Origin of the sequence: Pseudomonas nicosulfuronedens (assembly GCF_005877905.1) — a bacterium.
Lineage (GTDB): Bacteria > Pseudomonadota > Gammaproteobacteria > Pseudomonadales > Pseudomonadaceae > Pseudomonas > Pseudomonas nicosulfuronedens.
In genome coordinates this window covers 1-110421 of sequence record NZ_SWDV01000001.1, presented here as the reverse complement: position 1 = coordinate 110421, position 110421 = coordinate 1, and the positions used below count along the sequence as shown (strand labels likewise).

General features: G+C 65.6%; 110 protein-coding genes and 1 other RNA gene (1 of these 111 only partly in view). 57 read left to right on the top strand and 54 right to left on the bottom strand.

Translation table 11 applies throughout. The annotated features are described in order from the left end of the window. Both hemB and ppk1 read left to right on the top strand, forming a co-directional pair. Window positions 1-158 carry the final stretch of a porphobilinogen synthase gene (hemB, locus tag FAS41_RS00555; protein ID WP_017521366.1) on the top strand. Its footprint begins 856 nt before the window's first position, so 158 of the gene's 1014 nt are visible here — the last part of the coding sequence; the start codon falls outside the window, past its left edge; it ends in the stop codon at window positions 156-158. Between the two features lie 20 nt (window positions 159-178). After that, window positions 179-2383, top strand: coding sequence for a polyphosphate kinase 1 (gene ppk1, locus FAS41_RS00550; protein ID WP_138519779.1), 2205 nt, complete (start codon window positions 179-181; stop codon window positions 2381-2383). Between the two features lie 161 nt (window positions 2384-2544). Here ppk1 and ppx read toward each other — a convergent pair whose 3' ends face one another. Beyond that, entirely contained in the window at window positions 2545-4047 is a 1503-nt protein-coding gene (ppx, locus tag FAS41_RS00545) for an exopolyphosphatase (protein ID WP_138519778.1), read from the bottom strand. A 190-nt stretch (window positions 4048-4237) separates the two neighbouring features. Here ppx and trxA point away from each other — a divergent pair, with 190 nt between their 5' ends. From trxA to FAS41_RS00525, 4 genes are all read left to right on the top strand, one after another. After that, the gene (gene trxA, locus FAS41_RS00540; protein ID WP_015475045.1) at window positions 4238-4564 is read left to right on the top strand and encodes a thioredoxin TrxA; all 327 of its coding nucleotides are present in this window, start codon (window positions 4238-4240) and stop codon (window positions 4562-4564) included. 237 nt (window positions 4565-4801) lie between these two features. Continuing rightward, window positions 4802-6064 (top strand): transcription termination factor Rho, encoded by a 1263-nt coding sequence (rho, locus tag FAS41_RS00535; protein WP_138519777.1) that lies wholly within the window; start codon window positions 4802-4804, stop codon window positions 6062-6064. A gap of 105 nt (window positions 6065-6169) precedes the next feature. Next, on the top strand, window positions 6170-7636 hold the full coding sequence (ubiD, locus tag FAS41_RS00530) for a 4-hydroxy-3-polyprenylbenzoate decarboxylase (protein ID WP_138519776.1): 1467 nt from the start codon (window positions 6170-6172) through the stop codon (window positions 7634-7636). 193 nt (window positions 7637-7829) lie between these two features. Further along, a complete protein-coding gene (locus tag FAS41_RS00525) occupies window positions 7830-8798 on the top strand; it encodes a CDP-6-deoxy-delta-3,4-glucoseen reductase (RefSeq protein WP_138519775.1) in 969 nt (322 codons plus the stop codon). A gap of 145 nt (window positions 8799-8943) precedes the next feature. On the opposite strand, the gene FAS41_RS00520 is transcribed toward FAS41_RS00525, so the two are convergent. Further along, a complete protein-coding gene (locus tag FAS41_RS00520; RefSeq protein WP_138519774.1) occupies window positions 8944-9864 on the bottom strand; it encodes a LysR substrate-binding domain-containing protein in 921 nt (306 codons plus the stop codon). A gap of 234 nt (window positions 9865-10098) precedes the next feature. Between FAS41_RS00520 and FAS41_RS00515 the strand changes: the two genes are divergently transcribed. The 7 genes from FAS41_RS00515 (at window position 10099) to FAS41_RS00485 (ending at window position 18521) form a co-directional block, all read left to right on the top strand. Beyond that, window positions 10099-11217: an ABC transporter ATP-binding protein gene (locus tag FAS41_RS00515; RefSeq protein WP_138519773.1), complete on the top strand. Its 1119-nt coding sequence runs from the start codon at window positions 10099-10101 to the stop codon at window positions 11215-11217. Window positions 11218-11229: 12 nt separating this feature from the next. Then, entirely contained in the window at window positions 11230-12156 is a 927-nt protein-coding gene (locus FAS41_RS00510) for an ABC transporter permease (RefSeq protein ID WP_088415887.1), read from the top strand. Next, entirely contained in the window at window positions 12156-12962 is an 807-nt protein-coding gene (locus FAS41_RS00505) for an ABC transporter permease (RefSeq protein ID WP_017521375.1), read from the top strand. Before FAS41_RS00510 ends, FAS41_RS00505 begins: the two co-directional genes overlap by 1 nt. A 21-nt stretch (window positions 12963-12983) precedes the next feature. After that, window positions 12984-14018 (top strand): ABC transporter substrate-binding protein, encoded by a 1035-nt coding sequence (locus FAS41_RS00500; RefSeq protein ID WP_017521376.1) that lies wholly within the window; start codon window positions 12984-12986, stop codon window positions 14016-14018. 168 nt (window positions 14019-14186) lie between these two features. Then, window positions 14187-15644, top strand: a complete 1458-nt coding sequence (locus tag FAS41_RS00495; RefSeq protein ID WP_138519772.1) for an amidase — start codon at window positions 14187-14189, stop codon at window positions 15642-15644. A 24-nt stretch (window positions 15645-15668) separates the two neighbouring features. After that, entirely contained in the window at window positions 15669-16988 is a 1320-nt protein-coding gene (locus FAS41_RS00490) for a malonyl-CoA decarboxylase (RefSeq protein WP_138519771.1), read from the top strand. Window positions 16989-16997: 9 nt separating this feature from the next. Next, complete coding sequence (locus FAS41_RS00485; protein WP_138519770.1) at window positions 16998-18521, top strand: malonate--CoA ligase; 1524 nt, start codon at window positions 16998-17000, stop codon at window positions 18519-18521. Window positions 18522-18738: 217 nt separating this feature from the next. Here the strand turns inward: FAS41_RS00485 and FAS41_RS00480 are convergent, their stop codons facing one another. Further along, a complete protein-coding gene (locus FAS41_RS00480; RefSeq protein WP_138519769.1) occupies window positions 18739-19716 on the bottom strand; it encodes an NADPH:quinone oxidoreductase family protein in 978 nt (325 codons plus the stop codon). 147 nt (window positions 19717-19863) lie between these two features. On the opposite strand from FAS41_RS00480, the gene FAS41_RS00475 reads away from it, so the two are divergent. The 4 genes from FAS41_RS00475 (at window position 19864) to FAS41_RS00460 (ending at window position 25440) form a co-directional block, all read left to right on the top strand. Next, a complete protein-coding gene (locus FAS41_RS00475) occupies window positions 19864-20277 on the top strand; it encodes a flagellar basal body-associated protein FliL (RefSeq protein ID WP_138519768.1) in 414 nt (137 codons plus the stop codon). Window positions 20278-20506: 229 nt separating this feature from the next. Then, on the top strand, window positions 20507-21580 hold the full coding sequence (locus tag FAS41_RS00470; RefSeq protein WP_138519767.1) for an HlyD family secretion protein: 1074 nt from the start codon (window positions 20507-20509) through the stop codon (window positions 21578-21580). Next, window positions 21577-24312: a ribosome-associated ATPase/putative transporter RbbA gene (gene rbbA / locus FAS41_RS00465; protein WP_138519766.1), complete on the top strand. Its 2736-nt coding sequence runs from the start codon at window positions 21577-21579 to the stop codon at window positions 24310-24312. The genes FAS41_RS00470 and rbbA overlap by 4 nt, the downstream gene beginning before the upstream one ends. A 3-nt stretch (window positions 24313-24315) precedes the next feature. Then, on the top strand, window positions 24316-25440 hold the full coding sequence (locus FAS41_RS00460; RefSeq protein ID WP_138519765.1) for an ABC transporter permease: 1125 nt from the start codon (window positions 24316-24318) through the stop codon (window positions 25438-25440). A gap of 112 nt (window positions 25441-25552) precedes the next feature. On the opposite strand, the gene FAS41_RS00455 is transcribed toward FAS41_RS00460, so the two are convergent. Further along, the gene (locus FAS41_RS00455) at window positions 25553-27391 is read right to left on the bottom strand and encodes a sensor domain-containing diguanylate cyclase (protein WP_138519764.1); all 1839 of its coding nucleotides are present in this window, start codon (window positions 27389-27391) and stop codon (window positions 25553-25555) included. 44 nt (window positions 27392-27435) lie between these two features. Further along, entirely contained in the window at window positions 27436-27897 is a 462-nt protein-coding gene (locus FAS41_RS00450) for an EVE domain-containing protein (protein WP_138519763.1), read from the bottom strand. Between the two features lie 311 nt (window positions 27898-28208). Between FAS41_RS00450 and FAS41_RS31275 the strand changes: the two genes are divergently transcribed. Beyond that, window positions 28209-28343 carry a hypothetical protein gene (locus FAS41_RS31275; protein WP_128082560.1) on the top strand — a complete coding sequence of 45 codons (135 nt, stop codon included), beginning with the start codon at window positions 28209-28211 and terminating at the stop codon, window positions 28341-28343. A gap of 36 nt (window positions 28344-28379) precedes the next feature. Here the strand turns inward: FAS41_RS31275 and FAS41_RS00440 are convergent, their stop codons facing one another. From FAS41_RS00440 to FAS41_RS00425, 4 genes are all read right to left on the bottom strand, one after another. Continuing rightward, complete coding sequence (locus FAS41_RS00440; RefSeq protein WP_138519762.1) at window positions 28380-29009, bottom strand: 5-formyltetrahydrofolate cyclo-ligase; 630 nt, start codon at window positions 29007-29009, stop codon at window positions 28380-28382. A gap of 9 nt (window positions 29010-29018) precedes the next feature. Next, window positions 29019-29197, bottom strand: a non-coding RNA gene (ssrS, locus tag FAS41_RS00435) — 6S RNA. A 31-nt stretch (window positions 29198-29228) separates the two neighbouring features. Then, window positions 29229-29558, bottom strand: coding sequence for a cell division protein ZapA (locus FAS41_RS00430; protein ID WP_138519761.1), 330 nt, complete (start codon window positions 29556-29558; stop codon window positions 29229-29231). Then, entirely contained in the window at window positions 29555-29764 is a 210-nt protein-coding gene (locus tag FAS41_RS00425) for a TIGR02449 family protein (protein WP_017521390.1), read from the bottom strand. Before FAS41_RS00425 ends, FAS41_RS00430 begins: the two co-directional genes overlap by 4 nt. 182 nt (window positions 29765-29946) lie before the next feature. Between FAS41_RS00425 and FAS41_RS00420 the strand changes: the two genes are divergently transcribed. The 6 genes from FAS41_RS00420 to FAS41_RS00395 all read left to right on the top strand — a co-directional run bounded on the left by FAS41_RS00420 (window position 29947) and on the right by FAS41_RS00395 (window position 35908). After that, entirely contained in the window at window positions 29947-30501 is a 555-nt protein-coding gene (locus tag FAS41_RS00420; RefSeq protein ID WP_138519760.1) for a UPF0149 family protein, read from the top strand. An 8-nt stretch (window positions 30502-30509) separates the two neighbouring features. Next, the gene (gene pepP / locus FAS41_RS00415) at window positions 30510-31844 is read left to right on the top strand and encodes a Xaa-Pro aminopeptidase (protein ID WP_138519759.1); all 1335 of its coding nucleotides are present in this window, start codon (window positions 30510-30512) and stop codon (window positions 31842-31844) included. A gap of 1 nt (window position 31845) precedes the next feature. Beyond that, window positions 31846-33030, top strand: coding sequence for a 2-octaprenyl-6-methoxyphenyl hydroxylase (gene ubiH / locus FAS41_RS00410; protein ID WP_138519758.1), 1185 nt, complete (start codon window positions 31846-31848; stop codon window positions 33028-33030). A 4-nt stretch (window positions 33031-33034) separates the two neighbouring features. Continuing rightward, entirely contained in the window at window positions 33035-33517 is a 483-nt protein-coding gene (locus FAS41_RS00405; RefSeq protein WP_138519757.1) for a DUF4442 domain-containing protein, read from the top strand. 50 nt (window positions 33518-33567) lie between these two features. Beyond that, the gene (locus tag FAS41_RS00400; RefSeq protein WP_138519756.1) at window positions 33568-34785 is read left to right on the top strand and encodes a 2-octaprenyl-3-methyl-6-methoxy-1,4-benzoquinol hydroxylase; all 1218 of its coding nucleotides are present in this window, start codon (window positions 33568-33570) and stop codon (window positions 34783-34785) included. Window positions 34786-34906: 121 nt separating this feature from the next. After that, complete coding sequence (locus FAS41_RS00395; RefSeq protein ID WP_138519755.1) at window positions 34907-35908, top strand: Fe(3+) ABC transporter substrate-binding protein; 1002 nt, start codon at window positions 34907-34909, stop codon at window positions 35906-35908. 16 nt (window positions 35909-35924) lie between these two features. On the opposite strand, the gene FAS41_RS00390 is transcribed toward FAS41_RS00395, so the two are convergent. Continuing rightward, on the bottom strand, window positions 35925-36263 hold the full coding sequence (locus FAS41_RS00390; RefSeq protein WP_138519754.1) for a hypothetical protein: 339 nt from the start codon (window positions 36261-36263) through the stop codon (window positions 35925-35927). A 176-nt stretch (window positions 36264-36439) separates the two neighbouring features. Here FAS41_RS00390 and FAS41_RS00385 point away from each other — a divergent pair, with 176 nt between their 5' ends. The 4 genes from FAS41_RS00385 to gcvP all read left to right on the top strand — a co-directional run bounded on the left by FAS41_RS00385 (window position 36440) and on the right by gcvP (window position 42663). Further along, window positions 36440-38059, top strand: coding sequence for an ABC transporter permease (locus FAS41_RS00385; protein WP_138519753.1), 1620 nt, complete (start codon window positions 36440-36442; stop codon window positions 38057-38059). 112 nt (window positions 38060-38171) lie between these two features. Next, a complete protein-coding gene (gene gcvT, locus FAS41_RS00380) occupies window positions 38172-39254 on the top strand; it encodes a glycine cleavage system aminomethyltransferase GcvT (RefSeq protein WP_017521398.1) in 1083 nt (360 codons plus the stop codon). Window positions 39255-39321: 67 nt separating this feature from the next. After that, on the top strand, window positions 39322-39711 hold the full coding sequence (gcvH, locus tag FAS41_RS00375; protein ID WP_045213109.1) for a glycine cleavage system protein GcvH: 390 nt from the start codon (window positions 39322-39324) through the stop codon (window positions 39709-39711). Between the two features lie 75 nt (window positions 39712-39786). Next, a complete protein-coding gene (gcvP, locus tag FAS41_RS00370; RefSeq protein WP_138519752.1) occupies window positions 39787-42663 on the top strand; it encodes an aminomethyl-transferring glycine dehydrogenase in 2877 nt (958 codons plus the stop codon). A gap of 95 nt (window positions 42664-42758) precedes the next feature. On the opposite strand, the gene FAS41_RS00365 is transcribed toward gcvP, so the two are convergent. The 7 genes from FAS41_RS00365 to FAS41_RS00335 form a co-directional block, all read right to left on the bottom strand. Further along, a complete protein-coding gene (locus tag FAS41_RS00365) occupies window positions 42759-42980 on the bottom strand; it encodes a hypothetical protein (protein ID WP_138519751.1) in 222 nt (73 codons plus the stop codon). Between the two features lie 95 nt (window positions 42981-43075). After that, window positions 43076-43402, bottom strand: a complete 327-nt coding sequence (locus tag FAS41_RS00360) for a DUF2388 domain-containing protein (RefSeq protein WP_138519750.1) — start codon at window positions 43400-43402, stop codon at window positions 43076-43078. A 112-nt stretch (window positions 43403-43514) separates the two neighbouring features. Then, window positions 43515-43832: a DUF2388 domain-containing protein gene (locus FAS41_RS00355; RefSeq protein WP_138519749.1), complete on the bottom strand. Its 318-nt coding sequence runs from the start codon at window positions 43830-43832 to the stop codon at window positions 43515-43517. 122 nt (window positions 43833-43954) lie between these two features. After that, a complete protein-coding gene (locus tag FAS41_RS00350; RefSeq protein ID WP_138519748.1) occupies window positions 43955-46351 on the bottom strand; it encodes a tetratricopeptide repeat protein in 2397 nt (798 codons plus the stop codon). A gap of 111 nt (window positions 46352-46462) precedes the next feature. Then, the gene (locus FAS41_RS00345; RefSeq protein ID WP_138519747.1) at window positions 46463-47743 is read right to left on the bottom strand and encodes a c-type cytochrome; all 1281 of its coding nucleotides are present in this window, start codon (window positions 47741-47743) and stop codon (window positions 46463-46465) included. Beyond that, window positions 47740-49329, bottom strand: coding sequence for a GMC family oxidoreductase (locus FAS41_RS00340; protein ID WP_138519746.1), 1590 nt, complete (start codon window positions 49327-49329; stop codon window positions 47740-47742). Before FAS41_RS00340 ends, FAS41_RS00345 begins: the two co-directional genes overlap by 4 nt. A 2-nt stretch (window positions 49330-49331) precedes the next feature. Beyond that, on the bottom strand, window positions 49332-49838 hold the full coding sequence (locus tag FAS41_RS00335; RefSeq protein WP_138519745.1) for a sugar dehydrogenase complex small subunit: 507 nt from the start codon (window positions 49836-49838) through the stop codon (window positions 49332-49334). Between the two features lie 240 nt (window positions 49839-50078). Between FAS41_RS00335 and FAS41_RS00330 the strand changes: the two genes are divergently transcribed. The 3 genes from FAS41_RS00330 (at window position 50079) to FAS41_RS00315 (ending at window position 52781) form a co-directional block, all read left to right on the top strand. Then, on the top strand, window positions 50079-50873 hold the full coding sequence (locus tag FAS41_RS00330; protein WP_138519744.1) for a thymidylate synthase: 795 nt from the start codon (window positions 50079-50081) through the stop codon (window positions 50871-50873). Window positions 50874-51181: 308 nt separating this feature from the next. After that, a complete protein-coding gene (locus FAS41_RS00320; protein WP_138519743.1) occupies window positions 51182-52339 on the top strand; it encodes an iron-containing alcohol dehydrogenase in 1158 nt (385 codons plus the stop codon). 7 nt (window positions 52340-52346) lie between these two features. Then, window positions 52347-52781 carry an acyl-CoA thioesterase gene (locus FAS41_RS00315; RefSeq protein ID WP_138519742.1) on the top strand — a complete coding sequence of 145 codons (435 nt, stop codon included), beginning with the start codon at window positions 52347-52349 and terminating at the stop codon, window positions 52779-52781. A 16-nt stretch (window positions 52782-52797) separates the two neighbouring features. Here FAS41_RS00315 and FAS41_RS00310 read toward each other — a convergent pair whose 3' ends face one another. Then, window positions 52798-53163: a hypothetical protein gene (locus tag FAS41_RS00310; protein ID WP_138519741.1), complete on the bottom strand. Its 366-nt coding sequence runs from the start codon at window positions 53161-53163 to the stop codon at window positions 52798-52800. A gap of 274 nt (window positions 53164-53437) precedes the next feature. On the opposite strand from FAS41_RS00310, the gene FAS41_RS00305 reads away from it, so the two are divergent. Continuing rightward, window positions 53438-53977, top strand: a complete 540-nt coding sequence (locus FAS41_RS00305; RefSeq protein ID WP_246084794.1) for a DUF2087 domain-containing protein — start codon at window positions 53438-53440, stop codon at window positions 53975-53977. 59 nt (window positions 53978-54036) lie between these two features. Here FAS41_RS00305 and FAS41_RS00300 read toward each other — a convergent pair whose 3' ends face one another. The 5 genes from FAS41_RS00300 to FAS41_RS00280 form a co-directional block, all read right to left on the bottom strand. Then, entirely contained in the window at window positions 54037-54474 is a 438-nt protein-coding gene (locus FAS41_RS00300; protein ID WP_138519739.1) for a glycine zipper domain-containing protein, read from the bottom strand. A 121-nt stretch (window positions 54475-54595) separates the two neighbouring features. Further along, window positions 54596-55099 carry a hypothetical protein gene (locus FAS41_RS00295; protein WP_138519738.1) on the bottom strand — a complete coding sequence of 168 codons (504 nt, stop codon included), beginning with the start codon at window positions 55097-55099 and terminating at the stop codon, window positions 54596-54598. 395 nt (window positions 55100-55494) lie between these two features. Then, complete coding sequence (locus FAS41_RS00290; RefSeq protein WP_138519737.1) at window positions 55495-57816, bottom strand: FdhF/YdeP family oxidoreductase; 2322 nt, start codon at window positions 57814-57816, stop codon at window positions 55495-55497. A 29-nt stretch (window positions 57817-57845) separates the two neighbouring features. Further along, window positions 57846-58682 carry a formate dehydrogenase accessory sulfurtransferase FdhD gene (gene fdhD / locus FAS41_RS00285; protein WP_138519736.1) on the bottom strand — a complete coding sequence of 279 codons (837 nt, stop codon included), beginning with the start codon at window positions 58680-58682 and terminating at the stop codon, window positions 57846-57848. Window positions 58683-58775: 93 nt separating this feature from the next. Beyond that, entirely contained in the window at window positions 58776-59675 is a 900-nt protein-coding gene (locus FAS41_RS00280) for a LysR family transcriptional regulator (protein ID WP_138519735.1), read from the bottom strand. A gap of 148 nt (window positions 59676-59823) precedes the next feature. On the opposite strand from FAS41_RS00280, the gene lysM reads away from it, so the two are divergent. After that, entirely contained in the window at window positions 59824-60261 is a 438-nt protein-coding gene (lysM, locus tag FAS41_RS00275) for a peptidoglycan-binding protein LysM (protein ID WP_037018714.1), read from the top strand. Window positions 60262-60298: 37 nt separating this feature from the next. On the opposite strand, the gene yrfG is transcribed toward lysM, so the two are convergent. Beyond that, window positions 60299-60961: a GMP/IMP nucleotidase gene (yrfG, locus tag FAS41_RS00270; RefSeq protein WP_138519734.1), complete on the bottom strand. Its 663-nt coding sequence runs from the start codon at window positions 60959-60961 to the stop codon at window positions 60299-60301. 126 nt (window positions 60962-61087) lie between these two features. On the opposite strand from yrfG, the gene nudE reads away from it, so the two are divergent. The 6 genes from nudE to FAS41_RS00240 all read left to right on the top strand — a co-directional run bounded on the left by nudE (window position 61088) and on the right by FAS41_RS00240 (window position 66419). Further along, on the top strand, window positions 61088-61654 hold the full coding sequence (gene nudE, locus FAS41_RS00265; RefSeq protein ID WP_138519733.1) for an ADP compounds hydrolase NudE: 567 nt from the start codon (window positions 61088-61090) through the stop codon (window positions 61652-61654). Beyond that, on the top strand, window positions 61654-62472 hold the full coding sequence (gene cysQ, locus FAS41_RS00260) for a 3'(2'),5'-bisphosphate nucleotidase CysQ (RefSeq protein ID WP_138520025.1): 819 nt from the start codon (window positions 61654-61656) through the stop codon (window positions 62470-62472). The genes nudE and cysQ overlap by 1 nt, the downstream gene beginning before the upstream one ends. Window positions 62473-62588: 116 nt before the next feature. After that, complete coding sequence (gene mutM, locus FAS41_RS00255) at window positions 62589-63401, top strand: bifunctional DNA-formamidopyrimidine glycosylase/DNA-(apurinic or apyrimidinic site) lyase (protein ID WP_138519732.1); 813 nt, start codon at window positions 62589-62591, stop codon at window positions 63399-63401. A 96-nt stretch (window positions 63402-63497) separates the two neighbouring features. Beyond that, window positions 63498-64076, top strand: coding sequence for a lysophospholipid acyltransferase family protein (locus FAS41_RS00250; RefSeq protein ID WP_138519731.1), 579 nt, complete (start codon window positions 63498-63500; stop codon window positions 64074-64076). An 83-nt stretch (window positions 64077-64159) separates the two neighbouring features. Next, window positions 64160-64498, top strand: coding sequence for a multidrug transporter (locus FAS41_RS00245; protein ID WP_138519730.1), 339 nt, complete (start codon window positions 64160-64162; stop codon window positions 64496-64498). 73 nt (window positions 64499-64571) lie between these two features. Next, window positions 64572-66419: a Na/Pi cotransporter family protein gene (locus FAS41_RS00240; RefSeq protein WP_138519729.1), complete on the top strand. Its 1848-nt coding sequence runs from the start codon at window positions 64572-64574 to the stop codon at window positions 66417-66419. Here FAS41_RS00240 and ggt read toward each other — a convergent pair whose 3' ends face one another. The 6 genes from ggt to FAS41_RS00210 form a co-directional block, all read right to left on the bottom strand. Beyond that, window positions 66420-68123 (bottom strand): gamma-glutamyltransferase, encoded by a 1704-nt coding sequence (ggt, locus tag FAS41_RS00235; RefSeq protein ID WP_138519728.1) that lies wholly within the window; start codon window positions 68121-68123, stop codon window positions 66420-66422. Between the two features lie 123 nt (window positions 68124-68246). Continuing rightward, entirely contained in the window at window positions 68247-68498 is a 252-nt protein-coding gene (locus FAS41_RS00230; protein ID WP_138519727.1) for a YfhL family 4Fe-4S dicluster ferredoxin, read from the bottom strand. Window positions 68499-68630: 132 nt separating this feature from the next. Continuing rightward, window positions 68631-69110 (bottom strand): pantetheine-phosphate adenylyltransferase, encoded by a 480-nt coding sequence (gene coaD / locus FAS41_RS00225; RefSeq protein WP_024767001.1) that lies wholly within the window; start codon window positions 69108-69110, stop codon window positions 68631-68633. Between the two features lie 298 nt (window positions 69111-69408). Then, window positions 69409-71004: a GMC family oxidoreductase gene (locus FAS41_RS00220; protein WP_138519726.1), complete on the bottom strand. Its 1596-nt coding sequence runs from the start codon at window positions 71002-71004 to the stop codon at window positions 69409-69411. A 39-nt stretch (window positions 71005-71043) separates the two neighbouring features. Beyond that, window positions 71044-71589 (bottom strand): twin-arginine translocation pathway signal protein, encoded by a 546-nt coding sequence (locus FAS41_RS00215; protein WP_138519725.1) that lies wholly within the window; start codon window positions 71587-71589, stop codon window positions 71044-71046. Window positions 71590-71639: 50 nt separating this feature from the next. Next, entirely contained in the window at window positions 71640-73070 is a 1431-nt protein-coding gene (locus tag FAS41_RS00210) for a coniferyl aldehyde dehydrogenase (protein WP_138519724.1), read from the bottom strand. A gap of 244 nt (window positions 73071-73314) precedes the next feature. On the opposite strand from FAS41_RS00210, the gene FAS41_RS00205 reads away from it, so the two are divergent. Next, complete coding sequence (locus FAS41_RS00205) at window positions 73315-73968, top strand: TetR/AcrR family transcriptional regulator (protein WP_138519723.1); 654 nt, start codon at window positions 73315-73317, stop codon at window positions 73966-73968. A 105-nt stretch (window positions 73969-74073) separates the two neighbouring features. Here FAS41_RS00205 and FAS41_RS00200 read toward each other — a convergent pair whose 3' ends face one another. Together FAS41_RS00200 and FAS41_RS00195 are read right to left on the bottom strand one after the other, a co-directional pair. Continuing rightward, window positions 74074-74490 carry a GNAT family N-acetyltransferase gene (locus tag FAS41_RS00200; protein WP_138519722.1) on the bottom strand — a complete coding sequence of 139 codons (417 nt, stop codon included), beginning with the start codon at window positions 74488-74490 and terminating at the stop codon, window positions 74074-74076. An 82-nt stretch (window positions 74491-74572) separates the two neighbouring features. Then, window positions 74573-75568, bottom strand: coding sequence for a hydrolase (locus FAS41_RS00195; protein ID WP_171049416.1), 996 nt, complete (start codon window positions 75566-75568; stop codon window positions 74573-74575). A 107-nt stretch (window positions 75569-75675) separates the two neighbouring features. Between FAS41_RS00195 and FAS41_RS00190 the strand changes: the two genes are divergently transcribed. Together FAS41_RS00190 and FAS41_RS00185 are read left to right on the top strand one after the other, a co-directional pair. Beyond that, on the top strand, window positions 75676-76029 hold the full coding sequence (locus FAS41_RS00190) for a hypothetical protein (RefSeq protein ID WP_138519721.1): 354 nt from the start codon (window positions 75676-75678) through the stop codon (window positions 76027-76029). 71 nt (window positions 76030-76100) lie between these two features. After that, window positions 76101-77096, top strand: coding sequence for a tetratricopeptide repeat protein (locus tag FAS41_RS00185; protein ID WP_138519720.1), 996 nt, complete (start codon window positions 76101-76103; stop codon window positions 77094-77096). A gap of 5 nt (window positions 77097-77101) precedes the next feature. Here FAS41_RS00185 and FAS41_RS00180 read toward each other — a convergent pair whose 3' ends face one another. Genes FAS41_RS00180 through FAS41_RS00165 form a run of 4 tightly spaced genes read right to left on the bottom strand, consistent with a single transcriptional unit; the run spans window position 77102 to window position 81142 of the window. Then, the gene (locus FAS41_RS00180; RefSeq protein WP_138519719.1) at window positions 77102-77656 is read right to left on the bottom strand and encodes a hypothetical protein; all 555 of its coding nucleotides are present in this window, start codon (window positions 77654-77656) and stop codon (window positions 77102-77104) included. Between the two features lie 3 nt (window positions 77657-77659). Then, complete coding sequence (rsmD, locus tag FAS41_RS00175) at window positions 77660-78268, bottom strand: 16S rRNA (guanine(966)-N(2))-methyltransferase RsmD (RefSeq protein ID WP_138519718.1); 609 nt, start codon at window positions 78266-78268, stop codon at window positions 77660-77662. Further along, window positions 78268-79779 (bottom strand): M16 family metallopeptidase, encoded by a 1512-nt coding sequence (locus FAS41_RS00170; RefSeq protein WP_138519717.1) that lies wholly within the window; start codon window positions 79777-79779, stop codon window positions 78268-78270. The genes rsmD and FAS41_RS00170 overlap by 1 nt, the downstream gene beginning before the upstream one ends. Continuing rightward, the gene (locus tag FAS41_RS00165) at window positions 79772-81142 is read right to left on the bottom strand and encodes a M16 family metallopeptidase (RefSeq protein ID WP_138519716.1); all 1371 of its coding nucleotides are present in this window, start codon (window positions 81140-81142) and stop codon (window positions 79772-79774) included. Before FAS41_RS00165 ends, FAS41_RS00170 begins: the two co-directional genes overlap by 8 nt. Window positions 81143-81347: 205 nt before the next feature. Here FAS41_RS00165 and ftsY point away from each other — a divergent pair, with 205 nt between their 5' ends. From ftsY to FAS41_RS00140, 5 genes are all read left to right on the top strand, one after another. Continuing rightward, entirely contained in the window at window positions 81348-82787 is a 1440-nt protein-coding gene (gene ftsY / locus FAS41_RS00160; RefSeq protein WP_138519715.1) for a signal recognition particle-docking protein FtsY, read from the top strand. After that, window positions 82784-83455, top strand: coding sequence for a cell division ATP-binding protein FtsE (ftsE, locus tag FAS41_RS00155; RefSeq protein ID WP_138519714.1), 672 nt, complete (start codon window positions 82784-82786; stop codon window positions 83453-83455). Before ftsY ends, ftsE begins: the two co-directional genes overlap by 4 nt. Further along, window positions 83455-84465 (top strand): permease-like cell division protein FtsX, encoded by a 1011-nt coding sequence (gene ftsX, locus FAS41_RS00150; protein ID WP_138519713.1) that lies wholly within the window; start codon window positions 83455-83457, stop codon window positions 84463-84465. Before ftsE ends, ftsX begins: the two co-directional genes overlap by 1 nt. Before the next feature lie 110 nt (window positions 84466-84575). After that, the gene (rpoH, locus tag FAS41_RS00145; RefSeq protein ID WP_045213023.1) at window positions 84576-85430 is read left to right on the top strand and encodes an RNA polymerase sigma factor RpoH; all 855 of its coding nucleotides are present in this window, start codon (window positions 84576-84578) and stop codon (window positions 85428-85430) included. 82 nt (window positions 85431-85512) lie between these two features. Beyond that, window positions 85513-86127, top strand: coding sequence for a hypothetical protein (locus tag FAS41_RS00140; RefSeq protein ID WP_138519712.1), 615 nt, complete (start codon window positions 85513-85515; stop codon window positions 86125-86127). Here FAS41_RS00140 and mtgA read toward each other — a convergent pair. Next, window positions 86124-86846 (bottom strand): monofunctional biosynthetic peptidoglycan transglycosylase, encoded by a 723-nt coding sequence (mtgA, locus tag FAS41_RS00135; RefSeq protein WP_138519711.1) that lies wholly within the window; start codon window positions 86844-86846, stop codon window positions 86124-86126. The two genes, FAS41_RS00140 and mtgA, sit on opposite strands and share 4 nt — an antisense overlap. Before the next feature lie 32 nt (window positions 86847-86878). Here mtgA and FAS41_RS00130 point away from each other — a divergent pair, with 32 nt between their 5' ends. The 5 genes from FAS41_RS00130 (at window position 86879) to FAS41_RS00110 (ending at window position 90732) form a co-directional block, all read left to right on the top strand. Next, window positions 86879-87247, top strand: a complete 369-nt coding sequence (locus tag FAS41_RS00130) for a DUF423 domain-containing protein (RefSeq protein ID WP_138519710.1) — start codon at window positions 86879-86881, stop codon at window positions 87245-87247. A 100-nt stretch (window positions 87248-87347) separates the two neighbouring features. Next, entirely contained in the window at window positions 87348-87548 is a 201-nt protein-coding gene (gene thiS / locus FAS41_RS31010; protein WP_017520101.1) for a sulfur carrier protein ThiS, read from the top strand. 54 nt (window positions 87549-87602) lie between these two features. Continuing rightward, window positions 87603-88409, top strand: coding sequence for a thiazole synthase (locus FAS41_RS00120; protein ID WP_045213012.1), 807 nt, complete (start codon window positions 87603-87605; stop codon window positions 88407-88409). Window positions 88410-88544: 135 nt separating this feature from the next. Further along, window positions 88545-89216: a tRNA (guanosine(46)-N7)-methyltransferase TrmB gene (gene trmB / locus FAS41_RS00115; RefSeq protein ID WP_218939096.1), complete on the top strand. Its 672-nt coding sequence runs from the start codon at window positions 88545-88547 to the stop codon at window positions 89214-89216. Between the two features lie 169 nt (window positions 89217-89385). Continuing rightward, window positions 89386-90732, top strand: a complete 1347-nt coding sequence (locus FAS41_RS00110) for a DUF1329 domain-containing protein (RefSeq protein ID WP_138519708.1) — start codon at window positions 89386-89388, stop codon at window positions 90730-90732. Window positions 90733-90915: 183 nt separating this feature from the next. Here FAS41_RS00110 and FAS41_RS00105 read toward each other — a convergent pair whose 3' ends face one another. The 13 genes from FAS41_RS00105 to FAS41_RS00045 form a co-directional block, all read right to left on the bottom strand. Continuing rightward, the gene (locus tag FAS41_RS00105; RefSeq protein WP_088415946.1) at window positions 90916-91170 is read right to left on the bottom strand and encodes a hypothetical protein; all 255 of its coding nucleotides are present in this window, start codon (window positions 91168-91170) and stop codon (window positions 90916-90918) included. Between the two features lie 44 nt (window positions 91171-91214). Next, window positions 91215-91538 (bottom strand): DUF3392 domain-containing protein, encoded by a 324-nt coding sequence (locus FAS41_RS00100; RefSeq protein ID WP_017520106.1) that lies wholly within the window; start codon window positions 91536-91538, stop codon window positions 91215-91217. Window positions 91539-91622: 84 nt separating this feature from the next. Further along, window positions 91623-92777: a radical SAM family heme chaperone HemW gene (gene hemW, locus FAS41_RS00095; protein ID WP_138519707.1), complete on the bottom strand. Its 1155-nt coding sequence runs from the start codon at window positions 92775-92777 to the stop codon at window positions 91623-91625. A 27-nt stretch (window positions 92778-92804) separates the two neighbouring features. Continuing rightward, on the bottom strand, window positions 92805-93305 hold the full coding sequence (locus FAS41_RS00090) for a DUF3916 domain-containing protein (protein ID WP_138519706.1): 501 nt from the start codon (window positions 93303-93305) through the stop codon (window positions 92805-92807). A 42-nt stretch (window positions 93306-93347) separates the two neighbouring features. Beyond that, window positions 93348-93941: an RdgB/HAM1 family non-canonical purine NTP pyrophosphatase gene (rdgB, locus tag FAS41_RS00085; protein ID WP_138519705.1), complete on the bottom strand. Its 594-nt coding sequence runs from the start codon at window positions 93939-93941 to the stop codon at window positions 93348-93350. After that, on the bottom strand, window positions 93938-94360 hold the full coding sequence (locus FAS41_RS00080; protein WP_138519704.1) for a DUF4426 domain-containing protein: 423 nt from the start codon (window positions 94358-94360) through the stop codon (window positions 93938-93940). Before FAS41_RS00080 ends, rdgB begins: the two co-directional genes overlap by 4 nt. Window positions 94361-94394: 34 nt before the next feature. Continuing rightward, the gene (gene metW / locus FAS41_RS00075; protein ID WP_138519703.1) at window positions 94395-95015 is read right to left on the bottom strand and encodes a methionine biosynthesis protein MetW; all 621 of its coding nucleotides are present in this window, start codon (window positions 95013-95015) and stop codon (window positions 94395-94397) included. An 8-nt stretch (window positions 95016-95023) separates the two neighbouring features. Beyond that, a complete protein-coding gene (gene metX, locus FAS41_RS00070; protein WP_138519702.1) occupies window positions 95024-96163 on the bottom strand; it encodes a homoserine O-succinyltransferase MetX in 1140 nt (379 codons plus the stop codon). A 98-nt stretch (window positions 96164-96261) separates the two neighbouring features. Beyond that, entirely contained in the window at window positions 96262-98229 is a 1968-nt protein-coding gene (locus FAS41_RS00065) for a dynamin-like GTPase family protein (RefSeq protein ID WP_138519701.1), read from the bottom strand. A 118-nt stretch (window positions 98230-98347) separates the two neighbouring features. After that, window positions 98348-98638, bottom strand: coding sequence for a DUF167 domain-containing protein (locus tag FAS41_RS00060; RefSeq protein WP_138519700.1), 291 nt, complete (start codon window positions 98636-98638; stop codon window positions 98348-98350). Between the two features lie 6 nt (window positions 98639-98644). Then, entirely contained in the window at window positions 98645-99238 is a 594-nt protein-coding gene (locus tag FAS41_RS00055; RefSeq protein ID WP_138519699.1) for a YggT family protein, read from the bottom strand. A 265-nt stretch (window positions 99239-99503) separates the two neighbouring features. Beyond that, entirely contained in the window at window positions 99504-100337 is an 834-nt protein-coding gene (gene proC / locus FAS41_RS00050; RefSeq protein WP_138519698.1) for a pyrroline-5-carboxylate reductase, read from the bottom strand. 29 nt (window positions 100338-100366) lie between these two features. Beyond that, window positions 100367-101056, bottom strand: coding sequence for a YggS family pyridoxal phosphate-dependent enzyme (locus FAS41_RS00045; RefSeq protein ID WP_138519697.1), 690 nt, complete (start codon window positions 101054-101056; stop codon window positions 100367-100369). A gap of 73 nt (window positions 101057-101129) precedes the next feature. On the opposite strand from FAS41_RS00045, the gene pilT reads away from it, so the two are divergent. From pilT to FAS41_RS00020, 5 genes are all read left to right on the top strand, one after another. Beyond that, on the top strand, window positions 101130-102164 hold the full coding sequence (pilT, locus tag FAS41_RS00040) for a type IV pilus twitching motility protein PilT (RefSeq protein ID WP_017520118.1): 1035 nt from the start codon (window positions 101130-101132) through the stop codon (window positions 102162-102164). 103 nt (window positions 102165-102267) lie between these two features. Continuing rightward, complete coding sequence (gene pilU / locus FAS41_RS00035) at window positions 102268-103413, top strand: type IV pilus ATPase PilU (RefSeq protein ID WP_138519696.1); 1146 nt, start codon at window positions 102268-102270, stop codon at window positions 103411-103413. A gap of 92 nt (window positions 103414-103505) precedes the next feature. Then, the gene (locus FAS41_RS00030; RefSeq protein WP_138519695.1) at window positions 103506-103910 is read left to right on the top strand and encodes an NINE protein; all 405 of its coding nucleotides are present in this window, start codon (window positions 103506-103508) and stop codon (window positions 103908-103910) included. Window positions 103911-104122: 212 nt separating this feature from the next. After that, window positions 104123-105496 (top strand): pyridoxal-phosphate dependent enzyme, encoded by a 1374-nt coding sequence (locus tag FAS41_RS00025; RefSeq protein ID WP_138519694.1) that lies wholly within the window; start codon window positions 104123-104125, stop codon window positions 105494-105496. Further along, window positions 105493-106662, top strand: a complete 1170-nt coding sequence (locus FAS41_RS00020) for a trans-sulfuration enzyme family protein (RefSeq protein WP_138519693.1) — start codon at window positions 105493-105495, stop codon at window positions 106660-106662. The genes FAS41_RS00025 and FAS41_RS00020 overlap by 4 nt, the downstream gene beginning before the upstream one ends. A 267-nt stretch (window positions 106663-106929) precedes the next feature. Here the strand turns inward: FAS41_RS00020 and FAS41_RS00015 are convergent, their stop codons facing one another. The 4 genes from FAS41_RS00015 to FAS41_RS31025 all read right to left on the bottom strand — a co-directional run. Next, window positions 106930-108201, bottom strand: a complete 1272-nt coding sequence (locus FAS41_RS00015; protein ID WP_138519692.1) for a dihydroorotase — start codon at window positions 108199-108201, stop codon at window positions 106930-106932. Then, complete coding sequence (locus FAS41_RS00010; protein ID WP_138519691.1) at window positions 108198-109202, bottom strand: aspartate carbamoyltransferase catalytic subunit; 1005 nt, start codon at window positions 109200-109202, stop codon at window positions 108198-108200. Before FAS41_RS00010 ends, FAS41_RS00015 begins: the two co-directional genes overlap by 4 nt. A gap of 45 nt (window positions 109203-109247) precedes the next feature. Then, window positions 109248-109760, bottom strand: a complete 513-nt coding sequence (gene pyrR, locus FAS41_RS00005) for a bifunctional pyr operon transcriptional regulator/uracil phosphoribosyltransferase PyrR (RefSeq protein ID WP_138519690.1) — start codon at window positions 109758-109760, stop codon at window positions 109248-109250. 197 nt (window positions 109761-109957) lie between these two features. Further along, the coding region (locus FAS41_RS31025; RefSeq protein ID WP_218939093.1) for a serine/threonine protein phosphatase at window positions 109958-110421 on the bottom strand (464 nt) is incomplete at its 5' end.

Sequence of the window (110421 nt, the reverse complement as noted above, 5' to 3'; positions counted from 1 at the left end):
GTGGCGAGTACGCGATGCACATGGCTGCGATCAACAACGGCTGGCTCAGCGAGGCGGTGATCCTGGAATCGCTGCTGGCCTTCAAACGCGCTGGCGCAGATGGCATCCTGACCTACTTCGCCAAGCGCGCAGCACAACAATTGAAAAGCGGGGGCTGACCCCGTCGATGAGACGAGCGATGAATACCGAAGGCATTAGCGAAACCGAAGTTATCGAAGCTGACACCACCGCTGAAATCACCGAAGTCGTGGTGGAAGAGGTCGCCGAGGCGACGCCACCCCCCGTCGAGCCGGCGGTGCCGGCGATCAACGTGGACGACAGTGCCCTCTACATTCATCGCGAGCTCTCGCAGCTGCAGTTCAACATCCGCGTGCTGGAGCAGGCGCTGGATGAGTCCTACCCGCTGCTGGAGCGCTTGAAGTTCCTGCTGATCTTCTCCAGCAACCTCGACGAGTTCTTCGAGATCCGCGTTGCTGGCCTGAAGAAGCAGATCACTTTTGCCCGCGAGCAGGCCGGCGCCGACGGCCTGTTGCCGCACCAGGCGCTGGCGCGCATCAGCGAACAGGTGCACGAGCAGGTCGCTCGCCAGTACAGCATCCTCAACGACATCCTGTTGCCGGAGCTGGCCAAGCACGATATCCGCTTCATCCGCCGCCGTTACTGGACGCCGAAGATCAAGGCCTGGGTCCGTCGCTTCTTCCGTGACGAGATCGCGCCCATCGTCACCCCGATCGGCCTCGACCCGACCCATCCGTTCCCGCTGCTGGTGAACAAGAGCCTGAACTTCATGGTCGAGCTCGAGGGCCTGGACGCCTTCGGCCGTGACTCCGGCCTGGCGATCATCCCCGCGCCGCGTTCGCTGCCGCGGATCATCCGCCTGCCGGAAGAAGTCGCCGGCCCCGGCGACAACTACGTGTTCCTGTCGTCGATGATCCACGCCCACGCCGACGACCTGTTCCACGGCATGAAGGTGAAGGGCTGCTACCAGTTCCGCCTGACCCGTAACGCCGACCTCTCGGTGGATGCCGAGGACGTCGAGGACCTGGCCCGCGCGCTGCGCGGCGAGCTGTTCTCGCGTCGCTACGGTGACGCGGTGCGCCTGGAGGTGGTGGACACCTGCCCGGTGCCCCTGTCCAACTACCTGCTCAAGCAGTTCGGCCTGTCCGAAACCGAGCTGTACCGCGTCAGCGGCCCGGTCAACCTGACCCGCCTGTTCAGCGTCACCGGTCTCGCCAGCCATCCTGAGCTGCAGTCGCCGCCGTTCACCCCGGCGATCCCCAAACTGCTGCAGAAGAAGGAAAACCTGTTCAACGTCCTGGGCAAGCTCGACGTGCTGCTGATGCACCCGTTCGAGTCCTTCACCCCGGTGGTCGACCTCCTGCGCCAGGCGGCCAAGGACCCCAGCGTGCTGGCGATCAAGCAGACGCTGTATCGCTCCGGCGCCAACTCCGAGATCGTCGACGCGCTGGTGGAAGCCGCGCGAAACGGCAAGGAAGTCACCGTGGTGATCGAGTTGCGGGCGCGCTTCGATGAAGAGTCCAACCTCCAGTTGGCCAGCCGCCTGCAGCAGGCCGGCGCCGTGGTGATCTACGGCGTGGTTGGCTTCAAGACCCACGCCAAGATGATGTTGATCCTGCGTCGCGAGGACGGTGAGCTGCGCCGTTACGCGCACCTGGGCACCGGCAACTACCACGCCGGCAACGCCCGTCTGTACACCGACTACAGCCTGCTGACCGCCGACGTGGCGCTCTGCGAGGACCTGCACAAGCTGTTCAACCAGCTGATCGGCATGGGCAAGACCCTGCGCATGAAGAAGCTCCTTCACGCGCCCTTCACCCTGAAGAAGAACCTGCTGGAGATGATCAACCGCGAGGCCGCCCAGGCGGCCGAAGGCAAGCCGGCGCACATCATGGCCAAGGTCAACTCGCTGACCGACGCCAAGGTCATCCGCGCGCTGTACAAGGCCAGCCAGGCGGGCGTGAAGATCGATCTGGTGGTGCGCGGCATGTGCTGCCTGCGTCCGGGCGTGCCGGGTGTATCGCACAATATCCAGGTGCGCTCGATCATCGGCCGCTTCCTGGAGCACAGCCGGATCTACTACTTCCTCAACGGCGGCGAGGAGAAGCTCTATCTCTCCAGCGCCGACTGGATGGAACGCAACCTCGACATGCGCGTGGAGACCTGCTTCCCGGTGGAAGGCAAGAAGCTCGTGCTGCGCGTGAAGAAGGAGCTGGAGTCCTACCTGACCGACAATACCCAGGCCTGGGTGCTGCAGTCCGACGGCAGCTACGTGCGCCAGAGTCCCAGCGGCAACCAGAACGCCCGCAACGCCCAGGCGACCCTGCTGGAGCGCCTGTGCACGCCGGTGATCAGCGGTCGCTGATCCGGTGTGTATCGAAAGCCCTGCCGCTTGCGGCGGGGCTTTTTCATGCGCGGTGCCTGGGTTTTTTCGTAGGAGCGGCTGCCGCGTGATGGCTGCGAATCATCGGAAATAAAAAGGCCCCGGCGTTTGCGCGCCGGGGCCTTTGTCTTTCGTGGTAGCGATCAGCTCACGCTGAGCGAATAGCCCACGCGCTTGAGCCATTCGGCTTCCTGCTCGAAGTCCGCCTGGGTCAGTGGGTTGGCCGCCAGCCAGCCGTCCGGGAAGCGCACGTCCAGCGACTTGCCGGAGGCCTTCAGCGCCACGGCCGGCATTTCCTGGGTGCCACGGATGTGGTGGAAGAGGATGGCGAAGCGCAGCACGATGCACAGGCGGATCAGCTTGTCGCCTTCATCGCCCAGCTCGTTGAACTTGTCCACCGGGATGTTGCGGCGGTGGCCGCGCACCAGCAGCGCCAGGGTCAGCTGGTCCAGGCGTGAGAAGCCGGCCAGGTCCGAGTGCTCCAGCAGGTAGGCGCCGTGCTTGTGGTAGTGGTAGTGGGCGATGTCCAGGCCCAGCTCGTGCACGCGGGCGGCCCACATCAGCAGCTCGCGGTGGCCTTCGTCGTTGAGGTCCCAGGCCTTGGCGACCTGATCCAGCGATTCCAGCGCCTTGGCCTCGACCCGCGCGGCCTGTTCCGGATCGACGTGGTAGCGCTCCATCAGGGCGCCGATGGTGCGTTCACGGACGTCCTCGTGGTGGTGACGGCCCAGCAGATCGTAGAGCACGCCTTCGCGCAGGGCGCCTTCGGAGTGGGTCATGCGCGTCAGCTCTAGGGCGTCGAACAGCGCCTCGAGGATCGCCATGCCGGCCGGGAAGATCGGTCGGCGGTCCGGTTTGATGCCGTCGATGTCGAGCTTCTCGACCTCGCCCAGCTTGAACATCTTGCGCTTGAGCCAGGCCAGGCCATCCGGGTTGATCTCGCCGTTGCCGTGGCCGCCGGCCTGGATCGCCAGGCAGATCGCGCGGATGGTCCCGGAGGCGCCGACGGCTTCGTCCCAGCCCAGGCGACGCAGGCTGTTCTCGATGCTCATCAGCTCCAGGCGGGCCGAGGTATAGGCCTGCGCGTAGCGCGCCGGGGTGATCTTGCCGTCCTTGAAGTAGCGTTGGGTGAAGCTCACGCAGCCCATCTGCAGGCTCTCGCGCAGTTGCGATTCGAACTGCTGGCCGATGATGAACTCGGTGCTGCCGCCGCCGATGTCGACCACCAGGCGCTTGCCGGGGTTGTCGGGCAGGGTGTGGGACACGCCGAGGTAGATCAGGCGTGCTTCTTCACGGCCGGAGATGACTTCCACCGGGTGGCCCAGGATCTGGTCGGCGACGCGGATGAATTCGGCACGGTTGCGAGCCTCGCGCAGAGCGTTGGTGCCTACGACGCGAACCGAGCCCGGCGGCATGCCGTTGATGAACTGGGCGAACTGCTTCAGGCAGTCGTAGCCGCGCTGCATCGCTTCCTCGGTGAGCATGCGGTCTTCGCCGATGCCCGCGGCCAGCTGGACCTTCTCGCCCAATCGCTCGAGGATGCGGATCTCGCCGTGATCGGCCTTCGCCAAAACCATGTGGAAACTGTTCGAGCCAAGGTCAATGGCCGCGATCATCGGAAAGGTCTTGGCAGGGGTATGGGGCATAGGGGCGGGTCCGGATAAATACGGGAGACATCCTGCCATTTTAGGCAGGTAGTGCCAATGAAGGGGTTGTCACCGATCAGAAGTCACCGCGGCAGTGATAGATACACTCAATCGGCTGCGCCTTTCGGTGTGGGCCGAGGCGGGATATGATGGCGGACACTTTTTCGCATCCGATTGACGGAGAGAATACATGAGCGAACATATCGTCAATGTTACCGATGCCAGCTTCGAGCAGGACGTACTGAAGTCCGACGGTCCCGTGCTGGTCGACTACTGGGCCGAATGGTGCGGCCCGTGCAAGATGATTGCCCCGGTACTCGACGAGATCGCCAAGGACTATCAGGGCAAGCTGAAAGTCTGCAAGCTGAACATCGACGAGAACCAGGACACCCCGCCGAAGTACGGCGTGCGTGGCATTCCGACCCTGATGCTGTTCAAGGGCGGCAACGTCGAAGCGACCAAGGTCGGCGCACTGTCCAAGTCGCAGCTGGCTGCCTTCCTCGACAGCAACATCTAAGTCGAGAAGTCCTGAAAAACCCCGCCAATGCGCGGGGTTTTTCGTTATTGCCCCTAGACGCTCCGAAACTCGGGTGTTAAATTCGGGCGCACAACGATTATTTCGTTGTCCCCTGCAAGCCGTCGCCGACGCACTTCCTATTCGAATTCCAAGCGATCCTGTCCGTCATCTACGGCGCGGCTCTTCAAGCATCACGCTTGTTCCCTTTTCCCCTTTCAGCGTATTTACGTCCCTTCTATGAATCTGACCGAACTCAAGCAAAAGCCGATTGCCGAATTGCTGGAAATGTCCGATGCCATGGGCCTGGAAAACATGGCCCGTTCGCGCAAGCAGGACATCATCTTCGCACTGCTGAAAAAGCACGCGAAAAGCGGCGAGGAAATCTCCGGTGACGGCGTGCTGGAGATTCTCCAGGATGGCTTCGGCTTCCTGCGCTCCGCCGATTCCTCGTACCTGGCCGGCCCGGACGACATCTATGTCTCGCCCAGCCAGATCCGTCGCTTCAACCTGCGCACGGGCGATACCATCATCGGCAAGATTCGGCCGCCGAAGGAAGGCGAGCGTTACTTCGCTCTGCTGAAAGTCGACTCGATCAACTTCGATCGTCCGGAGAACGCGAAGAACAAGATTCTCTTCGAGAACCTGACCCCGCTGTTCCCGACCAAGCGCCTGACCATGGAGGCCGGCAACGGCTCCACCGAGGACCTCACCGGCCGTGTGATCGACCTCTGCTCGCCGATCGGCAAGGGCCAGCGCGGCCTGATCGTCGCCCCGCCGAAAGCGGGCAAGACCATCATGCTGCAGAACATCGCCTCGAACATCACCCGTAATAACCCCGAGTGCCACCTGATCGTCCTGCTGATCGACGAGCGCCCGGAAGAAGTGACCGAGATGCAGCGCACCGTGCGCGGCGAAGTGGTCGCTTCCACCTTCGACGAACCGCCGACCCGCCACGTGCAGGTCGCCGAGATGGTGATCGAGAAGGCCAAGCGCCTGGTCGAGCACAAGAAGGACGTGATCATCCTGCTCGACTCCATCACCCGCCTGGCCCGTGCCTACAACACCGTGATCCCCAGCTCCGGCAAGGTGCTCACCGGTGGTGTCGACGCCCACGCCCTGGAAAAGCCCAAGCGCTTCTTCGGTGCGGCGCGCAACATCGAGGAAGGCGGTTCGCTGACCATCCTCGCCACCGCGCTGATCGAAACCGGCTCGAAGATGGACGAAGTGATCTACGAGGAGTTCAAGGGTACCGGTAACTCGGAACTGATCCTCGACCGTCGCATCTCGGAAAAACGCGTGTTCCCGGCGATCAACATCAACCGCTCGGGCACCCGCCGCGAAGAGCTGCTCACCGGTGAGGAAGAGCTGCAGCGCATGTGGATCCTGCGCAAGATCCTGCACCCGATGGACGAGATCGCCGCGGTCGAATTCCTGCTCGACAAGCTCAAGCAGACCAAGACCAACGACGAGTTCTTCGATTCGATGAAGCGCAGCAAGTAAGCGCCTCTCGAACCACACAAGGCCGGGGAAACCCGGCCTTCGTGTTTCTGCGCGGCGGCGTTGCGCGGTAGACTGTCGCATCATCCTGCCGCCATCGAGATCCTCATGCAGTATCGCGACCTGCGCGAGTTCATCGCTGCCCTGGAGCAGCGCGGACAGCTCAAGCGCATCCAGGCGCCGGTATCCCCGGTGCTGGAAATGACCGAGGTGTGCGACCGCACCCTGCGCGCCAAGGGCCCGGCCCTGCTGTTCGAAAAGCCCACCGGCTTCGACATGCCCGTGCTCGGCAACCTGTTCGGAACACCCGAGCGCGTCGCCCTGGGCATGGGCGCCGAGGACGTCTCCGAGCTGCGCGAGATCGGCAAGCTGCTGGCCTTCCTCAAGGAACCCGAGCCGCCCAAGGGGCTGAAGGACGCCTGGTCCAAGCTGCCGATCTTCAAGAAGGTCATCAACATGGCGCCCAAGGTCCTGAAGGACGCGCCGTGCCAGGAAGTGATCGAGGAGGGCGACGCTGTCGACCTGTCGAAACTGCCAGTGCAGACTTGCTGGCCCGGCGACGTCGCGCCGCTGATCACCTGGGGCCTGACGGTCACCCGCGGGCCGAACAAGGAACGGCAGAACCTGGGCATCTACCGCCAGCAGGTGATCGGCCGTAACAAGGTCATCATGCGCTGGCTCAGCCACCGTGGCGGCGCGCTGGACTTCCGCGAGTGGTGCCAGAAGCATCCCGGCCAGCCTTATCCGGTGGCTGTGGCGCTGGGTGCGGACCCGGCGACCATCCTCGGCGCGGTGACCCCGGTGCCGGACAACCTTTCCGAATACGCCTTCGCCGGCCTGCTGCGCGGGCACAAGACCGAGCTGGTCAAGTGCATCGGCAGTGACCTGCAGGTGCCGGCCAGCGCCGAGATCGTCCTCGAAGGGGTGATCCATCCCGGCGAGATGGCCGATGAAGGCCCGTACGGCGACCACACCGGCTACTACAACGAGGTGGACCGCTTCCCGGTGTTCACCGTCGAGCGCATCACCCGGCGGCAGAAACCGATCTACCACAGCACCTACACGGGCCGTCCGCCGGATGAGCCGGCAATCCTCGGCGTGGCGCTGAACGAAGTCTTCGTTCCGATCCTGCAGAAGCAGTTCCCCGAAATCACCGACTTCTACCTGCCGCCCGAAGGCTGCTCCTACCGCATGGCGGTGGTGACCATGAAGAAGCAGTACCCCGGCCACGCCAAGCGCGTGATGCTCGGTGTCTGGTCGTTCCTGCGACAGTTCATGTACACCAAGTTCGTTATCGTCACCGATGACGACATCAACGCCCGCGACTGGAACGACGTGATCTGGGCCATCACCACGCGCATGGACCCCAAGCGCGACACGGTGATGATCGACAACACACCGATCGACTACCTGGACTTCGCTTCGCCGATCTCGGGCCTGGGCTCGAAGATGGGGCTGGACGCCACCCACAAGTGGCCGGGCGAGACCAGCCGCGAATGGGGCCGGGTGATCGAGAAAGACCCGGCGGTGACCCGCCGCGTCGACGAAATCTGGGCGAGCCTGGGTATCGATTGATCCCCGGGGCAATCTGGCTCGCTGCGGTTGATGCGGAGCACGGAGGCTTTTTTCGTAGGATGGGTCGGGCGGCGTTCCGCGAGCCTAGGCGATACCCAGGCTGCCGGGAATGATGGGTATCGCTTCGCTCCACGCCATCCTACGGCGCAATCGGCGATAGCAGCCCCAATCTGTAAAAGAACGAGAACATCGCTTGAAAGTGACCTTGCAACCCTCCGGCGCCCAGCTTGAGCTGAAACACGGAGAACGTATCCTCGACGGTGCCCGGCGCCTGGGCTACGAGTGCCCGCAAAGCTGCCGCAACGGTAACTGCCATATCTGCGCGGCGCTGCTGGTGGAAGGCCGTGTGCGCCAGGAGGGCGAGGTGCGCGACCACGGTGAGCTCTTCACCTGCCTGGCCGAGCCGCTGGAAGACTGCGTGCTGCATTGGGACGGTGTGCTGGCTCCTGGCGAGCTGCCGGTGCGCAAGCTGTCCTGCCAACTGACCTTCTGCGAGCCGGTCGGTGGTGATGTCTGGCGCGTGCGCCTGCGTGCTCCGGCCGGCAAGCCGCCGCGCTACCACGCTGGGCAGTACGTGTTGATCGAGCGTGAGGGCAGCGATCCGGCGGCCTTTTCCCTGGCCTCCGCGCCGCAGGAAGGGCGAGACCTGGAACTGCACATCCTGGCCCGCGAGAACAGCGCCATCGACCTGCTGACCCAGTTGCAACGCGACCGCTTCGCCCGCGTGCAGATGCCCTTCGGCGACGCGCACCTGGCCGACCTGCCGGACGGCCCGCTGGTGCTGATCGCCGCGGGTACCGGCATGGCGCAGATGCACAGCCTGATCGAGTTCTGTCGTGCCAGCGGCTTCGCCCACCCGGTCCACCTGTACTGGGGCGTGCGGCGCCCGGAAGACTTCTACGAGCTGCCACACTGGGAGCAGTGGGAAAGCGTGCCCAATCTGCATCTGCACAAGATCGTCAGCGACCTGTGCGGTTGGCAGGGGCGCTGCGGCCTGTTGCACGAAGCGGTGTGCGAGGACTTCGCCGAGCTGTCCGGCCTGCGGGTTTACGCCAGCGGTTCGCCGGCGATGGTCTATGGCACGTTGGATGCGCTGGTGGCGGCGGGGATGGACCCGCATCAGATGCGCGCCGACGTCTTCGCCTACGCGCCGCGGGGCTGATTCGCAGGGAGGCTGCTTTCTGTAGGAGCGAGCTTGCTCGCGAACTGGAGTGGCCAGGTATACCGAAGCTGGGCGGGTTCGCGAGCAAGCTCGCTCCTACCGGTTTACCCCGGCGCTATAGAGTGCGGCCGGAGTGTTTGGCCGATCATTCAGCCGAATCGGCCACGCGGTCCGTGCTGAGAGAAAACTCCTCCTGCAGCGCTGCGCGAATCCAGTCCTCGAACCAGGCCACGTCGGCGCTCACCGCTCCGGTGGGCAGCAGCAGCTGGTAGCTCTCCAGCGGTACTTCCTCGGGCAGTGGTCGCACCAGCGTGCCGGCGGCGAGCTGGTGCTTGACCAGCACCAGGTTGGCCAGGGCGATGCCGTGGCCGGCCTCGGCCATGGACAGCGCGTGGTCGTTGCTGACGTAGAGGACGTCGGAATTCACCCGCAGTTCGAGGCCGATGGTGGACAGCCAGAGGTTCCACCACTCGCCGTCATCGACGTGGATCAGCTTGTGCTGCGCCAGCTCATGCACGCTGGTCAGCGGGCCGTGCTGCTCGAGGTAGGAGGGTGAGCACACCGGGAATACCGCCGGCCGCACCAGCGTGCTGTGACACTGCGGATAGACGCCGGGAAGCCCATAGACTATTCCCAGATCGGCGCTTTTACCGTCCACTTCGGTGAAAGTCGGGTTGGGTTCCACTGCCACCTTCAGGCCGGGTCGCTGCTGGCGCAGGGTTTCCAGGCGCGGCATCAGCCAGCGCTTGGCGAAGGCCGGCACCACCAGGATCTTCAGCCAGCGCGCGGTGCCGCCGGGAGCCAGCTCATGGCCGGCGTCGGCGATCTGCTGCAGGGCTGTGGATATCTTCGCGTAGTAACGCTGCCCGGCCGGCGTCAGGCTTACTCCGCGCGGGGTGCGCTCGAACAGCTGCACGCCCAGCCAATCCTCCAGCAGCTTCACGTGACGGCCGATGGCCGGTTGCGTCACATGCAGGTCTTTCGAGGCGGCGACGTAGCTGCCCAGCCGTGCGGCGGCCTCGAAGGCGCGAACGGCATTGAGCGGCGGAAGGCGCTGGATGGACATGGTGTGGCCTCGGGGGGTATCAGCTTTTTAGCTGTTAAATTATTTAATATCGAATGTAAGAAAATTGAGCTTTCCGCTCAACCACCTTTCTTCGAATATCCGCCTCAACAACACCACAACTTGGGCCTGACCCAAGGCCAGCGCTGCGATCCAGCGTCTCTAGTCCTGCCAGAACAACTACAAGATCCCCCGACCGCCTGCTGGTGGCGGAAGGGAAGGTACGGAGGTTTCACCATGAATGCCCTGCACAGCCTGCAGACGGCGGCGGTCTCTATCCGCTCCGTGCGCAAGGTCTACGGCGACCCGGCCAGCGGTCCCGTCGCGCTCAAATGTGTCGACCTGGACATCCGCGACAACGAATTCTTCACCCTGCTCGGCCCCTCGGGCTGCGGCAAGACCACCCTGCTGCGAATGATCGCCGGCTTCGAGTTCCCCACCTCCGGGGAAATCCAGCTCTACGGCGAGAACATCGCCGACCGCCCGCCGTTCGAGCGCCCGGTCAACACGGTGTTCCAGCACTACGCGTTGTTCCCGCACATGACCATCGCCGAGAACCTCGCCTTCGGCCTGGAATCCCACCCGATGGGCCAGCGCATGAGCAAGGCACAGGTTGCCGAGCGTGTCCGTGAGATGCTCGCCCTGGTGCAGATGGAACGCTTCGCCCAGCGCAAGCCGACCCAGCTCTCCGGCGGCCAGCAGCAGCGCGTCGCCCTGGCCCGCGCGTTGGCGCCACATCCCAAGGTGCTGCTGCTCGACGAGCCACTGTCCGCGCTCGATCTCAAGCTGCGCCAGGCCATGCGCGAAGAGCTCAAGGCGATTCAGTCCAAGACCGGCATCACCTTCATCTTCGTCACCCATGACCAGGAAGAAGCCCTGACCATGTCCGACCGCATCGCCGTGCTCTCCGAGGGCGAGGTGCAGCAGGTCGGTCGTCCGGACGACATCTACGAACACCCGCGCAACCGCTTCGTCGCCGATTTCATCGGTGAGACCAACTTCCTCCCGGCTCGCGTCGAGAACTTCGACGGCGAGCGCGCGTACTACCGGATTGCCGGCGACCAGCTGATCGAGGCCGGCAGCCGCGAAGGCCTGAAGGTCGACGCCGAGGTCACCCTGTCGATCCGTCCGGAGCGCCTGCAACTGGTGGCCGAGGACACGCCGTCCGCCACCCCCTGCAGCGTCGTCCAGCAGATCTACCTGGGCACCGACCTGCAGTATCAGGTCGAGCTTCAGGACGGCAGCAAGCTGACCGTGCGTGCGCCGAACAGCGCTGGCCAGCGTGGCCGCCTGGTCGCCGGGCAACGCGCCGGGCTGCTGTTCGAAAAAGGCAGCGCCAGCGTCCTGGTGGACTGAGCGGAGGTGAACATGAACCGGTTATCCACAACCTCCGGCAATGCGCTGGAGCGGCGCCAGGCGCTGCGCAGCTTCCTCGGCGTGTCCCCCGCACTGGTCTCCATCGGGTTGTTCCTGATCGTGCCGATCTTCATCGTGGTCGGTTACTCGCTGATGCAGGCCAACCCCTACGGCGGGGTGAACCCGCACTTCAGCGTCGACGCCTACGTCTCGCTGCTGTTCGAGCGCCAGCTCGACGACAGCCTGGCCTTCGCCGACTCGTACATGGTGATCGCCCTGCGCTCCATCGGCATCGCCGCGGCGACCACCGTCATCACCCTGCTGGTGGGCTTCCCGGTGGCGGTGTGGCTGGCGATGCAGCCGGCGCACCGCCGCGGCCTGCTGATCTTCCTGATCACCGTGCCGTTCTGGGCCAATCTGCTGATCCGCACCTACGCCTGGATCCTGCTGCTGCGCGGCACCGGCGTGGTCAACGGCACGCTGATGAGCCTGGGCGTGATCAACCAGCCGCTGAACCTGCTCTATACCGACGGCGCGGTGCTGCTGGGCCTGGTCTACACCTATGCGCCCTTCGTCGTGCTGCCGATCTACGCCACCCTCGAGAAGATGGACATGCGCCTGCTCGAAGCGGCCCAGGACCTCTACGCCGGGCGTATCCGCACCCTGCGCAAGGTCGTCCTGCCGATCGCCCGTCCGGGCATCCTGGCCGGCGCGATCCTCACCTTCGTACCGTGCCTGGGCGCGATGATCGCCCCCGAGCTGCTCGGCGGCGGCACCAAGATGATGCTCGGCAACCTGATCTTCCGGCAGTTCAGCGACTCGCGGAACTGGCCCTTTGGTGCGGCGCTGTCGCTGGTGCTGATGGGCGCGGTGATGCTGGTGCTGATGTTCTACGCGATGCGCGCCGAACGCCTGCGCATCGCCCGGGGAGGTGAGTGATGCTCTCGCTGCTGACTAAACGCCGTCTAGGCGTACAGGATTTCCGTGGCTTCGGCGTCCTGAGCTTCCTGTTCTACCTGTACCTCTACGCGCCCATCGTGGTGCTGGTGGTGCTGTCGTTCAACGCCAACCAGTCCGCTACCGTGTGGACCGGCTTCAGCCTCGACTGGTACCGCGCCGCCTTCGCCAACCAGGCGCTGCGCCAGGCCGCCGGCAACAGCCTGCTGATCGCCGTGTGCGCCAGCGTGATTGCCACGGCGATCGCCACCCTGGCCGCGCTGGGCACCTCGCGCGGCGCCAAGTTCAAGGGCCTGCGCCTGTCCATGGGCGCGATCATGCTGCCGCTGGTGTTGCCGGAGATCGTGGTCGGCGTCGCCACCCTGGCGCTGTTCTCCACCCTCGGCCTGTCGCTGGGCTACGGCAACCTGATCATCGCCCACACGGTGTTCTGCATCCCGTTCGCCTACCTGCCGATCCGTGCCCGCCTCAACGACATGGACCTGTCCCTGGAACAGGCCGCCGCCGACCTCTACGCCGGGCCCTGGCGGACTTTCCGCAAGGTCACCCTGCCGCTGCTGATGCCGGGAATCTTCTCCGGGCTGATGCTGGCCTTCATCGTCTCGCTGGATAACTTCGTGATCTCGATGATGGTCTCCCAGGCCGGCACCACCACCTTGCCGATCTTCATCTTCGGCCTGCTGCGCATGGGCGTGACGCCCGATGTGAACGCGGTGTCGACCCTGATCCTCGGCGTTTCCGTGCTGTTCGTAACCCTGTCGTTCCTGCTCGGCAAGAAGAAGGCCTGAGCCCACATACCGGAGTAGAAGATGAGCAAACTGATCGCTGCTGTAGGGGCCTCGCTGACGCTGGCCATGGCTGTCCACGCGCAAGCCGCCGAGCAACTGAACGTGGTGAGCTGGAGTGGTTACTTCACCCCGCAGATCCTGGAGAAGTTCGAGAAGGAAAGCGGCATCAAGGTGACCGTGGATTCCTACGATTCCAACGAAACCCTGCTGGCCAAGCTCAAACAGGGCGGCGCCGGCTACGACGTGGCGATTCCCTCCCACGCCTTCGTACCGATCCTGATCCAGGAAAAGCTGCTGGAGCGCTTCGACCCGGCCAGCCAGCCGTACTACGCCAATGTCGAAGACAACCTGAAGAAGCCCGCCTGGGACCCGGAAGGCGCCTACGCCGTGCCCTTCATCTGGGGCACCACCAGCGTGGTGCTGGACAGCGCCAAGTACAGCGGCCCGGCTGACAGCTACTCGGTGCTGTTCACTCCGCCCAAGGAGCTGCAGGGCAAGATCAACATGTTCGACTCGGCCAGCGAGGTGATCGACACCGCCAGCCTCTACCTGGGCATTCCGCTGTGCAGCGAGGACCCCAAGCAGATGCAACAGGTGCTGACCCTGCTGAAGAACCAGAAACCCTTCGTGAAGACCTACAGCTCCAAGGCCGGCTCGATCCGCGAGAACCTGGCCTCGGGCGAAGTCGACATGTCGATGTTCTGGGGCGGCTCGTCGATGCGTGCACGTGAGATGAAGTCCAGCCTGAAGTACCTCTACCCGAAAGAGGGCGTGATGGCCTGGGTGGACAACCTGGTGATCCCGGCCGGCGCCAAGCACCCGGAGAGCGCGAAGAAGTTCATCGCCTTCCTCAGCCAGCCGGAGAACTCGGCGATGACCCAGAACTTCCTCAAGCACCAGAGCCCGATCAAGGGTGTGGAACCCTTCCTCGATGCCAGCCTCAAGGATGCGCCGGAACTGCACATCCCCGAGGGCACCAAGGTGGTGTTCAGCAAGACCTGCGGCGAAGGCGCGATCCGCCTGGCCGACCGTATCTGGACCAACCTGATGCGCTGATCCCTACCGGGAAAGCCACAGACCGACGCTGCTCGCGTCCACCTTCATGGGCGTGGCGGCAGCGTTCGGCCTGAAGAACGCAACAAGCCCCGCCCGACGGCGGGGTCGCTGAACCCGACTTATGCTTCCCGCCTGCCGGAAGCGACTGATGAAAGAAGGCCGCGCTCCATGAGCCAGAATAAGCACAACGAACTCGTCCAGCTCCAGGCCCACGAACTGGCCCAACGCATCCGCCTGCGCCAGGTGTCCTGCCGCGAGGTGATGCAGGCGCACCTTGAGCAGATCGAGCGCTTCAACCCGGCGGTCAATGCCATCGTCAGCCAGCAACCCGACGACCTTCTGCTGGCCGAAGCCGACCAGCGCGATGCCGAACTGGCGCGTGGCGAATACCGTGGCTGGATGCACGGCCTGCCTCACGCGGTGAAGGACCTGTCGCTGACTCAGGGCATCCGCACCACCCTCGGTTCGCCGCTGTTCCGCGACTACCTGCCCGAGCGCGACGGCATCATGGTCGAGCGCATCAAGGCGGCTGGCGCGATCATCATCGGCAAGACCAACACTCCCGAATTCGGCCTCGGCTCCCACAGCTACAACCCGATCTTCGGTGCCACCGGCTGCGCCTATGCGCCCGAACGCACCGCTGGTGGCAGCAGCGGTGGTGCGGCGGCGGCCCTGGCGCTGCAAATGGTTCCGGTGGCCGACGGCAGCGACATGATGGGCTCGCTGCGCAATCCGGCGGCCTTCAACAACATCATCGGCTTCCGTCCGTCCCAGGGCCGCGTGCCCTTCGACGACAGCGCCGACCTGTTCATCGACCAGCTCGGCTACGAAGGCCCGATGGGCCGCAGCGTGCGCGACGTGGCTTTGTTGCTGTCGGTACAGGCCGGCGGCGATGCCCGTGCGCCGCTGTCCATCGCCGAGAGCGGCGAGCAGTTTGCCGGCAAGCTGGAGCGTGACTTCAAGGGCGCACGGCTGGGCTGGCTGGGCGACCTGGGTGGTCACCTGGCGATGGAGAAAGGCGTGCTGGAGCTTTGTCGCCAGTCCTTTGCCGACTTCGAGGCCATCGGCTGCCAGGTCGAAGACACGGCCCTGGGCTTCTCCGCCGAGTGTCTCTGGGACACCTGGCGCACCCTGCGTCACTGGATGGTTGCCGGCTCTCTGGGCGCCGCCTATACCGACCAGGCCAAGCGCGAATTGCTCAAGCCCGAGGCTATCTGGGAAGTGGAGAACGGCCTGAAGCTCTCCGCCATGGACGTGTTCCGCGCTTCCGCCGCGCGTAGCGACTGGTACCGCGCGATCAGCAAGCTGTTCGAACGCTATGACTACCTGTTGTTGCCCAGTGCCCAGGTGTTCCCGTTCGACAAGACCTGGGACTGGCCGAAAGAGATCGCCGGCAAGGCCATGGACACCTACCACCGCTGGATGGAGGTGGTGATCCCGGCCACCCTGTCCGGTTGCCCGGCGGCCAACGTACCGGTGGGCTTCAATGAGCAGGGCCTGCCCATGGGCCTGCAGATCATCGGCAGGCACCAGGCCGACATGGCTGTGCTGCAACTGGCCCACGCCTATGAGCAGGCTTCGCGCTGGTACCAGCGCTGCCCGCCGCCCATGCTCAAGGGCGACTGATTTATCCACAAGCGAGGGGGACGCATGAATATCAGCTTCTTCCAGGAACTGCTGCAGAGTATCAGCGAGCGCGGCCGGCAATTGCTCGAGTCGCGCGAGCCGGCGCCGGCCAATGCCCAGGCGCTGACGCAGGCCTGCCGCAAACTGATTTCCGGCCACGGCGAGGCGTCCGGCGTGGCGCTGGCGCGGCAGGTGCTGTGCACCTACCGCGACTGCCCGGAGGAGCAGCAGAAGGCCTTCTTCGACACGCTGCTCAAGGATTTCGCACCGCCTCAAGAGGCGCTGGCCGAAGCCTGCCAGCGCTATCTGGACGATCCCTCGTCGGCCAACACCACGAAGCTGTTCGAGGCCTGCGAGCCGCCACGGCAGGAGCTGTTCCGCCGCCTCAACCAGGCGCCGGGCGGCACCGCCGAGCTGATCGCCATGCGCCGCCGATTGCTCGGTGAGCTCAAGGGCCGACCCGAGCTGGCGGCGGTGGACCATGACCTGCAGCACCTGCTGGCGTCCTGGTTCAACCGTGGTTTCCTGGTGCTGCGACGCATCGACTGGTCGACACCGGCATCGATCCTGGAAAAGATCATCAAGTACGAGGCCGTCCATGCCATCAAGGACTGGGACGACCTGCGCAGCCGCCTGCAACCGGCCGACCGTCGCTGCTTCGCCTTCTTCCACCCGGCCCTGGCCGATGAGCCGCTGATCTTCGTCGAAGTGGCGCTGACCCGTGCGATGCCCGGTGCCATTGCTGACATCCTGGATGCCAAGCCCGCTGATCCGTCGGCGGATGAGCCCGACACCGCCGTGTTCTACTCCATCAGCAACTGCCAGGACGGCCTGCGCGGCATCTCCTTCGGCAACTTCCTGATCAAGCAGGTGGTAGAGGAGTTGGCGCGGGAGATTCCGAGCCTGCGCCAGTACGTCACCCTGTCGCCGGTACCCGGCTTCCGCCGCTGGCTCAACGGTTTGGGCGACGACCCGCAACTGGGCGCGGCGGCTGCCGACCTGCTCAAGGCGCTCAAGCCCGACGCGCCGCCACCGCCGCGCACTGAAGAACCCATGCTGGCGCTGGCCGCCGAGTATTTCCTGCACGCCAAGAACGGCGCCGGCCTGCCGCTTGACCCGGTGGCGCGCTTCCACCTCGGCAACGGTGCCCGCCTGGAACGCCTGAACTGGCGCGGCGACCTGTCCGCCAGCGGCCTGCGCCAGGCCGCCGGGCTGATGGTCAACTACCGCTACGAACTGCGCCAGATCGAAAAGAACCACGAAGCCTACGCCAATCAGGGCGCGGTCGCGGCCTCACCCGAGGTGCGCAAGTTGGCCACCCTGTCGGCGAAAACAAAACGCTAGGACCTCACCATGAACCAGAGCCTTTTCGCCGAAGTCGGCAAACACCTGCCCAGCGACCTGTCCAAGCCCTTCATCCGCACGCCCCTGGGGGGTGGCTACAGCTACGCCGACATGCTGCGCAGCACCTCGCAATTTGCCCATGCCCTGGTGGAACTCGGCGTGCAGCCGGGCGACCGGGTTGCCGTGCAGGTCGACAAAAGCCCCGAGACGGTCATGCTCTACCTCGCCGTGCTGCGCGCCGGCGCGGTCTATCTGCCGCTCAACAGTGGCTACACCGGTGACGAGCTGCGCTACTTCCTCGACGACGCCGAGCCTTCGCTGTTTGTCTGCGCCCCGGCCTTCGAGGCCCAGGCCCGCGAGCTGGCGAAAGTCAGCGGCGTGGCCCACGTGGAGACTCTGGGCGACGCCGGTGACGGTTCGCTGATGGATCGGGTGCACGGCAAGCCGGGGCGCTTCGCCGATGTCGAGCGTGCCGCTTCCGATCTCGCCGCGATCCTCTACACCTCCGGCACCACCGGGCGCTCCAAGGGCGCGATGATCAGCCACGGCAACCTGGTGTCCAACGCCCGCGCGCTGGTGGGCGCCTGGCAGATCACCAGCGAGGACTGGTTGCTTCACGCGCTGCCGATCTTCCACATCCATGGTCTGTTCGTGGCTTGCAACAGCCTGCTGATGGCGGGCGGCTCGATGCTCTTCCTGAGCAAGTTCGACGTTGCGCAGATGCTCCGCCTGCTGCCCCAGGTGAACCTGCTGATGGGCGTGCCGACCTTCTACACCCGCCTGCTCGATCAACCCGGCCTGAGCCGTGAGGCGGTAGCGCACATGCGCCTGTTCATCTCCGGCTCCGCGCCGCTCACCGCCGAGACCCACAAGGCGTTCTCCGAGCGCACCGGCATGGCCATCCTCGAGCGCTACGGCATGACCGAGACCGGCATGAACACCTCCAACCCGCTGGACGGCGAACGTATCGCCGGCACCGTCGGCTTCCCGCTGCCGGGCGTCGAGCTGCGCATCACCGACCCGGCCCAGGCCGAGCCGACGCTGCTGCCGCAGGGCGAGCCGGGGATGATCGAAGTACGTGGGCCGAACGTGTTCCAGGGTTACTGGCGGATGCCGGAAAAGACCGCCGAGGAACTGCGCGCGGACGGCTACTTCATGACCGGCGACATCGGCTTCGTCGACGACCGTGGCTATGTGCAGATCGTCGGCCGCAACAAGGACATGATCATCAGTGGCGGCTTCAACGTGTACCCCAAGGAGCTGGAGGAGATCCTCGACACCCTGCCGGGCGTGGTCGAGTCGGCGGTGATCGGCGTGCCGCATCCGGACTTCGGCGAGGGCGTCACTGCCGTGCTGGTGGCCGGCAAGGATCAGGCGCCGACCGAGGCGCAGGTGCTTGCCGCACTGGACGGCAAGCTGGCGCGTTTCAAGCAGCCCAAGCGCGTGATGGTGGTCGACGCGCTGCCGCGCAACGTGATGGGCAAGGTGCAGAAGAACGTGCTGCGCGAGCAGTTCAAGGCGCTGTATTCCTGAGCCCGGCCTGGCGCTGTTCGCGAGCAAGCTCGCTCCTACAGGTATGGGCCGGCTCCCGAGCGCTTTTCGTAGGAGCGAGCTTGCTCGCGAATCGCTCAGCGCCGGATTCCCCTGTAGGAACGACGAAATGAAAAAGCCCCGCTGATGCGGGGCTTTTTCATTCGTAGGAGCGGAGCTTCTCCGCGAAACGCGGATGAAATCCGCGCTCACGAACTCGTCAACGAACCGTCACCACCACCTTGCCCACCGCCTTGCGCTGGCCCAGGTGATTGATCGCATCGGCGGCCTTGTCCAGCGGGTAGGTCTGCGACACCAGCGGCTTGATCTTGCCCTCGGCGAACCAGGCGAACAGCTGCTGGAAGTTCGCCGCGTTGTCCTGCGGCTGGCGCTGGGCGAAGGAGCCCCAGAACACGCCAACCAGCGAGGCGCCCTTGAGCAGGGTGAGGTTGGCCGGCAGCGACGGGATGGTGCCGCTGGCGAAGCCGACCACCAGCATGCGGCCGTTCCAGGCGATGGAGCGGAAGGCTTCCTCGAAAAGATCACCACCTACCGGATCGTAGATCACATCCACGCCCTGGCCGCCGGTGATTTCCTTGAGCTTGTCCTTCAGGCTGCCTTCGCTGTAGTTGATCAGCACGTCGGCGCCGGCGGCCTTGGCCACCTCCAGCTTGGCTTCGCTGCTGGCGGCGGCGATGACCTTCGCCCCCATGGCCTTGCCGATTTCGACGGCGGCCAGGCCCACGCCGCCGGAGGCGCCGAGCACCAGCAGGGTCTCGCCCGGCTGCAGGTTGGCGCGCTGCTTGAGCGCGTGCATCGAGGTGCCGTAGGTCATGCCGAAGGCGGCTGCGCTGGCGAAGTCCATGCCGTCGGGGATCGGCATCACGCTGTAGCCGGGCACCGCCACTTCCTCGGCGAAGCTGCCCCAGCCGGTCAGCGCCATCACGCGGTCACCGGGTTTCACGTGACTGACTTTTTCACCCACGGCGCCGACCACGCCGGCGGCCTCGCCACCCGGAGAGAACGGGAAGGGCGGCTTGAACTGGTACTTGCCCTCGATGATCAGGGTGTCGGGGAAGTTCACCCCGGCGGCATGTACCTGCAGCAGGACTTCGTTCTTCTTCGGCTCGGGGCTGGCGACCTCTTCCAGCACCAGGGTTTCGGCGGGGCCGAAGGCTTTGCACAGCACGGCTTTCATGGGGAGTACTCCACTCTGGGTATCGGCGCAGTGTAGGAGCGTGAGGCGGGAGGGCAAATCACCATGGCCTGGGCTTATGCCCCGATATAGCTTGGGCGGCGGCGCGAGTGTGGCTATCCTTTGCCCATCGAATTCGGAGACATCGCCTTGAGAGCTTTCCTTGCCCTGTTGCTGGCCTTTTCCTTCAGTACCTTCGTCATGGCTTCCGAATCCGAAGAAGCCAAGCCGGAAGACGCCAACAAGCCTGTATTCGTCGACCTTACTCCCGCGCTGGTGGGCAACTACGGCAGCGGCCCGCGCCTGAAGTACTTCAAGGCAGACATCGCCCTGAAGGTCACTGGCAAGGAGGCCTCCGAGAAGGTCGAGCACCACGAACCGCTGATTCGCAACCAGCTGGTGATGCTCTTCGCCCAGCAGACCGACGACTCCCTCGGCAGCGTCGACGGCAAGGAGAAGCTGCGCCAGGAAGCCCTCAAGCAGGTGCAGACGGCCCTCCAGCAGGAAGAGGGCAAACCGCTGGTGGACGACCTGCTGTTCAACAACCTGATCGTCCAGCCCTGAGCCCATCCGGCGTCGGTTGCATGAGCGCGACTCATCTGCGCACGGCAGTCGCTCCTCTTTCCCGGCTGCGGCCACTCGCCGCAATGCCGGGCTGAAAGTCCCGTCTCGCAAGGCGCGTAGGAAATTTCCTGCGCACGCCTGACCTGAATCAAACCCCATTCGCTGCCGGTCGCCGAATATCCCCTCATGATTCGCTCGAATTCGAGCGCCTGGACAAGAGGATATTCGGATGACAGGAAACGCAAAAAGCTGGCGCACCCGCGGACTCTTCGTGGTCGTCGCGGCCGTGCTCGCCGCGCTGGCCTGGCAGACGTTCAAGCCGACCGGCCTGGGCGAAGGCTTCGCCAGTGGCAACGGGCGTATCGAAGCCACCGAGGTCGACGTCGCCACCAAACTGGCTGGCCGCGTGGCGGAAATCCTGGTGGACGAGGGCGACTTCGTCACTGCCGGCCAGGTCGTCGCGCGGATGGATACCCAGGTGCTCAAGGCTCAGCTGGCACAGGCCGAGGCCGAGGTGCGGCGGGCGCAGAATGCCAAGCTTACCGCCGAGTCGCTGGTCGCCCAGCGCCACAGCGAGAAGGCCACTGCCGAGGCCATGGTCGCCCAGCGCCAGGCCGAGCTGACCGCTGCCCAGAAGCGCTTCACCCGTACCGAACAACTGGTGAAGCGCAACGCCTTGCCACAGCAACAGCTCGACGACGACCGCGCCGCGCTGCAGAGCGCCCAGGCAGCACTGGCTGCGTCGCGCTCGCAGGTCATCTCGGCGCAGGCCAGCATCGCTGCCGCCAGCTCCCAGGTGATCGAGGCGCAGTCGGCCATCGAGGCGGCCACCGCCAGCACCGTGCGCCTGCAGGCAGACATCGACGACAGCGACCTCAAGGCCCCGCGCAACGGCCGCGTGCAGTACCGCGTGGCGCAGCCGGGCGAAGTGCTTTCCGCCGGCGGCAAGCTGCTCAACATGGTCGACCTGGCTGACGTCTACATGACCTTCTTCCTGCCATCGGGCCAGGCCGGCAAGGTCGAACTGGGCCAGGAAGTGCATCTGGTGATCGATGCCGTGCCCGAGTACGTGATCCCGGCCAAGGTGTCCTACGTCGCCAGTGTCGCGCAGTTCACGCCCAAGACTGTGGAGACTGCCAACGAGCGCGAGAAGCTGATGTTCCGCGTCAAGGCGCGCCTCGATCCGGGCCTGCTGGAGAAATACATCACCTACGTGAAGACCGGCGTACCGGGCATGGCCTATATGCGCCTCGACCCGCAGGTGGAATGGCCGGCTGACCTGCAGATCAAGGTCCCGCAATGAATGCCGCCGACTGCGTGGCCCGTCTGGCTGGCGTCTCGCTGCGCTATGGGCAGACCCGCGCAGTGGACGACGTCAGCCTGGAGATCCCGGCCAACCGCATGGTTGGCCTGATCGGTCCGGACGGCGTTGGCAAGTCCAGCCTGCTGGCGCTGCTGGCCGGCGCGCGGAAGATGCAGGAGGGTGAAATCCAGGTGCTGGGCGGCGACATGCGCGACGTGCGCCACCGCCGCGCTGTGTGCCCGCGTATCGCCTACATGCCCCAGGGGCTGGGCAAGAACCTCTACCCGACGCTCTCGGTGTTCGAGAACGTCGACTTCTTCGGCCGCCTGTTCGGCCACGACAAGGCTGAGCGCGAGCGGCGCATCGCCGACCTGCTGCACAGCACCGGCCTGGCGCCCTTCGCCGATCGACCGGCGGGCAAGCTTTCCGGCGGCATGAAGCAGAAGCTCGGACTGTGCTGCGCGCTGATCCATGATCCTGACCTGCTGATCCTCGACGAGCCCACCACCGGCGTCGATCCGCTCTCGCGCAACCAGTTCTGGGAGCTGATCGGGCGCATCCGCGCCGGCCGCGAGGGCATGAGCGTGCTGGTGGCCACGGCCTACATGGAAGAGGCTGAGCGTTTTGACTGGCTGGTGGCGATGGACGAGGGCAAGGTGCTCGCCACTGGCACGCCGGCCGAGTTGCGCGAACAGACGGCGACGCCGAACCTCGAAGAGGCTTTCATCGCGCTGCTGCCCGAGGCCAAGCGGGCCGGGCACCACAAGCTGGTGATCCCGCCACGCACGCTGAGCGAGGGTGCGCCGCAGATCGCCATCGAGGCCGAGGGGCTGACCTGCCGTTTCGGTGATTTCGTCGCGGTCGACCACGTCAGCTTCCGCATCGAGCGCGGGGAGATCTTTGGCTTCCTCGGTTCCAACGGCTGCGGCAAGTCCACCACCATGAAGATGCTCACCGGCCTGCTGCCGGCGAGCGAAGGCACTTGCGCGCTGTTCGGCCAACCGGTGAACGCCAACGATATGGAGACTCGCCGGCGTGTGGGCTACATGTCCCAGGCTTTCTCGCTGTACGCCGAACTGACGGTGCTGCAGAACCTGGAGCTGCACGCGAAACTCTTCCACCTGCCGGCCGAGCAGATTGCCCCGCGCGTGGAGGAAATGCTCAAGCGCTTCGATCTCGGCAAGGTCCGCGACGAGCTGCCCGACAGCCTGCCGCTGGGCATCCGCCAGCGTCTGTCGCTGGCCGTGGCGGTGATCCACAAACCGGAAATCCTGATCCTCGACGAGCCCACCTCGGGTGTCGACCCGGTGGCCCGCGATGGCTTCTGGGAACTGATGGTGGAGCTGTCGCGCAACGACGGCGTGACCATCTTCATCTCCACCCATTTCATGAACGAGGCCGAGCGCTGCGACCGCATCTCGCTGATGCACGCTGGCAAGGTGCTCGACAGCGACACACCGCAGGGCCTGATCGACAAGCGTGGCTTGCCGACCCTGGAGGCCACCTTCATCGCCTACCTGGAAGAGGCCGCCGGAAGCGCGCCAGTGCCCGACAGCGCGCCAGCAACGCAGGCGCCAGCCGAAGCGACCCGGTACAAGGGCAGCGACCGCTTCAGCTGGCTGCGCCTGTTCAGCTACGCGCGCCGCGAGGCCATGGAGCTGCGCCGCGACCCGATCCGCCTGACCCTGGCTCTGGTGGGCACCGCGCTGCTGATGTTCATCATCGGCTACGGCATCAACATGGACGTCGAAGACCTCACCTACGCGGTACTCGACCGCGACCAGACCACCACCAGCCAGTCCTATGCGCTGAACATCGCCGGCTCGCGCTACTTCATCGAAAAGCCGGTGATCCAGGACCCCGACGACCTGGAGCGGCGCCTGCGTAGTGGCGACATCAGCCTGGCGGTGGAAATCCCGCCGAACTTCGGCCGCGACCTCAAGCGTGGTGCCGATCCCGCCATTGGCGTATGGATCGACGGCGCCATGCCGACCCGCGCCAATACCGTGCTCGGTTACGTGCAGGGCCTGCACTCCAGCTACCTGGCCGATCTCGCCCGGCAGAGCGGCAGCGCCGCTGCCAGTGCGGCGGCCAGCACCGAGGTGCGCTACCGCTACAACCCGGACGTGGAGAGCCTGAAAGCCATGGTGCCGGCGGTGATTCCGCTGCTGTTGATCATGATCCCGGCGATGCTCACCGCCCTGGGCGTGGTGCGCGAGAAGGAGCTGGGTTCGATCACCAACCTCTACGTCACGCCCGTCACACGCCTGGAGTTCCTGCTCGGCAAGCAGTTGCCCTACATCGGCATGGGCATGGTCAACTTCGTACTGATGCTGGCCATGGCCGTGCTGCTGTTCCAGGTGCCGCTCAAGGGCAGCTTCCTCGCGCTGCTGGTCGGTGCCTTCCTCTACGTGGTGACCAGCACCGGGCTCGGCCTGCTGCTCTCGACCTTCATGAAGAGCCAGATCGCTGCCGTGTTTGGCACCGCCATCGCCACCATGATCCCGGCCATCCAGTTCTCCGGGCTGATCCACCCGGTGTCGTCGCTGGAAGGGGCGGCGGCTTTCATCGGCAAGCTCTACCCGACCTCGCATTTCCTCATCATCAGCCGCGGTGCCTTCTCCAAGGCGCTGGGTTTCCCCGACCTGTGGAGCTACTACCTGCCGCTGCTGGCGATGATCGTGGTGCTGACGCTGCTCAGCGTGGCCTGCCTGAAGAAGCAGGAGGACTGAGCCATGAAAAAGCTGGCGAACATCTTCAACCTCGGCATCAAGGAATTCCGCAGCCTGGGTCGTGATTACGCGATGCTGATCCTGATCGCCTGGGCCTTCACCCTGGGGGTCTACAGCTCGGCCACCGGGGTACCGGAAACCCTGCACCACGCGCCTATCGCCATTGTCGATGAGGACCAGTCACAGCTCTCCACGCGGATCATCAACGCCTTCCAGCCACCCTATTTCCGCATTCCGGAAATGATCGGCCATGCCGAGATGGACCGTGGCATGGACGTCGGCCTGTACACCTTTACCCTGGACATCCCGCCGGACTTCCAGCGCGACGTGCTGGCCGGACGGCAGCCGGCGATCCAGGTCAACGTCGATGCGACGCAGACCGGCCAGGCTTTCTCCGGCGCCGGCTACATCCAGAACATCGTCGGCACCGAAGTGCGCGAGTTCGTCAGTCGCTACCGCGCCGAAGCGGCGATGCCGGCGGAGCTGGCGGTGCGCATGGAGTTCAACCCGAACCTGACCCAGGCCTGGTTCGGCGCGGTGATGGAGGTGATCAACCAGATCACCATGCTGTCGATCATTCTCACCGGCGCCGCGCTGATCCGCGAGCGCGAGCACGGCACGGTGGAGCACTTGCTGGTGATGCCGCTGACCGCCTTCGAGATCATGATGGCCAAGGTCTGGTCGATGGGTACCGTGGTGCTGGTGGCGGCAGCCATCTCGTTGCAGCTGGTGGTGCGCGGCTGGCTGGATGTGCCGATCAGCGGTTCGGTGGGGTTGTTCCTGCTGGGCGCGGCGCTGCACCTGTTCGCCACCACTTCCATGGGCATCTTCCTCGGCACCGTGGCGCGCTCGATGCCGCAGCTGGGGCTGCTGGTGATCCTCACCCTGATGCCGCTGCAGATTCTCTCCGGCGGCACCACGCCACGCGAGAGCATGCCGGAGCTGGTGCAGAACATCATGCTCGCGGCGCCGACCACGCACTTCGTCAGCCTGGCCCAGGCGATCCTCTATCGCGGTGCGGACCTGTCCATCGTCTGGCCGCAGTTGCTGGCGATCGTCGGGATTGGCGCGGCGTTCTTCGCCGGCGCCTTGTGGCGCTTCCGCCGGACCATCGGGCAGATGGCGTAAGAACGCTCTTCGTAGGACCGAGGGGGACGCCTAGTCCTTGCTCGCGAACGGGTTTACTGATGACTCCGGCGCCTGGCGGGTTCGCGAGCAAGCTCGCTCCTACAAAAGCCCGTCACTCCACCGGCCACACGCAGGTCTGGTTGCGCCCCTTGTGCTTGGCCGCGTACAGCGCCTGATCGGCCTGGGCGATCAACTGGTCCGGTTCGGCGTCCTGCCCCGGCGTGGCGATGGCCAGGCCGATACTCACCGTCAATCGTCCCAGCTCAGCGGCTGGGTGCGTGATGCCCATCTCGGCCACGCGCTGGTGGACGCGTGCAGCCACATGGCTGGCGCCTTCCAGCCCGGTGTCGGTGAGGATGATGACGAACTCTTCGCCGCCATAGCGGCACGCCACATCACCTTCGCGTTGCAGGCATTCCTGCAGGCAACTGGCGAGGCGCCTCAGTGCGTCGTCGCCGGCCAGATGGCCGAGGCAGTCGTTGAAGCGCTTGAAGTGGTCGACATCGAGCATCAGTACCGCCAGCGGCGCATCGGCCCGGCGCAGGCGGCGCCATTCGCTCTGCAGCTGGCGGTCGAAGTAGCGGCGGTTGAACAGGCCGGTCAGGCCGTCCTGCTGCGAGAGCTTGTGCAACTGGGCTTCGAGTTGCAGGCGTTCGCTGTTGTCGCGGGCCACGGCGATCAGGTACTCGCGGTCGCCCTGGTGGATCAGCTGGGTGTTGATCTCCGCCGGTTGCAGGCTGCCATCGCGACGCTGCATCTCGCGCTGGAAGATCATCGACAGGTTCAGCCGGTGCGCCTGCTGCACCAGCTGGATCCAGGCGTGGAAGCCGGGGATCAGCCGTTCCGGGTCGTCGCGCAGCAGGTGGCGGAATTCCTCGGCGCTGTAGCCCAGGCCGTTGTAGGTGGCGCGGTTCATGTGCAGCAGCTCGCGCTGTTGCAGGTCGAAGATGAACAGTGCATCGCGGCTGGAGTCGGTGAGATCCAGCGCCAGTTGCAGGCGCTCGCGACTATCACGCAGGTGTGCTTCCACCGACTGGCGTTGCTCCGCTTCCTGGCTGAGCAACTCGTTGCTGGCGCTCAGCGCCGTGGCGCGGCGGGCGTTCTCCCGGGCGAGGAACAGCGCCGCCACCAGCAGCAGGCTGATGGCTACCCCTGAGCCGAGAACCACCATCGGCAACGGCGTGGACAGTGATTGCACCAGCGCCGAGGTGGGGCTGAGCTCCAGTTCGAAGCTGCGATTGTTCAGCAGGCGCAGCGGCACCCGCAGGGTCTGCTCGGCATCGCCGGCGGGCTGCTCGCGCACGTAGATCGGCCTGCCGTGCTCCAGCAGGCGCACGCTGAACAGGTGGTTGTCGGCCTGTTTGAGCAGGTTGTCCATCAGCGGGCCGACGCGGAAAACGCCCTGCATGAAGCCGTCGAAGCGCAGCTGATTGTCCGCATCGCGGATATACACCGGCGTGTAGAGCACGAAGCCGCGTCCACCCTGCACCAGCTCTACGCTGTCACTAAGGCGGGGCTTGCCGCTGTCGCGGGCGGACATCGCCGTGGCGTAGTTGGGGTGCTGCGCAGAAAGCTGGAAATTGAGTGCTGCCTCGTTGCCTTGCAGCGGCTCCAGCCAGCGGATGCGCAAGTCCGGGCCGGACCACTGGATTGACTGGTAGCCAGGGAAGCTGCGCACGTAGAAGCGCGCGTCCAGCTCCCATTCGGCGCGGGGCATGCGGCCATGGTGGGTCCACAGCTGGGCGAGCAGGTCCAGACCCTGGACCTGCTCGTGGAGGTTGGCTTCCAGCTGGTGCGCCAGGCTGCGACCCTGGTAGGTCAGTCGTTCCTGCACGCGCTGCCGTTCGCTGCTTGCCAGCTCCCCACCCAGCCAGGCGCTGGCGAGCAGGAGCACGCAGAGCAGACCGCCAAGCCCAAGGTAGGTAGCTAATGAGGACTGAAGGCGGTGCATGCGGCGAATTCCGGGGGCTTCAGTAACCTAATAGCACAGTGCCTCTACTTGTGCGCCAGGCCGACGACGATCGCCCATTGTTCAGCGGTGACCGGCATGACCGACAGGCGACTGCCCTTCTGCACCAGGGGCAGCTCTTCCAGCCCGGCCTGCGCCTTGAGAGTGCCCAGTGGCAACACCGAGCGGAAGGCTTCGACGAAGCTCACGTCACGGGCCGTCCAGGGGTTCTTCTCGTCGCTGGCCTTGGGGTCGTGGTAGTGGCTTTTCGGGTCGAGCGCGGTCGGGTCGGGGTAGGGCTCGCCGTCGATCTGCGCGATGCCGGCGATGCCCGGCTCGGGGCAGCTGGAGTGATAGAAGAAGAACAGGTCGCCCGGTTGCATGCTGCGCATGAAGTTGCGTGCCTGGTAATTGCGCACGCCGTCCCAGCGCGCGGTCTTCAGACGCTGCAGGTCGTGGATCGAGAGTTCGTCGGGCTCGGATTTCATCAGCCAGTAAGCGCGTGCCATCCGCGAGGGTCTCCTTGTGCGTGGCGGTTCGGGATCTTTTTTTGATTAAGGGTAGGTGTTTCCCTGCGACAAGCTGCCGGCTCGCCGGAAACAAATTGTAGGAAGAAGATGTAGGAATACCGGCATGAACATTGCCTGAAAGTGCCGGACGTTTTGGGGGCGGCTGCTCCTCCGACGATCGGTTGGCGTCAGAATTGCGAGAAGCTTTTCATTGTCGGAGAATGCCGCCGTTTTTAGCTTGGCCCGCCGGACGGATAAAAAAACCACCGCCGGCCATCGTTGACAGTTTGCCTGGAAGGGGGAGGCAATCGATGAAACGCAAGCCTGATCTTTTGTGGGTGTTGGTAATACTTTTCGGTCTGGGTGTCGTCACTACCGGTTACACCCAGAGCCTGTGGGAACAACGCCAGGGCAACGCCCCGGTGCAGGTCACCCAGCAGCCCTGATCCAGCCATCTGGCATCAGCGCTGCCATCGCCACGGTTATCGCAAGGAACGCGATTCCGTCGCGAGACGGCCATACCAGCCGCCGTCCGTCACAATACCCGTCAGCGGTACGTCCCAGCTCGCCAGCTCCAGCTTGTCGACCTTCTGGCACTCGTGCGCCAGGCCCAATAGTGTCGGTTTCTGCCAATTTTTGCGCATGCCCAGGTAGGCCAGGGTCCGGTCGTAGAACCCCTTGCCCATCCCCAGGCGGCCGCCTTGTGGATCAAAACCGACCAGCGGCAACAGCAGCAGGTCCAGCGCCCAGGCCGGGCGCTGGCACCGGCGGTCGGCCTGCGGTTCGGCGATGTTGAAGCGATTGCGTACCCAGCGCTCGCCGATGCCCACCTGCTGGAAGGTCATGTGCGTGCGCGGCCAGTCCGAGAGCACCGGCAGGTAAGTCGCCTTGCCGCGCTTCTGCGCAGCCTTCATCAACGGGCGCGGGTCGATTTCGCCGTCAGCCGGCAGATACAGGGCGATGTGCTTCGCCCGGCGGAACAGCGGATGCTGCGCGAGCTGGCGATACAGGGCCTGGGCGGCGAGGCGTTGCTGAAGGGGAGTGAGTGCGCGTCTGGCCTGGCGCAACTGGCGGCGCAGGGCAGGGCGGGAAAGGCCATCGGAGTGGATCATGAAAGGGTAAAGCTCCCCGGACATGCCGCTGTCGGGTTAGCCCTTGAACCCGAGAGTTCAAGGTGGTGGTTGCAGTAGGCTTTAAGGCTTTCCGTCGTGCGGACATGCACACCAGCCCAACTGGCAACCCCCGTTGTTGCAATTATCGGCTCAGGGACATCACCGACTGGCAAACACACCAGGGAGCGAGGCGATTATACCCCAAGGAAATTTCCCTGGTCAGACTTCACCCTGTTCCTTATCGGTGGTAAGGGTGTCGGTTGTCAGGGCGCGATCCACACGCTCGAGCAGTTCGCGCACGCGTTCGCGGGTGGAGCTGCTGTCGTGCTCCACACGCTCCTGCTTGTGCAACAGGTCGTGGGTGATGTTCAGGGCGGCCATCACCGCGACGCGGTCGGCACCGATCACTTTGCCGCTGGAACGGATCTCGCGCATCTTGCTGTCCAGGTAGCGCGCGGCGCTTTCCAGGTTGACGCGCTCGTCCGGAGGGCAGGCGATGCAGTACTCCTTGTCGAGGATTTGGACGTTCAGGGTGTTCGACTGGCTCATGAGTCCTGCTCCAGGGCTTTAAGACGCAAAATCATCGCTTCGACCTTCTGCCGAGCCAAATCGTTCTTCTCGATCAGATGGGCGCGTTCTTCCCGCCAGCTTTTCTCGTTCGCCCGCAGCAGCCGGTTCTCGGCCTTGAGCTGCTCCAGGCGCTGGAGCAGGAGGTCGAACTTTGCGATCAGCGCGTGCAGGTCGGCGTCTTCCATGGGCTCTCGCTTGGGAGTTGCTTAAGTAATCGAGAACTATATAGGACTGCCGTGGGGGTGGGTCAACGCACGGCTGCCCGACGCGTCGTCACATGGTCTTGCGGTGTGCGCCGGTGCTAGGATAACGGACCATATTCTATGCGTGGCGCCTGATGGCGCCTAGCCGTCACCCGGGTTCGATCATGTCCACTTCCAGCTCCGCCTACACCGCTTTCGCCGCCCTGCTCTCCGAGGCTGCCCTGCCCATTTCCCCCGCCGAACTGCACGGCCATCTGCTCGGCCGCGTCTGCGCCGGTTCGGGCTTCGACCAGGGCGAATGGCTGCAGGCCGCCGGTGAACTGCTCGGTGGCGAGCCGGGCGAGCGCCTGGGTGCGGCACTGAGTGGCCTGCTGGGCATGGTCCAGCAGGACTTCAGCCAGGGCGAGATGGCCGTGGTGCTGATGCTGCCCAACGACGATGAGCCGCTGCTGGAGCGCGCCACCGCCCTGGGGCAATGGTGCCAGGGTTTCCTCGCCGGCTTCGGCCTGGCGCTGCGTTCCCCCAGCCTGTCGGACGAAGCCGACGAAGTGCTGCAGGACATCGCTGCCATCGCCCAGGTCGGTGGCCAGCTGGAAGAATCCGAAGACGGCGAGGCCGACTACATGGAAGTGCAGGAATACCTGCGCGTCGCCCCGCTGCTGCTGTTCTCCGAGTTCGGCAAGGTGCCGGCACCGGCCGAGAAACCCTCCCTGCATTGAGGTCGCGCATGATCCGTATCGCCAAGTCGGAATACGCCCGTCGTCGCAAGGCGCTGATGGCGCAGATGGAACCCAACAGCATCGCCATTCTCCCGGCGGCGCCGATGTACATCCGCAACCGCGACGTCGAGCACGTCTATCGCCAGGACAGCGACTTCCAGTACCTCACCGGCTTTCCCGAGCCGGAAGCGGTGATGGCGCTGATCCCCGGCCGCGAGCACGGTGAGTACGTGCTGTTCTGCCGAGAGCGCGATCCGGAGCGTGAACTCTGGGACGGCCTGCGCGCCGGCCAGGATGGTGCCATCGGCACCTTCGGCGCCGACGACGCCTTCCCCATCGGCGATATCGACGACATCCTGCCTGGGTTGATCGAAGGCCGCGACCGCGTGTACTACGCACTCGGATCGAATCAGGAATTCGACCGTCGTCTGATGGACTGGATCAATGTGATCCGTTCCAAGGCGCGCCAGGGAGCGCAGCCGCCGAACGAGTTCGTGGCCCTTGACCACCTGCTGCATGACCAGCGCCTGTACAAGAGCGCCGGCGAGGTGAAGGTGATGCGCTACGCCGCGGAAGTTTCCGCCGGCGCGCACATCCGCGCCATGCAGGCTTGCCGTCCGGGCCTCTACGAGTTCCACCTGGAAGCCGAACTGGAATACGCCTTCCGCCTGGGCGGGGCGAAGATGCCGGCCTATGGCTCTATCGTTGCCACTGGCCGCAATGCCTGCATCCTGCACTACCGGGAGAACGACGCGCAGATCAAGGACGGCGACCTGATCCTGATCGACGCCGGCTGCGAGATCGACTGCTACGCCAGCGACATCACCCGTACCTTCCCTGCCAGCGGCACCTTCAGCCCCGAGCAGAAGGCCATCTACCAGCTGGTGCTGGACGCCAACATGGCGGCCTTCGACTACATCGCTCCGGGCCGCCACTGGAACGAAGCCCACGAGGCCACCGTGCGGGTCATCACCGCCGGTCTGGTGGAGCTGGGCCTGCTCAAGGGCGACGTCGACGAGCTGATCGAGCACGAAGCCTACAAGGCCTTCTACATGCACCGTGCCGGCCACTGGCTGGGCATGGACGTGCACGATGTCGGCGAGTACCGCGTGGGCGGCGAGTGGCGCGTTCTGGAACCGGGCATGGCGATGACCGTCGAGCCGGGCATCTACATCTCCCCGGACAACACCGATGTGCCGAAGAAGTGGCGCGGCATTGGCGTACGCATCGAGGACGATGTCGTGGTGACCAAGACCGGTTGCGAGGTGCTGACCAACGGTGTGCCGAAGACCGTCGCCGAGATCGAAGCGCTGATGGCCGAGGCCAAGACCCAGGCGGCCTGACATGCAACGTACGCAACTGGCCATCATCGGTGGCGGACTCGTCGGCGCGAGCCTTGCGCTGATTCTCCAGGCCGGTGCCCGCGAGCGCGGCTGGCAGATCGTGCTGATCGAGCCCTTCGCCCCCGGCGATGCCTACCAGCCCAGCTATGACGCGCGCTCCTCGGCGCTGTCCTTCGGCAGCCGGCAGATCTACGAACGCCTGGGACTCTGGCAGCAGATTTCCCAGCGCGCCGAGCCCATCACCCAGATCCACGTCTCCGACCGCGGTCGCTTCGGCGCTGCGCGCCTGACGGCAGTGGAAGAGGGCGTTCCCGCCCTTGGCTATGTGGTGGAGAATGCCTGGCTCGGCCAGTGCCTGTGGCATGCGCTCGACCCGGACGTGGTGAGCTGGCGCTGCCCGGCCGAAGTGCGCCGGATGGACGCGCTGGGCGACGGCTACCGCCTGACCCTGGACGACGACTCGCAGCTGGACTGCGACCTTGCCGTGCTGGCCGACGGCGGCCGCTCCGGCCTGCGCGAGCAGCTGGGCATCAACGTGCGCTCCTCGTCTTACGGGCAGACCGCGCTGATCGCCAACATCAGCCCGTCCGAAGCCCATCGCGGGCAGGCCTTCGAGCGTTTCACCGAAAACGGCCCGCTGGCCCTGCTGCCGCTGCCGGAAAACCGCTGCGCGCTGGTCTGGACCCGCAACGGCCGTGATGCCGAGCGCCTGCGCGAGTTGCCTGACGCGACCTTCCTCGCCGAGTTGCAGGAGGCCTTCGGCTACCGCCTGGGCACTTTGTGCCAGGTCGGCGTGCGCTACGGCTACCCACTGAGTCTGACCGAGGCCGACGAGCAGATTCGCCCGCACCTGGTTGTGCTGGGCAACGCTGCCCACAGCCTGCATCCGATTGCCGGGCAGGGCTTCAACCTGTCGCTGCGCGATGCCAAGGCCCTGGGTGATCGCCTGTTGCAGGAAGAGGCCGCGCCGGGCGATTTCGCCGTGTTGCAGCGCTACCTGGACGGCCAGCGCCTGGACCAGCAGATGACCGTCGGTTTCTCCGATCGCGTTACCCGCCTGTTTTCCAATGCCCAGCCGTTGCTGGCCACCGGCCGCAACATCGGCCTGCTCGGCCTCGATCTGTTGCCGCCGGCCAAGCGCTGGTTCGCCCGCCAGGCCATGGGCCTGGGCGCCCGACCGGTCTGAGTCGATGGAACCACGCAAGAGCTCCCGCCGCGCCCGTCTGCTGCGTTTCGGTCTGAACCTCTACCCGCCCTACCTCGGCGCCGGGGTGCGGGTGCGCCACATCAGCGCGGACTTTCGCGAAGTCCGTGTGAAGATGGGCCTGAACCTGTTCAACCGCAACTACGTCGGCACCCAGTTCGGCGGCAGCCTGTACAGCATGACCGACCCCTTCTTCATGCTGATGCTGATGGAGAACCTGGGGCGCGAGTACATCGTCTGGGACAAGGCCGCCAACATCGAATTCGTCAGCCCCGGCAAAGGTCCGGTGTACGCCGATTTCCGCATTGACCAGCAACTGCTCGATGACATCCGCGAGCAAACCGCCAGCGGCGCGAAGTACCTGCCGCGCCTGCACGCCGAAGTGCGTGATGGCGAAGGCACCCTGGTGGCGCGGGTGCAGAAGACCCTGTACGTCCGGCTCAAGCCGCGCGCGCGGCAGGCCGCTTGAATTTCGATGCCCGCGCCCAGGCTGCGCGGGCCGCTGAAGAAGGAACGCACATGCACGCGGATCTGGTAATCGTCGGGGCGGGAATGGTCGGCAGCGCGCTGGCCCTGGCCCTGGAAGGCAGCGGGCTGGATATCCTGCTGCTGGACGGCTCGCCGCTGAGCGTCAAACCGTTCGACCGCGAAGCGCCTTTCGAACCGCGCGTCAGTGCGCTGTCCGAGGCCAGTCGGCGCATCCTCCAGCGCCTGCACGCCTGGGACGGCATCGCCGCACGTCGCGCTGAGCCCTACCGCGAGATGCAAGTGTGGGACGGCTCGGGCACCGGGCAGATCCACTTCAGCGCCGCCAGCGTGCATGCCGAGATGCTCGGCCACATCGTCGAGAACCGCGTGGTGCAGGATGCCCTGCTGGAGCGCCTGCATGACTCCGCCCTCGGCCTGTTGCCCAACGCGCGCCTGGAGCAACTGCGCCATTCCGGCGACGACTGGCTGCTGAGTCTCTCCGATGGTCGCGAGATCCGCACGCCGCTGGTGGTCGCCGCCGACGGCGCCAACTCCGCTGTGCGCCGCCTGGCGGGCTGCGCCACCCGTGAGTGGGATTACCTGCACCACGCCATCGTCACCAGCGTGCGCTGCGAGAAGCCGCACCAGGCCACCGCCTGGCAGCGTTTCACCGACGACGGCCCGCTGGCCTTCCTGCCGCTGGCGAAGGAGGGCGACGCGCACTGGTGTTCGATTGTCTGGTCGACTACTCCCGAGCAGGCAGAAAAGCTCATGGCGCTGGACGACGACGGCTTCCGCAAGGCTCTCGGCCTTGCCTTCGAGCATCGCCTGGGCGCCATCGAACATGCCGACCGCCGCCTGTGCATTCCGCTGCGTCAGCGCCATGCCAAGCGCTACGTGGAGCCGGGGCTGGTGCTGATCGGTGACGCCGCACACACCATCCACCCGCTGGCCGGGCAAGGCGTGAACCTGGGCTTCCTGGATGCCGCGGTGCTTGCCGAGGTGATCGAGCACGCCCACGCCCGAGGCGAGAACATTGCCGAGGAACGTGTGCTGAGCCGCTTCGAACGTCGGCGTATGCCGCACAACCTGGCGATGATGGCGGCGATGGAGGGCTTCCAGCGCCTGTTCCAGGCCGACCCGCTGGCAGTGCGCTGGCTGCGTAACGCCGGGCTGCGGCTGGTGGACAAGCACCATGAGGCCAAGGGCGTGTTCGTGCGCCAGGCGCTGGGGCTGACGGGCGACCTGCCGAACCTGGCGCGAGTCTGAGAAGGGCGGGCTGCGGCCTCGTACCGCACCCTGCCGAAACACCTCGAAACACCTGCGCGCCTCAGCAGCAAATGAGGTTCCTTATCATTTGCGGGATATTTTCCTCGCAAAGGACACGCTCATGCTCGTGCGCAAAGGTCTTCTCGCCACCCTCCTGCTGGCCGCCTTCGGTAGCACTGCCCAGGCCGCCGACGAAGTGGTGGTCTACTCCTCGCGCATCGACGAGCTGATCAAGCCGGTATTCGACGCCTACACCCAGGCCACCGGGGTGAAGATCAAGTTCATCACCGACAAGGAAGCGCCGCTGATGGCGCGGATCAAGGCCGAAGGCGCCAACACCCCGGCCGACCTGCTGCTCACCGTGGACGCCGGCAACCTCTGGCAGGCCGAGAAGATGGGCATCCTGCAGCCCTTCGATTCGCCGACCCTGGATGCCAACATCCCGCCGCAGTACCGCTCCGGCACTGACAGCTGGACCGGCCTGTCGCTGCGCGCGCGGACCATCGCCTATTCGACCCAGCGGGTGAAGCCCGAGGAACTGTCGACCTACGAAGAACTGGCCGATGCGAAGTGGGAAGGCCGCCTGTGCCTGCGCACCGCGAAGAAGGTCTACAACCAGTCGCTGACCGCGACCCTGATCGAGACCCATGGCGCCGAGAAGACCGAGGAAATCCTCAAGGGCTGGGTGAACAACCTGGCGACTGACGTGTTCTCCGACGACAACGCGCTGCTGCAGGCCATTGCCGCTGGCCAGTGCGACGTCGGCATCGTCAACACCTACTACTACGGGCGCATGCACAAGGACAATCCGCAGCTGCCGGTGAAGCTGTTCTGGCCGAACCAGGGCGACCGTGGTGTGCACGTCAACCTGTCGGGCATCGGCCTGACCAAGTACGCGCCGCACCCGGAAGCGGCGAAGAAACTGGTGGAGTGGATGACCGGGCCGGACGCGCAGTCGCTGTTCGCCGGCATCAACCAGGAGTTCCCGGCCAACCCGAAGGTGGCGCCGTCGCAGGAAGTGGCGGCCTGGGGTGAGTTCAAGGCCGACAGCATCCCGGTTGAAATCGCCGGCAAGCGCCAGGCCGAGGCGATCAAGCTGATGGACCGCGCCGGCTGGAACTGAAGAGCGTGCCGACGCCTTACGGGGTGTCGGCGTCGTCCAGGTGGTCGACGGAGAGCGCCTTGCCGTTCTCCGCCAGCAGGCAGATGAACTGGCCGTCGGACTGGTCGCCGCGGCGCAGCTGGGCGGTCAGGCGCTTGCTGGCATGCTGTCCTTCCACTGCTCCGTCATAGACTTCCTCGTGGATCGACGATGGCTCCACCCACGTCTGCTGCCAGCGCTCCTGCAACTGGGGATTTTCCGCCAGCAGCGTCATCGCCAACTGCAGGCAGGACTCCATGGGGGTAGGCTCGTCGGCCAGAACGGTGCCGCACAGTGTCAGGAGCAGCAGCCCGCAGAGGGTGCGAGGAGTGGACATGGGCTTTTTCCTTGGCAGGTTGAAATGGCAAAGTGGCCGATTCGACCGCTCTACCTTGCGCTTTATCCCTGCTGCGTGAGGATCAGGCGAATTCGATTTCAATGAGAGAAGTTTCCGTCATCGATTCGGCGATATTTCCCACAAGCACCTGCTGATTTCCTGGAAAAACGCAACGCATGCGCACCAACCGCTGGTACCCCATCACTTTCGCTGTCGCCGCGCTGGTCCTGCTGCCCATCAGCGTCCTGCTGCTGAGCTGGGCCGAAATCGACCGCGAGATCTGGTCGCACCTTTGGGAAACCCAGATGGCCCGGCTGTTGGGAAATACCCTGGTGCTAGTGGCTGGCGTGGGTGTTGGCGTGACCGTGCTGGGCGTCAGCCTCGCCTGGCTCACCAGCCTCTGCGAATTCCCCGGCCGGCGTTGGCTGGACTGGGCGCTGATGCTGCCCTTCGCGGTGCCGGCCTATGTGCTGGCGTTCGTCTTCGTCGGCCTGCTGGACTTCTCCGGCCCCGTGCAGACACTGCTGCGTGAGTGGTTCGGCAGCGGCCTGCGGCTGCCTCGCGTGCGCTCTACCGGCGGGGTCATCACGGTACTGGTACTGGTCTTCTATCCCTACGTCTACCTGCTCGCGCGTACCGCCTTCCTCGCCCAGGGGCGCGGACTGATGGAGGCGGCGCGGGTGCTCGGGTTGTCGCCGCTGGCGGCCTTCTGGCGTGTCGCCCTGCCGATGGCGCGGCCGGCTATCGGCGCCGGGCTGGCGCTGGCAATCATGGAGACCCTGGCGGATTTCGGCACCGTCTCGGTGTTCAACTTCGATACCTTCACCACCGCCGTCTACAAGACCTGGTACGGCTTCTACAGCCTCTCCAGCGCCACCCAACTGGCCAGCCTGCTGCTGCTGTTCGTCATGCTGGTGCTGCTGGGCGAGCGCTACAGCCGTGGTCGCAGCAGCGTGCCCAATGAACGTCCGCGTGGCGCGGCGCTGTACCGGCTGCATGGCTGGAAGGCCTTCGCCGCCAGTGCCTGGTGCCTGCTGGTATTCGCCTGTGCCTTTGTCATCCCGGTGCTGCAACTGCTGGTCTGGGTCTGGCAGAAGGGACGCTTCGATCTCGACGAGCGCTACTGGGGCCTGATCCTGCACAGCCTCTACCTGGGCGGCTTCGCGGCGGTGCTGACGGTTGCCGTGGCGCTGCTGCTGGCCTTTGCCCGACGCGTGTCACCGACGCCGGCGGTACGCTCGGCGGTGGGCATTGCCAATCTCGGCTATGCGCTGCCCGGCTCGGTACTGGCGGTGGCGATCATGCTGGCCTTCAGCTGGCTGGACAATCATGCGGTGATCCCGCTCTCCAGCGCCCTGGGCGGCGCCGGCAAGCCGCTATTGCTGGGCAGTATCGGGGCGTTGCTGGTGGCCTATCTGATCCGCTTCATGGCGGTGGCCTACAACCCGCTGGAAGGCGCATTAGCCAGAATTCGCCCGTCGCTACCGGAAGCTTCCCGCAGCCTGGGGGTCGGCGGCGCCGGCCTGTTCTTCCGCGTCTACCTGCCGCTGCTGGTGCCGGGTGCGCTGAGCGCCTCGTTGCTGGTGTTCGTCGACGTACTCAAGGAGATGCCGGCAACCCTGCTGATGCGTCCATTCGGCTGGGACACCCTGGCCGTACGCGTCTTCGAGATGACCAGCGAGGGCGAATGGGCGCGCGCCGCACTGCCGGCGCTGACGCTGGTGCTGGTGGGCCTGTTCCCGGTGATCGGCCTGATCCGTCGCTCCGCACGCCAGAGCGGTTCTTCCCGGCCCTGAGAATCGGCCGTCGGACAAGCTGTCCAGAGTCCGGCCATGCGACTACAATGCGCGCGTTTCGTGCGGGCCGTACTCGCGCTCCGCACCCGCCTCGCCCGGAAGGAGAACACCCATGGGACAGCGCACGCCGCTCTATGATTTGCACGTCGCCCTCGGCGCCAAGATCGTCGATTTCGGCGGTTGGGACATGCCGTTGCACTACGGTTCGCAAGTCGAAGAGCACCACCAGGTACGTCGCGATTGCGGCGTGTTCGACGTTTCCCACATGACCGTGGTCGACGTCACCGGTCCGCAGGCCAAGGAATACCTGCAGCGACTCCTGGCTAACGACGTCGAACGACTTCAGGTTCCGGGCAAGGCGCTGTACAGCGGCATGCTCAACGAACGCGGGGGGGTGGTCGACGACCTGATCGTCTACCTCGGCGTGTACGGTTATCGCGTGGTGGTCAACGCCTCCACCCGCGACAAGGACATGGCCTGGATGCAGGCGCATACCGAAGGCTTCGACGTCACCCTGACCGAGCGCGCGGATCTCGCGATGCTGGCCGTGCAGGGCCCGAACGCCCGCGAGAAGACCGCCGAACTGGTCACGCCCTCGCGCGCCGCGCTGATCCGCGAACTCAAGCCTTTCCAGGGCAAGGCCGACGGTGACTGGTTCATCGCCCGCACCGGCTACACCGGCGAGGACGGCCTGGAGATCATGCTGCCGGCCGTCGAGGCGCAAGGTTTCCTCAATGACCTGGTCGGCGCCGGCATTGCCCCGGCGGGCCTGGGTGCGCGCGACACCCTGCGCCTGGAAGCCGGGATGAACCTCTACGGCCAGGACATGGACGAAGACGTCACCCCGCTGGCCGCCAACATGGGCTGGACCATCGCCTGGGAACCCGAAGGTCGCGACTTCATCGGTCGCGCGGCGCTGCAAGCGCAGAAGGCTGCCGGTGATGCACCCAAGCTGGTCGGCCTGGTGCTGGAAGAGCGCGGCGTACTGCGCGCCCACCAGGTGGTCCGCGTTGCCGGTGTCGGCGAAGGCGAGATCACCAGCGGCAGCTTCTCCCCCACGCTCGGCAAGTCCATCGCCCTGGCCCGCGTGCCGGCGGCCACCGGCGATCGCGCCGAAGTGGAAATCCGTGGCAAGTGGTACCCGGTTCGCGTCGTTCAGCCGAATTTCGTGCGTCATGGCAAAGCCCTGATCTAAATTGCATGATCTAACTTAGAAGAGGGCGGTACCGCCGCCCGTCGCCCAGTCCCCGAGGAACAACAAGATGAGCAATATCCCCGCCGACCTGCGTTACGCCGCCAGCCACGAGTGGGCGCGCCTGGAAGCCGACGGTACCGTGACCGTGGGCATCTCCGACCATGCCCAGGAAGCCCTGGGCGACGTGGTCTTCGTCGAACTGCCGGAAGTGGGCAAGACCCTCGCCGCCGGCCAGGAAGCCGGTGTGGTCGAGTCGGTGAAGGCCGCCTCGGACATCTACGCCCCGGTGGGCGGTGAAGTCATTGCCGTCAACGACGTGCTGGCCGACACCCCCGAAGAAGTGAACAACGACCCGTACGGTTCCTGGTTCTTCAAGCTCAAGCCGAGCAACCCGGCCGAGCTGGACAAGCTCCTCGACGCCGCTGGCTACCGCGCTGCCAGCGACGCCGACGCGTAAGACACTGCTGTACACACAGGCCTCGATTCGTCGGGGCCTGTTCTTTTAGGGAACGACCCTTTCGAGACCGTGGCCATGTCGAACACCCCTTCGCTTTCCCAGTTGCACCAGCCTGATGCCTTCCTCGCCCGTCACCTGGGCCCCGATGCCGCCGAGCAGCAAGCCATGCTCGAGACCCTGGGCATCGCCAACCGTGACGAACTGATCGTGCAGACCGTGCCGCCGGCGATCCGCCTGAACCGCGCGCTGGACCTGCCGGTCGCCCTCGACGAGCAGGGAGCGCTGGCCAAGCTGAAGGGGTATGCGCAGAAGAACGAGCTGTGGACCAGCCTGATCGGCACCGGCTACTACGGCACCCTGACCCCGGCCGTCATCCTGCGCAACGTACTGGAGAACCCGGGCTGGTACACCGCCTACACCCCGTACCAGCCGGAAATCGCCCAGGGTCGTCTCGAATCCCTACTGAACTTCCAGCAGATGACCATCGATCTCACCGGCCTCGACCTCGCCAGCGCCTCGCTGCTGGATGAAGCCACCGCCGCCGCCGAGGCCATGGCCCTGGCCAAGCGCGTCGCCAAGGCGAAGAGCAACCTGTTCTTCGTCGACGCCCATTGCCACCCGCAGACCATTTCCGTGGTGCAGACCCGCGCCGAAGCCTTCGGTTTCGATGTGGTAGTCGACGAAGTGGACAACCTCGGCCAGCACACGGTGTTCGGCGCATTGCTGCAGTACCCGGATACCCGTGGCGAAATCCGCGACCTGCGCTCGGTGATCGACGCGCTGCACGCCCAGCAGGCCATCGCCTGCGTGGCCAGCGACCTGCTCGCGTTGCTGCTGCTCACCCCGCCGGGCGAGCTGGGTGCCGACGTGGTACTGGGCAGCGCCCAGCGTTTTGGCGTGCCCATGGGCTACGGCGGCCCGCACGCGGCTTTCTTCGCCTGCCGTGACGACTACAAGCGCGCCATGCCGGGCCGCATCATCGGCGTGTCCAAGGACGCCCGTGGCAATACCGCGCTGCGCATGGCGCTGCAGACCCGTGAGCAGCACATCCGTCGCGAGAAGGCCAACTCCAACGTCTGCACCTCGCAGGTGTTGCTGGCCAACATCGCCAGCCTGTACGCCGTCTACCATGGCCCGCAGGGCCTCAAACGCATCGCCCAGCGCGTGCACCGCCTGACTTCCGTCCTGGCCGCCGGCCTCGCCGCCAAGGGCCTGAAGCCGGTCAACCAGCATTTCTTCGACACCCTGACTCTGGACGTCGGCGCACAGCAGCAGACCATCGTCGAGCGCGCCCGCGCCGCCCGCGTGAACCTACGCATCGTCGGTGAGGACCGCCTGGGCGTGAGCCTGGACGAAACCACCAGTGCCGAGACCCTCGCCAGCCTGTTCGACATCCTGCTGGGTGCCGGCCACGGCCTGGATGTGGCGCAGCTCGACGCCGGCCAGGTCGCTGACGGCATTCCCGCTGCCCTGCAACGCAGCAGCGACTACCTGACCCACCCGGTCTTCAATCGCCATCAAAGCGAAACCGAGATGCTGCGCTACCTGCGCCAGCTCGAAGGCAAGGACCTGGCGCTGAACCAGTCGATGATCCCGCTGGGCTCCTGCACCATGAAGCTCAACGCCACCAGCGAGATGATCCCGATCACCTGGCCGGAATTCGCCACCCTGCACCCCTTCGTGCCGCGCGAGCAGGCCGAGGGCTACCGCCTGATGATCGAGGAGCTGGAAAGCTGGCTCTGCGCGATCACCGGTTTCGACGCCATCTGCATGCAGCCCAACTCCGGCGCCCAGGGTGAATACGCCGGCCTGCTGGCGATCCGCAAGTACCACGAGAGCCGTGGCGACGCGCACCGCAACATCTGCCTGATCCCGTCCTCGGCCCATGGTACGAACCCGGCCTCGGCGATCATGGCGAGCATGCGCGTGGTCATCGTCGAGTGCGACAAGGGTGGCAACGTGGACATGGAGGACCTCAAGCGCAAGGCCGAGGAAGCCGGCGCGCAACTGTCCTGCCTGATGATCACCTACCCGTCGACCCACGGCGTTTACGAGGAAGGCATCCGCGAGATCTGCGAGGTCATCCACAGCCACGGTGGCCAGGTCTACATGGATGGCGCCAACCTCAACGCGCAGGTCGGCCTCGCGCGTCCGGCGGACATCGGCGCCGACGTGTCGCACATGAACCTGCACAAGACCTTCTGCATTCCCCACGGCGGTGGCGGCCCGGGCATGGGCCCGATTGGCGTGAAGAAGCACCTCGCGCCCTTCGTCGCCAACCACCCGGTGATCCGCATCGAAGGCCCGAACCCGCTCAACGGCGCAGTGAGCGCCGCGCCCTGGGGCAGCGCCAGCATCCTGCCGATCAGCTGGATGTACATCGCCATGATGGGCCCGCAGCTGGCGGACGCCACCGAGGTGGCGATCCTCAATGCCAACTACCTGGCCCAGCAGCTCGATGGCGCCTTCCCGGTGCTCTACCGTGGCCGCAACGAGCGCGTTGCCCACGAATGCATCCTCGACCTGCGCCCGCTCAAGGCGCAGACCGGGATCAGCGAGGAAGACGTGGCCAAGCGCCTGATGGACTACGGCTTCCACGCGCCGACCATGTCCTTCCCGGTGCCCGGCACGCTGATGGTGGAGCCCACCGAGAGCGAGTCCAAGCACGAGCTGGACCGCTTCATCGAGGCCATGCTGTCGATCCGTGCGGAGATCGCCAAGGTCGAGACCGGCGAGTGGCCGGCCGAGGACAACCCGCTCAAGCGTTCGCCGCACACGCTGGCGGACGTCACCGGGCTGTGGGACCGTCCGTATCAGATCGCCGAAGCGGTCACTCCGACCGAGCACACCCGTGCCTTCAAGTATTGGCCGGCGGTGAACCGCGTGGACAACGTCTACGGCGACCGCAACCTGTTCTGCGCCTGCGTGCCGGTGGATGATTACCGCGAGTAAGCGGTGCGCTGAACTGAAAAAGCCGCCCGAAGGCGGCTTTTTCGTTTTTCGTAGATTCGCTCCGGCGTGGGAGCGAACTGGTCGGGCAGAGGGCCTCAGGGCTTGAGCTGCAAGCGGCCGATCAGGCGGATCAGCAGGACGAACAGGACGATCATCAGCACGTTGCTGAGCATGCCGATCAGGTTGTACAGGGCCGATGGCAGCAGTGAGTAGATTTCCAGTCCGACCACGCTGAGGAGGCGGCTGAGCAGCCAGAAACCTTCACTGACGATCAGCAGGATCAGGGTGATCTTCAGCGGTTGGATGGGATCGTTCATGGGACACTCCTTGTCGTAGGCGGAGTGTCAGTAGAACACAGCCCGTACCGCCTGGCGTGGCCCGCGGCGAGCGCCATGGGCCACGCCGCTGGGTGTCACTGGGCGGATGCGTCATCGGGGCGGGTCAGGATGGCGTTGGCCAGCTCCATGTCGCTGCGGTCCTGCAGGGTCGCGTCGTCGCTGCGCAGGCGGGTGAGTGCGGCTTCCAGGTAGGGGCCGCGGATCGCGCCGTCACTGGCGACGAAGGCGCTGGCATCGTCCTGGGCGGCAACGATCAGCTTGTCGTGCTTGAAGGTCAGGTAGGTCGACGCGGTGGTGGCGCCGGACGAGATGACGTCGCGCCAGAAGTCGCCGTCGGCCATGGCCGACGCAACGGGCAGGGCGATCAGGGCAAAGGCTGTGGCCAGTTTCGCGGTACGCATCGGTTACACCTCCGGAAGGTCCGTGTACAGGTGAGAGGCGCGGCGGCTGGCGGGAGTTCCAACTTTCCTGCGACGGTCTGCGCGAGCGGTCGCTCGCGCAGATCGCTTTCGATCATCGCTGGGTAGCGAGGATCGCCGAGGCCAGCTCGGCATCGCTGGCTTGCGCCAGGGCCGGGTCGGCGCTGCGCATCTGCTGCAGCGTGGCTTCCAGGTAGGGGCCACGGATGGCGCCGTCGGTGGCGATGAAGCTGGCGGCGTCGTCCTGGGCCGGACCGATCAGCTTGTGGTCGTCACGGCTGGTCAGGTAGCTCGAGGCGGTGGTCGCGCCGGAGGTCAGGACGCTGCGCCAGAAGTCGCGATCTTCGGCCATGGCACAGGTGAGGGGGAGCAGAGTGAGGGCTACGACAGCAGGGACAAAACGGCGACGCATGATGGTTCCTTGAGTGATTGCGCGCCACTCAGAGCATCGGAATATTCCGCGGTTCCCTCCTGTCGTCGGAAATCTCTGGCGTCTGAGTCTCCTGCCTTCTGAGTAATCTGTCGTCGGAGCTGTCACTCGCGCTTGAGCGAGGGGTCGTCCGGATTCTGCTGCTCAAGCTCCGCCGTGAACTGCTGGACCTTCTGGAACTGCCCGGATTCGCGCAGGTAATCGATCAGTACCAGGCGCGCCGCGCGGTTGGCCGGGTGTTTCTGCAACAGGGCCTCCAGCTCATGGCAGGCGCCGTCGCTGTCACCGGTGTCGTGCAGGGCGATAGCCAGTACGTAGCGCAATTGATCGTCGTCCGGGGCCAGGCGCACGGCCTCACGCAGTTCCTTGAGGGCCTGGGGACGATCACCCTGGCGGATCAGGGCGAGCCCCTTGATGTGGTGCAGCAGGCCCGATGTCGGGTATTGGCGCAGGCTGTCGTCCAGCAGCTGACGCGAATCGACGTCGCGGCCGGAGGCGCTCAGCCACTGGATCAGGGTCACCCTGGCCGGGATGAAGTCCGGGTTGCGCTGGAGCGCTGCGCGCAGCGCGGGCTCCACCTGATCGGGGCGGTCGGACTGCTGATAGAGCATGGCGAGGTTGAGATTAGCCTCGGCACGTTCTGCAAGGCTTTGCTGGACCTGCTCATATTCTTCGAGCCCCTTGCCCAGGCCGGCTCCGACGCTGGCGCGCACTGGCGGCGGGAGCTGCGCCAGTTGCCAGGCGGCGGCGATGCGCACGGCGCGAATCGGGTCGTTGAGCAGGGGCGCCAGCAGCATGGCCTGCTGCGGGGCACCCGCCAGCGCTGGCAGGGCTTCGACGGCGGCGTTGCGTACCAGCGGATCGACGTCTTTCAGGCTCAGGGCCACCAGTTCCAGCGAGCGCTGGCTGGGGTAGCTGGGCAGTTCGGCCAGCAGGGTCGCGCGACGGATCGCCGGCAGCTCGGGCGAGGCCAGCAGCAGGTGCAGCGCGCGGGAGGCGCCGGGCTTGCCGCCGCGGGCTTTCCACAGGGTGTCGTCATAGCGCGGTACGGGATTGCTGGAGGCGTTGGCCTTGACCGGCAGCTCACTGGCGTACCACTGGCGGAACTGGTCGCCGATCTTCTTCGCCGGGGTGTCCTTGTGGCAGGCCAGGCAGGCATCCGGTGCGCCGATACGCCGCGCGTGCGCGGGGTTGGGCAGCGTGAAACCGTGGTCGTGGCGGTAGTCGTTGACCATGTAGTACCGCCCCGGCATGTGGCAGGAGGTGCACTGCGCACCGGGCGTGCCGGGTTGGTGATGGGTGTGCTCGGGCGAGTCGTAGTTCTTCGCCTGCAGGCCCTTGCCGTCGATCTGCGGGCGCACCGGCTTGCCAGAGGTGTTGTGGCATTGCAGGCAGACGCCGTTGCCCGGCGCCTTCAGCTCGCCGCTGTGGGGGTTGTGGCAGTCGGTGCACTGCACGCCCTTGGCGAACATCTTGCTCTGGGTGAAGGAGCCCCACTCGAAGACCTCGTCCTTGATCTTGCCGTCGATCTCGTAGAGCTCACGGGTCAGGGTGCTGGGCAGGTAGTCGTCCATGAAGCGGTGCTGGTTCTGGTAGCCGTCGGCCAGCGGAGCGCGGCGGGCGTGGCAGCGTGCGCAGGTCTCGACGACGGTGCTCTGGCTGGCGTTCTGCAGCGGCACATCGAAACCCTTGGCGGCGTTGCGGTCGGGCTTCTGCGCCCACTCCAGATGCTTCGACGCCGGCCCGTGACAGGCCTGGCAGCCGACGCCAAGGCTGTTCCAGTGGCTGGCGAAGCTGTCGGTCTTCGCGTCGTAATTGCGCTTGAAACCCGTGGTGTGACACTCGATGCACATGAAGTTGGCGTTCTGTGCGGGACGGGTCCAGTGCAGTTCGTCCTTGAAGTCGATGCGCTGGCCGGGCATCAGCTGGAACCACTGGTGCTTGCGGCTATCCCAGGCGACGCCGAGGGCCTGCAGGCGGCCGCCGGGATACTCGAGTAGGTACTGCTGCAGCGGTTCGAAGCCGAAGGTGTAGGCCACCTTGAAGTCCGCCGGCTTGCCGTCGGCGCCGGGCGTGTTGACCCAGTACTCGCCGTCCTTGCGGAAGAACCGGCTGGTCTCGGTTTCGCCCTTGAAGGTGACGCCGTCGAAGTTACCCAGCACGTTGCCTTCGGTGGCCGGCTTCATGGCCTGCTGGTGATGGGAGCCCTGCCAGTCCTTGAGCTGCGATTGGTGGCAGCCGGCGCAGGTGGATTCATCGACCAGTTGTGCGGGCTGCTCTGTCGGTGTCGGTGCAGCGGGCTTGGGCGTGGTGGTCTGGATCGGTGGGTGGCCGCTGGGGAGCTGGACGCCGCTGTCCTGCTCGACCCAGATCCAGGCCCCGATAGTGACCAGGAGCAATGCCCCGGCGACAGCGGCGAGCCAGGTGCGACGAAACCCGGTGGGCTGCGTGGCGGCGGGAGCGGCGGAGCGAGGCTTCTTGGTCTTGTGAGGCATGGACATCCATTTTCCGCGGCGACTCCGTGGGTAATGGAGCTTCCGCGAGCCGGTGGGAGCTGTCAACGCGGACGGGCTGCCGTCTTCGGGAGCTGGCAGCCTGCCGCCGTGGGTGCATCAGGGCTGGCGAATCTCGGCGACTCTTGCGCTGTCGACTTTCACGTCGGGATTGCCGAACTGCGCGGTGAGGTAGTTCACCAGGGTGGCGATCTGCTCGTCGTTCAGCGTGCCGGCAAAGCCAGGCATGAACACATCCTCGTTGCCCACCTTGCGGTGCACGCCGCCGAGTACCACCTGTACCAGGTTGTCCGGCTGCAGGGCGCCGACGGCGCTGTTCTTCAGCAGCATCGGGTAGTAGCCATCTTTCACCCCTTCGCCGCTCCAGGAATGGCAGCTGGCGCAATTGCCCAGGTAGAGACGCGCGCCGTCATCTTTCTTTTGCGCCGCGAAGTCCTGGCCGCGCAGTGTGACCACATCATCCGCTGCCTGGCCCCAGGCGAAGCGTGCCTTGCGTTCGCCATCGCTGACCTCCGGGACGCTGCGCAGGTAGCTGGCGATGGCCTGCAGATCGGCGTCGGTCATGTACTGGAAGCTGTGTTCCACCGCCTCCGCCATGGGCCCGGCGGCCTGTGCCTTGCCCGGCACGCGGCCGGTCTTGAGGTACTGGACGATCTCCGCGTCGCTCCAGCCGCCAATGCCGCTGTGGGTGTCAGGCGTGATGTTGAAGGCGTACCAGCCGCCCAGCGCGGCGCCTGCGAGGAAGCCGGTGGTGCGCTCGTCCGTGGCTTTCTCCTGGAACGCCATGCCGCGCGGTGTGTGGCAGGTACCGCAGTGGGCGAGGCCCTGGACCAGGTAGGCGCCGCGGTTCCAGGCCGGGCTCTGCTTCGGATTGGCCTGGTAGACCGAGTCGTCGTGGAACAGCAGGTTCCAGATCGCCAGCGGCCAGCGCATGTCCAGCGGCCAGGCAATGTCGGAATCCTGGTTGGGCTGTGCGACGGCCTGCACGCCGCCTTCGAGGAACCAGGCGTAGAGCGCCTTCATGTCCTCGTCGTTGATCTTCGCGTAGGCGGTGTAAGGCATCGCCGGGTAGAGCCGGGTGCCGCCCTTGGCCACGCCTTCGCGCACAGCGCGGGCGAAGTCGTCGTAGCTGTAGCTGCCGATACCGGTCTTCGGATCGGGGGTGATGTTGGTGGAGTACACCGCGCCCAGCGGCGTGGCCAGCGGCAGCCCGCCGGCGAAGGGTTTGCCGCCCGGTGCGGTGTGGCAGGCCGCGCAGTCGCCGGCGCGGGCCAGGTATTCGCCCCGTTGCAGCAGCTCCGCCGGTGCGGGGTCGAGGGCCTTGGCAGCATGGGAAGCCAGTGGTGTGGCCAGCAGGGCGAGCAGCAGGAGAGGTTTCATGCCTTGGCCTCCCGCTTCAAGTGCTCGGCCAGGCGCAGGGCCAGGGCGACGATGGTCAGCGTGCAGTTCACCGAGCCGACGGTGGGCATCACGCCGCTGCTGGCGATGAACAGGTTGGGATGGTCGTGGCTGCGGCACTGGGCGTCCACCACCGAGTCCTTCGGGTCGGCGCCCATCAGCACGGTGCCGGTGATGTGGTTGTTGTTGGCGAAGCTGTCGTCGAACTTCACTTCCTCGCCATTGAGCAGCTTGGCCGCATGGGCGTAGACCTCGCGGGTGTGTACCGCGCTCTTGCGCACGTAGTCGTCCATTGCGTAGGTGAATTCGGGCTTGGGGATGCCGGCGGCGTCGCGCTCGGTGGCGCTGGGCACGATGCGGTTCTCCGGGTGCGGGAGAATTTCGTGAAAGCTGTCGAAGCGCACGAAACGCGCGGCGCGGTCGCGGATCTTCGCCTCCAGGTCATGGCCCAGCAGCAGCGGCCCATGGCGGATCAGCTCGGTAGCCACCTGGTCGGTGCGCGAGAGGTTGGACAGGTGGATCTTCTTCGACGCGTACTCGCTGCGGAATGCGCCGTCGCGGAAGCCCACCATGGACGTCATTTCCTGCGGCCCGCGCCCCGGCCAGAGCTTCTCGTCGGCATAGAACTGCACGGCGGTGCCGGGGTGGTCCATGAGGTTGCGGCCGACCATGTCCGAGCTGTTGCCGACCTCGGACATCAGCATCAGCTTGGGCGTCTCGATGCCGTTGGCGGCGAGGATGAAGGTGTCACCTTCGACACGTACTTCATTGCCCTGCGTGTCCTTGTACAGCGCCGCGACGATCTTGCCGCCGTCGCCTTTCTCCAGCTTGAACACCACGGCGTTGTCGATCAGCCGCGCGCCAGCGGCCTCGGCCTTCTCGACGTGGACGATGCCGTTGTACATGGCGCCGATGGGGCAGATGGGCATGCAGTTGTTGTTGCCGCAGCAGGTCGGCCGGTTGTCGTAGGGGCGACTGTTGCGCGCCACCGGTTCTGTCACTACTCGGTAGCCGTTGGCGTTGAGCAGGGTCTTGATGCGCTGCTCGTTCCACGACAGCGGCAGTGGCGGCATCGGGTAGGGCTGGCTGCGGGGCGAGTCGAGTTCCTCGTCGCCAGGGCCCCAGACGCCCAGTTCTTCCTCGGCGCGCTGGTACCAGGGCTCCAGCTCGGCGTATTCGATGGGCCAGTCGCGGCCCACGCCGTAGAGGCTGAGCAGCTTGAAGTCGTTGGGCAGGAAGCGCCAGGCGGAGGCCGCCCAGTGCCAGGTGGTGCCGCCCACGGCGCGGATGTACTGCACGTCGTAGGGATGTTCGCCTTTCTGGATCAGGTAGTGGTTGTCCGGCTTGAACTGCGGGTGGGGCGCGAAGGGAGTGGAGGGGTAGGGCGCCTGGTTGTCGGACTTGTCCGCCTGGTTGCGGAAGCGCTCGACGATCTCCCAGCGGCCCATGCGTGGACCGGCTTCGAGCATCAGCACGTCCTTGCCGGCCATGGCCAGCTGATGGGCGACCAGCGCGCCGGCCACACCGGAGCCGACCACCACGAAATCCGCACGTTGCGTCTCGGCCATGCTCATGCCCCCCGCTCGGTGGGCTGTGCCGCCCAGAAGCCGGGCTTGTTCGGGCAGTAGCTGCGGATCACCAGCACGTCGTCCACCGCGCGGTACATCAGCGCCTGCTCGTAGGTGACCACCGTGGCGCTGTTGTCATCGCCGATCTGCCCCAGGTACCAACCGCCGAGGATCTGCCGGGCCAGCCACTGTTGGCGCTCGTTCCAGCTGTCCGGGGCGTCGCCCAGGCGCTCGATCAGTTCGGCCAGGCTCTGCTTGAGCGCGGTGTCACGCTGCGCCAGGGCCTGGAACAGGCGTTGGCCGATGCGCGGGTCGAGGTTGCTGCGGCCGGTGAGGCGCTGGGACAGGGTCATGAAACCTTCCAGCTCCTGCTCGGCCTGGGGCGTCAGCGCGGCCCAGGTGCGTGCGGCAGGGCTGAGCAGCACACCGCCGAGGGCGGCGCTGGCGCAGGCCACCGCCAGCAGGCGGCGACGTGAAAGGGGGAAGGCGGGCAGTTGTGCCTCGGACATGACGACCTCTCTTGCAACAGGCGAACGGTTGGGGAGCGCGGTCTGTCGCCGCTTGAATCGTGACGCTGGGTGCTTCCATCGGCCACGCGGTCGGTCCGTCGGTCGGACTGGCGATAGCGTGCCCAGGCCCTTAGTATTGCCGCTTGTTCAGATTCTGCCGGGCGATTGGTTCTGCCCGCGGCCCAACCCGGAGCCGCGCCGCAGAGCCTTGCCGCCCGGCTTTTGGGTGAAACCACAGCGATGAAACAGTACCTCGACCTCATGCGCCATGTGCGCGAACACGGCACCTTCAAGAGCGATCGCACCGGCACCGGCACCTACAGCGTGTTCGGCCACCAGATGCGCTTCGACCTCGCCGAAGGTTTCCCGCTGGTGACCACCAAGAAGTGCCACCTCAAATCGATCGTCCATGAGCTGCTGTGGTTCCTCAAAGGTTCGACCAACATCGCCTACCTGAAGGAAAACGGCGTCTCGATCTGGGACGAATGGGCCGACGAGAATGGCGACCTGGGACCGGTCTACGGCTACCAGTGGCGCTCCTGGCCGGCGCCGGACGGCCGCCACATCGACCAGATCGCCAACCTGATGGAGATGCTGAAGAACAACCCCGACTCGCGCCGCCTGATCGTCTCTGCGTGGAACCCCGCGCTGATCGACGAGATGGCGCTGCCGCCGTGCCATGCGCTGTTCCAGTTCTATGTGGCCGACGGTAAGCTCAGCTGCCAGCTGTACCAGCGCTCTGCCGATATCTTCCTCGGCGTGCCCTTCAACATCGCCAGCTATGCGCTGCTGACCCTGATGGTCGCGCAGGTCGCCGGTCTGCAGCCGGGCGAATTCATCTGGACCGGCGGCGACTGCCACCTGTACGCCAACCACCTGGAACAGACCGACCTGCAGCTGACCCGTCAGCCGCTGCCGCTGCCCACCATGAAGATCAACCCTGAGGTGAAGGACCTGTTCGATTTCCGCTTCGAGGACTTCGAACTGGTCGGCTATGAAGCCCACCCGCACATCAAGGCACCGGTTGCTGTCTGACCTGTCCTCGATGAAGAAAAGGCCGGCGCAATGCCGGCCTTTTTCGTTTCTGCATCGCGGATTTCGCAGAAGCTGGCCTGCCCACGATGTGCAACTGGCCTGCTCGATTTCCACGTAAATCAGCCGCGGATGAATCCGCTCCTGCGCCTTCTGGCGCATCGTGCCTCCCTATTCATTCCGTGAATAACTGTTTCGCCTGGCGGGACGAGGTTTCATGAATTGACGTCGCATTGCTATGCTCCCCCGGCTGGCCGCTGAGCAGCGGCCTACGGATTTTCCGCAGTACAACGACAAGACCGGGGACCGTCATGCAGCCTTTCAGCTTTGCCACCACGGCGCAGATCCTCTGCGAAAGTGGTTCCGCCGCCCGCCTGGGTGAACTCTGCCGCGAACGCGGCGCCCAGCGCGTGCTCATCGTCACCGACCCTGGTATCACTCGCCTGAACATGCTCGACGGCGTGCTGCCGGGGTTTGCTGCGGTTGGCGTGGCGGTGGAAGTCTTCGACCAGGTGCTGGCCGACCCGCCGGAAAGCATCGTGCTGGAAGCCTCGGATCAGGCGCGCCGGATGGCCGCGCAACTGGTGATCGGCTTTGGCGGCGGTAGCTCGATGGATGTCGCCAAGCTGGTCGCGCTGCTGGCTCACCCCCAGGCGGCTCAAGGGCTGAAAGATGTCTTCGGCGTCGGCAACGCCCGTGGCCCGCGCCTGCCGCTGATTCAGGTACCGACCACCGCGGGGACCGGCTCGGAAGTCACGCCTATCGCCATCGTCACCACCGGCGAGACCACCAAGATGGGGGTGGTCAGCCCGCACCTGCTGCCGGACCTGGCCGTGCTCGACGCCGACCTCACCCTCGGCCTGCCGCCTGCGGTCACCGCCGCCACCGGCATCGACGCCATGGTCCACGCCATCGAGGCGTATACCAGCAAGCTGAAGAAGAACCCGCTGTCCGACCTGCTGGCCCGCGAGGCGCTGCGCCTGCTGGCATTGAACCTCGACGAGGCGGTGCACAACGGCCGCAACCGCGAAGCGCGGCAAGCCATGCTGTTGGGTGCCTGCCTGGCCGGGCAGGCCTTCGCCAACGCTCCGGTGGCTGCCGTGCATGCGCTGGCCTACCCACTGGGCGGGCACTTCCACATTCCCCACGGCCTGAGCAATGCACTGGTGCTGCCCGAGGTGATCCGCTTCAATGCGCCCAACGCCGGCCCGCTCTACGCCGAACTGGCGCCGCTACTGCTGGGCGAGCGCCTGCGCAGCGATGCCGACCGCACCGAGCAATTCATCGCCGAACTGGCCGATCTCAGCCCCCGTAGCGGCCTGCCCTCTCGCTTGAGGGATGCCGGCGTACCGGAAGACAGCCTGCCGCGCCTGGCCGCTGATGCCATGTTGCAGCAGCGCCTGCTGGTGAATAATCCCCGCGAGGTCAGTGAGAGCGACGCGCTGGCCATCTACCGAGCCGCCTTCTGAGTACCCCATGAGCGAACAGCACCCCAGCCGCGCCGACTACGCACACTTCCAGCCGATCACCACCCGCTGGCACGACAACGACATCTATGGCCACGTGAACAACGTGACCTACTACGGCTTCTTCGATACTGCGGTGAACACCTACCTGATCGAGCGAGGCGGCCTGGATATTCATGACGGCGACGTGGTGGGCTTCGTGGTCAGTTCGAGCTGCGACTACTTCGCGCCAGTGGCCTTCCCCGAGCGCATCGAGGTCGGACTGCGGGTGGGCAAGCTGGGCAACAGCTCGGTGCAGTACGAACTGGCGATCTTCCGCGCGGGCGAAGAGCTGGCCTGCGCGGCAGGCAAGTTCGTGCACGTGTTCGTGGATCGGGCGAGCAGCCGGCCGGTGTCGATTCCGGCGCCGCTGCGCGAGGCGATGGAAGTCCTGGTGCGGGGCTGATCCGCCTCGACGCCGGTCACCAGCCCATCGGGTAATGTTCGATCCGGCACGGCCGGCTTGTGCCATCGCCCTTGCAGATGCCGTCCAGGTACTGGTAACGCATCCACATCCGCTGGCCCGGCGCCGGCCAATGCTGGCGCGGGATGCGGCTTTGCCAGTCCGCGCTTTCGGGTTCGAAGGCGATGAGCTCGCCGGGGCTCGGGCATTCGGTCCCCGCCGACCGTGGCTTGGCCGACTCCACCCGGCCTTCCAGGCCGCGCACGGGCAGCTTGAGCGCTCCGGTGATCTCCACTTCCAGCTGGCAGACCTGCCAGTCCCCGGCGTACGCGGTCCGTGCGGCGCAGAGCGCCAACAGCAGACCGGCGGCAGCAAGAGCTTTCACGAGTAACTCCTTGTCGGCAGTGATCCCTCCCCGCCAAGCCTATACCAGCCTCGCGGGATGATACGGGGCTTGTCCCGGGGATGCGTCCGGCCTATGCTGGCCGCCGGTCGGCAGTTCACCCAGGCGTCGCCGCCTCCGTATGGAGAGCGCTAAACCTGCCGCGCGGTTCCCCGCACTTTTGACGATCCGACACACTTTCCCAGTGCCGCATCGGAATACGGCGACCCCCGATAACCTCCTGCGCGAGGTCTTGGCACGCAACGAGGATTGCACTGTGTCCAGGCAACGCTTGCCCTATCACGCCCCCGACATCTCCGCCCTGGCGAAATCGCTGGCGCGCCAGCTCGACGAGTCGCCCGAGCGCCCCGGTCATGTCGAACTGCTCAACCTGCTGGCCCGCGCGGTGGGCTTCCGCAACTACCAGGCGCTGCACGCCAGTCATCAGGCCGAGGCGAGATTGGCTCGCGAAAGCGAGCCCGAGGCCGTGGTGGATTTTCGCCGCATCGAGCAATGGCGGCGCTATTTCGACGTCGCCGGCTGCTTGCACCGTTGGCCGAAGAAGCACAGCCACCGCGAAGCCTGCCTCTGGGTACTGTGGTCGCGACTGCCGGCGCGCCAGCGCTGGAGCGAGCGCGAGCTCAACGAACGCTTGCGGGCTCAGGAAAGCCTGGGCGACCACCTGCTGCTGCGACGGGCGCTGGTGGATGGCGGCTGGCTTGCGCGCACCGAGGATGGTGGCGAGTACCGGCGTATCGAGCGGCGCCCACCCGCAGAGCTTGGGGCCTTGCTGTCTTGTCTGCCGAACTGCGCCTGACTCGTCGGTGCTGAACGAAAAAGCCCGCCAATAGGCGGGCTTTTTCACGCAGGCATCCGTCAGTCGTCGTGATGCTTGTGTTTGTGCTTGTAGTGGCCTTTGCCCTTGTGATGACTCTTGTTGCTGCTGTGGTGGTCATCATCGTTGTCGTCGGCCAGGTGGTTACCCAGCGCGCCGCCGGCTGCACCGCCCAGGCCCGCGCCAATGGCGCCGCCGGTGGAGCCACCGACCTTGTTGCCGATGACCGAGCCGCCGGCTGCGCCCAGGCCGCCACCGATGGCTGCCTCGGTCTTGTTGCCATTCTTCGCGCCCATCGCGCCGCCAGCCGCACCGCCTACGCCGGCACCGATGGCCGCACCGGTGGAACCGCCCAGGGCGCCACCGACCACGTTGCCCAGTGCACCGCCGATGCCGCCGCCGATGGCGGTCTTGGTATCGTCGGCCACGGCGTGGCTGGCCAGGAGGGCCAGTGCCAGAACAGAAAGAGTCTTACGCATGTTGCGAACCTGAATGTAGGAAGTATCTAGAGAATTGTCCCGCACACAAAACAGCCGGGCAATCAGGCCCGGCTGTCAGTCGTCGTTTCCGTGGACTGATCGCGGTTAGCTATGCCGCGGATCAATCCCAGTGGCGACGGTGGTGCTTGTTCTTGTACCAGCCACGGTGGCGGCCGTTGTCGTGCCAGTGGCGGTCGTAGCGACGATCGTCATAGCGCGCATGGCGGTAACCGCGGCGGCCATCGTAATCGTCATCGTCGTCACGGTTGCTATCGGCATAGTGGTTGCCCAGTGCGCCGCCCGCGCCGCCGCCCAGGGCTGCGCCGATCAGGCCACCGGTGGTGCCGCCCATCTTGTTGCCGAGGACCTGGCCGCCGGCTGCGCCCAGGCCGCCGCCGATCGCGGCTTCCGTCTTGTTGCCGCGGCGTGCGCCCATGGCGCCGCCAGCCGCACCGCCGAGGCCACCACCGATGGCGGCGCCGGTGCTGCCGCCGACCGCCTGGCCGACTGCAGTGCCCAATACCCCGCCCAGGGCGCCACCGACGCCGGCACGGGTGTCGCCGTCCGCGAAGGCGGTGCCACCCACCAGCGCAAGGGACAACAGGAGCATCGAGGAGTACTTCATAGAGAGGATCTCTCTGTGTGGATGTTGGAGGCGATCCTCGGTTCGTGCGAAGGCTCTGACAAGGGGGTTCCGACGAGTAACACGACTTTCATCAAATATTGCAAGTATTTGATTTATGGTCAGAACTTTTTCGATTTTGGGCGGTCTGAGTGTTATTCCAGGGTTCCATTTTTCACGTGAATTTCTCACAAAATGCCATTGAAATGATGGCTTTTCACGAAAAGTGCCCTGGCCCTTCCGAGTTTACCTTTCATCCTCTTCTGACATGACGCAAATCAAGCGGGATTTTCCGTAGGACGGTCGTTGCCTGCAGGCGCAGAGTTCTCCTGCAGGAGCGGGCCATGCCCGCGATCGCGCCCATGGGGCGCTCCTACAAGGAGCATCAATGCCTCAGGTCAGACGATCCGCAGACTCGGCCGCGCCTTCTCGAAGCGGATAGCAACGAACTTCGAGGTTGGCGTGTGGCTGCCCACGCCGTGGCTGTCCAGCGGCACCAGCGGGTTGGTCTCCGGGTAGTAGGCGGCGGCCTGGCCAGCCGGAATGTCGTAGGCCAGCAGGGTGAACCCGCTGACACGACGGTCCACGCCATCGGACCAGAGCGACACCATGTCCACCTTCTCGCCGGGCTCGAAGCCCAGGCGGCGGATGTCGGCCTCGTTGGCGAACACCACTTCACGATGGCCGCGCACGCCCCGGTAGCGGTCATCCAGGCCATAGATGGTGGTGTTGTACTGGTCGTGGGAGCGCAGCGTCTGCAGGATCAGGTGCGGCTCCTGGCCGGTCTCGCGGATCTTCGCGTGGACCAGGTCCGCCGGCAGCGGATGGTGGTGGAAGTTGGCCTTGCCGCTGGCCGTGTTCCAGCGCCGCGAACCGGCGGAGTTGCCCAGGTGGAAACCGCCCGGATTGGCCACGCGACGGTTGAAGTCGGTGAAGCCGGGAATGGTGTCGGCGATCAGGTCGCGGATGCGGTCGTAGTTGGCGATCATCGCGTCCCAGTCCACCGGGTGGTTGCCCAGGGTGGCCTTGGCGATGCCGGCAATGATGGCGGGCTCGGAGCGCATCTGCTTCGACGACGGCTCCAGCTGGCCGAAGGACGCGTGGATCATGCTGAAGGAGTCTTCCACGGTCACCGCCTGCGGGCCTTCGGCCTGGCGGTCGATGTCGGTGCGGCCCAGGCACGGCAGGATCAGCGCGTCGCCGCCTACGGTAAGGTGGCTGCGGTTGAGCTTGGTGCTGATCTGCACGGTCAGCGCGCAGCTTTGCAGGGCACTGTGGGTTCGCGGACTGTCCGGGGTCGCTTGGGCAAAGTTGCCGCCCAGGCCGATGAACACCCGGGACTTGCCATCGAGCATGGCGTTGATTGCCTCGACGGTGTTGTGCCCGTTCTCGCGCGGCACCTTGAACTGGAAGCGGCGCTCGATGGCATCCAGCAGCGCGACCGGGGGGCGGTCGTTGATGCCCATGGTGCGGTCGCCCTGCACGTTGCTGTGGCCGCGCACCGGGCACAGGCCGGCGCCGGGGCGGCCGACGTTGCCGCGCAGCAGTTGCAGGCTGACCAGTTCCTGGATGGTCGGCACCGAGTGATGGTGCTGGGTGATGCCCATGGCCCAGCAGACGATCACCCGTTCGGCGCGGCGGTACATGAGCGCGGCCTGCTCGATCTCCTCAAGGCTGAGGCCCGACTGCTGGACGATGTGGTCCCAGCGGGTGTCGTCCACGGCGGACAGGTAAGCGTTGACGCCCTGGGTGTGCTCGGCGATGAAGGCATGATCGAACACCGCCGGCTCGCCCTTGGCCTGGGCTTCGCGTTCCCATTGCAGGAGGAACTTGGCCATGCCGCGTATGGCGGCCATGTCACCGCCCAGTGCGGGACGGAAGAATGCGGTGTTGAGCGGCTCGGAGCCGTTGGTGAGCATTTCCAGTGCGTGCTGCGGGTGCTGGAAACGCTCCAGACCACGCTCCTTCAGCGGGTTGAAGGCAACCACCTGGGCGCCGCGCTTCACCGCCTCGCGCAGTGGTTCAAGCATGCGCGGATGGTTGGTGCCGGGGTTCTGGCCGAAGACGAAGATGGCGTCGGCATGCTCGAAGTCGTCGAAGGTCACGCTGCCCTTGCCGACCCCGACGCTCTGGCCCAGGGCGACGCCGCTGGCTTCGTGGCACATGTTCGAGCAGTCGGGGAAGTTGTTGGTGCCAAAGGCGCGGACAAACAGCTGGTAGAGAAACGCCGCTTCGTTGCTGGCCCGGCCCGAGGTATAGAACTCGGCCTGGTGCGGATTTTCCAGGGCGTTAAGGTGCCGGGCGATCAGGGCGAAGGCATCGTCCCAGGTGACCGGCTGGTAGCGGTCAGTGGCCGGGTCGTAGCGCATCGGCTCGGTCAGGCGGCCCTGGTACTCGAGCCAGTAGTCGCTCTGCTCGCGCAGCGAGCTGACGCTGTGACGGGCGAAGAAGGCAGGGTCGACGCGACGCTTGGTGGCTTCCCAATTCACTGCCTTGGCGCCGTTCTCGCAGAACTTCACCCGGCCGTCTTCCGGAGAATCGCCCCAGGCGCAACCGGGGCAGTCGAAGCCGCCGTTCTGGTTGGTCTTGAGCAGGGCGCGCAGGTTCTTGAACGGCTGTTTGCTGTCCAGCCAGAAGCGCGTGACGCTGATCAGCGCGCCCCAACCGGCGGCTGCGCCCTTGTAGGGTTGGTAGCGGGGATTCTCTTGCTGCAGGCTCATGGGGTCTCTTTATCTTCGAATGCGGGCGTTCAGGCGGCTGGCGGGGCCGGGCTGTAGATGCGCGGCGCGCTGCGGTGCGGCAGGTGGATCAGGTTCAGGTTGTGCTCGCGGGCCCACTGCACGGTGAGTGCGGTCGGTGCGGAGAGGCTGACCAGGGTTGGCAGCCCGGCGCGTACGGCCTTGTGGATCAGTTCCAGGCTGCAGCGGCTGGTGACCACGGCGAAACCGCCGGCCAGGTCCAGGCGCTGGCGCTTGAGCGCGCCGATCAGCTTGTCGAGGGCGTTATGGCGGCCGATATCCTCGCGGCACAGGCGAATCTCGCCAGCGCCATCGACGAACAGGGCGGCGTGCAGGGCGCCGCTGCGGCGGCCGATCTCCTGGACGGCGTTGACCCGTTCACGCAGGTGTTCGAGGTGCGCGGCGGGCGGCAACTGCGCTGACGGCAGCATCGGCAGGTCGGGCAGCGCCTGATCCAGCGCCTCGACGCCGCACAGGCCGCAGCCGGTACTGCCGGCCAGTTGCCGGCGCTGGTCCTTGAGCGCCCAGAAGGCACGATTGCTGACCTGCACCTCGGCGGCGATGGCGTCGCCGTGGACTGTCAGGCGAACGTCATAGATATCGTCGATGGACTCGATGAGGCCGGCGCCGAGGCTGAAACCGTGGACGAAGTCTTCCAGGTCGCCGGGCGAAACCATCATCACCGCCTGGCTGAGCCCGTTGTAGGCAATGGCCAGGGCGATCTCGTCGGCCAGCGCGGCACGACCGGTGTCGCCGTCGGGGGTGAGTTCGGCGTAGGCATAACCGTCTGAGCACGCGACGGTTTCCCGGACCTCGGCGGAGGCCGGGCGGGGGATCTGGCAAGGCATGGGCTGAGCCCTGTGGTTCTAGTAATGCAATCAGCCTATGCCGATGCCGGGGCAGCGTCTAATGGCTGCTGTCGATGTTGTGATAGATGCGGTTTATCGGCCGACAGGATCGCTGCCCAGCAGAGCCGTCGCTTCGCGGAAGCAGGCCTCGGCCAGCGCCGAGCGCGGTTCGCTGCGGCGCAGGATCAGGCCCAGCGGCGACAGCGTGCGTGCGTCCTCTATCGGGGTGAGGACGAAGTGCTCGCCCTGGGTGTCCAGCCCGCTGCCCAGGGGCATGATCGCGCAGCACAGGCCGCGCTCCACGGCCTGCACCAGTTGGTGCACGGCATCGGTCTCCAGGCGCGCCTGGGGTGTCAGGCCTCGACTGCGGAAGCCATGGTCGATGGACTGGCGAAAGTGCATGCCGGCCGAAAGCAGGCCCAGCGGCAGCTCCGCCAAGGCGTCCCAGCTCAGGGTCGGACGGTCGATCTGGAAATGGCGGCGGTCGTGCAGCAGGCCCATGCGCGTGGCGGCCAGTTCGAGGCTTTCGAAGTGCTCACGGTCGAGGCGGTCAAGGTACGACAGGCCAAGGTCCAGCTGGTTGCGGCCAAGACCTTCGAGGATTTTCTCCGAGCTCAGGGCGAACAACTGGAAGCGCAGTTCCGGGTGGCGCTGGGCAAACAGCTCGATCAGTTGCATGGGGTCGAACCCCGCCAGCGGCACCAGGCCCAGGCGCAGGGTGCCGACCAGTTGCCCCCGGCAGGCGGCCGCTTCGGCGTAGAGTCCGTCATGGGCCGCCAGCAGGCTGCGCGCCCAGGCCAGCACACGCTCGCCGGCTTCGGTAAAACCTTCGAAGCGCTGCCCTCGGCGCACCAGTTCCAGGCCCAGTTCTTCCTCCAGACTGCGCAGGCGCATGGACAGGGTTGGCTGGGTGACATGGCAGCGCGCCGCCGCCTGACCGAAGTGCCGCGTCTCGTCCAAAGCGCAGAGGAATTTCAGCTGCTTGATATCCATCGGCGGGAAGGCTCCGGGGCGTTCTGTCGGGTCGTGGCGGGATTAGGACTTTTCCGTCAGGCGATGCGGAAGTCGCCGTCTAGACTCCAGGGGCGCGCGGTCTGCCCAATGCCGGCCGCCTGTCACTGTAACCGTAGGGAGGTTGGAAATGGGCATTTTTGCGTTTGTGAAGGAAGCCGGCGAGAAACTGTGGGAAAGCATTGTGGGCCAGGAGGCGCAGGCCGCCGAATCGCTCAAGGACCACATCGCCAAGGTGGGCCTGGGTAACCCGAACATCCAGGTCAGCGTCGAGGGCGACAAGGTGATTGCCACCGGTGAAGTGGCCAGCCAGGAGGAGAAGGAGAAAATCCTGCTCGCGTTGGGCAACGTCGCCGGCGTATCGGGTGTCGAAGATCACATCACCGTTGCCACGCCAGCTGCGGAGGCGCGTTTCGTCACGGTGAAGAAAGGCGACACGCTCAGCGCCATCGCCAAGGCGGAGTACGGCAACGCCAATCTCTACAACAAGATTTTCGAGGCGAACAAGCCGATGCTCAGCCATCCGGACAAGATCTATCCCGGCCAGGTGCTGCGGATTCCGGAATGAAGTCCACGAGCCCGGCCCAGCGCCGGGCTCTTTCTTTCTAGAGCCCCTCGATCAATGCCCGATAGTCTTCCTGGGCGGCGAATTCCTCGGTGTCCTTCGGCCCCTGACGGCTGTCCGGCTGGCGCACGGCCAGCAGCTGAGCGACGCCAAAGGTCCGGGCGGCACGCAGGATCGGCAGGCTGTCGTCGATGAACAGGCTGCGCGCCGGGTCGAAGCCGACGTCGGAGTGCAGCGCCTGCCAGAACTGCTGGTCTTCCTTGGGGAAGCCGTAGTCATGGGAGCTGATCAGCCGGTCGAACCAGGGCGACAGCTCCACCCGCTGCATCTTCAGCGACAGCGAATCGCGGTGGGCGTTGGTGATCAGCACCGTGCGCTTGCCGTGTCGGCGCAGTTCCGCGAGGAACAGGTCGGCGTCCGGACGCAGGGCGATGAGGTCGGCGACCTCGCGCTTGAGGTCCATGATCGACAGCTTCAGCTCGCGACTCCAGAAGTCCAGGCAATACCAGTTGAGCTGGCCGGCGTTGTCGCGGAACAACGGCAGTAGCTCGGCGTCGGCCTGGGTGCGGCTGATGCCATGGTGCTCGGCGTAGCGTTGGGGCAGGTGTTCGAGCCAGAAGTGGTTGTCGAAATGCAGATCGAGCAGGGTGCCGTCCATGTCGAGCAGGACGGTATCGATCTGGTTCCAGGGCAGGCGTGGCATGCTGGGCTTTCGCAAAAGGGTGTCGCAATTGTGCCGCCGGTGGACGGAATCGGCGCGATATCTGACACGGAGAATCGGAAAAGGCGGGTTATCATAGCCGACCCGGCCACCCCCAGGAGTTGCCCCATGCGTCAGAAACCCGCGGTCCTCGCCCGAGAGATCGTTGCCAGAAGTCGGCTCTTCGCCGTCGAGGAGCTGCAGCTGCAGTTCTCCAATGGCGTCGAGCGTACCTACGAACGCCTGGTGGGCAAGGGGCAGGGTTACGGCGCGGTAATGGTTATCGCCATGCTCGATGCCGAACATGCCGTGCTGGTCGAGGAATATTGCGCCGGGGTCGACGAGTACCAGCTGTCGCTGCCCAAGGGCCTGGTGGAGCCGGGCGAGGACATCCTCGACGCCGCCAACCGCGAGCTGAAGGAAGAGGCCGGCTATGGCGCCCGCCAGCTCGAGTACATCACCGAGCTGTCGCTGTCTCCCGGCTACATGAGCCAGCGCATCCAGGTGGTGCTGGCACGCGACCTCTACGAAGAGTCGCTGCCCGGTGACGAACCCGAGCCGATGGGCGTGGACAAGATCAACCTGCGCGAGCTCTCCAGCCTTGCGCAGAATGCCCAGTTCAGTGAAGGACGGGCCCTGGCCGCGCTCTACCTGGTGCGCGACCTGCTGACTCAACGAGGGGAATTCCAGCCGTGATGAATGCTTTCCTGCCCGCCGTGATCGACCTGGTGCACAAGGCGGGCGATGTGATCCTGCCGTTCTGGCAGGGCGACCTGGATGTCCAGAGCAAGGCCGACGAATCGCCGGTGACCGCCGCCGACCTGGCAGCGCACCGCCTGCTGGCCGACGGCCTGCGCGCGCTGGCGCCGGATGTGCCGGTGCTGTCCGAGGAGGATTGCGACATTCCGCTGGAGCAGCGCGCCCAGTGGACCCGCTGGTGGCTGGTAGACCCGTTGGACGGCACCAAGGAGTTCATCTCCGGCAGTGACGAATTTACTGTCAACGTCGCGCTTATCGAGCATGGTCGCGTGGTCTTCGGTGTGGTCGGCATCCCCGCCAGTGGCCGCTGCTACTACGGCGGCACCGGTCTGGGCGCCTGGCGCGAGGAGCGTGATGGCGAGCCCGAAGCCATTGAAGTGCGCACCAGCCCGGAAGACGTCTTCACCGTGGTGGCCAGCAAGCGCCACTCCAGCCCGCAGCAGGAAAGCCTGCTGGCCGGCCTGGCGCAGCGCTTCGGTGACCTGAACCTGGCCAGCATCGGCAGTTCGCTGAAGTTCTGCCTGCTGGCCGAAGGCTCGGCGGATTGCTACCCGCGCCTGGCGCCGACCAGTCAGTGGGACACCGCAGCGGCCCAGGGTGTGCTGGAAGGCGCAGGCGGCGAAGTACTGGACGTACGCGGCGAGCCCTTCACCTATGACGCGCGGGAGAGCCTCCTCAACGAGTCCTTCCTGGCGCTGCCCAAGGCGGCGCCTTGGCGCGCAGACCTGATCCAGCTGGCTCGCGCGCTGGACTGATCTCACAGATTGTAGGAGCGAGCTGGCTCGCGAACCCGCTTGACTTCGGGGTTGCCGGTGGTCGCGTTCGCGAGCAAGCTCGCTCCTACAGAAAAGCTCCCATGCAGTCGTGATCCATGCCCGAATTACCTGAAGTCGAAACCACCCGCCGAGGCATTGCGCCTCACCTCGAGGGCCAGCGCGTCAGCCGAGTGATCGTGCGCGAGCGCCGGTTGCGCTGGCCGATCCCCGAGGACCTGGACGTTCGCCTGTCCGGGCAACGCATCGTGCAGGTGGAGCGGCGCGCCAAGTACCTGCTGCTCAATGCCGAGGTGGGGACGCTGATCAGCCACCTGGGCATGTCCGGCAGCTTGCGACTGGTGGAATGCGGCACGCCGGCGGCGCGCCACGAGCATGTGGATATCGAGCTTGAATCGGGCATGGCGCTGCGCTACACCGACCCGCGCCGCTTCGGCGCGCTGCTCTGGAGCCTGACGCCGCTGGAACACGAGCTGCTGCGTCATCTCGGCCCGGAGCCGCTGACCGATGCTTTCGAAGGTGAGCGCCTGTTCCAGCTGTCGCGCAACCGCAGCATGGCGGTGAAGCCCTTCATCATGGACAACGCCGTGGTAGTCGGCGTGGGCAACATCTACGCCACCGAGGCGCTGTTCGCTGCGGGCATCGACCCGCGCCGCGAGGCCGGAACCATCTCGCGGGCGCGTTATGTGAAGCTTGCCCAGGAGATCAAGCGCATCCTTGCCATTGCCATCGAACGCGGCGGCACCACGCTGCGCGATTTCGTCGGTGGCGACGGCCAACCCGGTTACTTCCAGCAGGAACTCTTCGCCTACGGGCGCGGCGGCGAGCCGTGCAAGGTCTGTGGTTCGACCCTGCGCGAAGTGCGCCTCGGCCAGCGCGCCAGTGTCTACTGTTCGCGCTGCCAACGCTGAGACCCTGGGCGGCCGTTAAGCTGCCGCCCTGATCTGCCCGATCCACCCCTCTGCCATAACAACAAGGGCCCCCGAAGAGGGGCCTTCAGGTGATCCATGTCCGGCAATTATCTGCCCCGCAATCCCTTCGCCGAGGCTCTCGGCCATACCATGCTGCGTGCGTCCGGCTGGCGCATCGACGGCACACTGCCTGCGCTCGACAAGTTCGTGGTGATTGGCGCACACCATACGTCCAACTGGGACTTCATCCTGTTTCTCGCGGTCAAGTTCGTGTTGCGTCTGAATGCCCGCTGGTTCGGCAAGCACACCATTTTTCGCGCGCCCTTCGGCGGCCTGATGCGCCGCTGGGGTGGCATTCCGATCCAGCGCCATCTCAAGCTCAACACCGTGGATCAGGCGATCCAGGCCTTCCGCGACAACCACGAGATGATGCTGATCCTCTCCCCGGAGGGCACGCGCAAGAAGGTCGAGCGCTGGAAAATGGGCTTCTACCACATCGCCCGTGGCGCGGGCGTACCCATCGTGCTCGCGGCGCTGGATTACCCCGGACGGCGCATCGTCATTGGCGAGCCGTTCTGGCCAACCGGCGACGAGTCGGCCGACTTGCGTCGCATGCTGGCTTTCTATCGACCTTTCGTGCCGAAAAAGCCCGAATACGCATTCTTCGGCGATTGAAGGCTGTCACGCGACAAGTCATGGAGCGCTGTTATAGTTATGGCAGTCTGCCTGCCCAACTACACAAAAAAGGACTTCCCTCCATGAACGTGTTCCGCACCGCCGCCACTGCAATGGCCCTGGTCTGTGCATTCTCGGTGTTGCCGGCCGTTGCTCAGGAAGAAGTGAGCAACGTCAGCGGCGATCCGACCTATGTCGTCTCGGCCCCGCCGTTCTACTCGATGATGGGCGACCTGCTGATCGCTCGCCCATTGTTGATCGCTGCCACTGTGGTGGGTACCGCTGCCTTCGTGGTGACCCTGCCGTTCAGCGCGGCTGGTGGCAACGTCAAGGAAGCGGGACAGGCGCTGGTCGTCGATCCGGGCAAGGCTGCCTTTGTGCGCTGCCTGGGCTGCACTACCAGCGGCTACAAGAAGGACTGATCCGTCGTCCTGTTCCGGGGCGGCGCGGCCGCCTCGCCAGCCCGGCTTGCCGGGCAAGTCCCGTAGGTAGCCCATGAACCTGAGCGGCCTGAAGAAGCACTTGCGCCCGCTGCTTCTGCTGCTGGTCGCGGTCATCCTGGGCTACACCTTCTGGTCCAGCGCCGGTCTGCTGCAGTTGGGGGCGGGCCTGGCGCTGTTCCTGTTCGGCATGCAGTGCCTGGAAGAAGGCCTGCGCGACCTGGCCGGCAGCCAGCTCGAGCGCTGGCTGGAGAAGAGTACCGCGACTCGCGGCAAGAGCCTGCTGTTCGGTCTCTTCGGCACCTTCCTGCTGCAATCCTCGACCCTGGTTTCCCTGCTCACCATCGCCTTCATCAGCACCGGGCTGATCCAGTTGGCCGGTGGCATCGCGATCCTCTTCGGCGCCAACCTCGGCGCCACCAGCGGCATCTGGCTGCTGGCGCTGGCCGGGCAGAACCTCAGCCTGAGTCCGCTGGCGCTGCCATTGCTGGTGTTCGGCATCCTGCTGGGTTTCAACGGCGCCAAGAGCAAGGCCGCCGGGCGCATTCTGCTGGGCATCGCCTTCATCTTCCTGGGCATTGACCAGATCAAGGAAGGTTTCGGCAGCTTCGGCGATGCCATGGACATGAGCGAGCTGCGCTCGGAAGGCCTGCTCGGCGCGCTGCTGTTCGTGACGTTCGGCCTGCTGGTCACGGTGGTCCTGCAGTCGAGCCACGCCACGCTGATGCTGACCCTCGCCGCGCTGGCGGGCGGGCAGCTGGAGCTGGGCCAGAGCCTGGCCATTGCCATCGGTTCCAACGTGGGCAGCAGTGTGACCACGGCCTTCGTCGGTTCCCTGGGCGGTAATCGCAGCGGGCAACGCCTGGCGCTGGCGCACGTGCTGTTCAACGTGGTCACCGGGGTGCTGGCCTTCCTGCTGTTGTCGCCACTGACCTGGCTGGTGCACTGGTTGGTCACGCCGCTGGGGCTGGCGGACAACCCGATGATCCAGCTGGCGCTGTTCCACACCCTGTTCAATGGCATGGGCGTTGCGCTGTTCTGGCCGATCCAGGGTGCGCTGGCCAATGCGCTGGTGCGCTGGCTGCCGGAAGTCGAAGAGCCCGCGGTGCTGATCACCGACATGGCGCCCGCCATGCCGACCATCGAGCGTACCCACGCACGTTACCTCAACGAGCGCGCGCTGGATTCGGCCGATGCCGCTGCCAGCGCGGTACTCCAGGAGCTGCGTCACCTGGGGCGGTTGAGCATCGAGGTGATCTGCCATGCCCTCTATCTGCCGGTGGACATGCTCACCCAGCCCCGTGTGGACGAAGCCGAACTGCGTGCCGCTCCAGACCGCCATGCGCTGAGCGCGGAGGTGCTCTACCAGCGCCACATCAAGGGCGTCTATGGCGATCTGCTGAGTTTCATGGGGCGCCTGGAGGTGCCACTGGATGAGGAACACCAGCGCTTCTGGTTGTCCTGCCAGGTGGTGGCGCTGCAACTGGTGGATGCGGTGAAGGATGCCAAGCACCTGCAGAAGAACCTCGGCCAGGCCCTGCAAGGCGATCCCTCTGCGCTGCGTGACACCTATGTCGAGCTGCGCCATCACCTGATCGCCATGTTGCGGGAAGTGCGCGCAGTGGGCTCGCTGATCGGCGGTGAACTGCCGGAGGAGGCCCTGCAGGCACGTCTGCAACTGCTTGATGAAAGCGCCGCCGAGTTCGACGGTGCTTTCCGTCAGCGGCTGTTCGCCGCCGTGCGCCGCCACGAGCTGGACGGTCTGCAGATGAGTTCGCTGATGAACGACCTGGGTTATGTCAGCCGCATCATCCAGAGCCTGCGCAATGTCCTGCAGCTGGGCACCGAGCACGGCTTGTTCGAGCCCGGCGAGGATGAGACGCCTGGCCTCATCCTTCCCTGATCAGCGCAGCGGCGCTGCCAGCTCGGTCGCCAGGCCGATACCGCGCGGGTCGCTGGCGGATTGCACTTCGCCGGACTTCTTGTTCCACAGCAGCACCTGCTGGTTGCCATAGGCGCGCCCCACGTCCTTGAGCGTGTAGCCACGGCGCTGCAGGTCAGCCATTTCGGCAGCGGTGAAGGCGCGTGGCTCGTGCTCGATCACATCGGGCAGGAACTGGTGGTGGTAGCGCGGCGAGGACACCCAGCGCTGCACCGGCTTGCCGTCCAGGTAATCCAGCATCGCCAGCAGCACCATGCTGGGAATCCGGCTGCCGCCGGGGGTGCCGAAGGCGGCCAGTTCCGTGGGGCTTTCGATGAAGCTCGGGCTCATGCTCGACAGCGGACGCTTGCCGGCGGCCACGGCGTTGGCCTGGCTGCCGGCCAACTGGTAGGCGTTGGCGCCGCTGACGTCGGTGGCGAAGTCGTCCATCTCGTCGTTGAGCAGCACGCCGGTGCCGGGCACGGTGAAGGCCGCGCCGAAGGGCAGGTTGACCGAGAGGGTGGCAGCCACGGCGTTGCCATCGGCGTCCATCACCACGAAGTGGGTGGTGTGGTCACCTTCGCGCCAGGCTGGTGCCGGCGGCAGGCTGGAGCTGGGCGTGGCGCGCTGCGGGTCGATACCGGCGGCCAGGCGTTTCAGGTAGTCCGGTGCGAGCAACTGGTTGACCGGATTGGCGACGCGGTCCGGGTCGCCCAGCAGGCCGCGGTCGCGGTAGGCACGGCGCAGGACTTCCACCACGTAATGCGCACGCTGCACCGGCTCGGCCTTCTGCCACGGCAATTGCTGAAGCATGCCCAGGCTTTGCGCCAGGGCGACGCCGCCAGCCGAGGGTGGTGGGGCGCTGATCAGTTCACGGCCGTCGGACAGCGGGTAGCGCAGTGCCTGGCGCTCAACGGTGCGGTAGCTGGCGAGGTCCTCCAGGCTCCAGACGCCGCCGGCGGCGCGAACGCCCTCGACCAGTTTCTGTGCGGTCTCGCCTTCGTAGAAGCCGATGCGGCCGTAGCGCGCCAGTTTTTCCAGGGTGTTGGCCAGCTGCGGCTGGCGCATCAGGCTGTATTCCTCGGGCAGGTTGCCCTGGTCGAGGAAGATGCGCGCGGTCTCGCGGTCGTCACGCATGGCATCCAGACGCCAGGACGCCCGGTCGATGTAGATGCGGTCGATGGACACGCCGTCGGTGGCCAGGCGGATCGCCGGTACGAGGTTGTTTGCCAGGGTCTTGCGGCCGTAGCGGCTGGTGATGTCCGCCAGGGCGGCAGGCAGGCCGGGGATACCGGCGGCCAGCGGGCCGTTGAGCGACAGCTGCGGATCGACCTTGCCGTTGCGCTCGTACATCCGTGCGTGGGCGGCCAACGGGGCGCGCTCGCGGGCGTCGATGAAGTGGTAGGTCGGCGGACTGCCGGCCTTGCGCAGCAGGAAGAAACCGCCGCCGCCCAGTCCGGAGCCGTAAGGCTCGACCACCGCCAGCGCGGCAGCAATGGCGACGGCGGCGTCAAAGGCGTTACCGCCGTCGGCGAGGGTTTCCAGGCCGGCCACGGTAGCCGATGGGTGCGCGCTGGCGACGCTGGCCTGGGCCGGATGTTCCGCGGCATGCAGGGCGGAGCTGAGCAGCAGGAGGCTGCAGAAGCCGAGCAGGGAGGCGCGGGTGCGGGAGTTCAACAGGGACATGGCATCTCACGAACCGCCGGCGTTGCCGGCTGGAAAACCAAACGGGGCGAAGGTGGAGGATAGACAATCCACAGCGCCGCAGGTTTGTGAGATCTCAATGAAAAAGTGTCGAAACGCGCGAAGTCAGGCTTTGCCGGTGAGCTTCTTGTACTTCTCCATCAGCTCATCCTTGCTTTCGACGTGAGCTTCGTCGAGGGGGATGCAGTCGACGGGGCAGACCTGCTGGCACTGCGGTTCGTCATAGTGACCGACGCACTCGGTGCACAGGTTCGGGTCGATGACGTAGATCTCCTCGCCCTGAGAGATCGCGGCATTGGGGCACTCGGGTTCGCAGACGTCGCAGTTGATGCAATCGTCAGTGATTTTCAGGGACATCGAACAACTCCAACCATGACGGCAGCCATGGCGATCATTAGCACAATGGTGAAATTGTGCCGTATCGGCGCGCGTAGTGCACGCAGTCAGGGAGTCAGCTGACGGAAACCGCCATCCTTGGCGGCATGTGGATCAGCGCTTGAAGCGCTCGGCCAGGGCGCTGGCCACCGCGGGATGCACGAACTTGGTGATGTCGCCGCCCAGCGCCGCGATCTCGCGCACCAGGGTCGAGGAGATGAAGGAGTACTTCTCCGACGGCGTGAGGAACATGCTTTCCAGATCAGGTGCGAGCTGGCGGTTCATGTTGGCCAGCTGGAACTCGTATTCGAAGTCCGACACCGCGCGCAGGCCGCGCAGCAGGATGTTGGCGTTCTGTTCCTTGGCGAAATGGGCGAGCAGCGTCGAGAAACCGACGACTTCCACGTTGGGCAGGTGCGAGGTGACCTGGCGGGCCAGCTCTACACGCTGTTCCAGCGGGAACAGGGGATTCTTCTTGGGGCTGGCGGCGACGGCAATGATCACCTGGTCGAACAGTCGCGAGGCGCGTTCGACCAGATCGGCATGGCCTTTGGTGATGGGGTCGAAGGTACCCGGGTACAACACTCGATTCATCGCGGCGTCCTGGTCGGCTCTTGTTGGCAGGCTGGTGCAATAGCGGGCGGATGGTAACGCAGCATGTCCGTGGGGCCAAGCGACCTTGGTAGTGCTTCTGTGAACGGACTACCTGAGATAGCCGGCGAGAGACCAATGAGTCACGCGCAGGTCCCGTGCCAGAGCCTGTGCGCTGAATTTCTCGCGGGAACCCTTGTAGGAGCGAGCTTGCTCGCGAACCAGTCCCGCAGCGGAGAATGTTCGCGAGCAAGCTCGCTCCTACGAAGAACCCTCGCGCGCGGATGGTCGGGGAATCGCTTCAGGCCTTGCCCAGGCGCTTGGCCAGGGCATCAGCCAGTTGCGCAGTGAGGCCGTAGACCGAGAGCTGCGGGTTGGCGCCGATGCTGGTGGGGAACAGCGAGCCGTCGTGGATCGACAGGTTTTCCAGCTGGTGGTGACGGCCGAGGCTGTCACACACCGACTGCTTCGCGTCTTCGCCCATGGCGCAGCCGCCCATCACGTGGGCGCTGCCCAGGCGGGTACGGTAAAGCTCCAGGCTCAGGCCATCGATGAGTTCGTGTGCCTCCTTGACGCTTTTCACGTAGCCGGCGTCGGCATGCAGCGGCAGCACGGCCTTGGCGCCGGCAGCGAACTGGATGTCGGCCATGGTGTGGAAGGCGCGGCGGATGCCGTCCCAGGTGTAGTCGGTCATCTGGTAGTCGAGCACCGGGGTGTCGTCGCCGCGCAGGCTGACCGAACCCGACGCGCTGTCCGGATGGAAGCCATCGCGCATCAGCGCCAGGATCACGTTGGTGTGCGGCAGCTGCTCCATGCGCAGTGCGTTGTCCTCGCCGAAGCGGCCCAGCAGGGTGGCACTGAGCGCCGGTTGCAGCGGCGGCACCTCGAGCTTGTAGGACATGCGCCCGGTGGCGCCGTCGTCCCACTGGAAGTGGTCGGAATAGATCGACTGCGGCGCGCCGTAGAAGGGGTTGATCACTTCGTCGAAGGTGGCCGCGCTGAAGTTCACCACGTGCAGGAAGGTTCGCTGGCCGACGCGGCCGTTCGGGTCCGGCGCCTTGGAGCGCAGGAGGATCGCCGGGGTGTTGATGCCGCCGCCGGAGAGCACGTAGTGGCGGGCCTTGATGGTGATCTTGCGGCCGGTGGGAGCGACGCAGCGTTCGTCCATGGCCGAGCACTCCAGGCCGCTGACCTTGCTGCCGTCATGCAGCAGGCGGTCGGCGCGGGCCAGGAACAACAGCTCGCCACCCTTTTCCAGGGTCGCCGGGATGGTGGTCACCAGCATCGATTGCTTGGCGTTGGTCGGGCAGCCCATCCCACAGTAGCCGAGGTTCCAGCAGCCACGGACGTTGCGCGGAATGACCTTCCAGTGCAGGCCGAGTTTCTCGCAGCCGTTGCGGATCACATCGTTGTTGGCATTGGGCGGCATGATCCAGGGTGCGACGCCCAGGCGCTCTTCCATCTTGGCGAACCAGGGCGCCATCTCGGCGACGCTGTGGCCCTTCACGCCGTGTTCCTTGGCCCAGTGTTCCAGGGTCGGTTCGGGGGTGCGGAAGCTGGAGGTCCAGTTGACCAGGGTGGTGCCGCCCACGGCGCGGCCCTGGAGGATGGTGATGGCGCCATCCTTGCTCATGCGGCCGATGCCTTCCTGGTAAAGGCTTGGGTAGGCATCGGACTCCTGCATCTTGAAGTCGGTGCTGGTCTTGAGCGGGCCTTCTTCCACCAGCAGCACCTTGTAGCCGGCAGCGCTGAGGGCTTCGGCGGTGGTGCCGCCACCGGCGCCGGTGCCGACGATGACGACATCGGCCTCCAGGGTCAGGTCCTTGTCCAGGCGTGAGCCATCGTGGACTTTCCAGCCACGGGCCAGGCCCTCGGCGAACAGATCGGGTACGGGCATCGGGAATCTCTCAGGCGAATTCTTGTTGTTCTGGCGGTATCAGATTTTCGGCGGGCCGGGGTAGCCGCAGTGGCCCCAGGATTCCGGGCGGCTGTACCAGGCCATCATCACCAGTTGCAGCAGCGAGCTGTGGCCCATCTTGAGCAGGGAGATGAAGCTGTTCTGCCAGCGATTCAGGAAGTTCTGTACGTCCTGCGCGCTGGCGTTGTCCCAGCTGCCCCAGATGCCGGTGAGCGGCCCGCGGGTGATCGGCAGTGCGAGCACGTCGAACAGCTGCACGGTGAGCTTGAGCATTTCCGGGGAAAGGTGGTTGAGGCTGTTGTCCAGGCTCTGGATCGTGCCTTTCACTGCCTCGGCCATGCGTTCGGCGGGCACGGCGCCGGCCAGCATCACCGGAATGAGCGCACGCAGGAAAGGCAGGTCGGAGTCGCGCAGCACGGCAAAGCCACTGGCCGGGGTGCTGGCGGAACAGCCGCTGAGGCTGGCAGTGACGCCCGCCGTGGCGAGGAAGGCGCCGCCCAGCAGGCCGATCTTGAGCACGCCGCGCCGGGAGAGGCCCGGCGCGGTGAGGGAGGTGTCTGTCATTCTTATTGTTTCACCTGGTTAAAGGGCACCTGGGGTTGATAGGTCGCCGGTCAGCGGATGAACAGCTTGTAGACCAGCTTCTGCAGCGACTTGCCGTAGGGCGGATAGATCACTCGCGCAGCGTTGAAGCGAGGCTTGCTGAACACGCCCTTGGCCTTGGAGAAGGTCAGGAAACCTTCGTGGCCGTGGTAGTGGCCCATGCCGGACGGGCCGACGCCACCGAAGGGCATGTCGTCCTGGGCGACGTGCAGCAGGGTGTCGTTCAGGCACACGCCGCCGGAATGGGTCTGGGCCAGTACATGGTCCTGCTCGCGCTTGTCGTAGCCGAAGAAGTACAGTGCCAGCGGGCGGTCGCGCTCGTTGATATAGCTGAGCGCCTGGTCGAGGTTCTGGTAGGGGATCACCGGCAGCAGCGGGCCGAAGATCTCTTCCTGCATGATCTTCATCTCGTCGGTGGTGTTCAGTACCAGCGCTTGCGGCAGGCGGCGGCCCTGGGCCTGCGGGAACAGTGGCACGACCGTGGCGCCACGGGCCTGGGCATCGGCGAGGTAGCCGTTCAGGCGCGCGAGCTGGCGCTCGTTGATGATCGCGGTGTAGTCGGGGTTGTTCTCCAGTTTCGGGAAGAAGCCCTGGACCACCTGGCGGTAGCTCTCGACGAACTCGTCGACACGGTTCTGCGGCACCAGCACGTAGTCCGGCGCCACGCAGGTCTGCCCGGCATTGAGCGACTTGCCGAAGGCGATGCGCTCGGCGGCATCCTTCATCGGCACGCTGGAGGACACGATGGCCGGCGACTTGCCGCCCAGCTCCAGGGTGACCGGGGTGAGGTTCTCGGCAGCGGCGCGCATCACATGCTTGCCGACACTGGTGGCGCCGGTGAACAGCAGGTGGTCGAAGGGCAGCTTGGAGAAGGCCACGCCGACGTCGACCTCACCCTGCACCACGGCGACCAGGTCTTCGGGGAATACCTTGCCCAGCAGTTGCTTCAGCACGCGGGCGGATTCGGGGGTGGACTCGCTCATCTTGATCATCACCCGGTTGCCGGCGGCCAGCGCCCCGGTCAGCGGGCCGATGGCGAGGAACAGCGGGTAGTTCCACGGCACGATCACGCCGACCACGCCCAGCGGCTGGTAGATGACCTTGGCCGAAGCCGGCATGAACTGCATGCCCACGCTGCGTCGGGAGGGTTTCATCCACTTCTTCACGCGCTTGGCCGCGTAGTGCACGCCGTGCAGACTGGGCATCACTTCGGCGAGCAGGGTCTCGTCGGCGGAGCGATTGCTGAAGTCGCTGTTGATCGCATCGATGATCGCCTTCTGCTCGGTCACCAGCAGGTTGGCGAGGCTTTTCAGCCACTGGATGCGCTGGCCGGCGTCGGGCATCGGGTTGGCGCGGTACGCCTGACGCTGGCGTTCGAGAAGGGTTTCCAGCTGGCTGATCTGCTGCTGGGTCTGCTGCAGGTAGGCGATATCGGCAACCATGACGGGCTCCTGACGGAAGCGGGTGGGGAAGCTCTCCGGAGATTCACGCAAGGAACCCGGATGCTTCGCGTTTTTATGCTGTCGCTGGTTTTTTAGAGCAATTGCTCTAGAGTGTCAATCAGCATGCCGGTTCCGCGCCGCCGGGCCCAGCCAACGAAAAGTTGGGCGAACCCGACAGTTGTGTCAGGCGGTAGCAATCGGTGTACCTTTGCGTCCGCGCAATCCGCTTCGATGAGTTTTGGCAATGGCACCACGCATCAACACCCGTGACCGCATCGCCCAGGCCAGCCTTGAGCTGTTCAACGCCCAGGGCGAACGCAGCGTCACCACCAACCACATCGCCGCGCACCTGGGCATCTCGCCGGGCAACCTGTACTACCACTACCGCAACAAGCAGGTGATCATCGCCCAGCTGTTCGCCGAGTACGAAAGCCACGTCGACCAGTTCCTGCACCTGCCCGAAGGCCGCGCGCTAACGGTGGAGGACAAGACTTTCTACCTGGAGGCGCTGCTCGCCGCGATGTGGCACTACCGCTTCCTGCACCGCGATCTGGAGCACCTGCTGGATTCCGATCCGGAACTGGCCGCCGGCTACCGCTCCTTCGCCCGCCGCGCGATGGACAACGCCAAGGCGATCTACCGGGGCTTCGTCGACGCCGGCATCCTGCAGATGGACGAACCCCAGCTCGAGGCCCTGACCCTCAACGCCTGGATCATCCTCACCTCGTGGGTGCGCTACCTCTGCACCACCCGCGAAGTGGCCAGCGACCTCAGCGAGGCATTGATGCGGCGCGGCATCTACCAGGTGCTGGCGCTGGAGAGCGGGCACATCGCCGAGCCCTTCCGCGAGGCGGTGGCGGCGGTGTTCGATCGGTTGTACGTGCCGTTGGAAGGCTGAGATTTCGTCGGCAGATAACCGTGAAAGGTTATTCGCCCTGCGCCGAACGCCCGTGTAGGGCGCATGACGCGCCAGCGTTATCCGCCGAATACTCGACCTGCGAAGTTACGCATCCTCCTTGCGCGGCCCCGGCACCCTCGGCCGGCGCAGGGCAATGCCGTGGCGCAGGAAGAACTCCTCCACGCCTTCGGTGGCATCGGTATAAAGCGTGCGGTCAGGGTGATCGGCGAGGAAACGCGCCATCAGCGCCAGGCCCGTTCCACGCAATTGAAGCCTCGGCAGTACGGCGATCTCCGCCAGCCAGGTGGTCTGCGCCGTCTCGCTTTCCGCGCGCAACAGGCCGACTACCTGTTCACCGTCCAGGGCCAGCAGGAAGTAGCTGGAGTATTCGTAGAGATCGCGCAGTTCCGCGGTAGTGCCAGGAGAGCCCCAGCCCACGGCGCGGTAAAGCGCGGCGATAGCGGCGCACTGAGCGTTGCTCAGCGGCGGGTTCTGCAGGATCGTCAGCGGCGTGTCGTGCATGGCGGCGCTCCTTTCTGGCGTTTCCTTCCTGGTGCAGTTCCAGTCTGCCTCATTCCCGAACTGCTGGGCTGATCCAGCGCAGTCAGGCTTCTCGTCGTTCGCGCAGCCACTGCGGGATGCGGCGCTCCAGATAATAGTCCGGACGCCCAGGCGATCCGCCGATGAAGCCGACATGGCCGCCATGGGGCAGCAGCTCCATCTGCGTCGAAGCGGACAGCTCGTCCAGTTGCGGCACGCTGTGGGCGTGGATGAAGGGATCGTCGCTGGACTGGATGATCAGTGTCGGCACGCGAATGCCGCCCAGGTAATAGCGGCTGGAGGCGCGGCGGTAGTAATCGTGCACATCGGCGAAACCGTGCAACGGCGCGGTCACCCGGTCGTCGAAATCCCAGAAGGTGCGCATGCCATCAAGCGGCCCGAGGCGTTCCAGAGCGGCGAGGTTTTCCGCGTGGCCGCCGGCGGCGAATGCCTGGCGCTTGGTCTGCACATAGGCCACCAGTTCGCGCATGAAGTGCGCCTGGTAGACCCTGGAGAAACCAATGCCGATACGGTCGGCGCACTGGTCCAGGCGGAAGGGTACCGACACTGCCACCGCGCCCTGCAGCGGGCAGCTGTCCGAGGCTTCGCCCAGGTACTTGAGCAGCACGTTGCCGCCCAGCGAATATCCCACCGCGTAAAGCGGCGCCATTGGCCGCTTCGCGCGGACGTGGGCAACCACCGAGGCGAGGTCCTCGCTGACGCCCGAGTGGTAGCCGCGGGGCAGCAGGTTCGACTCGCCCGAGCAGCCGCGCCAGTTCAGCGCGACACTGGCCCAGCCCTGCGCCGCCAGCTGTTGCTGCACGCCAAGGATGTAGTGCGAGGACGACGAGCCGGTCAGCCCGTGCAGCGCCAGCACCAGCGGCGCGTCCGCTTCATGCGGGCCGTGCCAGTCGAGGTCGATGAAATCGCCATCCTCCAGCCACAGTCGCTCGCGGGTGCGCTCGAGGCTGGGCGCCTTGCGTGCGAGCGAGCCATACAGGGTTTGCAGGTGCGGACCGGGTAGCCACCAGGCGGGTTTGAACGGGGAGGGTATAGTCATCACGGATCGAATGGGGCCGACGAGTTGTGATAGTAACGCCAAGTCGGCCGTACGATGGATGCCTCATGCATCGTCGCCAGGAAAACCCACGCAAAGGAGGGGATGGAATGTGGAAGAAAATCGCGGCGTTGAGCCTGGTCGTGTGGCTGGCCGCGTGCGGTGAACCGGTGCCGCAGGAGCACCGCTCCTACGTTGGCTTGTGGACCTCACCGCAGATGAGCCTGCTGGTCACGGCGGATGGCCGCGTCGCCTACAAGCGGGTTTCGGGCAGTACTTCAAAGTCCATCGAGGCGCCGATCAAGCGCTACGAAGCCGACGGTTTCACCGTGGGATTCGGCCCGTTCGACACGCACTTCAAGGTCTCCAGGCCGCCTTACCAGGATGGTAACCAATGGAAAATGGTGGTCGACGGCGTGGAATTGGTGCGCACCAGCACCGTCGATGTCGGCAAGTCGATCTGAGACCTGCAACCACCGCCACAAGGTCGAGCCGGGACGGCCGACCGCTTCAACCGACATGAGGATTGTCACGTATGTTCAGCCGTTGGGTTTTCCTGTCCGCTCTTTCACTGGCCCTGCCCACATTCGCCTCGGCCGAGGGCGCTTCGCCCGACGTCAGTGAGGCGCCGCCCGGTACCGAGCAGGGTGACGGGCGCGGCGAGCAGCTGTTCGCCGAATTCACCCGCCTCCACCAGGCCGCCGAGACGGGCAAGCCGCAAGCCCTGTTCGATTTCGGCGCCTACTTCTACCAGCAGCAGAACTACGCCGGCGCGCGCAAATGGTGGGGCAAGGCCGCCGAGGCCGGGATGGCTCGCGCACAGATCCAGCTGGCGATGCTCTATCGCGACGGTGACGGCGGCCCGGAGGACAAGGCGGAAGCGGCACGCTGGTTCCGCAAGGCCGCGGAGCAGGGCGACGCTGGCGCGCAGAACGAGATGGGCGTCCTCTACTGGGGCGGCGAAGGCGTCGACAAGGACCGGGTCAAGGCCGGCACCTGGTTCGAACGCGCAGCGGGGGCCGGCAGCGAAGACGCCGAAACCAACCTGGGATGGTTCTACCTGGATGACTCCCAGGGCATCTACGACGCTGCTTCCGAGGAAGAGGCTGCGCTGCAGGATCGCTACGCCGCCAGCCGGGAAAAGGCCTTCCAGTGGTTCTGCAAGGCGGCGACCCAGGGTAATGCCCGCGCCCAGTTCAAGGTCGGCGAGGCCTACTGGAACGGCTCCGGTGCCGGCATGAACAAGCTGCAGGCACGGCTCTGGCTGGAAAAGGCCGCGCAGCAGCAGGACGCGGAAGCCATCGCCTGGCTGAAGACTGCCGAGGACGCGGCCTGGTACACCCGCCTGGAAAACTGGACCCATGCCGCGCTGGATGGGGAGCTGTCCGGCAGCGCCGACTGCTCGGGCGTACCCGATCGCCGGCACGCCAATCGCGGTGTGGAGAGCGCCTCGCCTGAACCGGAGGCCGTGGAGGCCAGCGCAGTCGATGCAGCCGAGGCCGTCGACGCGGCGGAGCCGGCGAGCCAGTAGGCTCGCTACCAGCCGAATTCGTCGGCCAGGTCTTCCGCACGACGGGAGTCTCCCAGCAGCTTTGCCAGCTCGCTGATCAGCTCACGGCGGTAGACCGGGTTGACGCTGTAATCCTCGGCGAAGATGTCCTCGCCCGCGCCGCGCCACACGCGGGCGAAAGTGGCGAGGCAGGCGGTCATCTGCCAGAGGTCATCGAACATCGGTGCCGGGGCCCACGGGCCGCCATGCTGGTCGAAGAGGATCCGGCCGGTGGAGCACTCGAAGATGAAGGGGTCGGCACCCTGGTCCGCCACCACGATCCAGTCCTCGCTCCACCCTGCCAGCCGCTCGCCGGTCAGGCCGTGCCAGCGATAGCCGGCCTGCTGCTTCCACAGCTTCGCCAGCGAGGGGATGAAGAACGGATTGCCGGCGGTATCCAGGTTGCAGTCGCAGGGGCCGACTTCGCGATAGAAGCGTGCCAGCTCGGCGGGCAGGGTGACGTTACCGGCCCAGTCGCTGGCGGGCTGTTCGAAACAGCGCTCGTCCAGCGCCAGCAGTTGTTCGCGCAGGGCGTCCGGCATCCGTCAGCCTTCCCGCTGCCACAGCGCGTAATGCACCGAACCGGCCTTCTTCTCCCGGTGCAGCCGCCAGTTGGCCGGCAGGCCGAGGCTGGAGGGTACGGCTTCGCTTTCGGTGTAGACCCAGGCGTCCTTGGCCAGCCAGCCGCGTTCTTCCAGCAGGCGGCAGGTGTTCTGCAGCAGGTCCTGGTGGAACGGCGGGTCGAGGAAGACCAGGTCGAAGGGCTGCGCGGCCTGGTTATCCAGGTAGCGCAGCGAGTCGGTCATCACCAGTTGGCCGTTGGCGCACTTCAAGGTGTCGAGAGTGCTGCGCAGGGCGGCCACCGCTTCACCGTTGGTGTCCAGCGCGAGGCCCGCGCTGGCTCCGCGGGACAGCGCTTCGAGGAACAGCGCACCGCTGCCGGCGAAGGGGTCGAGCACGCGGGCGCCGGGGACGTAGGCCGCCAGCCAGTTGAACAGCGTCTCGCGCACCCGGTCCGGGGTCGGGCGCAGGCCCGGACCGTCAGGGAAGGCGAAGCGCCGGCTGCGCCACTCGCCGCCGATGATGCGCAGCTGGCCCTGGCCGCGGTGGGGCTTTTGTGCGGCGCGCGGGGCGCCGCCGGGTCGTTTGCTCATCAGTGCTCCGGTACGCCGGCAGGTTGCGCGGCGGGTTTGTCGGTGGGCGGTGGCAGCGGTTGCTGCGGCACCGTGGGGCCGGCGGTGACGATGACGAAGGCGTCCGGGTCGAGGTGGCGGCGCATTGCGGCCTTCACCTGCTCCACGCTCAGGCCCTGGACCTGGCTGAGGAAGGTCTCCAGGTAATCCAGCGGCAGGTTGTAGAAGCCGATGGCGCCCAGCTGGCCGACGATGTCGGCGTTGCTCGCGGTGGACAGCGGGAAGCTGCCGGCCAGCTCGCGCTTGGCGTCATCTAGTTCCTTCTGCGTCGGGCCCTTGTCGAGGTAGTCGCGAACGATGTCCTGGACCAGCTTGAGGGTGCCTTCGCTCATCTCGGCGCGGGTCTGCAGGCCGATAGTGAACGGCCCGCGCGATTGCATGCCGGTGAAGCCGGAATACACGCCGTAGGTCAGGCCGCGCTTCTCGCGCACCTGATCCATCAGGCGAGTACCGAAGCCGCCGCCGCCGAGGATCTGGTTGCCTAGGTAGAGCGCGGCGTAGTCCGGGTCGTTACGGGTGATGCCCAGCTGCGCCAGCATCAGCTGGGTCTGCTTGGACGGGAACTCGATGTGGGTGACGCCGGCCTTGGGTGTCTGCGGCTCGCCCGGCGCCGGCAGGGCGGGGCCCTTGGGCAGGGATTTCGAGACGCTGCCAGCGATGGCTTCGGCCTGCTCGCGGGTCAGGTCGCCGACCAGTGCGATGACCACGTTGCCGGCGGCGTAGGCCTTCTGGTGGAAGGTGCGCAGCTGGGCAACGCTGATCTTCGGCACCGATTTCTCGTTGCCGTCGCTGGAGTGGGCGTAGGGGTGATCACCATAGAGCCGCTTGAACAGCTCCAGGCCCGCCAGCTTGCCGGGGTTCTGCTTCTGGTACTCGAAGCCGGCCATGACCTGGTTCTTGATGCGCGCCAGGGCGTCCTCGGGGAAGGTCGGCTGGCCGATCACCTGGTCGAACAGCGCCAGCGCTGCGTCGCGCTTGGTCGGCTCGCTCAGGCTGCGCAGGCCGGCTACGGCCATGTCGCGGTAGGAGCCATTGCTGAAGTTGGCGCCCAGGTCGTCGAAGCCCGCGGCGATGGCGCTGGTGTCCTTGCCGGGCACACCTTCGTTGAGCATGGCGTTGGTCAGCATGGCCAGGCCGTAGCTGTCGCCGTCCTGGCTGCTGCCGGCGGCGAAGGTCAGGCGCAGGTCGAACATCGGCAGCTCATGGGCTTCGACGAAGAGCACGCGGGCGCCTTCGGCGGTCTGCCATTGCTGGATGTTCAGCTTGCGGTGGCTGGGCGCCTTGCCGGCGGCTTCGGCAAGCGATTGCAGGCCGGTGGGCGCAGCGTTTTCAGCGGCGGCCGGTTGAGCGGGCGCCGGCGTGACCGCTTCGGGCGCGGCGACGGGGCGGGAAACGAACAGCACCAGTCCGGCGATCAGCGCGATGACGATCAGCCCGACCAGGCCGTAGCGCAGGCCATTGCGTTCACTCATGGCTCGGCTCCTTGTCGGTGGCGACTTCCGGCAGGACCTGGGCGAGGGTCAGGCGGGAGCGGGTGAAATAGGTGCGGGCAGCTTGCTGGATATCTTCGGCGGTGACCGCCTGGATGGCTTCCAGGTCCTTGTCCGCCAGGCGCCAGCCGAGGCCGACGCTTTCCAGCTCGCCGATGGTGCTGGCCTGCCCGGCGATGGAGTCACGCTCGTAGACCAGCCCGGCAATGACCTGGGCGCGCACACGCTCCAGTTCCTCTTTGCTCGGCGGGTTCTGCTTGAGGTCTTCCAGTTGCTTCCACAGGGCGGCCTCGACCTGGTCGAGGGTCTTGCCGGTCTGCACGTTGGGCGTGGCCGAGAGGAAGAACAGGCCGTCGCCGCGGGAGAAGGCGTCATAGGAGGCCGAGGCCCCGGCGACGATTTCCTCGCCGCGCTCCAGGCGGGCGGCCAGGCGTGCGCTGTAGCCGCCGTCGAGAATCGCCGAGATCAGGCGCAGGGCGTTGATCTGCTTGGCGTCGTCGCTGCTGCCCAGGGTCGGCACGTTGAAGCCCATGATCAGGCTGGGCAGCTGGGTGCGCACGTGCAGCTTCAGGCGGCGCTCGCCCGGCTCGGCCAGCTCCAGCGGTTTGCGTGCGGCGGGCAGGTCGCGCTTGGGAATTTCGCCGAAGTACTTCTGCGCCAGGGCTTTCACCTCGTCGCCGGTGACGTCGCCGACCACCACCAGGGTGGCGTTGTTCGGCGCATACCAGGCCTGGTACCAGTGGCGCAGGTCGTCGATGGTCATGCGCTGCAGGTCGGCCATCCAGCCGATAGTCGGCGTGCGGTAGCCGCTGGCGGGGTAGGCGGCGGCCTTGAAGCGCTCGAACGCCAGCGCGCTGGGTTTGTCCTCGGTGCGCAGGCGGCGTTCTTCCTTGATCACCTCGATCTCGCTCTTGAACTGGTCGGCCGGCAGGGCGAGGTGCGCCATGCGGTCGGCTTCCAGCTCCAGCGCCACCGGCAGGCGGTCGCGGGCGAGCACCTGGTAATAGGCGGTGTAGTCGTCGGTGGTGAAGGCGTTCTCTTCTGCACCGAGGTCGCGCAGTACCAGCGAGGCCTGGCCAGGGCCGAGCTTGCGGCTGCCCTTGAACATCATGTGCTCCAGGGCGTGGGAGAGACCGGTGAGGCCGGGCGTCTCGTAGCTGGAGCCGACCTTGTACCAGAGCTGGGAGACCACCACGGGGGCGCGATGGTCTTCGCGGACGACGACCTTCAGGCCGTTGTCCAGGGTGTATTCGTGGGTGGGCTGTGGTTCCGCGGCGCTCGCCATCAGCGGCAGCAACAGGGAGCCGAGCAACAGGCCGGCATGGCGGCGTGCAAGGGTTTTCATCGTGGACTGAACCTTTCGGGCTGTCCGCGGGGTCTATGCAGGCTGGCGGCCAGCCTCTTAACCCCGGCGGGCGAGGAGATGCTAGGATACCCATCCGTTTTCCGGGCGGCCACGTTCAGGGCTTCTCAAAGCTGTTTCGAGGCTTTTTTCTGCCTGGCTCTTTGTTGCCTGCCTGTGTGGCGCCCCCTAGAGATTCGATCCCTACATGTTTGGTTCCAACGACGACAAGAAGGCCCCGCCAGCCGGGGAGAAGAAGGGTCTGTTCGGCTGGTGGCGCAAGAAGCCACAGGCCGAGGAACAACCCGCCGCCGAAGCCGAGCCGCAGGTAGAACAGCCTGTTGCCGTCGAACCGGTTCCCGCCACCGAGCAGGCTCCCGCCGCCCAGGCCGAGCCGGTCGCCCCGCGTGCCGAGCTGGCAGCGGAACCGACGCCCGAGCCGATAGTCGACGTGGTGCCGGCCAGCGTGCCGGTCGAGCCGCTGGCGCAACCCGCCCCGCAACCTGAGCCGCAGCCCGCCGCGCAGCCGGTCGTTGCCGAGGCGCCGCAGCCCGCTGCGCAACCAGTTGCCCCCGTCGAGCAGGCGCCTGTCGCCGCACCGGCTCAGCCCGACCCCGTTGCCGAAGCGCCCGTCGTGGTCGCCCAGCCGGAACCCGAGCCCGCTCCGCAACCTGAACCCGAACCGCAGGCCAAGCCTGCTACCAGTGAACCGGCCAAGATAGGCTTCTTCGCCCGCCTCAAGCAGGGCCTGTCGAAGACCAGCGCCAGCCTCGGCGAAGGCATGGCCAGCCTGTTCCTGGGCAAGAAGGCCATCGACGATGACCTGCTGGACGAGATCGAGACCCGCCTGCTGACGGCCGACGTCGGGGTCGAAGCCACCACCACCATCGTGCAGAACCTGACCAAGCGCGTGGCGCGCAAGGAACTGGCCGACAGCGAAGCGCTGTACAAGGCCCTGCAGGAAGAACTGGCCGGCCTGCTGCGTCCTGTCGAGCAGCCGCTGACCATCACCACCGACAAGCAGCCCTACGTGATCCTGGTGGTCGGTGTGAACGGCGTCGGCAAGACCACCACCATCGGCAAGCTGGCCAAGAAGCTGCAGCTGGATGGCAAGAAGGTCATGCTGGCCGCCGGCGACACCTTCCGCGCCGCCGCTGTCGAGCAACTGCAGGTCTGGGGCGAGCGCAACAACATCGCGGTGATCGCCCAGCACACTGGCGCGGACTCCGCCTCGGTGATCTTCGACGCCGTGCAGGCGGCCAAGGCCCGTGGCGTGGACGTGCTGATTGCCGACACCGCCGGTCGCCTGCACACCAAGGACAACCTGATGGAAGAGCTGAAGAAGGTGCGCCGCGTGATCGGCAAGCTGGACGAGACGGCTCCACATGAAGTCCTGCTGGTGCTGGATGCCGGCACCGGGCAGAACGCCATCAACCAGGCCAAGCAGTTCAACAACGCCGTGGAACTCACCGGCCTGGCCCTGACCAAACTGGACGGCACCGCCAAGGGCGGGGTGATCTTCGCCCTGGCCAAGCAGTTCGGCCTGCCGATCCGCTACATCGGTGTCGGCGAAGGGATCGACGATCTTCGAACCTTCGAGGCTGACGCCTTCGTCCGTGCACTTTTCGAGACCCGGGAAATCGCATGATCCGTTTCGAGCAGGTTGGCAAACGCTATCCCAACGGCCATGTCGGCCTGCACGAGATTTCGTTCCGCGTGCCGCGCGGCGAGATCATGTTCGTCACCGGCCACTCCGGCGCGGGCAAGAGCACCCTGCTGCGCCTGATCCTGGCGATGGAGCGGCCCACCTCCGGCAAGCTGCTGCTCGGCGGGCAGGACGTCTCGCGCATCTCCACCGCGCAGATTCCCTTCCTGCGGCGGCAGATCGGCGTGGTGTTCCAGAACCACCAGTTGCTCGACGACCGCAGCGTATTCGACAACGTCGCCCTGCCGATGCAGATCCTCGGCCTGCCCAAGGCGGACATCGCCTATCGCGTCGAAGCGGCCCTGGATCGGGTGAACCTCAAGGAGAAGGCCGAGGACCGTCCGTCCGACCTTTCCACCGGCCAGCAGCAACGCGTCGGCATCGCTCGTGCGGTGGTACACCGTCCGGCCCTGCTGCTCGCCGACGAGCCCACCGGTAACCTCGACCCGCGCCTGGCCTCGGAAATCATGTCCGTGTTCGAAGACATCAACCGTCTGGGCACCACCGTGCTGATCGCCAGCCACGACCTGGCGCTGATCGCACGCATGCGCCACCGGATGATCACCCTGCAGCGCGGGCGGATCATCGCCGATCGTGAGGAGAACGCCTGATGAGCGCCAATGACCTGCCCCGCGGCGACGAAGAAGGCACCCCCACGCGCAATACGCGCGAGCGCCCGGACGACAACGAACACCAGGATCACAGCGCCTCCCTCTCGGCCTACGCGGAAAACCACCGCGCCAGCCTGATGGACAGCCTGCACCGCCTGGTCAGCCACCCATTCGGCAGCTTCTTCACCTGCCTAGTGATGGGCATCACCCTGAGCCTGCCCATGGGCCTGTCGCTGCTGCTGAACAATGTGGAGCGCCTTGGCGGCTCCTGGCAGCGCGCCGCCCAGATTTCCCTGTTCCTTGACCTGAAGGCCAGCGAGGCCCAGGGCCAGGACCTGCGCGAACAGATCGAGAAAATGCCCGATGTGATCGAGGCGCAGCTGATCAGTCGCGACGACGCGCTGAAAGAACTGCAGGAGCAGTCCGGCCTCGGCGAAGCGTTGAAGGAACTGCCTGACAACCCGCTGCCGGCGGTGATTTCGGTGACGCCCAAGCAGATCGACAAAGCCCAGCTGGATGCCTTGCGTCAACGGCTGGCGGAACTGCCGGGTGTACAACAGGCGCAGCTGGACCTGGTCTGGGTCGAGCGGCTGTCGGCAATCCTCAAGCTGGGTGACCGCTTCGTCTTCGGCCTGACGCTCCTGCTGGTGCTGACTCTGCTGCTGGTGATCGGCAATACCATCCGCCTGCACATCGAAAACCGCCGTAACGAAATCGAAGTCATCAAGCTGGTTGGCGGGACGGACGGTTACGTGCGCCGCCCCTTCCTCTATATGGGCGCGCTCTATGGCCTGGGTGCGGGCATCCTGTCCTGGGCCCTGCTGGCCTTCGGCCTGGACTGGCTGAACAGCTCCGTGGTCAACCTGGCCGGGCTGTACGGCAGTGATTTCGGCCTGGCGGGCGTACCGGTAGACGACGGCCTGTCGCTCACTGTGGGCGCCGTGCTGCTGGGCTGGATCGGCGCCTGGCTGGCCGTGGCGCGCCACCTGCGTGAGCTGGCGCCGCGCTGAAACCCCCTGAATTTACTGGGGTTAAGTGGGTGTAAAGGAACTTTTACACCCGCTTGCAGTCAGATTTCGCAGTGCTACACTGCGCGAGTTTCGTGAATCGGAGGATTCGCATGACCACTTCTCTGCAACCTGTTTATGCCCTGGCTCCCGGTGCGAACCTGGAAGCCTATGTGCACTCGGTGAACAGCATTCCGCTGCTGACGCCGGAGCAGGAGCGCGAACTGGCCGAACGCCTCTTCTACCAGCAAGATCTGGAAGCGGCACGGCAAATGGTTCTGGCGCACCTGCGCTTTGTTGTGCACATCGCCCGGAGTTATTCCGGGTACGGCCTGGCCCAGGCCGATCTGATCCAGGAAGGCAACGTCGGCCTGATGAAGGCCGTGAAGCGCTTCAACCCGGAAATGGGTGTGCGCCTGGTGTCGTTCGCCGTCCACTGGATCAAGGCGGAAATCCATGAGTTCATCCTGCGCAACTGGCGGATCGTGAAAGTCGCGACCACCAAGGCGCAGCGCAAGCTGTTCTTCAACCTGCGCAGCCAGAAGAAGAAACTGGCCTGGCTGAGCAACGACGAAGTGCACCGCGTCGCGGAAACCCTCGGTGTCGAGGCCCGCGAAGTCCGCGAGATGGAAAGCCGTCTCACCGGGCAGGACATGGCCTTCGACCCGGCGGCGGATGCCGACGACGAGAGCGCCTACCAGTCACCGGCGCACTATCTGGAAGACCATCGCTACGACCCGGCGCGCCAGCTGGAGGAAGCGGACTGGAGCGACAGCTCCACCGCCAGCCTGCACGAGGCGCTGGAAGGCCTGGACGACCGCAGCCGCGATATCCTCTACCAGCGTTGGCTGGCCGAGGAGAAGGCGACCCTGCACGACCTGGCGGCCAAGTACAACGTGTCCGCCGAGCGGATTCGTCAGCTGGAAAAGAACGCGATGAACAAGCTCAAGGGTCGCATCGAAGCCTGACCGGCTTCGACGCGCCCTGCGAGTCGCGAACCGCACCCTGGTGCGGTTTTTTTCTGCCCGCATTCAGCGTCTGGAGAGTCCCATGCCGCGCCTGCGTCCCGTCCACGGGATGTTCTTCCTGGTCATCGCCCTGCTGGCCTTCGGCCTGGGCACCTGGGTTGCTCGTACTTCGGCGCCGCCCAAGCCGCCGCAGTGGTTCAACGACTGGAAGGAAAAGGTCTTCGAGCCGCTGGCCGACGACAAGCTCACTCTGAATGATCTGCAGAATCAGCAGGCCGGCGAGCTGTGGCTGACCGCCAGCCAGGACGGCCCGCAACTGCATTACCGCGGCAGGCTGGTGACGGAAGAGGGGCCTTGGCACGTCGAGGCGGAATTGGCCCTGAGCGACGCCGAGCATGCCAGCCTGGCCAAGGCCACCGGCATGCAGCCGACCAGCAGGGACCAGCCGCTAAGCGCCGAGCTGATGGGCCAACTGGGGAACAAGCCGGTCTCCGAGCTGGCGCTGGCGCCGCAGGAAGACCTGGCGGTCGGTCGCCTGGCGGTGAGCCTGGGCGACCCGCGCCTGCGCCTGCAAGTGGATGGCGGCGAGGCCTGGGTCTATCCGGAGAAGGGCATGACCCTGCTGCACCGCGATGGCACCCTGCAATGGGTGCGGGTGGTGCCGCGCAATACCCTCAAGGTCAGCGAGACGCCTTAAAGGCGTTCGAGAAAGTCGCTGCCGCCCAGCTGCCACATCTGCTGGCGAATCCACGAGGCGCGCTGGCGCACGTAAGGACCGGGCTTGCCGGCACTCCACTTGCGCGGGTTGGGTAGCACGGCGGCCAGCAGGCTGGACTGCTGTTGCGACAGGCGCTTGGCGTCGACGCCGAAGTGGTGCTGGGCAGCGGCCTGGGCGCCGAATACGCCGGCATCCCATTCCACGCTGTTGAGGTAGACCTCGAGAATCCGCTGCTTGGACCAGAAAGTCTCGATCAGCAGGGTGAACCAGGCCTCGAAGCCCTTGCGTACCCAACTGCGGCCGGTCCAGAGGAAGACGTTCTTCGCCACCTGCTGGCTGATGGTGCTGCCGCCACGAACCTTGCCGCCTTGTTCGTTGTGAGTGAACGCCTTCTGGATCGCCGGCAGGTCGAAGCCGTGGTGCTCGGCGAACTTCTGGTCCTCGCTGGCGATCACCGCGAGCTTGAGGCTGTCAGGCAGCTCGTCCCAGGGGCGCCAGCTGCGCTGCAGGTCGATGGGCTGCCCGTTGAACCAGGACTCGACCTTGCGCTCGACCATCACCATGGTTCCCGGCGGCGGTACCCAGCGCAGGACGATGACCAGCCCGACGCTGATGGCGACGAACCAGAGCGTGATCTTCAGCAGGCGACGGAGCAGCTTGGGCATTCGAGGCTTTGACTGGGCGGATGAGCGGGCCATTATAGCGGCACTCACCTGTCTGGAGCTGTCCCATGCTGCGTACTTTCCTGATGCTCGCCGCCTTCTTCGGTTTCACCGGGGTCGCCCTCGGCGCCTTCGCCGCCCATGGCCTGAAAAGCAAGCTCACACCCGAGTACCTGGCGGTGTTCCAGACCGGCGTGCACTACCAGATGCTGCATGCCCTGGCGTTGTTCGGTGTGGCGCTGCTCTCGGCGCATGTCGGCGGCACCCTGGTCAGCCTTGCCGGCTGGGCCTTCACTGTCGGCATCCTGCTGTTTTCCGGCAGCCTCTACCTGCTGACCCTGGCTGGACTGGGCGTGGGCATCATTACCCCGATCGGCGGCCTGTTCTTCCTGATCGGTTGGGCGCTGCTGCTGGCCGCGGCCTTCCGCCTGGGTTGACCCGGACGTCAGAAAAGCCCGAGTGCGACGCTCCGGTAACTTGGTCATCGGGCGTGATCGGGCTAGAATGCGACCCCCTCCAGCAACGACCGTCCCGCCCATGCGTATTCAGTTGAACGGCGAACCCTTCGAGCTGCCCGACGGCCACAGCGTCGCCAACCTGCTCGAGCGTCTCGACCTCACCGGCAAGCGTGTCGCGGTCGAGCTCAACCAGGACATCGTGCCGCGCAGCCAGCACGCCGCCACCGCCCTGAGCGAAGGCGACCAGGTGGAAGTGGTGCATGCCATCGGTGGCGGCTAGCAGCCGCCTCCCAGACTTTCAGGCCCCGCCCGCCTTTCCTTCAGGAGTGATCCGATGAGCCAAACCAACTCCAACCTGCCGGTCGACAAGCCCTTTACCCTGGCTGGCCGTACCTACAATTCGCGCCTGCTGGTCGGCACCGGCAAGTACAAGGACCTCGAAGAGACCCGCGTCGCCATCGAAGCCTCGGGTGCCGAGATCGTCACTGTCGCCGTGCGCCGTACCAACATCGGTCAGAACCCGGGCGAGCCCAACCTGCTGGACGTGATCCCGCCGGATCGCTACACCATCCTGCCGAACACCGCCGGCTGCTACGACGCCGTCGAGGCCGTGCGTACCTGCCGTCTGGCCCGTGAGCTGCTGGATGGACACAACCTGGTCAAGCTGGAAGTCCTGGCCGACCAGAAGACCCTTTTCCCCAACGTCGTCGAAACCCTCAAGGCCGCCGAAGTGCTGGTCAAGGACGGCTTCGACGTCATGGTGTACACCAGCGACGACCCGATCATCGCGCGCCAGCTGGCCGAGATCGGCTGCATCGCGGTGATGCCGCTGGCCGGCCTGATCGGCTCGGGCCTAGGCATCTGCAACCCGTACAACCTGCGCATCATCCTCGAAGAAGCCACCGTTCCGGTGCTGGTGGACGCTGGCGTGGGCACTGCCTCCGATGCCACCATCGCCATGGAGCTGGGCTGCGAGGCCGTGCTGATGAATACCGCCATCGCCCACGCGCAGAACCCGGTGATGATGGCCGAGGCCATGAAGCACGCCATCGTCGCCGGCCGCCTGGCTTACCTGGCCGGCCGTATGCCGCGCAAGCTGTACGCCAGCGCGTCGTCGCCGATGACCGGTCTGATCAACTAAGTATTTCCATCCCGACGCGCGGGCCGGTTTGCCGAAGGCAGCCGGCCCGCGTGTGCATTTACCCGCAAGGTCCGAGTCATGAGTGACATTCCCGAGAATCAGCCCGCGAACCAGCCCGACGCCGACAACCGGCCGATGCGTGCCATCAAGAGCTTCGTGATGCGCGCCGGACGCATGACCGAAGGCCAGCAGCGCGGCCTCGATCAGGGCTGGCCGAAGTACGGCCTGGAACTGGCCGACGGCGCGCGGGACTTCGACCAGGTATTCGGGCGCCAGGCGCCGCGTACCTTCGAGATCGGCTTCGGCATGGGGCACGCCACCCTGGAGATGGCCGCCGCTGCGCCGGAACAGGACTTCATCGGTGTGGAAGTGCACCGTCCGGGTGTTGGCGCACTGCTCAACGGCATGCTGACCCAGAACCTCACCAACATTCGCGTCTACAGCTGCGACGCCATCGAAGTGCTGCGCGACTGCGTGGCCGACGCCAGCCTGGATCGCCTGCTGCTGTTCTTCCCGGACCCGTGGCACAAGTCGCGTCACCACAAGCGTCGCATCGTGCAGCCGGCCTGGGCCGAGCTGGTGCGGCAGAAACTGAAGGTCGGTGGCGTGCTGCACATGGCCACCGACTGGGAGCAATACGCCGAGCACATGCTGGAAGTGATGAATGCCGCACCCGGCTATCGCAACCTTTCGGCGGACAATACCTATGTGCCGCGCCCGGAAGAGCGTCCGGTCACCAAGTTCGAACGTCGCGGGGAGCGGCTCGGGCATGGCGTCTGGGACCTGAAGTTCGAGCGCGTCGACTGAGGTATCGGAGAAGGCCTGCACAGCAGGCCTTTTTCACGCACCAACACCCTACAGACCGGGACCACCCGGCAGGCCGCCAAGGCCACCCTCACCTCCTGAATAAAAAGCGGCATCCGCCGCGGACGAAAATAAGAGTGATGGACAGGAGTCCGTCGCAAAGGAGTCTGCTGTGTTGAAGAAACTTGCTGTACTGCTGATGGCGGGGGCGTGGGCCCTGCCGGCGCAGGCGAAAGTCGATGCCACCGAGGCTGCTCGACTGGGCCGCGACCTGACGCCGATGGGGGCGGAAATGGCCGGCAACGCCAGTGGCACCATTCCCGCGTGGACGGGAGGCATCACCAGCGCCCCGGCGGGCTACCAGCCCGGCACCCACCACCTCGATCCGTACGCCGCCGATGCCGTTCAGTACAAGATCGACAGCAAGAACCTGGCGCAGTACCAGGCGCTGCTCACCCCCGGCACCCAGGCGCTGCTGCAGGAAAACCCGGACTACTACCTGCGCGTCTTCCCCAGCCGCCGCAGCGCGTCCTTGCCCCAGCGCATCTATGACGCCACTCGCTTCAACGCCGAGAATGCCGAGCTGATCGCCGACGGCAACGGCGTACAGGGCGCCGCCGCCGGCGTGCCGTTCCCGATGCCGAAGACCGGCCTGGAAGCCATCTGGAACCACATCATGCGTTACCGTGGCGAGCAGATTCACATGGTGACCAACCAGGCCGCCGTGCTCGCCAGCGGCAGTTACAACCTGCTCAAGCTCGATCGCTACGTGTACTTCAACTACGGTCGCGAGGGCATGACCCCGCAGGACCTGAACAACACGCTGTTCTACTACAAGTACAACATCGTCGCCCCGGCCAAGCTCGCCGGCTCTGCGCTGGTGGTGCAGGAGACCATCGACCAGGTACTGTCGATCCGCAAGGCCTGGCGCTTCAACAGCGGCGAGCGCCGCGTGCGTCGCCTGCCGAGCCTGGCCTATGACACCCTGCAGCCTGATACCAACGGTCTGGCCACCGCCGACACCGTGGACGTCTACAACGGTGCGCCGGACCACTACGAGTGGCAACTGCTGGGCAAGCGCGAAATGCTCGTGCCGTATAACAGCTACGCGGTGCACCAGAAGGGTATTCCCTACGCCGACATCCTCAGGACCAAGACCCTCAACCCCGAGCTGCTGCGCTACGAGCCGCACCGCGTCTGGGTGGTCGAGGCGACCCTGCGCAAGGGCATGGGCCATCCGTTCGCCAAGCGCCGCTTCTACCTGGATGAGGACAGCTGGCAGATCCTCGCCTCGGACATCTACAACGCCGACGGCAAGCTGATCCGCGCCCAGGAAGTGCACCCGATCAACTACTACGACGTACCCATGGTGCTCAGCACCCTGGAAGCGCTGTACGACTTCGAAGGCAAGCGCTACTTCGTCGACGGCCTGGACAACAACGAGCCGATGTACGACTTCAAGGTCCCGCTGGGGCCGCGCGACTTCACCCCGCAGGCGTTGCGCCGCGAGGGCAACTGAGTCCAGCAGAGGCCGCCGCGAGGCGGCCTTCGTTTACCTGCGCGATCTGTGTGGGCGGAGCCTGTAGGAGCGAGCTTGCTCGCGAACGTGCCGTCCGGCAGTGCCGGTGCTGGGCCGGTTCGCGAGCAAGCTCGCTCCTACAAAAAATTGTGCCCTCGGCGATGTTCCGTTCCAGGCGCTGTGTTACTCGATCAACTCCGCGCCCAGCACCGTGGTTTCCGGCATGCGCATCGGCGCCGGGCTGATCTGCAGGTACTTGATGCTGGAGCGCGGAATGATCAGCAGGTCGCCGTCCACCTCGATGCTGATGACTGGCGACTCCATCTGCTTGCGGATGCCGCGGGCTACTTCGGCGGGGTCGTCGCTCTGCTGCGGGAAGCGCAGCGCCAGGCGCTGGCCATCGGAGAAGTGCAGGTAGAGATGCTTGATCGGCTTCATGTGTCCTCCGGCGGGTGGGTGGCCAACCGCCGGAGGCCCGCAGGTCAGCTGCGGTCGGCGATCATGCCAATCACGAAGAACACTAGCAGCAGGACGGGTGCCAGGGTGTAGTTGTTGAAGTAACCCAGGCCCTTGGCCAGCCACGGGGTGACGAAGACCATCGCCAGGCCGTAGCCCACGGCGCAGATCAGCACGAACAACAAGGTGCGGAAGACGAAGTTCAGGCTACCGATGCGCTGCTGCACCCAGGCGTTGATCGCCGGGCCGAACAGCACCAGCACCGTTGCCATGATCGCCAGGGCGATGTCGGACAGGTGGCCACGGCACCAGCGGGAGACGTTGGCAATCAGGTCGAGCGCGAAGTCCATTGGGGCTCCTTGGGATTCAGAGTCGCCGGGGAGTGTACACGCCGGGCGAGGATGCCGTCGCCCGGTGCTGATCGCGTCAGGGGCTCAGGGCAGGAAGCGCTGCAGCAGGTCGTTGAGGAACAGCTGTCCGCGCTCGGTGGGGGCCAGTCGTTGCGGGTCCTCAACCAACAGGCCGTCCTTGCGCGCCTGGCGGCAGGCTTCTTCGATGGCCGACAGCGGCAGGCCGGTACGCTCGGTGAAGGTCGCTGCCGGCACGCCTTCGGTGAGGCGCAGGGCGTTCATCATGAACTCGAAGGGCAGGTCGTCCGCTTCAAGGTCGCGCTCGCCGGCCTGGAAGGGTTTTTCCGGGTTCAGGTAGTCCTTCGGCAAGCGAGTCTTCCAAGTGCGCAGGATGCGGCCTTGCGGGGTGCTCAGCTTGGCGTGGGCGCCGGCGCCGATGCCGAGGAAGTCGCCGAAGGTCCAATAGTTCAGGTTGTGCCGTGCGCGCTTGCCGTCACGGGCATAGGCCGAGGTTTCATACTGGTCGTAGCCCGCCTCGGCGAGCAGCGCCTGGCCGGCTTCCTGGATTTCCCAAAGCTGGTCGTCCTCGGGCAGTTCCGGCGGCTGGCTCCAGAACACCGTGTTCGGCTCCATGGTCAGCTGGTACCAGGACAGGTGCGTCGGCGCGAGAGCTATAGCCTGGCGCAGATCACTCAGCGCATCGGCGACGCTCTGTTCGGGCAGGCCGTGCATCAGGTCCAGGTTGAAATTGTCGAAACCGGCGCGGCGGGCCATTTCGGCGGCGCGCACGGCTTCGTCGCCGTCATGGATGCGTCCCAGCGCCTTGAGCTTCTCGGCCTGGAAGCTCTGGATGCCGATGGACAGCCGGTTGATGCCCAGCTTTCGGTAGTCGGCGAACTTCGCCTGCTCGAAGGTTCCCGGGTTGGCTTCGAGGGTGATCTCGATGTCGCTCTCGAATCCGACCTGCCGCTCCAGGCCCTCCAGGATGCGGCCCAGAGCGTTGGCTGAGAACAGGCTGGGCGTGCCGCCGCCGAAGAAGATCGAGGTCAGCTTGCGGTCGTGCACGTAGTCGCGATCTGCCGCCAGGTCCGCCAGCAGCGCCTCGACATAGGCGTCCTCGGGCAGCTCCGGGCCGGCAGCGTGGGAGTTGAAGTCGCAATAGGGGCATTTGCGCACGCACCAGGGGATATGTACGTACGCGGACAGCGGGGGAAGTTGGAAAGCTGAGTTGTTGGGCACAGTGGCAGGCTTGAATCGTTGGGGGGACTATCGTGGCATGACTTCGCCAAAGTACCAGCGTTGGCAGACAAAGCGTCCACTGGGTTGGTCGGGGTCGGTATAATCAATATGAACGCCGAGTTCCGAACTGCCGGGGGCCAGTTGCAGCTGCCAGTCTTCGGCGAGGCTGGAGTTCAGGTGGCTGCTAGTGCCGCATGGGCTCTCCGCTTCTTGTGTATGGCTGTCGAAGTAACTTTCGTCCTTGAAGATGCAGATCTCGCTGGTGAAGAAGTCCGGAAGGCAGATAACAGCAGTTACCCGCCAGTTCTTGGCGGCCCCGGTTTTGTTCTGCATCAGGTGCTGACAGGCATCGATCAGGGATTGTGCACACTGCGCCTGGATCTCCGGCGTCGTGTAGCGCCCCATGACGAGATTGGCCTGGACCGGAATCTTCCAGTTCCAATAGCGCTCAGTGGGCGGGAGGTCGGTTGGGAAGTAACCCTGAAAGCTATCGGCCCACTGTTGAAGTGCGCGCAAGCGGCGCTTCACCCCGCGAAGTTTCTTTTCGCTGAAGAGGAAGCGCCGTCCCAATCAGAGACCCAGCCGCTGCTTCAGCAGGGCCATCGCACGGGCGCGGTGGCTGATCTGGTTCTTGCGTTCGGGTGGCAGCTCGGCGCTGGAGCACTCGGCTTCTGGTACCCAGAACAGCGGGTCGTAGCCGAAGCCGTGTTCGCCGCGGGCTTCACGCAGGATGCTGCCGTGCCAGAGGCCTTCGCAGAGGATCGGCAGCGGGTCGTCGGCGTGGCGGACCAGGGCCAGAACGCTGACGAACTGGGCGCCGCGCTGCTCGTCCGGCACGTCCTTAAGGGCGTCCAGTAGCTTGGCGTTGTTCGCCGCGTCGCCCTTGCCGTCGGCGTAGCGCGCGGAATAGATGCCCGGCGCGCCGCCGAGGAAGTCCACCGCCAGGCCGGAATCGTCGGCCAGCGCCGGCAGGCCGGAGATGCGCGCGGCGTTACGGGCCTTGAGGATGGCGTTCTCGACGAAGGACAGCCCGGTCTCTTCCGGCTCCACGTCACTGAACTCGCCGATGGAGCGCACCTTCACGTGGGCTCCGAGCATGGCCTGGAGTTCCTTGAGCTTGCCGGCGTTGTGACTGGCCAGCACCAGTTGTTCGAGCTTGATCATTCGTCGGGGAAGATTTCCTGCATGAAGTCGAAGCTTTGCGGGGCTTCGCCTCCGGACTGGACCTGGATGGAGAAGGTCAGGGTTTCGCGGCCTTCGATAGGGAACTGCGCCAGGTTGTAGACGGCGCCTTCCTCGACCACGCGCTTGAAGGTCAGGGGAATGGTCTGGCCCATCAGGTTCTTGGCGGAGCCGGCGACGGTGGCGTTGGCCGGCTTGCCGCTGGCGTCCAGCGGCACGATGTTGACCACGCCCTGGGCCTTGCTGCGCACCACGCCCACTGCTTGCGCGACATTGGGCTGGAGGAAGCTGGAGTTGAACACGCTGTAGTGCACCTGCAGGTCACCCAGGCGCTTCACCTGTTCGGCGAAGGCGGGCAGGGCGAGGACCAGGCAGGCGAGGAAGGTAAGCAGGCGGCGCATGATGTTTCTCCCGGGCTCTATCAGATAGCCGCGATCAGACGGCGATGCGGTGGTCTTGCACGCCAGCGCCGCTGATTCGGTAGATGCCGATCTCACCCAACAGATTAGGCCAGATTCTCGAGGCCCAGCCATGCTGGTGCTCGTGGTCTACCGCCAGACGGTCCAGCACCTTCGCGTGCTGCTCGTGGCAGAGCGCCTCGAAGTCGCGGAAGGTGCAGAAGTGGATGTTCGGCGTGTTGTACCAAGTGTACGGAAGGAACTCCGACACCGGCATGCGGCCATTGCGCGCGAGGTACCAGCGGCAGCGCCAGTGACCGAAATTGGGGAAGGTGATGATGCAGGTCTTGCCTACACGCAGCATCTCCGCCAGCACCTTGTCCGGGTAGCGCAGGGCCTGCAGCGACTGGGTCATCACCACGACGTCGAAACTGTCGCTGGCGAAATTGCCCAGGCCCTTGTCCAGGTCCTGTTCGATGACGTTCACGCCACGTTCGATGCATTTGGCGATCTTGTCCGAATCGATCTCCAGGCCATAGCCGCCGACCCGCTTGTGGTCGCGCAGCCAGGCGAGCAGCTCGCCGTCGCCGCAGCCCAGGTCGAGCACGCGGCTGCCGGCGGGGATCCAGTCTTGGATGATTTCCAGGTCGGCGCGCATGGTGGTCCTTATACGCTGATGCGGTTCATGTAACCGCTGAAGGCTTGCAGGTAGCGCGGAATCGGCATCAGGAAGGCGTCGTGGCCCTGCGGTGCATCGATTTCCAGGTAGCTGACGTTCTTCTTCGCCGCCAGCAGCGCGTCGACGATCTCCCGCGAACGCGCCGGAGAGAAACGCCAGTCGGTGGTGAAGGACATCAGGCAGAAGTCCGCCTTCACCCCCGCGAGGGTACGCGCCAGGTCGTCGCCGTGGGCGGCGGCCGGGTCGAAGTAGTCCAGTGCCTTGGTCATCAGCAGGTAGGTGTTGGCATCGAAGCGGGTGGAGAACTCCTCGCCCTGGTAGCGCAGGTAGCTTTCCACCTGGAACTCGACGCTGTGTAGGTCGTAGTTGAGCTTCTCCGACTTCATGTCGCGGCCGAACTTGGCGCCCATGGCGTCATCGGAGAGGTAGGTGATGTGCCCGACCATGCGCGCCAGGCGAAGGCCGCGCCGGGGAATCACATCGTGCTCCTGGAAGTGGCCGCCGAAGAACTCCGGGTCCGAGAGGATCGCCTGGCGCGCGACTTCATTGAAGGCGATGTTCTGCGCCGACAGCTTGGGTGCGCTGGCGATGCACAGGCAATGGCGCACGCGCTCGGGGTAGCTGATGGTCCACTGCAGCGCCTGCATGCCGCCCAGGCTGCCGCCGACGATGGCGGCCCAGCTCTGGATGCCGAGGCGGTCGGCCAGGCGCGCCTGGCTGTTGACCCAGTCTTCCACGGTGACGACCGGGAAGTCCGCACCATAGGTCTTGCCGGTGGCGGGGTTGAGGCTGGTCGGTCCGGTGGAGCCGTTGCAACCGCCCAGGTTGTTCAGCGCCACGACGAAGAACTTGCGGGTATCGATGGGCTTGCCCGGGCCGATGCAGCTATCCCACCAGCCTGGCTTGCGCTCGTCTTCGCTGTGGTAGCCGGCAGCGTGGTGGTGGCCGGAGAGTGCATGGCAGATCAGCACGGCGTTGCTCGCCGTGGCGTTCAGCTCGCCGTAGGTCTCGATCACCAGCTGGTATTCGGGCAGGGTCTTGCCGCAGGCCAGGGGCAGCGGTTCGTTGAACTGCAGCGTCTGGGGGGTGACCAGACCGACGGAATCTTCGGGGAAGACTGTTGGCATCGACCCAGCTCATGAATAAAAAAGGACGGCCAGTCTAAAGAGCGCCGCCCCCTGCGGCAAGCGCACTCGGAAGGGGCAGGGCGGGCGTGGCGCGGCTTTCAGGCGCGCTGGGAGGTGGGCAGGGTGACGACCTTGGCCTGGCGCTGCAGCGGTGCCGGGCGACGCAGCTGGCGGAGGATATCGGTGGCCTCGGCGAGCTGCTGTTCCAGTTCTTCGGTATAGCGCCCCAGCAGCAGCGAGCGCTGGCGCGCCTGCTGGGTTTCCTGGGCGAGGGCCTTCAGGCGCAGCATGTGGGTTTCCAGCATCTGCTTGTGCTCCAGGCTGTACTGCATCAGCGGCATCAGGGCGTCGGCCGCCCATTGCTCGGCTTCCTCGCGCAGACGCTGGTGCAGGCCGATGACTTCCTGGGCGACGGTGGCGAAGAAGCGCCGGGTCAGCAGGCGTTGCTCGGTGAGCAGGGTCTTGAGATGCAGGCGGAAGCGGTCGGCCTTCTCCTGCAGCTTGGCGAGATCGCGCAGGTAGCGCTGGACGCGGAACTGCGGAGCATCCAGGGCGTTGAGCGGGTTCTCTTCGTTATGCCGCTGGTAGATGGCCGCGACCATGCGGTTGGCGGTTTCCGCTTCATGTTCCATGGCGACCAGGTCGCCTTCCACGGTGCGGAAGAACTGCAGGATGGCCTGGTTGATGCCGACCGTGGTCCAACTGCCGCGCAGCTTTTCGTGGACGCGCTTGAGGTGCTGTTCTAGGCGTTCGGCGCGCACCGCTTCGCGTAGCTGCTCGCCCTGGTGGCGCAACAGGCGCTGGTTGGTCTTCAGGCTGAGCAGGCGCTTGTGGTGCAGGTTGTGATCGTCCTTGGTCCGCGCGGTCAGCTCGAACAGCAGCTGGCCGCTGTCCTGCTGTTGGTCGTTGAGCAGCGCCTGCTGCTCCTTCACCTTGTCCAGGCGTACGCGCAGGCTGTGCTGGCTGTTGTTGACCAGCGCCAGCACCTGGCCGACCACGGCACTCTCCAGCAGGCGCTCCTTCTGCGCGACGATGCGTTCGCAAAGCAGCTCTTCCAGGGATTCCATCTGACTGCGTGCGAGCAGTTCGCGGTCGCCGCGCACCTTGGCCAGCAGCGCCTGCTTGGCCGACAGCGGCAGCACGTCTTCGCGGGCGATGCCCAGCTGGCGAGCGGTGGTGTCCTGGATGTGGCGGATGGCGTTCTGCACGAAGGCATCGCCAGCCAGGTCGTCCCAGAGCACGTCGATCTTGTTCAGCACCGCATAAAGGCTGGTGTGGCCGTCCTCGCCGAGCTGGCGCACGTGGTCCTGCCAGATCGCCATGTCGGAAGCGGTGACGCCGGTATCGGCGGCCAGCAGGAAGAGGATCGACTGCGCGCTGGGCAGCATCGACAAGGTCAGCTCCGGCTCGCTGCCCAAGGCGTTCAGGCCGGGGGTGTCGAGGATGCGCAGGCCCTGGCGCAGCAGCGGGTGGTCGAAGTTGACCAGCGCGTGGCGCCACGCCGGCACCAGGACGATGCCGGGCTTGTCGGTGGCTTCGAGCATGTCCGGGTGGAAGCCCAGCTGGATCGCCTGTTCCACCGGTAGCGGCTTGGTCTTGGCGACCTGGGCGAAGGCTTCGGCCATGTTCGCCGGGTCCGAGGTATCCAGCGGGATGTTCACCCAGTGCCGGGGGATGCGCTTGAACTGCGCCACGCTGGCATCGGCGACGCGGGTCTCGATGGGTAGCAGGCGGATATAGGGGCGCTCCGAACGCGGGTCGAAGAACAGTTCGGTGGGGCACATGGTGGTGCGCCCGGCCTGGGAGGGCAGCATGCGCCGGCCAAACCCTGCGAAGAACAGGCTGTTGATCAGCTCGGTCTTGCCTCGCGAGTACTCGCCGACGAAGGCCAGGGTGATGTGATCGACGCGCAGCAGGCGCAGGGTGCGTTCGAGCCGGTTTTCGATTTCCGGGGTATTCAGCCGGGCGCGCTCCAGCCAGCTGCGATAGCGGGTGATCTCGCGGACCAGCTCGCGCTTCCAGGTGACGTAGGCATCGATCTGCTGACTGAGACGTTCCATGCTCATCCGGGCGTTCCTTGGGCTGGCGCGTCCTACGCGGGGAATGGATGGCGTGGATTATGCGACGGAGTGTAGGAATAGCAATTGGCCTACAGCACATTCCTACACGTAAGGTCGGCCAAGGCTACCGAGCGGCTATCCCGAGTTCTGCCGGAAGTTTCGTCGGGCGGGGAATGCGTACGCGCTTCTGGCGGTTGAGTTCACCGCCTTCCAGCTTCACCGCGCTTTTCGGTACGCCGAAGGCCTTGCCGAGGAAGGCCAGCAGGTGGGCGTTGGCCTTGCCCTCGACCGGCGGCGCGGTGAGACGGATCTTCAGGCGCTCACCGTGCAGCCCGGCGAACTCGTCGCGGCTCGCCTTGGGCTGCAGGTGGCAGTCGAGGATCAGGTCCTCGCCGTCCCAGTGATAGAACGGCATGCCGGATTACATGAAGGGGCTGAGAATCTGCGGCATCCCGGTCATGGCGGCCAGGTTGCCGATCACCAGCATGTCGATCAGCTTCAGCGCGATGAACGCGAAGATCGGCGAGATATCCAGCCCGCCCAGGTTCGGCAGCAGCTTGCGGAAGGGCGCCAGGAACGGTTCGCAGATCTGGTTCACCAGCTGGGCGCCGGGGTTGTGGCTGCCCGGGGCGACCCAGGAGAGGATCACGCTGATGATCAGGGCGAAGAAGAACACCTTCAGGAACAGCGAGGTGACCGCAATGATCGACCACACCAGCAGTTGCAGGATATAGCCGCCCACGCCATAGCCCATCAGGGTCAGCGTGACGACCATCAGCACCAGCTGGACCAGGATCGCCAGCACCAGCGAGGCGAAGTCGATGCCGCCGAAACCGGGGATGACCTTGCGCAGCGGGTTCAGCAGCGGCTTGGTGGCGCGCACGATGAACTGGCTGAGCGGGTTGTAGAAGTCGGCGCGGACCAGTTGCAGGATGAAGCGCAGCAGCACGATCAGCAGGTACAGGCTGCCAAGTGTCTGGATCACATAGATGGCGGCTGTGGAAAGTCCGGTCATTGGGCGGTCCTTGGTAAACGTTGGGCGCCGGCGCGCAGGGCCGGGCGGATCGGGCGGTCGGTCAACGACGGCGCTGTAACGCCATACTGTAGGGAATTCATCGTCGCCGGTCGCGTGTAAGTGTGTTTCGTCACGTGCAAATTCAACCCCGGCAGGCCATCAGCGTGGCGCCGACGGGCCGGGGCCGCGACCAGGTTGCGCGGCAGGGCGAAGCTGAGGGGCAGTGCGACCTTCCCTGGTCGCCGGGCGGCGTGCGTCATCGCAATCAGCGGCCCAGTTGCTCGGCCAGCTCGGCGGAGCGGTGGTCGGCAGCGCCCACGGCTTTCTCCACCAGTGCCTCGAAGCCATTGGCCTGGAAGGTGGTGATGGCCGCTTCGGTAGTGCCCTTGGGTGAGGTCACGCGGCGGCGCAGTTCGGCCGGGTCGACATCGCTGGTGGTCGCCATCTGCGCGGCGCCCAGGGCAGTCTGGCGGGCCAGTTGGCCGGCGACTTCGCGGGACAGGCCGAGTTTCTCGCCAGCGGCGGTCATGGCTTCCATCAGCAGGAAGAAGTAGGCCGGACCGCTGCCGGAGACGGCGGTGACCGCGTCGATCTGCCGCTCCTCGTCCAGCCACAGGGCGATGCCCACGGCGCTCAGCAGTTGCTGCGCCTGCTCGCGCTGGGCAGCGCTGACGCTGGCGTTGGGGTACAGGCCGCTAGCGCCCAGGCCGACCAGCGCCGGGGTGTTGGGCATGCAGCGGACGATGGCACGCGGCTGGCCGTTCACCTCGCCCAGCCAGCGCTCGAGGCTGGCGCAGGGGATGCCGGCGGCGATGGAGACGATCAGCGCGTTGTCGGTCAGCGCTGGCGCCAGCGCCAGGCAGACGTCCTTCATGACCTGCGGCTTGACCGCCAGGACCACCACGTCGGCACCTGCCACGGCGCTGGCGTTGTCGCCGACCACTTCGATGCCGTGCTCGGCGGCAATCTTCGCGCGCTGTTCGGCGCCCGGATCGCTGGCGCGGATATTGCCGGCCGGCACGCCCTTGGCACGCAGGCCGCCGATGAGACTGGCGGCCATGTTGCCGGCGCCGATGAAGGCAATGCGGGTGCTGCTCATGGAGTCTCTTCCTTTATTCATTCAGTGCGTCAGTGCGAGGCGCCGTAGTCGCGGGCGCCGAACAGGGCGGTACCGATCCGCACCCAGGTGGCGCCCTCGCCGATGGCGGCTTCAAGGTCGTGGCTCATGCCCATGGACAGGGTGTCCAGGCCGAGGTTCAGGGCTTGCATCAGCTCGCGCAGGCGGGCAAAGGCGGCGTGCTGCGCGGCAATGTCCTCGGTGGGTTCGGGGATCGCCATCAGGCCGCGCAGTTTCAGGTGGGGCAGTTGCGCCACCGCCTGGGCGAGGGCGGGCAGCTCCGCAGGGGCGCAACCGGACTTGCTGTCCTCGCCGCTGACGTTGACCTGCAGCAGCACGTTCAGCGGCGGCAGGTTCGCCGGGCGCTGCTCGGAGAGGCGCTGGGCGACTTTCAGGCGGTCCACCGAGTGCACCCAGTCGAAGTGCTCGGCGATGGGCCGGGTCTTGTTCGACTGGATGGGGCCAATGAAGTGCCAGGTCAGCGGCAGGTCGGCCAGCTCGGCCTGCTTGAGTAGCGCTTCCTGCAGGTAGTTCTCGCCAAAATCGGCCAGGCCTTCGGCATACGCTTCGCGGATGGCGGCGGCGGGTTTGGTCTTGCTCACGGCAAGCAACTGCACCGAGCCAGGCGTGCGATTTTTCGCTTGTTCCGCCTCACGGATTCGTACGCGAACCTTTGCAATATTCTCTGCTATCGTGGACATTACCGTCGCTTTTCCGCCCGGCTGCTGCGTGTTCTGCGGCATTCTACCTGCTTGCTCTTGATTGGGGAGTCCCATGGATATTACCGAGCTGCTCGCCTTCAGCGCCAAGCAGGGCGCTTCGGACCTGCACCTCTCGGCCGGCCTGCCGCCGATGATCCGCGTCGACGGCGATGTCCGCCGCATCAACCTGCCGCCGCTCGAGCACAAGCAGGTTCACGCGCTGATCTACGACATCATGAACGACAAGCAGCGCAAGGATTACGAAGAGTTCCTGGAGACCGACTTCTCCTTCGAAGTGCCGGGCGTAGCCCGCTTCCGGGTCAACGCCTTCAACCAGAACCGCGGCGCCGGCGCCGTGTTCCGGACCATTCCCTCCAAGGTCCTGACCATGGAAGACCTGGGGATGGGCGAAGTCTTCAAGCGCGTCTCCGACGTGCCGCGCGGCCTGGTACTGGTGACCGGCCCGACCGGTTCGGGCAAGTCCACCTCGCTGGCAGCGATGCTCGACTACCTGAACAACACCAAGTACAGCCACATCCTCACCGTCGAAGACCCGATCGAATTCGTCCACGAGTCGAAGAAGTGTCTGGTCAACCAGCGCGAAGTGCACCGCGACACCCTGGGCTTCAACGAGGCCCTGCGTTCGGCACTGCGTGAAGACCCGGACATCATCCTGGTGGGTGAGATGCGTGACCTGGAGACCATCCGCCTGGCGCTGACCGCCGCGGAAACCGGCCACCTGGTATTCGGCACCCTGCACACCACCTCCGCGGCCAAGACCATCGACCGTATCGTCGACGTGTTCCCGGCCGAGGAAAAATCCATGGTCCGCTCCATGCTCTCCGAATCCCTGCAGGCGGTGATTTCCCAGACCCTGCTGAAGAAGATCGGCGGCGGTCGTGTCGCGGCCCACGAGATCATGATCGGTACCCCGGCGATCCGTAACCTGATCCGCGAGGACAAGGTTGCGCAGATGTACTCCGCCATCCAGACCGGCGGCGCGATCGGCATGCAGACCCTCGACATGTGCCTCAAGGGGCTGGTCGCCAAAGGCCTGGTGACCCGTGACGCGGCGAAAGAAAAAGCCAAGATCCCGGAAAACTTCTAACCCCACCGGGCCCCCGCGGCCCGGCGCACGGAGCGCGCCACACGCACCCGCTTCGTGATCCGACAGCCCTGTCGTAGTCAGCGTGAACTCGGCGAGAAAGATCATGGAATTCGAGAAGCTGTTGCGCCTGATGGTGGAAAAGGGAGCGTCCGACCTGTTCATCACGGCGGGTGTGCCGCCTTCGATGAAGGTCAACGGCAAGGTGCTGCCGGTCACCAAGACCGCGCTGTCGCCGGAACAGACCCGCGAGACCGTGCTGTCGGTGATGAACGAGCAGCAGCGCCGCGACTTCGCCGAGAACCACGAGTGCAACTTCGCCATCAGCGCCCGCGGCGTGGGACGCTTCCGTGTCAGCGCCTTTTACCAGCGCAACCTGGTGGGCATGGTGCTGCGCCGCATCGAGACCAACATCCCGACCATCGATGACCTGAAGCTGCCGGAAATCCTCAAGAAGCTGGCGATGACCAAGCGCGGCCTGGTGATCTTCGTCGGTGCCACCGGTACCGGTAAGTCCACCTCGCTGGCGGCGATGATCGGCTACCGCAACAAGAACTCCACCGGCCACATCATCTCCATCGAAGACCCCATCGAATACATCCACCAGCACCAGGGCTGCATCGTCACCCAGCGTGAGGTGGGTCTGGATACCGATACCTTCGAGGTGGCCCTGAAGAACACCCTGCGCCAGGCGCCGGACGTGATCATGATCGGCGAAGTGCGTTCGCGCGAGACCATGGACCACGCCGTGGCCTTCGCCGAAACCGGCCACCTGTGCCTGGCGACCCTGCACGCCAACAACGCCAACCAGGCGCTGGAGCGGATCATCCACTTCTTCCCGGCCGACCGTCATGGCCAGGTGTGGATGGACCTTTCGCTGAACCTCAAGGCCATCGTTGCCCAGCAACTGGTGCCAACCCCGGACGGCAAGGGCCGCCGCGCGGTGATCGAGGTGCTGCTGAACACCCCGCTGGCCGCCGACCTGATCCGCAAGGGCGAAGTGCACGAGCTCAAGCCGCTGATGAAGCGCTCCACCGAGCAGGGCATGCAGACCTTCGACCAGGCGCTGTACCAGCTCTACACCCAGGGCGAGATCACCTACGAGGATGCATTGGCCTACGCCGACTCGGCGAACGACCTGCGCCTGATGATCAAGCTGGGCTCGGAGACCGACGCCGACCACCTGACCACCATGACCCAGGGGCTGACCCTGGAAATGAGCGAGGACGATCCCAGCCGCCGTTTCCGCTGATTCCGCTTTCCAAGCCGATAGCGCCTGAGAAGCCCGCCCCGTGCGGGCTTTTCGTTTATGCTGATGAACTTGTCACGCAACGGGAGAAAGGCATGTCCGCCAACCCTGATACCCACAGCAAGGTCATCGGCTACCTGCTGTGGATCTTCGGCTTCACCGGCTCGCACCGTTTCTACTACGGCCGTCCGATCACCGGCACCATCTGGTTCTTCACCCTGGGCCTGTTCTTCATCGGCTGGATCATCGACCTGTTCCTGATCCCTTCCATGGATGACGCGGCGGACCAGCGCTACCGCGCCGGCGGCGTCGACTACAACGTCGCCTGGATCCTGCTGACCTTCCTCGGCGTGTTCGGCGTGCACCGCATGTACATGGGCAAGTGGATCACCGGTATCATCTACCTGTTCACCGGTGGCCTGTTCCTGGTCGGCGTGCTGTACGACTTCTGGACGCTGAACAGCCAGATATCCGAGCGCAACGGGCCGCAGCGCATCTGAACCCGCACCGATCCATCTTTATGTAGGAGCGAGCTTGCTCGCGAACCGCATGGCACGAGGTTCGTTCGCGAGCAAGCTCGCTCCTACGAAAAGCTGCACCGCTCTCTTTCGTCGCGCCGCCTGGCGCGACCTGTGCCTCCCGCCTAAGGTCAGGAGGACAGTAGCAGGCGCTGTCGGGCGATCCCCGTGGCGCCGCAGAAGGAGTGGCTGCCATGAGCAACGAATCCCGCCCTGCCGTACTCGATCTGATCGGCAATACCCCCATGGTCCGCGTTACCCGCTTCGATACCGGACCCTGTACCCTGTTCCTCAAGCTCGAATCACAGAACCCCGGCGGCTCCATCAAGGACCGCATCGGTGTCGCCATGATCGAGGCCGCCGAGCGTGACGGCCGGCTCAAGCCCGGCGGCGTCATCGTCGAAGCCACCGCCGGCAACACCGGCCTGGGCCTGGCGCTGGTGGGACGCGCCAAAGGCTATCGGGTGGTGCTGGTGGTGCCGGACAAGATGTCCACCGAGAAGGTCCTGCACCTGCGCGCCATGGGCGCCGAAGTGCACATCACTCGCTCCGATGTCGGCAAGGGGCACCCCGAGTACTACCAGGACGTCGCTGCGCGGCTGGCGAAAGACCTGCCGAACGCCTTCTTTGCCGACCAGTTCAACAACCCCGCCAACCCGCTGGCCCACGAGACCGGCACTGGCCCGGAAATCTGGGCGCAGACCGGCCATGACCTCGATGCCGTGGTGGTCGGCGTCGGCTCCGCCGGCACCCTTACCGGCCTGACCCGCTTCTTCCAGAAGGTCCAGCCGGACCTGGAAATGGTCCTGGCCGACCCGGTGGGTTCGATCATGGCCGAGTATTCGCGCTCCGGCGCCATCGGCACACCCGGCGCCTGGGCGGTGGAGGGCATCGGCGAAGACTTCGTGCCGTCGATTGCCGATCTCTCCAGCGTGCGCCATGCCTACTCGATCAGCGACGAGGAAAGCTTCGCTACCGCCCGCGAACTGATGCGCAACGAAGGCATCGCTGCCGGTTCATCCACCGGCACGCTGCTGGCCGCCGCACTGCGCTTCTGCCGCGAGCAGAAAGCACCCAAGCGGGTGGTCAGCCTGGTCTGCGACACCGGCACGCGCTACCTGTCGAAGATCTACAACGACCAGTGGATGACCGACCAGGGCCTGCTGCAGCGCAAGCGCTACGGCGACCTGCGCGACATCATCGCGCGGCGCTTCGAGGAGGGCCGGGTGGTCAGCGTCGGCCCTGGCGACACCCTGCTTACCGCCTTCCAGCGCATGCGCCTGGCGGATGTCTCGCAACTGCCCGTGCTGGATGGGCCTCGGCTGGTCGGCGTGATCGACGAATCCGACATCCTCATGGGCGTGCATGACGACCCGGCGCACTACCGTCGCGAGGTCGCCAGCGCCATGAGCGACGCCCCGGAAACCCTCGCCCCCGGCGCCAGCCTGGGCGAACTGGAAGCCGTGCTGGCGCGCGGCCTGGTGGCGATCATCGCCGACGCCTCGGGCTTCCACGGCCTGATCACCCGCTTCGACCTGCTCAACCATCTACGGAGGACCCTCGCATGAGCCAGCACGACGACCGCCTCGGTTTCGCCACCCGCGTGATCCACGCCGGGCAGGAGCCGGACCCTTCCACCGGGGCGATCATGCCGCCGATCTACGCCAATTCCACCTATCGCCAGGACAGCCCCGGCGTGCACAAGGGGCTGGACTACGGCCGCTCGCACAACCCCACACGCTGGGCGCTGGAGCGCTGCGTGGCAGACCTGGAAGGCGGCAGCAAGGCCTTCGCCTTTGCCTCGGGGCTGGCGGCGATTTCGGCGGTGCTGGAGCTGCTCGACGCCGGCTCGCACATCGTCTCCGGCAACGACCTCTACGGCGGCACCTTCCGTCTGTTCGAGCGGGTGCGCCGGCGTAGCGCCGGGCATGACTTCCACTTCGCCGATCTGGCCCAACCCGGCGCGCTGGAAGCAGCATTGACCGACAAGACGCGCATGGTCTGGGTGGAAACCCCGAGCAACCCGCTGCTGCGCCTGACCGATCTGGCCGCCATCGCCCGCACCTGCCGCGAGCGCGGCATCCTCTGCGTGGCCGACAACACCTTCGCCAGCCCGTACGTGCAACGCCCGCTGGACCTGGGCTTCGACATCGTCGTGCACTCCACCACCAAGTACCTCAATGGCCACTCGGACGTGATCGGCGGCATCGCCATCGTCGGCGACAACCCCGATCTCGCCGAGCGCCTGGGCTTCCTGCAGAACTCGGTGGGCGCCATCGCCGGCCCGTTCGATGCCTTCCTCACCCTGCGCGGGGTGAAGACCCTGGCGCTACGCATGGAGCGGCACTGCGCCAATGCCCTCGACCTGGCGAAATGGCTGGAGCAGCAGCCGCAGGTGAAGCGCGTCTATTACCCCGGCCTGCCTTCGCATCCGCAGCACGAACTGGCGCGTACGCAGATGAAGGGCTTCGGCGGGATGATCTCGCTGGACCTGGACACCGATCTCGCCGGCTCGCGGCGCTTCCTGGAGAACGTCCAGCTGTTCGCCCTCGCGGAAAGCCTGGGCGGCGTGGAAAGCCTGATCGAGCACCCGGCGATCATGACCCACGCCAGCATCCCGCCGGAAAACCGCGCGGCGCTGGGCATTGGCGATTCGCTGATTCGCCTGTCGGTGGGGGTGGAAGACGTGGAGGACCTGCGTGCCGATCTGGCCAAGGCGCTGGCGATGATCTAGGACGGCTTTTCGTAGGAGCGAGCTTGCTCGCGAACATTCCGGGCACTGAGGCTGGGCGGTTCGCGAGCAAGCTCGCTCCTACAAGGGCGCGAAGCCGCGCACGTCTGCGCCTTCGTAGGATGGCGTAGAGCGAAGCGATACCCATCATTTTCGGCACCGACAGCATGGGTATCGCTCCGCTCCACCCATCCTACGTCCGAGCTCCCTGCGGATGCCCCAATAAAAAAGCCCGCCAATCGGCGGGCTTTTTCATGGAGCGATGAGGCGTTACACCGCGTGGACGATATGTCCGTCCACCAGGGTGCAGCGCACCACGCCCGGCAGGCAGTGGCCGAGGAACGGGCAATTCTGGCCACGGGAGTGCCAGGTCTCGCCCACCAGGGTCTGGCCTTCGGCTTCGAACAGCACCACGTCTGCCGCAGCCCCCACGGCCAGCTTGCCGGCCGGCAGGCGCAGGGCGGCGGCCGGGCCGCTGGAGAGGCGTGCGAGCAGGGTCGGCAGGTCGAGCAGGCCGTCCTGCACCAGGGTCATGGCCAGCGGCAGCAGCAGCTCGACGCTGCTGATGCCCGGATCGGTGGCGGCGAACGGAGCGTTCTTCGCGTCCTGCTCATGGGGCTGGTGATGGCTGGCGATAGCCTGGATCACCCCGCTCTTCACCGCTTCGCGCAGGGCGTCGCGGTCCTTGCGCGAGCGCAGTGGCGGCTGCACGTGGTACAGGCTGGAGAAGTCCGCCAGCGCCTCGTCGGTGAGAATCAGCTGGTACAGCGCCACGTCGGCGGTAACCGGCAGGCCGCGGGCCTGGGCCTGGGCGATCATCTCGACGCCACGGGCACTGGTCAGCTGGCTGAAGTGCGCTCGCACGCCGGATTGTTCCACCAGCAGCAGGTTGCGGGCCAGGGCCACGGTCTCGGCGGTTTCCGGGATACCAGCCAGGCCGCGGAAGCTGGCGGTCGGGCCCTCGTGGGCGATGCCGTCGCCAGCCAGTTCGGCATCCTGGGAGGTGAAGATCACGGTCAGGTCGAAGGTCGCCGCGTATTCCAGCGAGCGCAGCAGCACGCGGTTGCTCGTCATCGGCGCCAGGCCGTTGGTGAACGCCACGCAGCCGGCGTCGCGCAGGGCGACCAGTTCGGACAGCTGCTCCCCGGCCAGGCCTCTGGTCAGCGCGCCGATAGGGAAGACCTTGGCGTTGCCGGCCTCGCGGGCGCGGTCGAGGATCAGCTCGGCGACCGCCGAGGTGTCCAGCACCGGCTTGGTCTGCGGTGGGAAGCACAGGCTGGTGACGCCACCGGCGGCGGCGGCGCGGGTTTCGCTCTCGATGCTGCCCTTGCGGCTGTAGCCCGGCTCGCGCAGAGCGACGCTCAGGTCGACCAGGCCGGGCGCGGCGATCAGGCCGGCGGCGTCTATTTCCTGGGCGGCGTGGAAGTCTGCGGGGGCGTCGCCGATGGCGACAATGCGGCCGGCCTCGATGTGCAGGTCGCAGACCTTGTCCAGGCCGCTGGCCGGGTCGATCAGGTGGGCGCCACGAATACTGACGGTCATTGCGCGTCCTCCTGTTCCAGCTGGCGTTGGGCGTTCTGGCCGCTCATGGCCATGGACAGCACGGCCATGCGGATGGCGATGCCGTAGGTGACCTGGTTGAGGATCACCGACTGTTCGCCGTCGGCCACGGCAGAGTCGATTTCCACGCCGCGGTTGATCGGGCCGGGGTGCATGACGATGGCGTCCGGCTTGGCCAGCTGCAGGCGCTTCTGGGTCAGGCCGTAGAGCTTGAAGAACTCGCCCTCGCTGGGCAGCAGGCCGCCGGCCATGCGCTCGCGCTGCAGGCGCAGCATGATCACCACGTCGACGTCCTTCAGGCCTTCGTTGGCATCGGTGAAGACTTTCACGCCGTACTGTTCTTCCAGGCCCACGGGCAGCAGGGTGCGCGGAGCGATGACGCGGATGTCCGGGCAGCCCAGGGTTTTCAGCGCCAGCATGTCGGAGCGCGCCACCCGCGAGTGCAGGATGTCGCCGACGATGGCCACCGAGAGGTTCTCGAAGCTGCCCTTGTGGCGGCGGATGGTGAGCATGTCGAGCATGCCCTGGGTCGGGTGGCCGTGACGGCCGTCGCCGCCGTTGATCACGGCGACGTTGGGGCTGACGTGCTCGGCGATGAAGTGCGCGGCGCCCGAGTCGCTGTGACGCACGACGAACATGTCGGCGGCCATGGCCTCAAGGTTGCGCAGGGTGTCGGTGAGTGTCTCGCCCTTGCTGGTCGAGGAGGTCGACACGTTCAGCGAGATGACGTCGGCGGACAGGCGCTGGGCGGCCAGTTCAAAGGTAGTACGGGTGCGCGTGGAGTTTTCGAAGAACACGTTGCACACGGTTTTGCCGCGCAGCAGCGGGACTTTCTTCACCGCGCGGGCGCCGACTTCGAGGAAGGAGTCGGCGGTATCGAGGATTTCAGTCAGCAGTTCGCGGGACAACCCGTCGAGCGAGAGGAAGTGGCGCAGCTGGCCCAGGTCGTTGAGCTGCAGCGGGCGCTTGGCGTCGGTCGGCATGTGGCAGGCCCTGAAAGTAGGAGGTGGAGGTCCGGGCGCGCGGAGTTACAGCGCGGTGCTGAGAAGCGTGCGCTCGAGGACAAGTGGTGCGGGACCGCGCAATTTTACCCGCTCGTTGGGTGCCAATGACAGGGTTTCGCCGACGACATCCGGACGAATTGGCAGTTCGCGCTTGTTCAGGTCCACCAGGCTGACCAGGGTCACGCTGGCCGGGCGACCGTAGTCGAACAGCTCGTTGAGCGCGGCGCGGATGGTCCGGCCGCTCATCAGCACGTCGTCCACCAGGACCAGATGCTGGCCGTCGATCTCGAAGGGCAGTTCCGACGGACGGACCTGTGGGTGCAGGCCGCTGCGGGTGAAATCGTCGCGGTAGAAGGAGACGTCGAGGATACCGAGGATTTCGTCGCTGCCCAGTGCCTTGAGCAGTTCCTGGGCGACCCAGATGCCGCCGGTGTGGATGCCGACGAAGCGCGGCGCGTCGATCCCGCGCTGCGCCAGGTAGTTGCGCAGGTCGGTAGCCATGCGGGGGATGAGTTCGGCGGGGCTGGGCAGGGTCATGACGTCTCCGGTTCGGTTGGCGAGGCCACCCGGCGCGGGCGGCCATCGGGGCGGACCGTTCCGGGAAGGACTGGTCCGTAGCTCGTGGCTTATGGAATAACCAACGAGCGGAAGCGGTAAAGGATTGGCAGTTTACACGCTCAAGGGAGGAACTATTGAAGCTGCGTCAATGCCGTCGATGGTGATAGGTAATGAAGCTAAAGGTGAACGTCCACCCAGGTGACGTCATCGTCGACGTCTGTAATAACCATTTCGGGTGCTCTCAGGGCTTCAGCCTGACGCGCTTCGCTCAGTTCGGCCCAAAACCCGTCCGTTGCGAGGATCAAGCGCTGACCGGGCGTGGCGGCTCGAGTCACGAACTCGGGGTCTGGTGTTCTGCCTGCTCTGAAGCTTCGGCTGATCTTGTTGCGAGCTGGATCGCGAGCCAACTCTGGGTGTGATCGATTGCGCTGCCAGTTGGCAAGACAGTGAGGCGATGTAATCCAGTCAATCCTTTCATCGGTATCGACCAGCCCGCAGCTGCAGTCGCCTTCGTAACCGATGATTAGTTGGCCATTGGTTATGAGTGCTATCAAGTAGCTTGCTGAGCCGGACCGCTCTGAAAACAGAGGAGTATGTAGACCTAAAAGGACGGATCGAATCAACTGGGTAGATAGATCAA

What these genes read in the sequence shown, in the direction of transcription:
- ppk1 (WP_138519779.1), top strand. Translation starts at nt 179, where the DNA reads ATGAATACCGAAGGCATTAGCGAAACCGAAGTTATCGAAGCTGACACC.
- ppx (WP_138519778.1), bottom strand. Translation starts at nt 4,047, where the DNA reads ATGCCCCATACCCCTGCCAAGACCTTTCCGATGATCGCGGCCATTGAC.
- trxA (WP_015475045.1), top strand. Translation starts at nt 4,238, where the DNA reads ATGAGCGAACATATCGTCAATGTTACCGATGCCAGCTTCGAGCAGGAC.
- rho (WP_138519777.1), top strand. Translation starts at nt 4,802, where the DNA reads ATGAATCTGACCGAACTCAAGCAAAAGCCGATTGCCGAATTGCTGGAA.
- ubiD (WP_138519776.1), top strand. Translation starts at nt 6,170, where the DNA reads ATGCAGTATCGCGACCTGCGCGAGTTCATCGCTGCCCTGGAGCAGCGC.
- FAS41_RS00520 (WP_138519774.1), bottom strand. Translation starts at nt 9,864, where the DNA reads ATGTCCATCCAGCGCCTTCCGCCGCTCAATGCCGTTCGCGCCTTCGAG.
- FAS41_RS00515 (WP_138519773.1), top strand. Translation starts at nt 10,099, where the DNA reads ATGAATGCCCTGCACAGCCTGCAGACGGCGGCGGTCTCTATCCGCTCC.
- FAS41_RS00510 (WP_088415887.1), top strand. Translation starts at nt 11,230, where the DNA reads ATGAACCGGTTATCCACAACCTCCGGCAATGCGCTGGAGCGGCGCCAG.
- FAS41_RS00505 (WP_017521375.1), top strand. Translation starts at nt 12,156, where the DNA reads ATGCTCTCGCTGCTGACTAAACGCCGTCTAGGCGTACAGGATTTCCGT.
- FAS41_RS00500 (WP_017521376.1), top strand. Translation starts at nt 12,984, where the DNA reads ATGAGCAAACTGATCGCTGCTGTAGGGGCCTCGCTGACGCTGGCCATG.
- FAS41_RS00495 (WP_138519772.1), top strand. Translation starts at nt 14,187, where the DNA reads ATGAGCCAGAATAAGCACAACGAACTCGTCCAGCTCCAGGCCCACGAA.
- FAS41_RS00490 (WP_138519771.1), top strand. Translation starts at nt 15,669, where the DNA reads ATGAATATCAGCTTCTTCCAGGAACTGCTGCAGAGTATCAGCGAGCGC.
- FAS41_RS00485 (WP_138519770.1), top strand. Translation starts at nt 16,998, where the DNA reads ATGAACCAGAGCCTTTTCGCCGAAGTCGGCAAACACCTGCCCAGCGAC.
- FAS41_RS00480 (WP_138519769.1), bottom strand. Translation starts at nt 19,716, where the DNA reads ATGAAAGCCGTGCTGTGCAAAGCCTTCGGCCCCGCCGAAACCCTGGTG.
- FAS41_RS00470 (WP_138519767.1), top strand. Translation starts at nt 20,507, where the DNA reads ATGACAGGAAACGCAAAAAGCTGGCGCACCCGCGGACTCTTCGTGGTC.
- rbbA (WP_138519766.1), top strand. Translation starts at nt 21,577, where the DNA reads ATGAATGCCGCCGACTGCGTGGCCCGTCTGGCTGGCGTCTCGCTGCGC.
- FAS41_RS00460 (WP_138519765.1), top strand. Translation starts at nt 24,316, where the DNA reads ATGAAAAAGCTGGCGAACATCTTCAACCTCGGCATCAAGGAATTCCGC.
- FAS41_RS00455 (WP_138519764.1), bottom strand. Translation starts at nt 27,391, where the DNA reads ATGCACCGCCTTCAGTCCTCATTAGCTACCTACCTTGGGCTTGGCGGT.
- FAS41_RS00450 (WP_138519763.1), bottom strand. Translation starts at nt 27,897, where the DNA reads ATGGCACGCGCTTACTGGCTGATGAAATCCGAGCCCGACGAACTCTCG.
- FAS41_RS31275 (WP_128082560.1), top strand. Translation starts at nt 28,209, where the DNA reads ATGAAACGCAAGCCTGATCTTTTGTGGGTGTTGGTAATACTTTTCGGT.
- FAS41_RS00440 (WP_138519762.1), bottom strand. Translation starts at nt 29,009, where the DNA reads ATGATCCACTCCGATGGCCTTTCCCGCCCTGCCCTGCGCCGCCAGTTG.
- FAS41_RS00430 (WP_138519761.1), bottom strand. Translation starts at nt 29,558, where the DNA reads ATGAGCCAGTCGAACACCCTGAACGTCCAAATCCTCGACAAGGAGTAC.
- FAS41_RS00425 (WP_017521390.1), bottom strand. Translation starts at nt 29,764, where the DNA reads ATGGAAGACGCCGACCTGCACGCGCTGATCGCAAAGTTCGACCTCCTG.
- FAS41_RS00420 (WP_138519760.1), top strand. Translation starts at nt 29,947, where the DNA reads ATGTCCACTTCCAGCTCCGCCTACACCGCTTTCGCCGCCCTGCTCTCC.
- pepP (WP_138519759.1), top strand. Translation starts at nt 30,510, where the DNA reads ATGATCCGTATCGCCAAGTCGGAATACGCCCGTCGTCGCAAGGCGCTG.
- ubiH (WP_138519758.1), top strand. Translation starts at nt 31,846, where the DNA reads ATGCAACGTACGCAACTGGCCATCATCGGTGGCGGACTCGTCGGCGCG.
- FAS41_RS00405 (WP_138519757.1), top strand. Translation starts at nt 33,035, where the DNA reads ATGGAACCACGCAAGAGCTCCCGCCGCGCCCGTCTGCTGCGTTTCGGT.
- FAS41_RS00400 (WP_138519756.1), top strand. Translation starts at nt 33,568, where the DNA reads ATGCACGCGGATCTGGTAATCGTCGGGGCGGGAATGGTCGGCAGCGCG.
- FAS41_RS00395 (WP_138519755.1), top strand. Translation starts at nt 34,907, where the DNA reads ATGCTCGTGCGCAAAGGTCTTCTCGCCACCCTCCTGCTGGCCGCCTTC.
- FAS41_RS00390 (WP_138519754.1), bottom strand. Translation starts at nt 36,263, where the DNA reads ATGTCCACTCCTCGCACCCTCTGCGGGCTGCTGCTCCTGACACTGTGC.
- FAS41_RS00385 (WP_138519753.1), top strand. Translation starts at nt 36,440, where the DNA reads ATGCGCACCAACCGCTGGTACCCCATCACTTTCGCTGTCGCCGCGCTG.
- gcvT (WP_017521398.1), top strand. Translation starts at nt 38,172, where the DNA reads ATGGGACAGCGCACGCCGCTCTATGATTTGCACGTCGCCCTCGGCGCC.
- gcvH (WP_045213109.1), top strand. Translation starts at nt 39,322, where the DNA reads ATGAGCAATATCCCCGCCGACCTGCGTTACGCCGCCAGCCACGAGTGG.
- gcvP (WP_138519752.1), top strand. Translation starts at nt 39,787, where the DNA reads ATGTCGAACACCCCTTCGCTTTCCCAGTTGCACCAGCCTGATGCCTTC.
- FAS41_RS00365 (WP_138519751.1), bottom strand. Translation starts at nt 42,980, where the DNA reads ATGAACGATCCCATCCAACCGCTGAAGATCACCCTGATCCTGCTGATC.
- FAS41_RS00360 (WP_138519750.1), bottom strand. Translation starts at nt 43,402, where the DNA reads ATGCGTACCGCGAAACTGGCCACAGCCTTTGCCCTGATCGCCCTGCCC.
- FAS41_RS00355 (WP_138519749.1), bottom strand. Translation starts at nt 43,832, where the DNA reads ATGCGTCGCCGTTTTGTCCCTGCTGTCGTAGCCCTCACTCTGCTCCCC.
- FAS41_RS00350 (WP_138519748.1), bottom strand. Translation starts at nt 46,351, where the DNA reads ATGTCCATGCCTCACAAGACCAAGAAGCCTCGCTCCGCCGCTCCCGCC.
- FAS41_RS00345 (WP_138519747.1), bottom strand. Translation starts at nt 47,743, where the DNA reads ATGAAACCTCTCCTGCTGCTCGCCCTGCTGGCCACACCACTGGCTTCC.
- FAS41_RS00340 (WP_138519746.1), bottom strand. Translation starts at nt 49,329, where the DNA reads ATGGCCGAGACGCAACGTGCGGATTTCGTGGTGGTCGGCTCCGGTGTG.
- FAS41_RS00335 (WP_138519745.1), bottom strand. Translation starts at nt 49,838, where the DNA reads ATGTCCGAGGCACAACTGCCCGCCTTCCCCCTTTCACGTCGCCGCCTG.
- FAS41_RS00330 (WP_138519744.1), top strand. Translation starts at nt 50,079, where the DNA reads ATGAAACAGTACCTCGACCTCATGCGCCATGTGCGCGAACACGGCACC.
- FAS41_RS00320 (WP_138519743.1), top strand. Translation starts at nt 51,182, where the DNA reads ATGCAGCCTTTCAGCTTTGCCACCACGGCGCAGATCCTCTGCGAAAGT.
- FAS41_RS00315 (WP_138519742.1), top strand. Translation starts at nt 52,347, where the DNA reads ATGAGCGAACAGCACCCCAGCCGCGCCGACTACGCACACTTCCAGCCG.
- FAS41_RS00300 (WP_138519739.1), bottom strand. Translation starts at nt 54,474, where the DNA reads ATGCGTAAGACTCTTTCTGTTCTGGCACTGGCCCTCCTGGCCAGCCAC.
- FAS41_RS00295 (WP_138519738.1), bottom strand. Translation starts at nt 55,099, where the DNA reads ATGAAGTACTCCTCGATGCTCCTGTTGTCCCTTGCGCTGGTGGGTGGC.
- FAS41_RS00290 (WP_138519737.1), bottom strand. Translation starts at nt 57,816, where the DNA reads ATGAGCCTGCAGCAAGAGAATCCCCGCTACCAACCCTACAAGGGCGCA.
- fdhD (WP_138519736.1), bottom strand. Translation starts at nt 58,682, where the DNA reads ATGCCTTGCCAGATCCCCCGCCCGGCCTCCGCCGAGGTCCGGGAAACC.
- FAS41_RS00280 (WP_138519735.1), bottom strand. Translation starts at nt 59,675, where the DNA reads ATGGATATCAAGCAGCTGAAATTCCTCTGCGCTTTGGACGAGACGCGG.
- lysM (WP_037018714.1), top strand. Translation starts at nt 59,824, where the DNA reads ATGGGCATTTTTGCGTTTGTGAAGGAAGCCGGCGAGAAACTGTGGGAA.
- yrfG (WP_138519734.1), bottom strand. Translation starts at nt 60,961, where the DNA reads ATGCCACGCCTGCCCTGGAACCAGATCGATACCGTCCTGCTCGACATG.
- nudE (WP_138519733.1), top strand. Translation starts at nt 61,088, where the DNA reads ATGCGTCAGAAACCCGCGGTCCTCGCCCGAGAGATCGTTGCCAGAAGT.
- cysQ (WP_138520025.1), top strand. Translation starts at nt 61,654, where the DNA reads ATGAATGCTTTCCTGCCCGCCGTGATCGACCTGGTGCACAAGGCGGGC.
- mutM (WP_138519732.1), top strand. Translation starts at nt 62,589, where the DNA reads ATGCCCGAATTACCTGAAGTCGAAACCACCCGCCGAGGCATTGCGCCT.
- FAS41_RS00250 (WP_138519731.1), top strand. Translation starts at nt 63,498, where the DNA reads ATGTCCGGCAATTATCTGCCCCGCAATCCCTTCGCCGAGGCTCTCGGC.
- FAS41_RS00245 (WP_138519730.1), top strand. Translation starts at nt 64,160, where the DNA reads ATGAACGTGTTCCGCACCGCCGCCACTGCAATGGCCCTGGTCTGTGCA.
- FAS41_RS00240 (WP_138519729.1), top strand. Translation starts at nt 64,572, where the DNA reads ATGAACCTGAGCGGCCTGAAGAAGCACTTGCGCCCGCTGCTTCTGCTG.
- ggt (WP_138519728.1), bottom strand. Translation starts at nt 68,123, where the DNA reads ATGTCCCTGTTGAACTCCCGCACCCGCGCCTCCCTGCTCGGCTTCTGC.
- FAS41_RS00230 (WP_138519727.1), bottom strand. Translation starts at nt 68,498, where the DNA reads ATGTCCCTGAAAATCACTGACGATTGCATCAACTGCGACGTCTGCGAA.
- coaD (WP_024767001.1), bottom strand. Translation starts at nt 69,110, where the DNA reads ATGAATCGAGTGTTGTACCCGGGTACCTTCGACCCCATCACCAAAGGC.
- FAS41_RS00220 (WP_138519726.1), bottom strand. Translation starts at nt 71,004, where the DNA reads ATGCCCGTACCCGATCTGTTCGCCGAGGGCCTGGCCCGTGGCTGGAAA.
- FAS41_RS00215 (WP_138519725.1), bottom strand. Translation starts at nt 71,589, where the DNA reads ATGACAGACACCTCCCTCACCGCGCCGGGCCTCTCCCGGCGCGGCGTG.
- FAS41_RS00210 (WP_138519724.1), bottom strand. Translation starts at nt 73,070, where the DNA reads ATGGTTGCCGATATCGCCTACCTGCAGCAGACCCAGCAGCAGATCAGC.
- FAS41_RS00205 (WP_138519723.1), top strand. Translation starts at nt 73,315, where the DNA reads ATGGCACCACGCATCAACACCCGTGACCGCATCGCCCAGGCCAGCCTT.
- FAS41_RS00200 (WP_138519722.1), bottom strand. Translation starts at nt 74,490, where the DNA reads ATGCACGACACGCCGCTGACGATCCTGCAGAACCCGCCGCTGAGCAAC.
- FAS41_RS00195 (WP_171049416.1), bottom strand. Translation starts at nt 75,568, where the DNA reads ATGACTATACCCTCCCCGTTCAAACCCGCCTGGTGGCTACCCGGTCCG.
- FAS41_RS00190 (WP_138519721.1), top strand. Translation starts at nt 75,676, where the DNA reads ATGTGGAAGAAAATCGCGGCGTTGAGCCTGGTCGTGTGGCTGGCCGCG.
- FAS41_RS00185 (WP_138519720.1), top strand. Translation starts at nt 76,101, where the DNA reads ATGTTCAGCCGTTGGGTTTTCCTGTCCGCTCTTTCACTGGCCCTGCCC.
- FAS41_RS00180 (WP_138519719.1), bottom strand. Translation starts at nt 77,656, where the DNA reads ATGCCGGACGCCCTGCGCGAACAACTGCTGGCGCTGGACGAGCGCTGT.
- rsmD (WP_138519718.1), bottom strand. Translation starts at nt 78,268, where the DNA reads ATGAGCAAACGACCCGGCGGCGCCCCGCGCGCCGCACAAAAGCCCCAC.
- FAS41_RS00170 (WP_138519717.1), bottom strand. Translation starts at nt 79,779, where the DNA reads ATGAGTGAACGCAATGGCCTGCGCTACGGCCTGGTCGGGCTGATCGTC.
- FAS41_RS00165 (WP_138519716.1), bottom strand. Translation starts at nt 81,142, where the DNA reads ATGAAAACCCTTGCACGCCGCCATGCCGGCCTGTTGCTCGGCTCCCTG.
- ftsY (WP_138519715.1), top strand. Translation starts at nt 81,348, where the DNA reads ATGTTTGGTTCCAACGACGACAAGAAGGCCCCGCCAGCCGGGGAGAAG.
- ftsE (WP_138519714.1), top strand. Translation starts at nt 82,784, where the DNA reads ATGATCCGTTTCGAGCAGGTTGGCAAACGCTATCCCAACGGCCATGTC.
- ftsX (WP_138519713.1), top strand. Translation starts at nt 83,455, where the DNA reads ATGAGCGCCAATGACCTGCCCCGCGGCGACGAAGAAGGCACCCCCACG.
- rpoH (WP_045213023.1), top strand. Translation starts at nt 84,576, where the DNA reads ATGACCACTTCTCTGCAACCTGTTTATGCCCTGGCTCCCGGTGCGAAC.
- FAS41_RS00140 (WP_138519712.1), top strand. Translation starts at nt 85,513, where the DNA reads ATGCCGCGCCTGCGTCCCGTCCACGGGATGTTCTTCCTGGTCATCGCC.
- mtgA (WP_138519711.1), bottom strand. Translation starts at nt 86,846, where the DNA reads ATGGCCCGCTCATCCGCCCAGTCAAAGCCTCGAATGCCCAAGCTGCTC.
- FAS41_RS00130 (WP_138519710.1), top strand. Translation starts at nt 86,879, where the DNA reads ATGCTGCGTACTTTCCTGATGCTCGCCGCCTTCTTCGGTTTCACCGGG.
- thiS (WP_017520101.1), top strand. Translation starts at nt 87,348, where the DNA reads ATGCGTATTCAGTTGAACGGCGAACCCTTCGAGCTGCCCGACGGCCAC.
- FAS41_RS00120 (WP_045213012.1), top strand. Translation starts at nt 87,603, where the DNA reads ATGAGCCAAACCAACTCCAACCTGCCGGTCGACAAGCCCTTTACCCTG.
- trmB (WP_218939096.1), top strand. Translation starts at nt 88,545, where the DNA reads ATGCGTGCCATCAAGAGCTTCGTGATGCGCGCCGGACGCATGACCGAA.
- FAS41_RS00105 (WP_088415946.1), bottom strand. Translation starts at nt 91,170, where the DNA reads ATGAAGCCGATCAAGCATCTCTACCTGCACTTCTCCGATGGCCAGCGC.
- FAS41_RS00100 (WP_017520106.1), bottom strand. Translation starts at nt 91,538, where the DNA reads ATGGACTTCGCGCTCGACCTGATTGCCAACGTCTCCCGCTGGTGCCGT.
- rdgB (WP_138519705.1), bottom strand. Translation starts at nt 93,941, where the DNA reads ATGATCAAGCTCGAACAACTGGTGCTGGCCAGTCACAACGCCGGCAAG.
- FAS41_RS00080 (WP_138519704.1), bottom strand. Translation starts at nt 94,360, where the DNA reads ATGCGCCGCCTGCTTACCTTCCTCGCCTGCCTGGTCCTCGCCCTGCCC.
- metW (WP_138519703.1), bottom strand. Translation starts at nt 95,015, where the DNA reads ATGCGCGCCGACCTGGAAATCATCCAAGACTGGATCCCCGCCGGCAGC.
- metX (WP_138519702.1), bottom strand. Translation starts at nt 96,163, where the DNA reads ATGCCAACAGTCTTCCCCGAAGATTCCGTCGGTCTGGTCACCCCCCAG.
- FAS41_RS00065 (WP_138519701.1), bottom strand. Translation starts at nt 98,229, where the DNA reads ATGAGCATGGAACGTCTCAGTCAGCAGATCGATGCCTACGTCACCTGG.
- FAS41_RS00060 (WP_138519700.1), bottom strand. Translation starts at nt 98,638, where the DNA reads ATGCCGTTCTATCACTGGGACGGCGAGGACCTGATCCTCGACTGCCAC.
- FAS41_RS00055 (WP_138519699.1), bottom strand. Translation starts at nt 99,238, where the DNA reads ATGACCGGACTTTCCACAGCCGCCATCTATGTGATCCAGACACTTGGC.
- proC (WP_138519698.1), bottom strand. Translation starts at nt 100,337, where the DNA reads ATGAGCAGCACCCGCATTGCCTTCATCGGCGCCGGCAACATGGCCGCC.
- FAS41_RS00045 (WP_138519697.1), bottom strand. Translation starts at nt 101,056, where the DNA reads ATGTCCACGATAGCAGAGAATATTGCAAAGGTTCGCGTACGAATCCGT.
- pilT (WP_017520118.1), top strand. Translation starts at nt 101,130, where the DNA reads ATGGATATTACCGAGCTGCTCGCCTTCAGCGCCAAGCAGGGCGCTTCG.
- pilU (WP_138519696.1), top strand. Translation starts at nt 102,268, where the DNA reads ATGGAATTCGAGAAGCTGTTGCGCCTGATGGTGGAAAAGGGAGCGTCC.
- FAS41_RS00030 (WP_138519695.1), top strand. Translation starts at nt 103,506, where the DNA reads ATGTCCGCCAACCCTGATACCCACAGCAAGGTCATCGGCTACCTGCTG.
- FAS41_RS00025 (WP_138519694.1), top strand. Translation starts at nt 104,123, where the DNA reads ATGAGCAACGAATCCCGCCCTGCCGTACTCGATCTGATCGGCAATACC.
- FAS41_RS00020 (WP_138519693.1), top strand. Translation starts at nt 105,493, where the DNA reads ATGAGCCAGCACGACGACCGCCTCGGTTTCGCCACCCGCGTGATCCAC.
- FAS41_RS00015 (WP_138519692.1), bottom strand. Translation starts at nt 108,201, where the DNA reads ATGACCGTCAGTATTCGTGGCGCCCACCTGATCGACCCGGCCAGCGGC.
- FAS41_RS00010 (WP_138519691.1), bottom strand. Translation starts at nt 109,202, where the DNA reads ATGCCGACCGACGCCAAGCGCCCGCTGCAGCTCAACGACCTGGGCCAG.
- pyrR (WP_138519690.1), bottom strand. Translation starts at nt 109,760, where the DNA reads ATGACCCTGCCCAGCCCCGCCGAACTCATCCCCCGCATGGCTACCGAC.